99 protein-coding genes (1 of these 99 running past the window's edge) are annotated in these 115,343 nt (G+C 56.3%); 40 read left to right on the top strand and 59 right to left on the bottom strand.

Features of this window, described 5'->3' with window-relative positions; all coding sequences use genetic code 11:
- The 7 genes from ACMYSP_RS14580 to ACMYSP_RS14550 all read left to right on the top strand — a co-directional run.
- A protein-coding gene (locus ACMYSP_RS14580; protein WP_174510143.1) for a nuclear transport factor 2 family protein crosses the window boundary here: on the top strand, positions 1-363 show its 3' portion. The gene continues 90 nt to the left of window position 1, outside the view; the window shows 363 of its 453 coding nt (coding positions 91-453); its start codon lies off the left edge, out of view; it ends in the stop codon at positions 361-363.
- 201 nt (positions 364-564) lie between these two features.
- Positions 565-888, top strand: coding sequence for a hypothetical protein (locus tag ACMYSP_RS14575; protein WP_434582749.1), 324 nt, complete (start codon positions 565-567; stop codon positions 886-888).
- A 52-nt stretch (positions 889-940) separates the two neighbouring features.
- Complete coding sequence (locus ACMYSP_RS14570; protein ID WP_434582748.1) at positions 941-4,048, top strand: multidrug efflux RND transporter permease subunit; 3,108 nt, start codon at positions 941-943, stop codon at positions 4,046-4,048.
- A 6-nt stretch (positions 4,049-4,054) separates the two neighbouring features.
- The gene (locus ACMYSP_RS14565) at positions 4,055-4,672 is read left to right on the top strand and encodes a TetR/AcrR family transcriptional regulator (RefSeq protein ID WP_434582747.1); all 618 of its coding nucleotides are present in this window, start codon (positions 4,055-4,057) and stop codon (positions 4,670-4,672) included.
- Between the two features lie 237 nt (positions 4,673-4,909).
- Positions 4,910-5,863, top strand: a complete 954-nt coding sequence (locus ACMYSP_RS14560; RefSeq protein ID WP_434587104.1) for a hydrolase — start codon at positions 4,910-4,912, stop codon at positions 5,861-5,863.
- Between the two features lie 2 nt (positions 5,864-5,865).
- Positions 5,866-6,084 carry a YheU family protein gene (locus ACMYSP_RS14555; RefSeq protein WP_434582746.1) on the top strand — a complete coding sequence of 73 codons (219 nt, stop codon included), beginning with the start codon at positions 5,866-5,868 and terminating at the stop codon, positions 6,082-6,084.
- A 36-nt stretch (positions 6,085-6,120) separates the two neighbouring features.
- Positions 6,121-6,990: a phosphoribulokinase gene (locus ACMYSP_RS14550; RefSeq protein ID WP_123757354.1), complete on the top strand. Its 870-nt coding sequence runs from the start codon at positions 6,121-6,123 to the stop codon at positions 6,988-6,990.
- 70 nt (positions 6,991-7,060) lie between these two features.
- Here the strand turns inward: ACMYSP_RS14550 and ACMYSP_RS14545 are convergent, their stop codons facing one another.
- Positions 7,061-7,465: an OsmC family protein gene (locus tag ACMYSP_RS14545; RefSeq protein ID WP_123757353.1), complete on the bottom strand. Its 405-nt coding sequence runs from the start codon at positions 7,463-7,465 to the stop codon at positions 7,061-7,063.
- A 305-nt stretch (positions 7,466-7,770) separates the two neighbouring features.
- Here ACMYSP_RS14545 and crp point away from each other — a divergent pair, with 305 nt between their 5' ends.
- Positions 7,771-8,403: a cAMP-activated global transcriptional regulator CRP gene (gene crp, locus ACMYSP_RS14540; protein ID WP_000242758.1), complete on the top strand. Its 633-nt coding sequence runs from the start codon at positions 7,771-7,773 to the stop codon at positions 8,401-8,403.
- Positions 8,404-8,455: 52 nt separating this feature from the next.
- Entirely contained in the window at positions 8,456-10,534 is a 2,079-nt protein-coding gene (locus ACMYSP_RS14535) for a YccS/YhfK family putative transporter (protein ID WP_434582740.1), read from the top strand.
- Here the strand turns inward: ACMYSP_RS14535 and argD are convergent.
- The 3 genes from argD to ppiA form a co-directional block, all read right to left on the bottom strand.
- Positions 10,524-11,744 carry a bifunctional acetylornithine/succinyldiaminopimelate transaminase gene (gene argD / locus ACMYSP_RS14530; protein WP_434582739.1) on the bottom strand — a complete coding sequence of 407 codons (1,221 nt, stop codon included), beginning with the start codon at positions 11,742-11,744 and terminating at the stop codon, positions 10,524-10,526. The genes ACMYSP_RS14535 and argD overlap by 11 nt on opposite strands.
- Positions 11,745-11,899: 155 nt before the next feature.
- Positions 11,900-12,463 carry an aminodeoxychorismate synthase component 2 gene (gene pabA, locus ACMYSP_RS14525; protein WP_434582738.1) on the bottom strand — a complete coding sequence of 188 codons (564 nt, stop codon included), beginning with the start codon at positions 12,461-12,463 and terminating at the stop codon, positions 11,900-11,902.
- 162 nt (positions 12,464-12,625) lie between these two features.
- A complete protein-coding gene (gene ppiA, locus ACMYSP_RS14520; protein ID WP_123757349.1) occupies positions 12,626-13,195 on the bottom strand; it encodes a peptidylprolyl isomerase A in 570 nt (189 codons plus the stop codon).
- 276 nt (positions 13,196-13,471) lie between these two features.
- On the opposite strand from ppiA, the gene tsgA reads away from it, so the two are divergent.
- Positions 13,472-14,656 carry an MFS transporter TsgA gene (gene tsgA, locus ACMYSP_RS14515; RefSeq protein WP_434582737.1) on the top strand — a complete coding sequence of 395 codons (1,185 nt, stop codon included), beginning with the start codon at positions 13,472-13,474 and terminating at the stop codon, positions 14,654-14,656.
- A gap of 4 nt (positions 14,657-14,660) precedes the next feature.
- Here tsgA and ACMYSP_RS14510 read toward each other — a convergent pair whose 3' ends face one another.
- The gene (locus ACMYSP_RS14510; RefSeq protein ID WP_434582736.1) at positions 14,661-15,983 is read right to left on the bottom strand and encodes a cytosine deaminase; all 1,323 of its coding nucleotides are present in this window, start codon (positions 15,981-15,983) and stop codon (positions 14,661-14,663) included.
- A gap of 240 nt (positions 15,984-16,223) precedes the next feature.
- Here ACMYSP_RS14510 and nirB point away from each other — a divergent pair, with 240 nt between their 5' ends.
- From nirB to cysG, 3 genes are all read left to right on the top strand, one after another.
- Positions 16,224-18,767 (top strand): nitrite reductase large subunit NirB, encoded by a 2,544-nt coding sequence (nirB, locus tag ACMYSP_RS14505; RefSeq protein ID WP_434582735.1) that lies wholly within the window; start codon positions 16,224-16,226, stop codon positions 18,765-18,767.
- Positions 18,764-19,090: a nitrite reductase small subunit NirD gene (nirD, locus tag ACMYSP_RS14500; RefSeq protein WP_434582734.1), complete on the top strand. Its 327-nt coding sequence runs from the start codon at positions 18,764-18,766 to the stop codon at positions 19,088-19,090. The genes nirB and nirD overlap by 4 nt, the downstream gene beginning before the upstream one ends.
- A gap of 153 nt (positions 19,091-19,243) precedes the next feature.
- Positions 19,244-20,617 carry a siroheme synthase CysG gene (cysG, locus tag ACMYSP_RS14495; RefSeq protein WP_434582733.1) on the top strand — a complete coding sequence of 458 codons (1,374 nt, stop codon included), beginning with the start codon at positions 19,244-19,246 and terminating at the stop codon, positions 20,615-20,617.
- A gap of 69 nt (positions 20,618-20,686) precedes the next feature.
- Here the strand turns inward: cysG and trpS are convergent, their stop codons facing one another.
- The 12 genes from trpS to ACMYSP_RS14435 all read right to left on the bottom strand — a co-directional run bounded on the left by trpS (position 20,687) and on the right by ACMYSP_RS14435 (position 30,795).
- Positions 20,687-21,691 carry a tryptophan--tRNA ligase gene (trpS, locus tag ACMYSP_RS14490; RefSeq protein ID WP_434582732.1) on the bottom strand — a complete coding sequence of 335 codons (1,005 nt, stop codon included), beginning with the start codon at positions 21,689-21,691 and terminating at the stop codon, positions 20,687-20,689.
- Complete coding sequence (gph, locus tag ACMYSP_RS14485) at positions 21,684-22,445, bottom strand: phosphoglycolate phosphatase (RefSeq protein WP_434582731.1); 762 nt, start codon at positions 22,443-22,445, stop codon at positions 21,684-21,686. Before gph ends, trpS begins: the two co-directional genes overlap by 8 nt.
- Complete coding sequence (gene rpe / locus ACMYSP_RS14480; RefSeq protein ID WP_434582729.1) at positions 22,438-23,115, bottom strand: ribulose-phosphate 3-epimerase; 678 nt, start codon at positions 23,113-23,115, stop codon at positions 22,438-22,440. The genes gph and rpe overlap by 8 nt, the downstream gene beginning before the upstream one ends.
- Positions 23,116-23,131: 16 nt before the next feature.
- The gene (gene dam, locus ACMYSP_RS14475) at positions 23,132-23,956 is read right to left on the bottom strand and encodes an adenine-specific DNA-methyltransferase (RefSeq protein WP_434582728.1); all 825 of its coding nucleotides are present in this window, start codon (positions 23,954-23,956) and stop codon (positions 23,132-23,134) included.
- Between the two features lie 76 nt (positions 23,957-24,032).
- Positions 24,033-25,325, bottom strand: coding sequence for a cell division protein DamX (gene damX, locus ACMYSP_RS14470; protein ID WP_434582727.1), 1,293 nt, complete (start codon positions 25,323-25,325; stop codon positions 24,033-24,035).
- A gap of 84 nt (positions 25,326-25,409) precedes the next feature.
- Positions 25,410-26,504 (bottom strand): 3-dehydroquinate synthase, encoded by a 1,095-nt coding sequence (aroB, locus tag ACMYSP_RS14465; protein WP_174510131.1) that lies wholly within the window; start codon positions 26,502-26,504, stop codon positions 25,410-25,412.
- Between the two features lie 54 nt (positions 26,505-26,558).
- Positions 26,559-27,080: a shikimate kinase AroK gene (aroK, locus tag ACMYSP_RS14460; protein ID WP_004868452.1), complete on the bottom strand. Its 522-nt coding sequence runs from the start codon at positions 27,078-27,080 to the stop codon at positions 26,559-26,561.
- A gap of 389 nt (positions 27,081-27,469) precedes the next feature.
- Positions 27,470-28,723, bottom strand: a complete 1,254-nt coding sequence (hofQ, locus tag ACMYSP_RS14455) for a DNA uptake porin HofQ (protein WP_434582726.1) — start codon at positions 28,721-28,723, stop codon at positions 27,470-27,472.
- Positions 28,647-29,045: a HofP DNA utilization family protein gene (locus tag ACMYSP_RS14450; protein ID WP_434582725.1), complete on the bottom strand. Its 399-nt coding sequence runs from the start codon at positions 29,043-29,045 to the stop codon at positions 28,647-28,649. Before ACMYSP_RS14450 ends, hofQ begins: the two co-directional genes overlap by 77 nt.
- A complete protein-coding gene (locus tag ACMYSP_RS14445; RefSeq protein ID WP_434582724.1) occupies positions 29,035-29,484 on the bottom strand; it encodes a hypothetical protein in 450 nt (149 codons plus the stop codon). Before ACMYSP_RS14445 ends, ACMYSP_RS14450 begins: the two co-directional genes overlap by 11 nt.
- On the bottom strand, positions 29,468-30,007 hold the full coding sequence (locus tag ACMYSP_RS14440; protein WP_434582723.1) for a PilN domain-containing protein: 540 nt from the start codon (positions 30,005-30,007) through the stop codon (positions 29,468-29,470). Before ACMYSP_RS14440 ends, ACMYSP_RS14445 begins: the two co-directional genes overlap by 17 nt.
- 2 nt (positions 30,008-30,009) lie before the next feature.
- The gene (locus tag ACMYSP_RS14435; protein WP_434582722.1) at positions 30,010-30,795 is read right to left on the bottom strand and encodes a pilus assembly protein; all 786 of its coding nucleotides are present in this window, start codon (positions 30,793-30,795) and stop codon (positions 30,010-30,012) included.
- Positions 30,796-30,913: 118 nt separating this feature from the next.
- On the opposite strand from ACMYSP_RS14435, the gene mrcA reads away from it, so the two are divergent.
- Complete coding sequence (mrcA, locus tag ACMYSP_RS14430; RefSeq protein WP_434582721.1) at positions 30,914-33,472, top strand: peptidoglycan glycosyltransferase/peptidoglycan DD-transpeptidase MrcA; 2,559 nt, start codon at positions 30,914-30,916, stop codon at positions 33,470-33,472.
- Between the two features lie 67 nt (positions 33,473-33,539).
- On the opposite strand, the gene nudE is transcribed toward mrcA, so the two are convergent.
- The gene (gene nudE / locus ACMYSP_RS14425) at positions 33,540-34,100 is read right to left on the bottom strand and encodes an ADP compounds hydrolase NudE (protein WP_434582720.1); all 561 of its coding nucleotides are present in this window, start codon (positions 34,098-34,100) and stop codon (positions 33,540-33,542) included.
- Between the two features lie 328 nt (positions 34,101-34,428).
- Between nudE and ACMYSP_RS14420 the strand changes: the two genes are divergently transcribed.
- The 5 genes from ACMYSP_RS14420 (at position 34,429) to pckA (ending at position 40,611) form a co-directional block, all read left to right on the top strand.
- A complete protein-coding gene (locus ACMYSP_RS14420; RefSeq protein WP_434582719.1) occupies positions 34,429-36,558 on the top strand; it encodes an intracellular growth attenuator family protein in 2,130 nt (709 codons plus the stop codon).
- Between the two features lie 60 nt (positions 36,559-36,618).
- Positions 36,619-37,302: a GMP/IMP nucleotidase gene (gene yrfG, locus ACMYSP_RS14415; RefSeq protein ID WP_434582718.1), complete on the top strand. Its 684-nt coding sequence runs from the start codon at positions 36,619-36,621 to the stop codon at positions 37,300-37,302.
- Positions 37,299-37,700, top strand: coding sequence for a ribosome-associated heat shock protein Hsp15 (gene hslR, locus ACMYSP_RS14410; protein ID WP_123757328.1), 402 nt, complete (start codon positions 37,299-37,301; stop codon positions 37,698-37,700). Before yrfG ends, hslR begins: the two co-directional genes overlap by 4 nt.
- Before the next feature lie 40 nt (positions 37,701-37,740).
- On the top strand, positions 37,741-38,625 hold the full coding sequence (gene hslO, locus ACMYSP_RS14405) for an Hsp33 family molecular chaperone HslO (RefSeq protein WP_434587102.1): 885 nt from the start codon (positions 37,741-37,743) through the stop codon (positions 38,623-38,625).
- A gap of 363 nt (positions 38,626-38,988) precedes the next feature.
- A complete protein-coding gene (pckA, locus tag ACMYSP_RS14400; protein ID WP_434582717.1) occupies positions 38,989-40,611 on the top strand; it encodes a phosphoenolpyruvate carboxykinase (ATP) in 1,623 nt (540 codons plus the stop codon).
- 99 nt (positions 40,612-40,710) lie between these two features.
- On the opposite strand, the gene envZ is transcribed toward pckA, so the two are convergent.
- Together envZ and ompR are read right to left on the bottom strand one after the other, a co-directional pair.
- Complete coding sequence (envZ, locus tag ACMYSP_RS14395; RefSeq protein WP_434582716.1) at positions 40,711-42,072, bottom strand: two-component system sensor histidine kinase EnvZ; 1,362 nt, start codon at positions 42,070-42,072, stop codon at positions 40,711-40,713.
- Positions 42,069-42,788: an osmolarity response regulator transcription factor OmpR gene (gene ompR, locus ACMYSP_RS14390; protein ID WP_006177890.1), complete on the bottom strand. Its 720-nt coding sequence runs from the start codon at positions 42,786-42,788 to the stop codon at positions 42,069-42,071. Before ompR ends, envZ begins: the two co-directional genes overlap by 4 nt.
- A gap of 246 nt (positions 42,789-43,034) precedes the next feature.
- Between ompR and greB the strand changes: the two genes are divergently transcribed.
- The 5 genes from greB to feoC all read left to right on the top strand — a co-directional run bounded on the left by greB (position 43,035) and on the right by feoC (position 49,194).
- A complete protein-coding gene (gene greB / locus ACMYSP_RS14385; RefSeq protein ID WP_123757324.1) occupies positions 43,035-43,508 on the top strand; it encodes a transcription elongation factor GreB in 474 nt (157 codons plus the stop codon).
- Positions 43,509-43,609: 101 nt separating this feature from the next.
- Entirely contained in the window at positions 43,610-45,940 is a 2,331-nt protein-coding gene (locus ACMYSP_RS14380) for a Tex family protein (RefSeq protein ID WP_434582715.1), read from the top strand.
- Positions 45,941-46,373: 433 nt separating this feature from the next.
- Positions 46,374-46,601, top strand: a complete 228-nt coding sequence (gene feoA, locus ACMYSP_RS14375; RefSeq protein ID WP_434582714.1) for a ferrous iron transporter A — start codon at positions 46,374-46,376, stop codon at positions 46,599-46,601.
- A gap of 28 nt (positions 46,602-46,629) precedes the next feature.
- Entirely contained in the window at positions 46,630-48,948 is a 2,319-nt protein-coding gene (gene feoB, locus ACMYSP_RS14370) for a Fe(2+) transporter permease subunit FeoB (RefSeq protein WP_434582713.1), read from the top strand.
- Positions 48,949-48,957: 9 nt separating this feature from the next.
- A complete protein-coding gene (feoC, locus tag ACMYSP_RS14365) occupies positions 48,958-49,194 on the top strand; it encodes a [Fe-S]-dependent transcriptional repressor FeoC (RefSeq protein ID WP_123757388.1) in 237 nt (78 codons plus the stop codon).
- Between the two features lie 55 nt (positions 49,195-49,249).
- On the opposite strand, the gene ACMYSP_RS14360 is transcribed toward feoC, so the two are convergent.
- Positions 49,250-49,519, bottom strand: coding sequence for a YdgH/BhsA/McbA-like domain containing protein (locus tag ACMYSP_RS14360; RefSeq protein WP_123757320.1), 270 nt, complete (start codon positions 49,517-49,519; stop codon positions 49,250-49,252).
- A 108-nt stretch (positions 49,520-49,627) separates the two neighbouring features.
- On the bottom strand, positions 49,628-50,410 hold the full coding sequence (bioH, locus tag ACMYSP_RS14355; RefSeq protein ID WP_434582712.1) for a pimeloyl-ACP methyl ester esterase BioH: 783 nt from the start codon (positions 50,408-50,410) through the stop codon (positions 49,628-49,630).
- A gap of 37 nt (positions 50,411-50,447) precedes the next feature.
- On the opposite strand from bioH, the gene gntX reads away from it, so the two are divergent.
- From gntX to gntT, 3 genes are all read left to right on the top strand, one after another.
- A complete protein-coding gene (gntX, locus tag ACMYSP_RS14350; protein WP_434582711.1) occupies positions 50,448-51,122 on the top strand; it encodes a DNA utilization protein GntX in 675 nt (224 codons plus the stop codon).
- A 58-nt stretch (positions 51,123-51,180) separates the two neighbouring features.
- Positions 51,181-51,756 carry a Fe-S biogenesis protein NfuA gene (gene nfuA, locus ACMYSP_RS14345; RefSeq protein WP_123757317.1) on the top strand — a complete coding sequence of 192 codons (576 nt, stop codon included), beginning with the start codon at positions 51,181-51,183 and terminating at the stop codon, positions 51,754-51,756.
- A 341-nt stretch (positions 51,757-52,097) separates the two neighbouring features.
- A complete protein-coding gene (gene gntT, locus ACMYSP_RS14340) occupies positions 52,098-53,414 on the top strand; it encodes a gluconate transporter (RefSeq protein WP_123757316.1) in 1,317 nt (438 codons plus the stop codon).
- A 114-nt stretch (positions 53,415-53,528) separates the two neighbouring features.
- Here gntT and malQ read toward each other — a convergent pair whose 3' ends face one another.
- Both malQ and malP read right to left on the bottom strand, forming a co-directional pair.
- On the bottom strand, positions 53,529-55,619 hold the full coding sequence (malQ, locus tag ACMYSP_RS14335) for a 4-alpha-glucanotransferase (RefSeq protein ID WP_434582710.1): 2,091 nt from the start codon (positions 55,617-55,619) through the stop codon (positions 53,529-53,531).
- Between the two features lie 10 nt (positions 55,620-55,629).
- Complete coding sequence (gene malP / locus ACMYSP_RS14330) at positions 55,630-58,020, bottom strand: maltodextrin phosphorylase (protein ID WP_434582709.1); 2,391 nt, start codon at positions 58,018-58,020, stop codon at positions 55,630-55,632.
- A gap of 620 nt (positions 58,021-58,640) precedes the next feature.
- Here malP and malT point away from each other — a divergent pair.
- The gene (gene malT, locus ACMYSP_RS14325; RefSeq protein WP_434582708.1) at positions 58,641-61,346 is read left to right on the top strand and encodes an HTH-type transcriptional regulator MalT; all 2,706 of its coding nucleotides are present in this window, start codon (positions 58,641-58,643) and stop codon (positions 61,344-61,346) included.
- Positions 61,347-61,352: 6 nt separating this feature from the next.
- Here the strand turns inward: malT and ACMYSP_RS14320 are convergent, their stop codons facing one another.
- The 3 genes from ACMYSP_RS14320 to glpE form a co-directional block, all read right to left on the bottom strand.
- The gene (locus tag ACMYSP_RS14320) at positions 61,353-62,111 is read right to left on the bottom strand and encodes a DeoR/GlpR family transcriptional regulator (protein WP_434582707.1); all 759 of its coding nucleotides are present in this window, start codon (positions 62,109-62,111) and stop codon (positions 61,353-61,355) included.
- A gap of 54 nt (positions 62,112-62,165) precedes the next feature.
- Positions 62,166-62,996, bottom strand: coding sequence for a rhomboid family intramembrane serine protease GlpG (gene glpG, locus ACMYSP_RS14315; RefSeq protein ID WP_434582706.1), 831 nt, complete (start codon positions 62,994-62,996; stop codon positions 62,166-62,168).
- Positions 62,997-63,182: 186 nt separating this feature from the next.
- Positions 63,183-63,512: a thiosulfate sulfurtransferase GlpE gene (gene glpE, locus ACMYSP_RS14310; RefSeq protein WP_032690433.1), complete on the bottom strand. Its 330-nt coding sequence runs from the start codon at positions 63,510-63,512 to the stop codon at positions 63,183-63,185.
- A 214-nt stretch (positions 63,513-63,726) separates the two neighbouring features.
- On the opposite strand from glpE, the gene glpD reads away from it, so the two are divergent.
- On the top strand, positions 63,727-65,235 hold the full coding sequence (glpD, locus tag ACMYSP_RS14305) for a glycerol-3-phosphate dehydrogenase (RefSeq protein WP_434582705.1): 1,509 nt from the start codon (positions 63,727-63,729) through the stop codon (positions 65,233-65,235).
- 98 nt (positions 65,236-65,333) lie between these two features.
- Here the strand turns inward: glpD and glgP are convergent, their stop codons facing one another.
- The 11 genes from glgP to ACMYSP_RS14250 form a co-directional block, all read right to left on the bottom strand.
- On the bottom strand, positions 65,334-67,781 hold the full coding sequence (gene glgP, locus ACMYSP_RS14300; protein WP_434582704.1) for a glycogen phosphorylase: 2,448 nt from the start codon (positions 67,779-67,781) through the stop codon (positions 65,334-65,336).
- A gap of 17 nt (positions 67,782-67,798) precedes the next feature.
- Positions 67,799-69,232 carry a glycogen synthase GlgA gene (glgA, locus tag ACMYSP_RS14295; RefSeq protein ID WP_434582702.1) on the bottom strand — a complete coding sequence of 478 codons (1,434 nt, stop codon included), beginning with the start codon at positions 69,230-69,232 and terminating at the stop codon, positions 67,799-67,801.
- Positions 69,232-70,527 carry a glucose-1-phosphate adenylyltransferase gene (glgC, locus tag ACMYSP_RS14290; protein WP_434582701.1) on the bottom strand — a complete coding sequence of 432 codons (1,296 nt, stop codon included), beginning with the start codon at positions 70,525-70,527 and terminating at the stop codon, positions 69,232-69,234. The genes glgA and glgC overlap by 1 nt, the downstream gene beginning before the upstream one ends.
- A gap of 80 nt (positions 70,528-70,607) precedes the next feature.
- Positions 70,608-72,584, bottom strand: a complete 1,977-nt coding sequence (gene glgX, locus ACMYSP_RS14285; RefSeq protein ID WP_434582700.1) for a glycogen debranching protein GlgX — start codon at positions 72,582-72,584, stop codon at positions 70,608-70,610.
- Complete coding sequence (gene glgB, locus ACMYSP_RS14280) at positions 72,581-74,767, bottom strand: 1,4-alpha-glucan branching enzyme (protein WP_434582699.1); 2,187 nt, start codon at positions 74,765-74,767, stop codon at positions 72,581-72,583. Before glgB ends, glgX begins: the two co-directional genes overlap by 4 nt.
- A gap of 251 nt (positions 74,768-75,018) precedes the next feature.
- Complete coding sequence (gene asd, locus ACMYSP_RS14275) at positions 75,019-76,125, bottom strand: aspartate-semialdehyde dehydrogenase (protein ID WP_154144988.1); 1,107 nt, start codon at positions 76,123-76,125, stop codon at positions 75,019-75,021.
- A 428-nt stretch (positions 76,126-76,553) separates the two neighbouring features.
- Positions 76,554-77,894 carry a gluconate transporter gene (gene gntU / locus ACMYSP_RS14270; RefSeq protein ID WP_174510111.1) on the bottom strand — a complete coding sequence of 447 codons (1,341 nt, stop codon included), beginning with the start codon at positions 77,892-77,894 and terminating at the stop codon, positions 76,554-76,556.
- Positions 77,894-78,424, bottom strand: coding sequence for a gluconokinase (gene gntK, locus ACMYSP_RS14265; RefSeq protein ID WP_004868532.1), 531 nt, complete (start codon positions 78,422-78,424; stop codon positions 77,894-77,896). Before gntK ends, gntU begins: the two co-directional genes overlap by 1 nt.
- Before the next feature lie 186 nt (positions 78,425-78,610).
- Complete coding sequence (gene gntR, locus ACMYSP_RS14260; protein ID WP_123757301.1) at positions 78,611-79,606, bottom strand: gluconate operon transcriptional repressor GntR; 996 nt, start codon at positions 79,604-79,606, stop codon at positions 78,611-78,613.
- Between the two features lie 113 nt (positions 79,607-79,719).
- The gene (locus tag ACMYSP_RS14255) at positions 79,720-80,415 is read right to left on the bottom strand and encodes a pirin family protein (protein ID WP_434582698.1); all 696 of its coding nucleotides are present in this window, start codon (positions 80,413-80,415) and stop codon (positions 79,720-79,722) included.
- A 121-nt stretch (positions 80,416-80,536) separates the two neighbouring features.
- The gene (locus ACMYSP_RS14250) at positions 80,537-81,574 is read right to left on the bottom strand and encodes an oxidoreductase (RefSeq protein WP_434582697.1); all 1,038 of its coding nucleotides are present in this window, start codon (positions 81,572-81,574) and stop codon (positions 80,537-80,539) included.
- 574 nt (positions 81,575-82,148) lie between these two features.
- Here ACMYSP_RS14250 and yhhY point away from each other — a divergent pair.
- A complete protein-coding gene (gene yhhY, locus ACMYSP_RS14245; protein ID WP_434587100.1) occupies positions 82,149-82,625 on the top strand; it encodes an N-acetyltransferase in 477 nt (158 codons plus the stop codon).
- A 53-nt stretch (positions 82,626-82,678) separates the two neighbouring features.
- Here yhhY and ggt read toward each other — a convergent pair whose 3' ends face one another.
- Positions 82,679-84,421, bottom strand: coding sequence for a gamma-glutamyltransferase (gene ggt / locus ACMYSP_RS14240; RefSeq protein WP_123757297.1), 1,743 nt, complete (start codon positions 84,419-84,421; stop codon positions 82,679-82,681).
- A gap of 180 nt (positions 84,422-84,601) precedes the next feature.
- Between ggt and ACMYSP_RS14235 the strand changes: the two genes are divergently transcribed.
- On the top strand, positions 84,602-84,925 hold the full coding sequence (locus tag ACMYSP_RS14235; protein ID WP_123757296.1) for a DUF2756 family protein: 324 nt from the start codon (positions 84,602-84,604) through the stop codon (positions 84,923-84,925).
- Positions 84,926-84,943: 18 nt separating this feature from the next.
- Here the strand turns inward: ACMYSP_RS14235 and ugpQ are convergent, their stop codons facing one another.
- The 10 genes from ugpQ to livK form a co-directional block, all read right to left on the bottom strand.
- Positions 84,944-85,684 (bottom strand): glycerophosphodiester phosphodiesterase, encoded by a 741-nt coding sequence (ugpQ, locus tag ACMYSP_RS14230; RefSeq protein ID WP_434582696.1) that lies wholly within the window; start codon positions 85,682-85,684, stop codon positions 84,944-84,946.
- Positions 85,681-86,751 carry a sn-glycerol-3-phosphate import ATP-binding protein UgpC gene (locus ACMYSP_RS14225; protein WP_434582695.1) on the bottom strand — a complete coding sequence of 357 codons (1,071 nt, stop codon included), beginning with the start codon at positions 86,749-86,751 and terminating at the stop codon, positions 85,681-85,683. Before ACMYSP_RS14225 ends, ugpQ begins: the two co-directional genes overlap by 4 nt.
- Before the next feature lies 1 nt (position 86,752).
- Positions 86,753-87,598, bottom strand: a complete 846-nt coding sequence (ugpE, locus tag ACMYSP_RS14220; RefSeq protein WP_123757293.1) for a sn-glycerol-3-phosphate ABC transporter permease UgpE — start codon at positions 87,596-87,598, stop codon at positions 86,753-86,755.
- Positions 87,595-88,482 carry a sn-glycerol-3-phosphate ABC transporter permease UgpA gene (gene ugpA / locus ACMYSP_RS14215; protein ID WP_434582693.1) on the bottom strand — a complete coding sequence of 296 codons (888 nt, stop codon included), beginning with the start codon at positions 88,480-88,482 and terminating at the stop codon, positions 87,595-87,597. Before ugpA ends, ugpE begins: the two co-directional genes overlap by 4 nt.
- 105 nt (positions 88,483-88,587) lie before the next feature.
- A complete protein-coding gene (gene ugpB, locus ACMYSP_RS14210) occupies positions 88,588-89,904 on the bottom strand; it encodes a sn-glycerol-3-phosphate ABC transporter substrate-binding protein UgpB (RefSeq protein WP_434582692.1) in 1,317 nt (438 codons plus the stop codon).
- Between the two features lie 269 nt (positions 89,905-90,173).
- Positions 90,174-90,887 (bottom strand): high-affinity branched-chain amino acid ABC transporter ATP-binding protein LivF, encoded by a 714-nt coding sequence (livF, locus tag ACMYSP_RS14205; protein WP_123757290.1) that lies wholly within the window; start codon positions 90,885-90,887, stop codon positions 90,174-90,176.
- A gap of 2 nt (positions 90,888-90,889) precedes the next feature.
- Positions 90,890-91,657 carry a high-affinity branched-chain amino acid ABC transporter ATP-binding protein LivG gene (livG, locus tag ACMYSP_RS14200; protein WP_434582691.1) on the bottom strand — a complete coding sequence of 256 codons (768 nt, stop codon included), beginning with the start codon at positions 91,655-91,657 and terminating at the stop codon, positions 90,890-90,892.
- Positions 91,654-92,931 (bottom strand): branched chain amino acid ABC transporter permease LivM, encoded by a 1,278-nt coding sequence (livM, locus tag ACMYSP_RS14195; RefSeq protein WP_434582690.1) that lies wholly within the window; start codon positions 92,929-92,931, stop codon positions 91,654-91,656. The genes livG and livM overlap by 4 nt, the downstream gene beginning before the upstream one ends.
- Positions 92,928-93,854, bottom strand: a complete 927-nt coding sequence (livH, locus tag ACMYSP_RS14190) for a high-affinity branched-chain amino acid ABC transporter permease LivH (protein WP_123757287.1) — start codon at positions 93,852-93,854, stop codon at positions 92,928-92,930. The genes livM and livH overlap by 4 nt, the downstream gene beginning before the upstream one ends.
- A 53-nt stretch (positions 93,855-93,907) precedes the next feature.
- Complete coding sequence (gene livK / locus ACMYSP_RS14185) at positions 93,908-95,017, bottom strand: high-affinity branched-chain amino acid ABC transporter substrate-binding protein LivK (protein WP_187042335.1); 1,110 nt, start codon at positions 95,015-95,017, stop codon at positions 93,908-93,910.
- Positions 95,018-95,635: 618 nt separating this feature from the next.
- Here livK and panM point away from each other — a divergent pair.
- Positions 95,636-96,019, top strand: coding sequence for an aspartate 1-decarboxylase autocleavage activator PanM (panM, locus tag ACMYSP_RS14180; RefSeq protein WP_434582689.1), 384 nt, complete (start codon positions 95,636-95,638; stop codon positions 96,017-96,019).
- 570 nt (positions 96,020-96,589) lie between these two features.
- Here panM and livJ read toward each other — a convergent pair.
- The 3 genes from livJ to ACMYSP_RS14165 all read right to left on the bottom strand — a co-directional run bounded on the left by livJ (position 96,590) and on the right by ACMYSP_RS14165 (position 100,606).
- Positions 96,590-97,693: a branched chain amino acid ABC transporter substrate-binding protein LivJ gene (gene livJ / locus ACMYSP_RS14175; RefSeq protein WP_434582688.1), complete on the bottom strand. Its 1,104-nt coding sequence runs from the start codon at positions 97,691-97,693 to the stop codon at positions 96,590-96,592.
- Positions 97,694-97,950: 257 nt separating this feature from the next.
- On the bottom strand, positions 97,951-99,195 hold the full coding sequence (locus tag ACMYSP_RS14170) for an aromatic amino acid transport family protein (RefSeq protein WP_434582687.1): 1,245 nt from the start codon (positions 99,193-99,195) through the stop codon (positions 97,951-97,953).
- A 145-nt stretch (positions 99,196-99,340) separates the two neighbouring features.
- Complete coding sequence (locus ACMYSP_RS14165) at positions 99,341-100,606, bottom strand: 4-aminobutyrate--2-oxoglutarate transaminase (protein WP_434582686.1); 1,266 nt, start codon at positions 100,604-100,606, stop codon at positions 99,341-99,343.
- Positions 100,607-100,724: 118 nt separating this feature from the next.
- On the opposite strand from ACMYSP_RS14165, the gene ACMYSP_RS14160 reads away from it, so the two are divergent.
- The gene (locus ACMYSP_RS14160; protein ID WP_434582684.1) at positions 100,725-102,248 is read left to right on the top strand and encodes a PLP-dependent aminotransferase family protein; all 1,524 of its coding nucleotides are present in this window, start codon (positions 100,725-100,727) and stop codon (positions 102,246-102,248) included.
- 51 nt (positions 102,249-102,299) lie between these two features.
- Here ACMYSP_RS14160 and rpoH read toward each other — a convergent pair whose 3' ends face one another.
- The 4 genes from rpoH to ftsY all read right to left on the bottom strand — a co-directional run bounded on the left by rpoH (position 102,300) and on the right by ftsY (position 106,762).
- Positions 102,300-103,154: an RNA polymerase sigma factor RpoH gene (gene rpoH / locus ACMYSP_RS14155; protein WP_123757280.1), complete on the bottom strand. Its 855-nt coding sequence runs from the start codon at positions 103,152-103,154 to the stop codon at positions 102,300-102,302.
- A 260-nt stretch (positions 103,155-103,414) separates the two neighbouring features.
- Positions 103,415-104,473 carry a permease-like cell division protein FtsX gene (ftsX, locus tag ACMYSP_RS14150; protein ID WP_434582683.1) on the bottom strand — a complete coding sequence of 353 codons (1,059 nt, stop codon included), beginning with the start codon at positions 104,471-104,473 and terminating at the stop codon, positions 103,415-103,417.
- Positions 104,466-105,134 (bottom strand): cell division ATP-binding protein FtsE, encoded by a 669-nt coding sequence (gene ftsE / locus ACMYSP_RS14145; RefSeq protein WP_004868565.1) that lies wholly within the window; start codon positions 105,132-105,134, stop codon positions 104,466-104,468. Before ftsE ends, ftsX begins: the two co-directional genes overlap by 8 nt.
- 2 nt (positions 105,135-105,136) lie before the next feature.
- Positions 105,137-106,762 (bottom strand): signal recognition particle-docking protein FtsY, encoded by a 1,626-nt coding sequence (ftsY, locus tag ACMYSP_RS14140; protein WP_434582680.1) that lies wholly within the window; start codon positions 106,760-106,762, stop codon positions 105,137-105,139.
- A 191-nt stretch (positions 106,763-106,953) separates the two neighbouring features.
- Between ftsY and rsmD the strand changes: the two genes are divergently transcribed.
- Both rsmD and ACMYSP_RS14130 read left to right on the top strand, forming a co-directional pair.
- Entirely contained in the window at positions 106,954-107,550 is a 597-nt protein-coding gene (gene rsmD, locus ACMYSP_RS14135) for a 16S rRNA (guanine(966)-N(2))-methyltransferase (RefSeq protein ID WP_434582678.1), read from the top strand.
- Entirely contained in the window at positions 107,540-107,818 is a 279-nt protein-coding gene (locus tag ACMYSP_RS14130; RefSeq protein WP_123757275.1) for a DUF1145 family protein, read from the top strand. Before rsmD ends, ACMYSP_RS14130 begins: the two co-directional genes overlap by 11 nt.
- A gap of 9 nt (positions 107,819-107,827) precedes the next feature.
- On the opposite strand, the gene ACMYSP_RS14125 is transcribed toward ACMYSP_RS14130, so the two are convergent.
- Positions 107,828-108,187, bottom strand: a complete 360-nt coding sequence (locus tag ACMYSP_RS14125; RefSeq protein ID WP_434582677.1) for a DUF2500 domain-containing protein — start codon at positions 108,185-108,187, stop codon at positions 107,828-107,830.
- 141 nt (positions 108,188-108,328) lie between these two features.
- On the opposite strand from ACMYSP_RS14125, the gene ACMYSP_RS14120 reads away from it, so the two are divergent.
- Together ACMYSP_RS14120 and zntA are read left to right on the top strand one after the other, a co-directional pair.
- A complete protein-coding gene (locus ACMYSP_RS14120) occupies positions 108,329-108,955 on the top strand; it encodes a lysoplasmalogenase (protein ID WP_123757273.1) in 627 nt (208 codons plus the stop codon).
- A 78-nt stretch (positions 108,956-109,033) separates the two neighbouring features.
- Positions 109,034-111,232: a Zn(II)/Cd(II)/Pb(II) translocating P-type ATPase ZntA gene (gene zntA, locus ACMYSP_RS14115; protein ID WP_434582675.1), complete on the top strand. Its 2,199-nt coding sequence runs from the start codon at positions 109,034-109,036 to the stop codon at positions 111,230-111,232.
- A 110-nt stretch (positions 111,233-111,342) separates the two neighbouring features.
- On the opposite strand, the gene tusA is transcribed toward zntA, so the two are convergent.
- The gene (tusA, locus tag ACMYSP_RS14110) at positions 111,343-111,588 is read right to left on the bottom strand and encodes a sulfurtransferase TusA (protein ID WP_434582674.1); all 246 of its coding nucleotides are present in this window, start codon (positions 111,586-111,588) and stop codon (positions 111,343-111,345) included.
- 210 nt (positions 111,589-111,798) lie between these two features.
- Here tusA and ACMYSP_RS14105 point away from each other — a divergent pair, with 210 nt between their 5' ends.
- Entirely contained in the window at positions 111,799-112,464 is a 666-nt protein-coding gene (locus ACMYSP_RS14105) for a 7-cyano-7-deazaguanine/7-aminomethyl-7-deazaguanine transporter (protein WP_434582672.1), read from the top strand.
- 73 nt (positions 112,465-112,537) lie between these two features.
- Positions 112,538-113,095 carry a DcrB family lipoprotein gene (locus tag ACMYSP_RS14100; RefSeq protein ID WP_123757270.1) on the top strand — a complete coding sequence of 186 codons (558 nt, stop codon included), beginning with the start codon at positions 112,538-112,540 and terminating at the stop codon, positions 113,093-113,095.
- On the opposite strand, the gene ACMYSP_RS14095 is transcribed toward ACMYSP_RS14100, so the two are convergent.
- The gene (locus tag ACMYSP_RS14095) at positions 113,096-114,316 is read right to left on the bottom strand and encodes an MFS transporter (RefSeq protein ID WP_434582670.1); all 1,221 of its coding nucleotides are present in this window, start codon (positions 114,314-114,316) and stop codon (positions 113,096-113,098) included.
- Positions 114,317-114,731: 415 nt separating this feature from the next.
- On the opposite strand from ACMYSP_RS14095, the gene ACMYSP_RS14090 reads away from it, so the two are divergent.
- A complete protein-coding gene (locus tag ACMYSP_RS14090; RefSeq protein WP_434582669.1) occupies positions 114,732-115,121 on the top strand; it encodes a hypothetical protein in 390 nt (129 codons plus the stop codon).
- Positions 115,122-115,343 lie beyond the last annotated feature (222 nt).

The following is a 115,343-nucleotide window of genomic DNA, read 5'->3' as shown; positions in this document are numbered from 1 at the left end:
AAAGAAAACGTCATCGCTTTTTATAATAAAGCGTTGAACGATAAAGATTTTGAGGCCGCCAGGCCCTATCTCGGCCAGCAGTATATCCAGCACAACCCAGGTGCAAAGGATGGGCCTGAAGGCTTTCGCCAGTTTATCGCCTTCCTGAAAGATAAATACCCGGACTCCCGCAGCGAGATTAAACGGACGATCGTCGATGGCGACTACGTTGTCCTGCACGTCGCCACCACCGGACGCGAACCCGGAGTCACCCGCGCCATCGTGGATATTTTCCGCCTCGATGCACAGCACAAAATCGTGGAACACTGGGACGTTATTCAGACTGTTCCGGAAAAAACGGCCAGCGGCAACGGCATGTTTTAAGTCCGTCACTCAGCCATCTGTAGTGCAAGGTGGCTGTTTTTCCTGCGTTATTCTCTGACCTCCCCTACACCTTGCGCTGTTTCCCCTCGTCATAACACTTGCGAATGTGTCTTGTTTAACCAATTTATTTACTTTACTGTAAAGTAAATAAATTGATGTGGATGCCGTAACATGACCTTATGTAAAAGGTGGAATTACCTCATGTTGTTGATGCTGTTATCGGTATTCAGCACCGGTAACCCTGCGTTCGCGCACCTGCTCACCGCGCCGGTTGCCAGCAAAATGTCCACCCTCTGTCCGGCGCCCGCCGTCTGGACGCGCAGCGGCATACAACAGCGGTTATTTAACCGTCAAAGTACGCTGGTAACGCTGCATCAACTGCGAGAAAAGTTGCAGCAAAACTCACTCAGTATCCAGGCCTACGACCGCCTGTGGACGGCGTATCAATGGAACCTGATGTTGCTTGAGCTCAATCCACTCTGCGTCAACTACGCCCGACGCGCCCTCTACTGTCCTGAAGCCTAATCCTCGCTTCTCCGGCAACGTTATCCCGCTGACTGACGAAAGGTCTGTGAATATGCTGGCACATTTTTTTGTTTCCCGACCTGTTTTTGCCGCCGTCATGGCAATTTGCATCATGGCGGCCGGAGCGCTCGCACTGTTTACGCTACCCGTTGAACAGTATCCCGATATTGCGCCGCCTGGCGTCAGCGTAACGGCAAACTACCCTGGCGCCTCTGCTGAAACGATCGAAGAAAGCGTCACTCAGGTGCTGGAACAGCAAATTAAGGGCATTGATGGCCTGCTCTACTTCTCGTCCAGCAGCAGCTCTGCCGGACAGGCACGCATCAGCCTCAGCTTTGCCCAAAATATCGATCCTGATATGGCGCAGGTCCAGGTTCAGAACGCCGTCAACCAGGCATTAACCCGCTTACCGCAGGAAGTGCAACAGCAGGGGATCACGGTAACCAAATCGCAGGGAGACAGCCTGATGGTAGTCGCCCTTTATGATACGACCGGCCAGCTCAGCAATATTGATATTAACGACTTCCTGGTCAGCACCCTGCAGGATCCGCTCAGCCGTGTCGATGGCGTCGGAGAAACCACGGTGTTTGGCGCCCAGTACGCCATGCGCATTTGGCTGAATCCGCACAAGCTCAACGGTTTCGGGCTAATGCCTTCGGATGTACGCGCCGCCATTGAGGCGCAAAACACGCAGGTAACCAGCGGAGAAATCGGCACGCTGCCGACGCTGGAGGGACAATACCTTAACGCGACCGTCACAATGCAGTCACGCCTGGAAACGCCGGAACAGTTTGAAAACATCACGATTCGGACCAACCGCGATGGGTCCACGATCTATCTGCGCGATGTTGCTCGCGTCGAGATCGGTGCCGAAAACTATCAGAACCTGACCACTCTGAATGGCTACCCGGCCGCCGGGATCTCCGTGCAACTGGCCTCAGGGGCAAACGCGCTCAGTACCGCCGAAAATGTACGTGCCGAAGTCGAAAGATTAACCACTCAGTTCCCTGCAGGCATGGTGGCGGCCTACCCACGCGACAGTACGCCGTTCGTCACCGTCTCGATTAAAGGCGTGGTGCAAACCCTCATCGAAGCCATCATTCTGGTGGTTATCGTCATGTACCTGTTCCTGCAAAACTGGCGTGCGACGCTAATCCCGACGGTCACCGTTCCGGTCGCCCTGCTTGGCACCTTTGGCATCCTCAGCGTGCTCGGCTACAACATCAATACCCTGACGCTGTTCGCCATGGTTCTGGCGATTGGTCTGCTGGTCGATGATGCCATCGTGGTGGTCGAAAACGTCGAGCGGGTGATGGCCGAAGAGGGGCTCGGTCCGGTAGAAGCGACGTTACGCTCGATGAATGAGGTCACCGGGGCGCTGATCGGTATCGCGATGGTGCTATCGGCCGTCTTTGTTCCCATGGCCTTTTTTGGCGGCTCCGTTGGCATCATCTACCGGCAGTTTACCGCCACAATCGTGACCGCAATGAGCCTGTCCGCGCTGGTAGCAATGACGCTGACCCCTACTCTGTGCGCGCATTTACTCAAGCCCAGTCACGCGAAGCAAGGCCGCTTTTTCCGCTGGTTTAACCACGGCGTCGAAAAAAGCCAAAACCGTTATCTCATTATTCTGCAGCACATCACGCGCCGGCCCTTGCGCAACTGCCTGCTCACTCTCCTGCTGATCTTGTTGATGCTCTGGCAGTACCAACGCCTGCCAACCGGCTTCCTGCCGGAGGAGGATCAGGGGTCAGTCGCGATTCAGTTTACCCTGCCCTCTGGCTCACCAATGTCGATGACCGAGCAGACTGGGAAAGATATTTCGCACTATTTTATGACCGAAGAGAAAGACAATCTGAACGTCATCTTTATGGTTACAGGGCGTAATAACGCCGGCAGCGGGCAAAACGTCGGTATGGCGTTTGTCGAGTTAAAACACTGGGACCAACGCCAGGGTAGGGAAAACAGCGCGCAGTCGATTATTGCTCGTGCCAATCAGTACTTCAGGACATCGACCAACGCGACGATTAGCGTTTCCGCCCCGCCGGCCGTCCGTGGGCTTGGACAGTCCAGCGGCTTTGAGCTGTGGCTGCAGGACCAGTCGGCGCAGGGATATGACGCGCTACTCGCGGCGCAAAAAAACCTGATATCGATGGCAACCGCCAACAGCAATCTCGACGCAGTGAGGCTCAACAGCCTTGATGAAAAATCCCAGCTGCGTATTGAGGTGGATCGTCAGAAGGCCGAATCCCAGGGGCTGACACAGGCTGACATCAACGAGACCATCGCCGCGGCCTGGGGAGGCGTTTACGTTAACGATTTTGTCGACCGTGGACGTATCAAACGTGTCTACCTGCAAGGCGATGCACCGTGGCGCTCCAGCCCCGAAAGCCTCTCCACCTGGTTTGTGCGCGGCAGTGAAGACAATATGGCCTCTTTCAACAGTTTCGCGTCAATGCGATGGAGCACCGGGCCGCAGATGCTACAGCGATTTAACGGTCTGTCGGCGGTCCAGTTCCAGGGAAGCGCCGCCAGCGGTATCAGCTCCGGCAGCGCGATGAATGAGATGGCCACACTGGTACAGGGTCTGGATGGCTTCGGTTTGCAATGGAGCGGTTTGTCGTACCAGGAACAGGCCTCATCGGGGCAGACGCTGTGGGTTTACCTTACTTCCGTTATCTTTATCTTCCTCTGTCTTGCCGCACTCTATGAGAGCTGGTCAATTCCGTTGGCCGTCATGTTGATCATTCCACCGGGCATATTGGGGGCCGTAAGCGCATCGACGCTGGCCGGTTTTGATAACGATATTTACTTTCAGGTCGGGATGCTGACCACCATGGGGCTGTCGGCTAAAAATGCCATCTTAATCGTTGAGTTCGCCCAGACGAGGCTGGCGGCAGGCCAAAAGCTGGTGGAAGCCACCCTTGAAGGCGCGCGCCTGCGTTTACGGCCAATTATAATGACGTCGCTGGCATTTGTTGCCGGCGCCATCCCTCTGGTACTCTCTAGCGGAGCGGGCGCGTCGAGCCGCACGGAAATCGGAACCGCGGTGATCGGCGGAATGCTTTCCGGGACGCTCCTGACGCTGCTTCTGGTCCCGCTTTTTTTCATCCTGATCCAGCAGGGGATCCGCTCCCTAAAAGGAAAACACAAAGGATAGCAATTGATGGCTAACCAACGTGGGCGTCCGATGACCGCGCGCCCTCGCATTTTACAGACCGCATGCGAACTGTTTTTGAAACACGGGCTGGATGTCTCTCTCGACGCCATCGCCGCTGAAGCAGGGAGCTCCCGCCCCACGCTCTATAGCCACTTCCCGGGTGGCAAAGATGCGTTGCTGCTGGAGAGTTTTTCCTATTTGAACACCAAAATGCAGCCGCCACTGCGTCAGCTACTGCAGGATAAGCAACACGACTTGCCAGCGCTGCTGCTTGGTTTTGCTCGTGTCGTGCAGGCGCATTTTTACAGTGCGGAAAATATCCGCTTTCAGCGTCTGCTCATCCAGGTGCTGGTGCAAAAACCCGAACTGTACGCCGTGATTGAACAACGCCCGACCGGTCAGGTGTTGACCGTACTGGTTGAGATACTCAGCATGCAACATGCGCGTGGCGTGCTCACCCTGACGGACCCCGAAGTTCAGGCCAGATTGTTCCTTGGGTCGGTGATGGGTTACCCGTTACCGTCGGCACTGATCTCGCAGCAGGCGCTTGACCCCGCGCAGCTGGAGCCGCTCGCCAACTCAGCCGTCACGACTTTCCTCAGCGCCTGGCATTATCACTCCTGACCCGTCTGACAGACGCCTGCCGGGCACGATAATTACCGGCAGCGCGTACTCCAGTCATCATCCAGCCGCAATTTCGTGTAACCTATAGTACTGGCCGTAAGACCACATATTGGATAACCGGCGCACCTCGTGCGCGGTATAGTGTTGTATTAGTTTATTAATTGCTCTGGTGCTATGGTTGAAATCACCCCCACAGAAATGACGCCCCCTGAAGACGACTCGCGCGAGTTTCACCCGATGCGCGGCGTGGGTAATCGTCATCTGCAAACCATGCTTCCGCGCCTGATCCGCCGCAAACTGGGCTTCACGCCCTACTGGCAACGCCTGGAGCTGCCGGACGGTGATTTTGTCGATCTGGCTTGGAGCGAAGACCCCTCCCTGGCACGGCACAAACCACGACTGGTCGTCTTTCACGGCCTGGAAGGCAGCCTGCACAGCCCCTACGCCCACGGCCTGATTCATGCCGCCATGCAGCGCGGCTGGCTCGGCGTAGTGATGCATTTTCGCGGCTGTAGCGGTGAACCCAATCGCAATAACCGGATCTATCATTCTGGCGAAACCGAAGACGGCAGCTGGTTTCTGCACTGGCTGCAACGTGAATTTGGTACGGTCCCGACGGCCGCCGTTGGCTATTCGCTAGGGGGAAACATGCTGGGCTGCCTGCTGGCGAAAGAAGGCGATAGCGTCCCGCTGGACGCCGCGGTGATCGTCTCGGCCCCCTTCATGCTGGAAGCCTGCAGCTATCATATGGATAAAGGTTTTTCCCGGGTCTATCAGCGCTATCTGCTTAACCTGCTAAAAGCCAATGCGGCCCGTAAGCTGAAGGCCTACCCGGGTTCGCTGCCGGTCGATTTACGCCAGCTTAAAGGAATGCGCCGCATCCGCGAGTTTGACGATATGATCACCGCGAAAATCCACGGCTTCGCCGATGCGCTAGACTACTATCGCCAGTGCAGCGCGATGCCGCGATTAAGTGATATCACCACGCCAACGCTGATCATTCACGCGAAGGACGATCCTTTCATGGATCACCACTCTATCCCGCCGCAGGAACAGCTGCCGGCAAATGTGGAATATCAACTGACCGAACAAGGCGGGCACGTCGGGTTCGTCGGCGGCACGCTGCGTAAGCCGGAAATGTGGCTGGAACGACGCATTCCAGACTGGTTAACCCGTTGGTTGGGAGCATAAATATGATTATTCCCTGGCACGATCTGGATCCCGAAACGCTGGATAACCTGATCGAAAGCTTTGTATTGCGTGAAGGCACCGATTATGGTGAACATGAACGCTCGCTGGTGGATAAAGTCGCCGACGTCAAACAACAGTTAACAAGCGGAGAAGCCGTGCTGGTGTGGTCTGAACTACACGAAACGGTCAACATTATGCCCCGCAAGCAGTTCCACGGCTAAGGCGGCACCACACCATCGTTTAATCTGGGAGTTGTTATGTCTGCCAAACATCCGGTGATTGCCGTCACGGGCTCCAGCGGCGCGGGAACCACGACCACCAGCCTCGCCTTTCGTAAAATTTTCGCACAGCTGAATCTGCGTTCTGCGGAAGTCGAAGGCGACAGCTTCCATCGCTATACCCGCCCGGAAATGGACATGGCGATCCGCAAAGCGCGCGATCAGGGAAAGCACATCAGCTACTTTGGTCCGGAAGCCAACGACTTCGGCCTGCTGGAAAATACCTTCCTTGAATACGGGCGCAACGGCAGCGGTCAGTCGCGAAAATACCTGCATACCTATGACGAAGCGGTCCCGTGGAATCAGGTTCCGGGTACCTTTACGCCGTGGCAACCGCTCCCGGAGCCGACCGACGTCCTGTTTTATGAAGGGCTGCACGGCGGCGTGGTCACCCCGCAGTATAACGTCGCGCAAAATGTCGACCTGCTGGTCGGGGTGGTACCGATTGTCAACCTGGAATGGATCCAGAAGCTTATCCGGGATACCAGCGAACGCGGCCATTCCCGTGAAGCGGTGATGGACTCCGTCGTGCGTTCGATGGAAGACTACATCAACTTCATCACCCCACAGTTTTCCCGTACCCATATCAACTTCCAGCGGGTCCCCACCGTCGATACCTCGAACCCGTTTGCGGCGAAAGGCATCCCCTCACTGGATGAGAGTTTTGTGGTGATCCACTTCCGTAATCTGCAGGATATCGATTTCCCCTGGCTGCTCGCGATGCTGCAGGGATCGTTTATCTCGCATATCAATACGCTGGTGGTTCCGGGTGGCAAAATGGGCCTGGCGATGGAGCTGATCATGACGCCGTTGGTAGAGCGCCTGATGGAAGGTAGAAAGATCGACTAGCCATAAAAAACCCCGGACGCATAACGACCGGGGTTGTTCTCTTCGCTACCAGGCTCTATCCGGCTATCGGTTAGCCTTCAATGACCTCATAGGTGTGGGTGATGTTGACTGCTTTTTGCAGCATCAGCGCCACCGAGCAATATTTCTCTGCCGACAGATCCACCGCACGCGATACCGCCGCATCCTTCAGCTCTTTGCCGGTCACAATGAAATGCATGTTGATATGGGTAAACAGGCGCGGCGCCTCTTCCCGGCGTTCAGAGGTCAGCTTCACCTCACAGTTGGTCACGTCGTGACGCCCTTTCTGCAAAATAGACACGACATCAATCGCGCTGCATCCGCCCGCCGCCATCAATACCATTTCCATCGGGCTTGGCGCTTTATCTCCGGAGTTACCGTCCATCAGAATCTGGTGACCTGATGCGGACTCCCCGATGAAGGTTAACCCTTCAACCCATTTCACACGAGCTTGCATAAAATTTAACTCCGAGGTTGCAATTTTCCTGACAGATTACGCGCACATAACAATTCTCGCAACGGAAGGCGACCTACATCATGCTGAAGCGAGACACCAGGAGACATGCGGCAAAAGCTATGCTAAAACAGTCGGGATGCTACAGTATTACATTGATGTATTGCATGTATGCAGAGGAGTTCACATTACAGGCTGAAGAAAAATCACCAGCCATTTCCCAGGCATAGGGAAACAATACGATTGCATGCCCGGATGCCGTGTAGTGTCGGCACCCGGAGATAGCTTATAACAGAGGATAACCGCGCATGGTGCTTGGCAAACCGCAAACAGACCCTACCCTCGAATGGTTCTTGTCTCATTGCCATATTCATAAGTACCCATCGAAAAGCACGCTGATCCACCAGGGTGAAAAAGCAGAAACGTTGTACTACATCGTCAAAGGCTCTGTGGCTGTGCTCATCAAGGATGAAGAAGGTAAAGAGATGATCCTCTCTTACCTCAACCAGGGCGATTTCATCGGTGAATTAGGCTTGTTTGAAGAAGGCCAGGAGCGTAGCGCCTGGGTACGTGCAAAAACCGCATGTGAAGTGGCCGAAATCTCTTACAAAAAATTCCGTCAGCTGATCCAGGTTAACCCGGATATTCTGATGCGCTTGTCGTCGCAGATGGCTCGTCGTCTGCAGGTCACCTCTGAAAAAGTGGGTAACCTTGCCTTCCTCGACGTCACCGGTCGTATCGCTCAGACGCTGCTGAATCTGGCTAAACAGCCGGACGCTATGACCCACCCTGATGGTATGCAAATTAAAATTACCCGCCAGGAAATTGGTCAGATCGTCGGTTGTTCTCGCGAAACCGTCGGCCGTATTCTGAAGATGCTGGAAGATCAGAATCTGATCTCCGCACACGGTAAAACTATCGTCGTTTACGGTACACGTTAAGTCGTTAAAACGGCGTGTTGCCCCCGCAATACGCCGTTTTTGTCTTCTCCTGATGTGGCGCAGGCTGATTTACCACCCGGAAGTCAACTATGCACTGCGGCAAACGCTGGTGTTGTGTTTGCCTGTCGCGGTCGGTCTTCTCCTCGGTCACCTGCAACAGGGTCTGCTGTTTTCCTTAGTACCTGCCTGCTGTAACGTCGCCGGTCTGGACACCCCGCACAAACGCTTTTTTAAACGCCTGATCGTGGGCGGTTCGCTGTTTGCCGGCTGTAGCCTGGTGGTTCAGCTGCTGCTGCAACAGGAAATCCCGCTGCCCTTAATTCTTAGCGGCCTGGCGCTGCTGCTTGGCGTGACGGCAGAGATTAGCTCACTCCATGCCAGACTCCTCCCGGCCTCGCTGATTGCGGCCATCTTTACCCTGAGCCTTGCCGGGAACATGCCCATCTGGGAGCCGCTGTTGATCTACGCGCTCGGCACCTTGTGGTACGGACTGTTTAACTGGTTCTGGTTCTGGCTATGGCGCGAACAACCGCTGCGTGAATCCTTGAGCCTGCTCTACCGGGAGCTGGCTAACTACTGCGAAGCGAAATACAGTCTGCTGACTCAGCATATCGACCCGGCGACATCGCTCCCGCCGCTGCTTACTCGCCAGCAAAAGGTGGTGGATCTGATCACCCAGTGCTACCAGCAGATGCACATGCTGGCGGCGAACCAGCGTAACGATCACAAGCGTCTGCTGCGGGCGTTTCAGGTGGCGCTGGATCTACAGGAACATATCTCCGTCAGCCTGCATCAGCCTGAGGAAGTTCAGAAACTGGTGGAGCGGAGCCACGCGGAGGCGGTGATCCGCTGGAACGCACAAACCGTTGCCGCCCGTCTGCGGGTGCTGGCCGACGACATTCTCTACCACCGCTATCCGCAACGCTTTCATATGGATAAGCAGATTGGCGCGCTGGAGAAAATTGCCTGGCAGCACCCCGACAATCCGGTCGGGCAATTCTGTGCCTGGCACTTTAGCCGCATTGCCCGGGTGCTGCGTACCCAGCGCCCGTTGTATGCCCGCAATTTGATGGCTGATAAAGAACGCCGCCTGCCGCTACTACCTGCGCTGAAGCACTATCTCTCATGGAAATCGCCGGCGCTGCGCAATGCCGCGCGTATCTGCGTGATGCTCACCGCCGCCAGCCTGATGGGCAGCGCCCTGCATCTTCCCAAGCCTTACTGGATCTTAATGACGGTGCTTTTCGTCACCCAAAACGGCTACGGCGCGACGCGGGTGCGCATCGTCCATCGGGCAGCCGGCACCCTCGCAGGCCTCGCCATTGCCGGACTGACGCTGCACTTTCACGTTCCAGAGGGGTATACGCTTACCGCGTTGCTGATCATTACGCTGCTGAGCTACCTGATTATTCGTAAGCATTACGGCTGGGCGATGGTCGGCTTTACCGTGACGGCGGTCTATACCCTGCAGCTTCTGACGCTTAACGGCGAACAGTACATTGTCGCCAGGCTTATCGATACGCTTATCGGCTGCCTGATCGCCTTTGGCGGGATGGTCTGGCTGTGGCCACAGTGGCAGAGCGGGCTGCTACGTAAAAACGCCCATGACGCGCTGGAAGCCGATCAGGAGGCCATCCGGCTGATCCTCAGCGACGACCACCAGGCACCAGCGCTGGCCTATCGCCGCATGCGCGTCAATCAAGCACATAACTCGCTGTTTAACTCGTTGAACCAGGCCATGCAGGAGCCTGGGTTTAACTCACATTATCTGGAAGATATGAAGCTGTGGGTCACCCACAGCCAGTTTATTGTTGAGCATATCAACGCGATGACTACCCTCGCCCGCGAGCACAACATGCTGACGCCGGAGCTGGCCCGGCGCTATCTGGAGTCTTGTGAGATTGCGCTTCAGCGCTGTCAGCAGCGGCTGGACACCGACGGTCCTGGCAGCGCTGACGACGTGAATATTATGGAGTCTCAGGACGTCGAAGTGAGTCGCGGCCCGCTAAGTACCATGGAACAGCACCTGCAGCGGATCCTCGACCATCTGAACACCATGCACACCATCTCGTCGGTGGCATGGCGTCAGCGTCCTCATCATGGCATCTGGCTAAGCGCGACTAAGCGCTAAGCACTTTCTGTACCGCCTGGGCAAAGCGCGCCATCCCTTCAGCAATATCCTGCTCATCGATCACCAGAGACGGCACAAAGCGCATGACGTCCGGCCCGGCGTTGAGCACCATGACGCCTGCATCCGCCGCGGCATACAGGAAATCACGCGCCCGGCCTTGATGCTGAGGTTTGAGCTCCGCACCAATCAGCAGCCCCATACCGCGGATATCGCTAAACAGGTCGAAGCGAGCGTCAATCTCCTGCAGATGTTGCACAAACAGCGCCCGCTTCGCGTTCACCCCTTCCAGCACATCAGGCGTATTGATCAGGTCAAATGCCGCCCCGGCAACCGCGCAGGCCAGCGGATTACCACCGTAGGTTGAACCGTGGGAACCAGCGTGGAAAGCGCTGGCAATCTCATTGGTGGTCAGTACGGCGCTGATCGGGAAACCGCCGCCCAGCGCTTTGGCACTGGTGAGGATGTCCGGCGTCACGCCATAATGCATGTACGCAAACAGCGAACCGGTACGCCCCATCCCGCACTGCACTTCATCAAACACCAGCAGCGCCTGATGCTCATCGCACAGTTCACGCAGTCCTTTCAGGAACTCTGGCGTCGCCGCCATCACTCCACCTTCACCCTGGATCGGCTCAACCACGATCGCGCAGGTGTGATCGTCCATTACCGCTTTGACCGCATGCAGGTCGTTAAACGGCACGTGGATAATGTCGGCGGGTTTCGGGCCGAAACCATCAGAATACTTTGGCTGCCCGCCCACGGACACGGTAAACAGCGAACGGCCATGGAAGGCGTTATGGAAGGCGATGATTTTGGTCTTATACGGGCTGTGGCGGGTAATGGTGTAGTGACGCGCCAGCTTGAAGGCCGTTTCGTTGGCTTCCGTACCGGAGTTCATAAATACCACACGCTCGGCAAAGGTGGCGTCTACCAGCTTGCGACCAAGACGCAGCGCCGGTTCGTTGGTAAAGACGTTGCTGGTGTGCCACAGGGTTTCGCCCTGCTGCTGCAGCGCCGCCACCAGCGCCGGATGACAATGACCTAACGCCGTCACCGCAATCCCACCGGCAAAATCAACGTACTCTTTACCCTGTTGATCCCATACGCGGCTACCTTTACCCTTTACCGGGATGAATTCCGCAGGTGCATAAATTGGCAGAATAACTTCATCGAATGTGGCGCGGGTAATTACCGGTTGCTCAGTTGCCATGTCATGCCATCCTTCTTCGTTACGCAATCATTATTGTGATAATCTAATCACAAAATATGCATAAAAAATCAATCAATGGCAACTGTATAGCTAAAATAATTCGCGTTGTGAAGTTAAGCGACTAAGCGCTAGCCTGGAGGTATGAAAGGCATAAATTATCGATTGAGAAAGTTTGCCAGCAGCTGATGCCCTTGCTCGCTGAGAATACTCTCCGGGTGGAACTGCACCCCTTCGAGATCCCACTCGCGGTGGCGAATCCCCATAATTTCTCCGCTCTCGCTACGCGCCGTGACCTCAAAGCAGGCGGGAAGGGTCGCAGGGTCAATGAGCAAAGAGTGATAGCGGGTGACCACCAGCGGATTATTCAGCCCCAGGAAGACCCCGGTGCCGTTGTGCTGGATAGGCGAGGTTTTGCCGTGCATAACGGTGGCAGCGCGGACGATGGTGGCCCCAAAGACCTGTGCAATCGCCTGATGGCCCAGGCAAACCCCCAGCAGCGGAACCCGGCCGGCATAATGCGCGATAACCGCCAGCGAGATGCCGGACTCATTCGGCGTACAGGGCCCGGGCGAGATAACAATTTTCTCCGGCGCCAGCGCCGCAATCTCCTCAAGCGTCAACTCATCATTGCGCTTGACCAGCACCTCCGCCCCCAGCTCGCAAAAATACTGGTACAGGTTCCAGGTGAAAGAATCATAGTTATCGATAAGCAGGATCATGGTGGCTCCGGAAAAAACAAAACCGGGCTATTCTACTCAGATTATGCTGCTGCGCTTATCACTTTGCGCAACATCCGTGCAGAAGGGTCGGAATCGCCCTTTCCGCTGATACAGAACGGGCGATAAGGCGCGGGCGATCATAACCCGCGCGGGAAGAAAAGCTTACGGCAGGACTTTCGCGGAGAGGATGACGACGGGTTTAGACGGAACATTCTGGTACGGCCCGACGTTGTGGGTCTGCACCTGAGAAATCTTATCCGCCACGTCCATGCCTTTCACCACTTTACCGAAGACCGCGTAGCCAAAATCACGCTGTCCGTGGTCAAGGAAAGCATTGTCAGCGATATTGATGAAGAACTGGCTGGTCGCGCTATCCTGGTCGGCGGTACGGGCCATCGCGATGGTGCCGCGGGTGTTGCGCAGACCGTTATCGGCTTCGTTTTTAATCGGCGGATTCGGCTGCTTTTGCTGCATCTGTTCGTTAAAGCCACCGCCCTGCACCATGAAGCCCGGAATTACGCGGTGGAAAGTGGTGTTGTTATAGAAACCGCTGTTCACGTATTTCAGGAAGTTATCCACGGAAATCGGTGCTTTCTGGCTATTTAACTCCAGCTCAATATTTCCCGCGGAGGTCGTCAGCAATACATGAGGATCGCCCTTCGCAGCCATAGCCGGAGAGAAAGCTGAAATGGCGACAACGGCAACCACCGCCGCCAGAGTTGATTTGAACATGGGAATTCCTTAACGGAGCAGAATAAAAAGCGAGTGCTTTGATTCTAAAGAGCCTTTGCATCCTGGGCCAGCGTTTTACCTAATTTTACGTAGCTGAAATAGTTGTTACGACACACGCATTAACCAACACGGCCTACAAAGACGATCGACATCACACTAATCAATGCAAAAAAGAGTGCATTACATAATAAACGTTTGCTTACATCACGCGAACGAATAAAATCTGTTCGCCATCGCGCAGTCAATGCGTTTTACATTTCTATTCACAGGCCAGTCATGACTAACAGCAACCGTATCAAGCTCACATGGATCAGCTTCTTCTCCTACGCCCTTACCGGTGCGTTGGTGATCGTCACCGGAATGGTGATGGGAAATATCGCCGATTATTTCCACCTGCCGGTTTCCAGTATGAGTAACACTTTTACTTTCCTCAACGCCGGTATCCTGATCTCTATCTTCCTGAACGCCTGGCTGATGGAAATTGTCCCGCTGAAAACTCAGCTCCGTTTTGGCTTTATCCTGATGGTACTGGCCGTGGCCGGGCTGATGTACAGCCACAGCCTGGCGCTATTTTCCGCCTCGATGTTCGTACTGGGTCTGGTCAGCGGGATTACCATGTCGATCGGTACCTTCCTGATCACCCACATGTATGAAGGCCGCCAGCGCGGTGCGCGCCTGCTGTTTACCGACTCCTTCTTCAGCATGGCGGGGATGATTTTCCCGATGGTCGCAGCATTCCTGCTGGCTCGTAGCATTGAGTGGTACTGGGTGTACGCCTGCATTGGTCTGGTCTACGTGGCGATCTTTATTCTGACTTTCGGCTGTGAATTCCCGGTTCTCGGTAAAAAAGCACAGCAGGACAGTCAGCCCGTGGTCAAAGAAAAGTGGGGCATCGGCGTGCTGTTCCTCGCTATCGCGGCGCTGTGCTATATCCTTGGTCAGTTGGGCTTTATCTCCTGGGTTCCTGAATACGCGAAGACGCTGGGTATGAGCCTTGCCGATGGCGGTCAACTGGTCAGTGATTTCTGGATGTCTTACATGATTGGTATGTGGTCATTCAGCTTTATCCTGCGCTTCTTCGACCTTCAGCGGATCCTCACCGTTCTGGCGGGCCTGGCAACGGTGCTGATGTATCTGTTCATCAACGGTTCGCCGGAGCACATGCCGTGGTTTATCCTGACCCTGGGCTTCTTCTCCAGCGCGATTTACACCTCGCTCATCACCCTGGGTTCGCTGCAGACCAAAGTGGCATCGCCGAAGCTGGTGAACTTCGTCCTGACCTGCGGCACCATCGGCACCATGCTGACCTTCGTTGTGACTGGCCCGATTGTGGCAGCCAGCGGCCCACTGGCTGCGCTGCACACCGCTAACGGCCTCTACGCCGTGGTCTTTGTGATGTGCCTGATTCTCGGGTTCGTCTCCCGCCACCGTCAGCACAACACGGCAGCGGCGTCTCACTAAGCCTTTAAGCCGTCGGCCCCTTAGCATCCGCGAAGGGGCTGTTTCTGGTAAAGAACAGCTCCTCTCCTCCTCTGTCAGTCTGGATCCAGGTCTGTGCCAACTGCGTCGTGGCAATCACCCGACCCTGGCGGATCGACCAGCGGACCGGTACCTGACAACGCACCGCCTCAAAACCATTCTCTGCCGGCAGAATAATCAGGTTGGCCGGATTCCCCGGGACAATGCCGTAATCCTGCAGGCCGAAGGTGCGGGCGCTGTTGTCGGTGATAAGCTTCAGCCCGTCGTTAATCTGCTGATAGCCCATCAGCTGACAGACATGTAACCCCATATGCAGCACCTGCAGCATGTTGCCGGTGCCGAGCGGATACCACGGGTCAAATACATCATCGTGACCAAAGCAGACGTTAATGCCCGCCGCCATCAACTCCTTCACCCGGGTAATACCGCGGCGCTTCGGATAATCATCAAACCGTCCCTGGAGGTGAATGTTCACCAGCGGGTTAGCCACGAAGTTGATACCCGAAAGCTTCAGCAGGCGGAACAGCCGTGAGGTATAGGCGCCGTTGTAGGAGTGCATCGCGGTGGTATGGCTGGCAGTAACCCGGTGACCAATCCCCTCTTTTAACGCCAGAGCGGCAACGGTTTCGACAAACCGCGACTGCTCATCATCGATTTCATCGCAGTGAATATCCAGCGGCCGCTGATACTGCTGCGCCAGACGGAACGCAATATGCAGCGATTCGACACCGTACTCGCGAGTAAACTCAAAGTGCGGAATGGCGCCCACCACATCGGCCCCGAGCCGCAGTGCCTCTTCCAGCAGCGCCTCTCCATTGGGGTAGGATAAAATCCCCTCCTGGGGGAAGGCGACTATCTGTAAATCTACCCACGGCGCTACCTCCTGCTTCACTTCCAGCATCGCCTTTAAGGCGGTCAGCGTCGGGTCAGAGACGTCAACATGGGTACGAACGAACTGGATCCCATTGGCAATTTGCCACTTCAGGGTTTTCCAGGCCCGGGCTTTCACATCCTCGTGGCTCAGCAGCGCCTTGCGCTCGGCCCAGCGTTCAATGCCCTCAAACAGCGTTCCGGACTGGTTCCAGTTCGGTTCACCGGCGGTTTGGGTGGTATCCAGGTGAATATGCGGTTCAATAAACGGCGGGATTGCCAGCCCTCCGCGGGCGTTAAGCACTTCGTAACTTTCGCTACGCGCATCACCCATCGGGGTGATATCGCCAAAACAACCTTTATCTATCGCAATCTGCCATAGCCCATCGCGGTCCGGCAGACGTACGTTCTGAATTAACCAAAGTGGAACTGCTGTCATCGTGATGACTCCCGTTAATAATGCCGATTATTCACCCAGGCTATGAACATTTTCTCACCTCCAGTTTGTACACAAAAGCAACAGGAAGGAAAAGCCTGAGTTTTCCATAACTTATAAAAATCCATTAAAATCATGATCATACCCATTAAGTGGTAGGCGGGAGCGATCTTGATTTGTATCAATAAGTGCACTGGCTGAATCGTTAAGGTAGGCGGTAATAGAAAAGAAATCGAGGCAAAAATGAGCAAAGTCAGAATCGCTATTATCGGTAACGGCATGGTCGGCCATCGCTTTATCGAAGAGCTTCTTGATAAGGCGCCTGCCGGACAATTCGACATTACCGTGTTCTGTGAAGAACCCCGTATCGCTTACGACCGTGTCCACCTGTCGTCTTACTTCTCCCACCACACCGCGGAAGAACTCTCGCTGGTTCGTGAAGGATTTTACGAAAAACATGGCGTGAAGGTGTTGATCGGCGAACGGGCAATCACGATTAACCGCCAGGAGAAAGTGATTCACTCCAGCGCGGGACGCACCGTCTTTTATGACAAGCTGGTCATGGCGACAGGGTCTTATCCGTGGATCCCACCGATCAAAGGCGCGGAAACTCAGGACTGCTTCGTCTACCGTACCATTGAAGATCTTAACGCGATCGAGTCCTGCGCCCGCCGCAGCAAACGCGGTGCGGTCATCGGCGGCGGCCTGCTGGGCCTCGAAGCCGCTGGCGCCCTGAAGAACCTCGGCGTCGAGACCCACGTGATTGAGTTTGCTCCGATGCTGATGGCCGAGCAGCTGGACAACATGGGCGGCGAACAGCTCAAGCGTAAAATCGAAAGCATGGGCGTGAAGGTCCATACCAGCAAAAACACCAAAGAGATCCTCCAGCAGGGCAGCGAAGCGCGCAAAACCATGCAGTTCGCCGATGGTAGCGAACTGCAGGTCGACTTTATCGTCTTCTCCACCGGTATTCGTCCACGCGACAAGCTGGCGACCCAGTGTGGTCTGGCGGTCGCCCAACGTGGCGGCATCGCCGTGAATGATACCTGCCAGACATCAGACCCGGACATCTATGCTATCGGCGAATGCGCCAGCTGGGACAACCGCGTCTATGGCCTGGTAGCCCCGGGCTATAAGATGGCGCAGGTGACCGTCGATCATCTGCTCGGCAACAGCAACGCCTTTACCGGCGCCGATCTCAGCGCCAAACTGAAACTGCTTGGCGTCGACGTTGGCGGCATCGGTGACGCGCATGGCCGCACGCCGGGCGCCCGTAGCTATGTCTATCTCGATGAAAGCAAAGAAGTCTATAAACGCCTGATCGTCAGCGAAGACAATAAAACCCTGCTTGGCGCAGTACTGGTCGGCGATACCAGCGACTACGGCAACCTGCTGCAGCTGGTACTGAACGCGATTGAGCTGCCGGAAAACCCGGACTCGCTTATCCTGCCGGCCCATGCGGGCAGCGGCAAACCATCAATTGGCGTCGATAAACTACCGGACAGCGCGCAAATCTGCTCCTGCTTCGATGTCACCAAAGGGATGCTGGTTGCCGCCATCAACAAAGGCTGCCATACCGTGGCGGCCCTGAAAGCGGAGACCAAAGCCGGTACCGGCTGCGGTGGCTGTATCCCGCTGGTAACGCAGGTACTGAACGCCGAACTGGCAAAACAGGGTATCGAAGTTAACCATAACCTGTGCGAACACTTCGCCTACTCCCGCCAGGAACTGTTCCACCTGATCCGCGTTGAAGGCATTAAAACCTTCGAAGAGCTGCTGGCCAAACACGGTAAAGGGTACGGCTGTGAAGTGTGTAAGCCGACGGTCGGTTCCCTGCTGGCATCCTGCTGGAACGAGTACATTCTCAAGCCGCAGCATACGCCGCTGCAGGATACCAACGATAACTTCCTCGCCAACATCCAGAAAGATGGTACCTATTCAGTGATCCCACGCTCCGCCGGCGGTGAAATTACCCCGGAGGGCCTGGTCGCCGTTGGGCGCATTGCACGCGAATATAACCTCTACACCAAAATTACCGGTTCACAGCGCATCGGCTTGTTCGGCGCGCAAAAAGATGACCTGCCGGAAATCTGGCGTCAGTTGATTGAGGCAGGCTTCGAAACCGGCCACGCGTATGCCAAAGCGCTGCGAATGGCGAAAACCTGTGTCGGCAGCACCTGGTGCCGCTACGGCGTCGGTGACAGCGTGGGCTTTGGCGTCGAGCTGGAAAACCGCTACAAGGGCATCCGCACGCCGCACAAAATGAAGTTTGGCGTCTCCGGTTGTACCCGTGAATGTGCGGAAGCCCAGGGCAAAGACGTAGGGATTATCGCCACCGAAAAAGGCTGGAACCTGTATGTTTGCGGCAACGGCGGGATGAAACCGCGTCACGCCGATCTGCTGGCCGCCGACCTCGATCGTGAAACACTGCTCAGCTATCTCGACCGTTTCATGATGTTCTACATTCGCACCGCCGATAAGCTGACCCGTACCGCACCATGGTTAGATAACATGGAAGGCGGGATCGACTACCTGCGCAGCGTCATCATCGACGACAAGCTGGGCCTGAACGCACACCTTGAAGAAGAGCTGGCGCGTCTGCGTGCCGCCTTCGCCTGCGAGTGGACCGAAACGGTCAACACCCCGGCGGCGCAGACCCGCTTCAAACACTTTATCAACAGCAACCAGCGCGACCCGAATGTACAGGTCGTACCGGAGCGCGAGCAGCATCGCCCGGCCACGCCGTATGAGCGTATCCCGGTGACGCTGGTGGAGGAAAACGCATGAGCCAGTGGATAAACATCTGCAAGATTGACGATATCCTGCCCGCGACCGGCGTCTGCGCGCTGCTGGGCCAGCAGCAGGTCGCCCTGTTCCGGCCGTACCATGACGATCGGGTGTTTGCGATCAGCAATATCGACCCGTTCTTTAACGCCAGCGTGCTGTCACGCGGCATCATTGCCGAACACGAAGGCGAGCTGTGGGTTGCCAGCCCGCTGAAGAAGCAGCGTTTCCGCCTGCGCGACGGCCTGTGTATGGAAGATGAAAGTCATTCCATCGCCCACTTTGAGGCGCGAGTAAAAGACGGCAATGTGCAGCTGAAGGCATAGCGCTCTGCGGTTCCCTCCCACCCGGAGGGAACCCTATTTTTTTCTTATGACCACTAAGCGGTAGACCCTAGAAAAGTCGTGTATTCCGTCAACCCTCTGCTGTTATGCTACGACCGCTTACCCTCTCCCACTGCTTTTCTGCGAGGATGTTCCGTGGACCACTTACCTATTTTCTGTCAGCTGCGCGGTCGCGATTGTTTACTGGTCGGCGGCGGTGATGTTGCCGAACGCAAGGCGCGCCTGCTGCTGGATGCCGGCGCCAGGTTAACGGTCAACGCGCTGGCATTCTCACCTCAGTTCCAGGCGTGGGCGGATTCGCAGATGCTGACGCTGGTGACGGCGCCATTTGACCCCGCGCTGCTTGACGCCTGCTGGCTGGCGATTGCCGCCACCGACGATGAAGATGTCAATCAGCAGGTCAGCGACGCCGCGGAATCCCGTCGGATTTTCTGTAACGTGGTAGATGCGCCGAAGCAGGCCAGCTTTATTATGCCGTCGATCATCGACCGTTCACCGCTGATGGTCGCCGTCTCCTCTGGCGGCACCTCGCCGGTGCTGGCACGACTGCTACGCGAAAAGCTGGAATCCCTGTTACCACTCCATTTAGGCCAGCTCGCGCACTATGCGGGCCAGCTACGTTCGCGGGTGAAAAAACAGTTTGCGACGGTCGGCGAACGTCGGCGTTTCTGGGAGAAGCTGTTTATCAACGACCGCCTCGCGCAATCGCTGGCCAACCAGGACCGTCAGGCCGTGGCGGATACCACCGAGCAACTGCTTACGGAGCCGTTGGATCATCGTGGCGAAGTGGTGCTGGTGGGCGCCGGGCCGGGCGATGCCGGGCTGCTGACGCTGAAAGGGCTTCAGCAAATTCAGCAGGCGGACGTTGTGGTATATGACCGTCTGGTCTCCGACGACATTATGAACCTGGTACGCCGCGACGCCGACCGGGTATTCGTCGGTAAACGCGCGGGTTACCACTGCGTGCCGCAGGAAGAGATTAACCAGATCCTGCTGCGAGAGGCCCAGAACGGGCGTCGCGTAGTGCGTCTGAAAGGTGGCGATCCCTTTATTTTCGGTCGCGGAGGGGAAGAGCTGGAAACCCTGTGTAACGCCGGGATCCCCTTCTCCGTGGTACCGGGAATTACCGCCGCTTCCGGCTGTTCTGCCTATTCCGGCATCCCGCTGACCCATCGCGATTTCGCCCAGGGCGTACGGCTTGTCACCGGGCACCTGAAAACCGACGGCGAGATGGACTGGGAAAATCTGGCAGCAGAGAAACAGACCCTGGTGTTTTATATGGGGCTGAATCAGGCACCGGCTATCCGTGAGAAGCTCATTGCCCACGGTATGGCGGCAGAGATGCCGGTCGCCATTGTGGAGAATGGCACGGCGGTCAGCCAGAAGGTGGTTTCCGGGACGCTGGATCAGCTGGATCTTCTGGCACAGCAAATGGCCAGCCCGGCGCTGATTATCGTGGGCCGTGTCGTCAGCCTGCGGGACAAGCTGAACTGGTTCTCACATCATTGATTCAGGCATAGCCTGAAAAGCAAAAGGGCGGGATAATCCGCCCTTTTCTGTTTGCCGAACGCTGACCGATTACGGCTTAGCGACAAAGCCAATAGCTTCGTACACCGCTTTCAGGGTCACAGATGCGCGAGCGCTGGCCTTGTCGGCCCCGTCTCTCATCACCTGGTTCAGGAACGCTTCGTCGTTACGGAAGCGGTTATAACGCTCCTGCAGCTCCAGCAGCATACCGGACACGGCATCAGCGACTTCACCTTTCAGATGACCATACATTTTGCCTTCAAAATGCTGTTCCAGCTCGGCAATGCTCTGACCGGTTACCCCAGAGAGAATGTCCAGCAGGTTGGAAACACCGGCTTTATTCTGCTGGTCGTAGCGCACAACAGGCGGCTCGTCACCGTCGGTCATTGCACGCTTGATCTTCTTCACGACCGATTTCGGGTCTTCCAGCAGGCCGATCACGTTATTACGGTTGTCGTCCGACTTGGACATTTTCTTGGTCGGCTCAAGCAGCGACATCACGCGAGCGCCAGATTTCGGAATAAACGGCTCAGGCACTTTAAACACGTCGCCGTAAATGGCGTTGAAGCGCTGGGCAATATCGCGGCTTAGCTCCAGGTGCTGCTTCTGGTCTTCACCAACCGGCACCTGGTTGGTCTGATACAGCAGAATATCTGCCGCCATCAGCACCGGATAGTCAAACAAGCCGGCGTTAATGTTTTCTGAATAGCGCGCCGATTTATCTTTGAACTGGGTCATACGGCTGAGTTCGCCGAAATAGGTGTAGCAGTTCAGCGCCCAACCCAGCTGCGCGTGCTCCGGCACGTGAGACTGAACGAAGATGGTGCTTTTCTCAGGATCGATCCCGCAGGCCAGGTAAAGCGCCAGCGTATCCAGCGTCGCTTTACGCAGTTTCTCCGGATCCTGACGCGCGGTGATGGCATGCAAATCCACGATGCAGTAGATGCAGTGATAATCATCCTGCATGCTCACCCACTGACGCAGCGCACCCATGTAGTTGCCAATGGTCAATTCACCTGAGGGCTGTGCGCCACTAAAAACGATGGGCTTAGTCATTTTTCAATTCCTGAGTTTCACTGTTCGGTAGCCCGAAAGCGGGCAAGAGTTCATTAAATTGGTCGAAGATATAGTCCGGTTCGCTGAGGGCAATCGACTCGCCGTAGTTATAGCCGTAGGTCAGCCCGATGGAACAGCAGCCCGCCGCTTTCGCGGCCTGAATGTCATTGCGTGAATCCCCGACAAACAACAGCTCAGCCGGCGTCAGCGCCAGTTTCTGCGCCACCAGCAATAGCGGGTCCGGATGCGGTTTCTTATTCTTCACATCATCGCCGCCAATGACGACGCTAAAGTATTTCGCGATATCCAGCGCGTCCAGAATCGGTGCGACAAACGGCGTCGGCTTGTTGGTCACCAGCGCCAGCGGTAAACCTTTCGCGTGCAGAGCACCAAGGGTATCAGCAACCGCCGGGAACAGAAAACTGCCCTCTTCAGCGGCTTCAGCGTAGTAACGATCAAACAGCTTACGCAGCACCATCAGTTGCTCTGCCTGTGGGATATCGTCATGATCGACAGACGGTTTACCCATTGCGGCGCGCTGAGTGGCACGCTCCTGACGCGCCCAGTTTAGGGCTCGCTCCATCAGAACATCCGCCCCGTTACCAATCCAGGTCACGACGCGCGGCTCACCGGCGACCGGTAACTCCAGCGCATAAAGCGCGCTATCAACCGCGGCAGTCAACCCTGGCGCGCTGTCTACCAGCGTACCGTCCAGGTCGAAGGCAATACCGCGAATGGCGTGTAATTTATCCATGACTAACCTTTGCTAATTCACTGCGCATTTGATCAATAACCTGCTGGTAGTCCGGCTGATCGAAAATCGCCGAGCCGGCAACGAACATATCAGCACCTGCCGCGGCAATATCCGCGATATTGCTGACTTTGACGCCACCGTCGACTTCCAGGCGAATGTCATAGCCCGAGGCATCGATACGCTGACGAACTTCGCGCAGTTTATCCAGCGTCTGTGGGATGAAAGACTGGCCGCCGAAACCTGGGTTGACGGACATCAGCAGGATGACGTCCAGCTTGTCCATCACGTAATCGAGGTAGCTCAGCGAGGTGGCCGGGTTAAACACCAGACCGGCTTTACAGCCATGTTCTTTGATGAGCTGCAGGCTGCGGTCGACGTGTTCAGACGCTTCCGGGTGGAAGGTGATGATGCTGGCGCCCGCCGCGGCGAAATCAGGAATGATGCGGTCAACCGGCTTCACCATCAGATGCACGTCGATCGGGGCGGTGATGCCATAATTGCGCAGTGCTTTCAGCACCATAGGGCCGATGGTCAGATTCGGCACGTAGTGGTTGTCCATCACGTCAAAGTGCACAACATCGGCACCTGCAGCCAACGCTTTGGCGGTATCTTCACCCAGACGGGCAAAATCAGCCGACAGAATCGAAGGGGCAATCAAATACTGCTTCATCCGCATCTCCTTGAAATTATTTAGTCTTGGGCGGACGGTAAAGAGCAAGAAGCTCGTCCACCTTCTTTCGTGTACCACCGTTGCTGCTGATGCTGCGTCGCACTTTGACGACATGCAGCTTAGCCTGACGATACCATTCGCGCGTCAGCGCCGTATCGTGGTTGGAAATCAGAACCGGAACCCGCTGCTCGAGCAAATTCTCCGCCAGCTGCGCCAGGTGCGCCTGCTGCTCGGCATTAAAGCTGCTGGTGTGGTATGCCGTAAAATTGGCGGTCGACGACAAAGGGGCGTACGGCGGATCGCAATAGACCACCGAAGACCCGTCCGCGCGTGCCATGCTGTCGGCATACGACTCGCAGTAGAAGTACGCATTCTGCGCCTTCTGGGCAAAATGATACAGCTCAGCTTCCGGGAAATAGGGTTTCTTATAACGGCCGAACGGTACGTTAAATTCACCGCGCAGGTTATAACGACACAGGCCATTGTAACCGTGGCGGTTGAGGTACAGGAACAACACCGCACGGCGGAATGGGTCCTGGCTCAGGTTGAATTCAGTGCGGAACCGATAGTACTGCTCTGCGGCGTTATTTTCCGGCGTAAACATGTCACGCGCTGCGCTCACATACTCATCAGTCTGCAATTTGACGATGTTGTAGAGACCGATCAGATCGCTGTTGATGTCCGCCAGGATATAACGAGAAAAGTCGGTATTAAGAAATACCGACCCGGCGCCCACAAAGGGCTCAATCAGACAATCGCCTTGCGGCAAATGCTTTTTAATATCGTCAAGCAGGGGGTATTTCCCCCCTGCCCATTTCAGAAAAGCGCGATTCTTTTTCATGCTGCCTAACTAATTACACATTCTCCGGCTGTGGAGAAAGCTCCGACAGCACCCTGCGCTTAAGACTACACCGCGCTTATTTCAGGTCAGCTTGTACCTGATGCAGCGGTTTCGCCCACGGGTTTTTCGCCTGCACGTCCGCTGGCAGAGTGGCTACAGCACGTTTCGCTTCGTCTTTCGATGCGTAGATGCCGCTAACCAGTACATACCAGGGTTGACCGTTGCGGGTGGTCTCGTAGACAACATATTTTTCCAGCTTCGCTTTCTTCGCCCAGCTATTCAGGTTGTTGTAGTTGGAGGAGGAGCTAAGTTGCAAAGTATAGTTGCCAGACGGTGCCGCTTTCATGGAGCTGACATCACCCGCAGTTTTACCGCCGGCTGCTACTGCTGCCGGCGCCGCTGTCGTGGCTGCTGCAGTGGCCGCTGGTGCAGTCGCCGTGGTTGCCGGAGCAGGTTTAGTCTGTGCGGTTGCAACAGGCTTGCTCGGCTGGGTAGCAGGTGTTTTCACCGGGGCGGTTGCAGCAGTGCTTTCTACGCGCTTAGGCTGTACTGGCTTCGCTTCAACCGGTGCTTTCGCGACTGGCTTCGGCTCAATAACCGTATGCTTACGCTCTACCGGACGCTGGGCGGCGGCAGTCTGACGCTCGGTTGTCGCCTGACGCGGCGCGGCGCCATTGCGTACCGGAGCAACGGTGGCAGGTTCGGTCGGCAGTGTGGAGTTGGCCACTGCGCTGTCAATCTGACCCGGTTGCTGAGTCAGTGCATTGTTCAGATCGCCCTGAACTTCAACACGCTGCTGCCCTTGCGGCTCAGTGGTCGTCTGGCCTTGAGTCGGGTTAGCGGCGATTGGCGGCAGCGAGACGTCCTGCTGCTGAGTGGTACCCGCAGTCTGACCCTGAGAAGCAGACGGCTCCTGAGAGGCTGGCTGAGCATTACCCGACTGATCGTCTGAAAGGTTAATGCTCTTCTCACCTGATGCGGTTTGTTCGCTGGAAGAGGACGGCGACTTCAGCGCAGAGCCGATGCCAACAATCAGCAGCAGCAGCACGAGGATCCCCACCCCCATCATAATATACTGGCGAGACGCTGGCTTGGAGGGCGCTTTCTTACGCTTACGCGGACGGCGCTCTACCTGCTGCTCTTCCTGCTCTTCGTCTTCTTCAGACTCTACGTCCTCTTCATACTCTTCTTCATCGCGCTCACGGCGTGCTTTACTGGCACGTGTTGGACGGCTGTCATCCGCATCAAGATCGACATCATCAAAATTGATCTGCGGATCGCTATCGCGCTCGGAAGATTGACGGGAACGACCAGTACGACGATCGCTGCGATCGGCTTTCAGATCGTCTTCTGGTTTTAATTCATCCATTTAACACCCCACTAAAAGGCTTATGCTCACGACTTTTGCATGTCACCTGAAATGATAACGCCGCGCAAGCGCGGCTAGACCTTCTTATTGTTGCGCTAGCTGAGTATCAGCAATCGCGCCAAGAACAACATCATGCGGCACTCCACCGCGTACTTCGCTTTTCCCTATAGCGAGCGGAAGTACCAGCCGCATCTCACCGGCCAGTACTTTCTTATCACGCATCATGTGGGGCAGATACGCTTGCGCAGACATCTCCTGCGGTCCACGTACCGGCAAGCCCGCACGCTGCAACAGCGTAATGATACGCTGAGTGTCCTGTTTGCTGAACTGCCCTAATCGTTCGGACGTATGCGCGGCCATCACCATACCGGCAGCGACGGCTTCGCCGTGGAGCCAGTTACCGTAGCCCATTTCAGCCTCAATAGCATGACCAAAAGTATGTCCAAGATTGAGTAAAGCACGTAACCCGGTTTCGCGCTCGTCAGCGGCGACAACTTCGGCTTTCAGTTCACAACAACGGCGAATGCAATACGCCATTGCTTTCTCGTCAAGCGCCATCAGCGCGTCGATATTGTCTTCAAGCCAGCTGAAGAATTCAGGGTCCAGGATAATGCCATATTTGATGACTTCGGCCAGTCCGGAAGAGAGCTCGCGAGCCGGCAACGTCTTAAGACAGTTGAGATCGACGACCACGGAAACCGGCTGCCAGAAGGCACCAATCATGTTTTTACCGAGGGGATGATTGACGGCCGTTTTACCACCGACCGAGGAGTCCACCTGCGACAGCAGAGTGGTTGGAACCTGGATAAAACGCACGCCGCGCTGATAGCTGGCCGCAGCAAAGCCGGTTAAATCACCGACTACACCACCACCGAGCGCCACCAGCGTCGTATCACGGCCATGCGGTTTTTGCAGCAGGGCGGTAAAGACGGTGTCCATCACTGCCAGGCTTTTGTACTGCTCGCCGTCAGGGAGAATGACACTGTCAACCTTAACACCCGCCTGCTCCATCACGGAGCGAACGTTATCCAAATAAAGCGGCGCCAGAGTCTCATTGGTGACCAGCATAACCTGATCGCCTGATTTCAGTGGCTGGAAGGAAGCTGGATCGTTAAACAAACCAGCCGCGATGGTAATCGGGTAACTACGTTCCCCGAGAGTTACAGTAAGCCTCTCCATAACGCGACGTCCACCTCAGTTGCTTTTACTCTGACGCTCTTTATTAAGCCAGAATCAATTGCTTTCCAGCATATGAATAATCTGGTTTGCCACGACTTTTGCGCTTTGATCGTCGGTACGGATAGTGACGTCAGCAATCTCTTCATACAGTGGGTTGCGTTCGTCGGCCAACGCTTCAAGAACTTCGCGAGGCGGCGCTTCAACTTGTAAGAGAGGACGCTTTTTATCACGCTGCGTACGGGCAAGCTGTTTTTCGATCGTTGTTTCCAGGTACACCACCACGCCGCGGGCGGAGAGACGGTTACGCGTTTCACGGGATTTCACAGAGCCGCCGCCAGTCGCCAGCACAATTCCCTGTTTTTCCGTCAACTCATTGATGATCTTTTCTTCACGGTCGCGGAAGCCGTCTTCACCTTCGACATCGAAAACCCAGCCTACATCTGCGCCAGTGCGTTTCTCAATCTCTTGATCAGAATCGTAAAATTCCATATTGAGCTGTTGGGCTAACTGGCGCCCAATAGTGCTTTTGCCGGCACCCATAGGCCCAACCAGAAAGATATTGCGTTTCTCTGCCATTTTTTCGGTACTACTAAGACTATTCGTTAATGGTAAACCCGCTTCGCAACTACCTGGCGCAGCAGGACATGAACTGAAACCTCATATGCAATAGAGCGAGAGTCAGACTGAAAATTATCTCAATACTCAGGCAGGTTTGGCAACTGAATATACTAGTCAATATTCAAACTACCCTGCCGTCGGCTGCACTTTTTCGCCTCCAGGTGCATAGTTATCTATGATTCTGGGGGTAAATCAGCGTGCCGCCTTGATGCATCCTGAATGATCTTGTTGCAATCACCGGACAAAAAAGAAGATTGATGCCGAACCCGACTCTCAAATCGGTACCCCTTGTATGCTAAATCCGTCCTCACGTCAAACACCTGAAACGTGTTTAGCAAGAAAAGGGCTTAATGCACTGCCAGAATTCGTGGGGTGATGAAGACCACCAGTTCACGCCGCTCCTTCCCTTTACCATCGTGACGAAACAGCTGGCCAAGCAATGGGATATCGCTAAGAAGGGGAATACCATCCCGGGCTGATTTCTTTTTTTGTGAAAATATGCCGCCCAGCGCCAGCGTTTCACCGCTTTTCACTTCGACCTGGGTTTCAATTTCTTGTTTGTCGATCGCCAGGACTTCGCCATTCTCCTGTTTCAGGGCCTGACCCGGCGTATTTTCGCTAATCCGTAACTTCAGGCGCACGCGGTTTTGCTGCAAAACCGTCGGCGTGACCTCCATGCCTAACACCGCTTCTTTAAACTCCACCGATGTCGCCCCGTTTTCACCCCGGGAAACCTGGTATGGGATCTCGCTCCCCTGTTTAATGCTGGCAGGCTGCATGTGGGAAGCCAGCAAGCGAGGGCTGGCGATGATTTCCACCAGCTGCTTTTGCTCCAGCGCCGAGAGTTCGAGCTCCAGCAGTCGCCCACTGATGCGACCGATATTAAAACCGGCCCGTGTATCGGCATTACTTACCCCTTGCTGGCTGCTAAAGGTTGTGAGCTTGCCGAAACCAGGCGTATTGCTGGCCTCGGCCAGGCTCCATTTCACCCCCAGCTCTCGCAGGCTGGTTTCACTCATGGACACAATATGCGCAGCCAGTTCGACCTGACCAACCGGGAGATCCATCTCCTGCGCCCACGCTTTCAGGATCGCAAGATGGCGGGCATCATCGCGCATCAACAGGCGATTAGTGCGTGCATCCACCGTCAGGCTGCCACGCGCGCTGAGTAATTTATCCCCGGCCTTCGCCAGCTCCGTCGCATCGGCATAGCGCAAAGTCACGCTGTGCCGTTGTAACGGTAAGCTCAACAAGCGCTTCTCACGTTCCGCCTCCTGCTGCGCCTGCTGGGCGCTTTTCCAGGCCAGCGTGTGTACATAGAGAACGGTGCCCTGCTGGCTCAGCGTCAGCCCGGCGCTATCGATAACCGAACGTAACGCCTGCTGCCAGGAAACATTTTTCAGGTGCAGCGACAGCGAACCGCTGACGTCCGGCGCGATAATCAGGTTTTTTTGCCGCATTTCTGCCAGAGTCTGCAGCACCTGGGCAACAGGAACATCATCAACCATTAAAGAAACTGGCGGCTCATTTTTTACCGCTCCGGGTGCGGTAACCACCAGTGCTGGCAGCAGCAGAATCAGCAGGCTTATCCATCGCATCATTTATTCCGTTCTCCTTTCGCTTCCACGCCCAATGCAAGGGTTCGCATCCTGGCCCGGTAGTGATTTCAATGCGTTCCGCCGTCAGCGCAGTAACTAGCCAGCCGGGAGGCAAAGCGTCATCCACGCGCACGCGGCGCCATTTACCTGTGCGGTCCTGCAGGTAACCCACGTTCTGCTGCGCAGTACCCACTGCGCCGCCGTAGTGCCATTGCGCCAGCTGCGCCGTCTGGCAGTGGTCTTCCACCGGCTCAAACGGATCGCGATCGGCAGCCAGCACCGGCAACGGAAGCAGCCACAGCAGGCACCATCCGTTAATCCTCATGCTCGGCCTCCAGCGCCAGTGTCATTTGCAACGATCCCTTGTGCGGGTGAAGCGAAAATGCCGTGACTCGCATACCACACTGCGCTAGCCACAAAAACAGGGGCGGAACCGCCTGCCAGCGGACATCCAGCACCAGCTCTCCTCCTCGTCCCACAGGACGCCAGGCCACCAGTTTGCTGTCAGTTCCGGGCAGCGTCATCGGAGAAAAACGCTGCGTGCCCCGTTCTTCAACGCTATCCAGCGGCGAAGCGACCTGTAACGGCATCAGCCGCAGCCACTGCAGACGGATACCAGGAGGCTCATGGCTTTCAACTGGCGGAGGTGATAACGAGAACCAGAAATACCCCGCCACCAGCAATACCAGCACGAATGGCAGCGCCAGCTGGCCGCCACGCCCGGAACAAAGCAGCCCCCACCAGTGCTCAATGGTCGCGCGCATCGACGTGCTCTCCGGCAAGAGAAAAACTAAACTGCCAGTACCCCTGCTCACCGCGACGCGTTTCACCAGCCCGTGCGGGCTGGAACCCGGAGACCGAACTCAGGAGCTGCTGCAGCCCCGATACGGCGTTCAGGTTCAAGGCCATCCCGTTCAATGTCAGGGCATCACGCTGATACTCCAGCCGGGTTAACCAGGCCTGCGGCGGCAGCCGCGCGGCAATGGTCTGTAAACGCTGATGCCAGGACTCGGTCAACGCTCGTCTCTGCTGCCGCTGGCGCCGTTGTTCACGCTGTTGACGCCGCTCCAACAGCAGGCTTTCACGCTGGCTGAGGGCAGCAAAGAGTTGGTTGTCCGCCGCCATGCGTACCACGACAAGCGCCTCGTCAGCGTCATGAGCTACCCGCTGAGCCACGGCGATCGTCAGCAGCGACAACCCCAGTCCGATGGCATACAACACCCCAATACGAACTCGCTGACGGCGGCGCACGTCACGCCAGGGTAGAAAATTAACCAGCGCAGCCATAGTTAACGCCCGCCTAACGCCAGTCCGATCGCCACGGTGAAGCTATCGTCACCCTCCGGCAGCGGGGGTTGCAGGCGATGAATCACACTCCAGGGGTTAAAACAGGTTTCATCGCCGGAACCAGCAGCACAGTGCTGGAGTGATTCGGCGTTGATCTGCCGGGCGAGCTGCGCAAACGAAGCGATTTCAGCGCAAGGCGAACAGCCCCAGCCCTCTTGCGTGGCCCACAGCCAGTTCGGGCCATGACGCCACCCCAGACCATGCGACCCTGAAGGCAGCCAGGGAAAATAGGCGCTGAGGGCACTGGCATCCGGCACAATCTCTGCCACTCTTAACTTCAGACGCGCCGCGAACTGGCGCAGCAGGTCGATCTCCAGACGTTGTGCCGCCGTCACCCGCCATTCCGTCATTGCCGGTGCGGCAGAATAATCGATGCAGAGTGAAGCGACGGGCATTTCCAGTTGCTGAGCCATGACGCTGGTTATCCATTGCGCGCGTTCACTTTCGCTGAGGGACAATTGCGGCCGTGGCAGCCGCTTTTGCAGAGTTCGGCTGGCCGGAAAGGCAATGCTGACCTGGTGTTGCAGCGGCAGCTCTCGCCGCCAGTGACGCAGTTGCTGTGCCAAGCCGACAACGTCAACCACCATCCCATGACGTACGGTTCCGGGTGTCAGCGGAATACGCCACCAACGACATAGCGCCCAGCGTGCACGTACATTGCGCAGCGCTACAAGCACGATTTCGTCCTGCTGGATATGCATCCCTATTCGCCAGTTAGTGAAAGCCATGCTTACGATCTCCTTGTCCGCCATTACGGCTCGACTCTATCAATGCACCAGGCTTGCCTTTATACTACCGCGCGTTTGTTTATAAACTGCCCAAATCAAACTAAATGGGAAATCTCCGGTGAAGTTCGTAAAGTATCTATTGATCCTTGCAGTCTGTTGCGTACTGCTGGGAGCAGGCTCGGTTTTTGGCCTTTATAAATATATTGAGCCGCAACTCCCCGACGTCGCGACCCTGAAGGATGTGCGTTTGCAGATCCCCATGCAGGTCTATAGCGCGGATGGCGAGCTGATCGCGCAATATGGCGAAAAACGTCGTATTCCTGTCACGTTGCAGCAAATGCCGCCTGAACTGATCAAAGCGTTTATTGCCACCGAAGACAGCCGTTTCTATGAGCACCACGGCGTTGACCCCGTCGGTATCTTCCGTGCCGCCAGCGTGGCCATGTTCTCCGGGCATGCTTCGCAAGGCGCCAGTACCATCACTCAGCAGCTTGCGCGTAACTTCTTCCTGAGTCCGGAGAAGACCCTGATGCGTAAGATTAAAGAAGCCTTCCTGGCGATCCGCATCGAGCAGCTGCTGAATAAAGATGAAATCCTTGAGCTGTACCTGAATAAAATCTATCTCGGCTACCGTGCCTACGGCGTTGGCGCAGCAGCGCAGGTCTACTTTGGTAAAAACGTTGATCAGCTGACGCTGAGCGAAATGGCGGTGATCGCCGGCCTGCCTAAAGCCCCGTCGACCTTTAACCCACTCTATTCGATGGATCGCGCCACCGCACGTCGTAACGTGGTTCTGGCGCGCATGTTGAGTGAAGGCTATATCACTCAGGCGCAGTACGACAGCGCACGTAGCGAAAGCATCGACGCACGCTACCACGCACCAGAGATTGCCTTCTCCGCGCCTTATCTGAGTGAAATGGTCCGCCAGGAAATGGTCCGCCGCTACGGCGAGCAGGCTTATGAAGATGGCTACCGCGTTTACACCACTATTACGCGTAAAAATCAGCAATCGGCCCAGCAAGCAGTGCGCAACAATGTGCTGGATTACGATATGCGCCACGGCTACCGCGGCCCGGCAAATGTCCTGTGGAAAGTGGGTGAAACCCCGTGGGATAACGCCAAAATTCTGACGACGCTCAAAGGTCTTCCGGGATATGGGCCGTTGGCGCCTGCGGTGATCACCGCGGCGAACCCACAGGAAGCCGTCGCACTATTGGGCAACGGCACCGCCGTCACGCTGAATATTGATGCCGTCCGCTGGGCGCGTCGTTTTATCTCCGATACCCAACAGGGCGCCACACCACGTAAAGTGACCGACGTACTGCAGGCCGGGCAGCAGGTGTGGGTGCGTCAGGTAGGTACTAACTGGTCGCTCTCGCAGGTTCCGGATGTTAACTCGGCGTTGGTGTCCATCAACCCGCAAAACGGTGCCATTATTGCGTTGGTTGGCGGTTTCGATTTCAATCAGAGCAAATTTAACCGCGCGACCCAGGCGCTGCGTCAGGTCGGCTCAAACATCAAGCCGTTCCTCTACACCGCGGCAATGGATAAAGGCCTGACCCTGGCAAGCATGCTCAATGACGTACCGATTTCCCGTTGGGATGCCGGCGCCGGTTCTGACTGGCAGCCGAAAAACTCCCCGCCGCAGTACGCCGGCCCGATCCGTCTTCGTCAGGGACTGGGACAGTCGAAAAACGTGGTGATGGTGCGTGCCATGCGCGCTATGGGCGTCGATTATGCCGCGGAATATCTGCAGCGTTTCGGCTTCCCGGCACAGAATATCGTGCGAACCGAATCGCTGGCGCTGGGTTCCGCTTCCTTTACGCCACTGCAGGTGGCCCGCGGTTACTCGGTGATGGCTAACGGCGGCTTCCTGGTAACACCTTTCTTTATCAGCAAAATCGAGAACGACCAGGCCGGTGTGATCTTCGAAGAGCGACCGAAGATTGCCTGCCCGCAGTGTGACGTGCCGGTGATTTACGGTGATACACCGAAATCCAACGTGCTGGAAAATAAAGATGTCGAAGATGTTGCCACCTCTGACACCGCGCAGAATGTCCCGGTACCGCCGCAGCCACAGCTTGAACAGGCTAACCAGTCTCTGGTTGCGCAAACCGGTACGCAGGAATACGCACCGCACGTGATTAACACCCCGCTGGCATTCCTGATTAAAAGCGCGCTGAACACGAACATATTCGGTGAGCCGGGCTGGATGGGTACCGGCTGGCGTGCCGGTCGCGATCTGCAACGCAAAGATATCGGCGGCAAAACCGGGACCACTAACAGCTCTAAAGATGCCTGGTTCTCGGGTTACGGTCCTGGGGTCGTCACTTCGGTGTGGATTGGTTTTGACGATCACCGTCGCGACCTGGGGCGGACCACCGCTTCCGGGGCGATTAAAGATCAGATCTCTGGCTATGAAGGGGGAGCAAAAAGCGCCCAGCCGGCCTGGGATGACTTTATGAAACAGGTCCTGGAAGGCGTACCAGAAGAGCCGTTAACTCCGCCACCTGGCGTGGTGACGGTCAATATCGACCGAAGCACCGGGCAGCTCGCGAGCGGGGGTAACAGCCGCGCCGAATACTTCATCGAAGGCACACAGCCTACTCATCAGGCGGTTCATGAAGTGGGGACCACCATCACCGATGGCGGTGGCGAAACTCACGAATTGTTCTGACAAAAAAAGCGCCTGCGGGCGCTTTTTCTTTATGTATCTGCTTGGGTCGGCAACTGACTTTAGCGAACTACAAACGCCCCTGCGCCAGCAACCATTCGCGGACCAGGAACAACGCACTGACGTTGCGCGCTTCATTAAAGTCTTCTTCATCCAGCAGCGCCATCAGTTGCGATATCGGCCAGCGCACCTGCGGTAACGGCTCCGGCTCATCGCCCGGCAGCGATTCCGGATACAGGTCTTCCGCCACCAGAATATTCATCTTGCTGGAGAAATACGACGGCGCCATGCTGAGTTTTTTCAGGAACGTCAGCTGGTTGGCGCCAAAACCGACTTCTTCTTTCAGCTCGCGGTTGGCAGCCTCCAGCACGGTTTCCCCTGGATCAATCAACCCTTTGGAGAACCCCAGTTCATAGGATTCGGTGCCGACGGCATATTCACGAATCAGAATGAGGTGGTCATCAACAATCGGGACAATCATCACGGCTTCACGCGTAGAAGGACGCATGCGTTCATACACGCGACGCACGCCGTTGCTGAACTCCAGATCCACACTTTCAACGTTAAAAAGACGCGAACGCGCTACTGTTTCAACATTAAGAATGGTGGGTTTTTGTAATGATTTGCTCATTGTTATCGATCTATGCTGTGATTCCAGAAGTCATTGTGCGATACGCGCCACGGTTTCGGCAATTCAATTCGCCACTAATTTACATAATTGCAACCTAAATACAGGCAGACGGACGCTGATTAAGATAAAAAAGTCAATAGTTTGAAATGTCTTTGAGAATTTACTGATTCCTGATTTTTTGCGTTTTTGATAAGCTACCAGGCAGCTGTATCGCATACTATTTTTTCCCGTATTTACACGACATCTGCCACGAGCAAACTGCAGGTTTGCGCAACGTGTTATGCAATCGACGAACCTGTAAGAAAAGAATAACTATGATGGGATGGGCATGGGCACCTTTCTGATTTCTTTCACAGCTCTGCTAATCTGCGCATTGCTCATCGGGTGGTGGTATCGCGTGCATGCCAGACGTCGCCGCCTCCCCCTGCTGCATGCCTTTAGTGACGCCACGACGCGCAAGATCACGACGGATGAACAGCGGGCGGTAGAAAAGTACCTTGAGGGTGTCAATCGCGCACAGCAGACGCCAGCATCCGGAGCCAGCGTGGCGCCGGCCAATCTCGCATTAACGCTGCAGAGCGATACCGTCTTTACCGTCACCCGTGCGATTACGCGCTACGGCATTACCTCTGACGAACCGAACAAATGGCGCTATTTCCTCGACTCGGTTGAAGTTCATCTGCCACCGTTCTGGGAACAATATATTAATGACGAAAATAGCGTTGAGCTGATCCCCACCGAAAGCCTGCCGTTGGTCATTGCACTCAATGGTCACGCGCTCAGCGATTATCCGCAGGAGCATCGCAACTTTGCGCTTGAGCGGGTATCAGCCACTCAGGCCTCGATACGCGGGGAAGAGAGCGAGCAAATTGAGCTGCTGAACATTCGTCAGGAAACCCAGGAAGAACATGCCCTGATTCGCCCTGACGGCCTTCGTGAAGCCATCCTGATCGTCGCCTCGTTCCTGCTGTTTTACTTCAGTCTGATCAGTCCCTACGTATTTACGCCGTGGTTGCTGGCCGGCGGCTTGCTGTTGCTGGCAGCAGGCCTGTGGGGTATCTATGCCCCGCCACGTAAGACCTCGCTTCGGGAGATCCACTGTCTGCGTGGGATGCCAAAACGCTGGGGCCTGTTTGGCGAAAATGACCAGGAGCAGATCAACAACATCTCCCTGGGAATTATCGATCTGATTTATCCACGCCACTGGCAGCCCTGGATTGCCCAGGACCTCGGACAACAAACGGATATCGATATTTATCTGAGCCGTCACGTTGTTCGCCAGGGACGCTTCCTGTCATTGCACGATGAGGTGAAACACTTTCCTCTGCAGTACTGGCTGCGCAGCGCCATTATCGCCAGCGGCGCGCTGCTGGTGGTGATGATGCTGTGGGCCAGCGTGCCGTTGAATATGCCCTTTAAATTCACCCTCTCGTGGTTGAAAGGCGCGCAGACGATTGAAGCCACCACCGTCGCGCAAATGGAAAAGTCGCAGGTTCGCATCGGCGATACGCTCAGGCTGAAAGGGATTGGGATGTGCAATATCCACTCTCCCGACAGCTGGACGGCAAAAGAAAATTCGCCATTCATGCCCTTCGATTGCTCACAGATCATCTGGAATGAAGCCCCGCCGCTGCCGCTGCCGGAGTCCGACATTGTCAGTAAAGCCACCGCGCTGATGCAGTCCGTGCAGCGCCAGCTGCACCCTGATCCGGACGATGATTCCCGCGTCAGCCCGGCGCTGCGTTCGGCAATCCAGAAATCAGGCATGGTACTGCTGGACGACTTTGGCGATATCGTAATCAAAACCAATAACTTGTGCGCAGCCAAAGATGACTGCACCCGGTTGAAAAATGCCCTGGTTAACCTCGGTAATACCCGTAACTGGGAAGCGCTGACCAAGCGCGCCAGTTCAGGCAAGCTGGATGGCGTCAACGTGCTTCTTCGTCCGGTGAGCGCAGAATCACTGGAGAACCTGGTTACCACGTCAACCGCGCCGTTTATCGTCCGTGAGACATCGCGTGCAGCACAAGCGCTGAACAGCCCGGCCCCTGGCGGCTTTGTGATCGCCAGCGATGAAGGCAGTGAACTGGTCAATCAGCCGTGGCCCACCACCAGCCTGTATGACTATCCGGCGCATGAACAGTGGGGAGAGCTGCAACGGTTGGCGGGCATGCTGATGCGTACACCATTCCACGCCGAAGGAATTGTCACTAATCTGTTCACCGATGCCAACGGGACACAGCACATTAATCTGCATCGCATTCCCGACCGCTCAGGCCTGTGGCGCTATCTTGGCACCACCCTGCTGCTGCTGACGATGTTAGGCTGCATGTCCTGGCACGGGGTCCTGACGATTCGTCGCTACCAGCGCCATCGTCAGCGAATGGAAGATATTCAAAAATACTATGAAAGCTGCCTGAATCCGGTCCTCATCCCCTCAACGGATCATCAAGAGTAATTCCCGGCGCGATGGGTGTGATACCCTGTCGCGCATTTCCCCCCTCGCTGGAGACTCACCATGCACGTAGATATTGCCTGGCAGGAGGTCGATACCGTTCTGCTGGATATGGATGGCACGCTGCTCGACCTCGCCTTCGACAACTATTTCTGGCAAAAGCTGGTTCCGGAAACCTGGGGGGCCGCACGCGGGCTCAGCCTGACAGAAGCCAAAGAGGCGATGCACCAGGAGTACCATGCCGTTCAGCATACGCTAAACTGGTACTGTCTTGATTACTGGAGCGAGCGTCTGAATTTGGATATTCGTGCGATGACCAGCGAGCAGGGTCCACGAGCGGCACTGCGTGAAGATACCGTGCCGTTTCTTGATGCGCTCAAAGCCAGCGGCAAGCAGCGGATCCTGTTGACCAACGCCCATCCGCACAACCTGGCCGTTAAACTTAAGCATACCGGCCTCGATGCACACCTTGATTTATTGCTTTCCACCCACACATTTGGTTATCCGAAAGAGGATCAGCGCTTATGGCGTGCGGTCGAGGAAGAAACCGGCTTTGATGCGCGTAAAACGCTCTTTGTCGATGATAACGAGGCCATTCTGGATGCTGCCGCGCAGTTCGGTATTCGCTACTGCCTTGGCATCACCAATCCGGATTCCGGGCTGGCGGAAAAAAGCTATGCTCGCCACCCTGGGTTGAACGATTACCGGCGGCTGATCCCTTCCCTGACCCAACAGGAGAGGCCATGAAAGAAAAACCCGTCGACGCCGTCAGGCTGGACAAATGGCTGTGGGCGGCCCGCATCTATAAAACCCGCGCGCTGGCGCGCGAGATGATTGAAGGCGGTAAGGTGCACTACAACGGGCAGCGTAGTAAACCGGGGAAAATCGTCGAACCAGGCGCAATCCTGACCCTACGCCAGGGCAATGACGACCGCACGCTACTCGTCAAAGCGATCATGGAACAGCGCCGGCCCGCCAGCGAAGCCGTCTCGTTGTATGAAGAGACGGCGGAGAGCATCGAAAAGCGCGAGAAAACGGCGCTGGCGCGCAAAATGAACGCGCTGACCATGCCCCATCCCGACAGACGTCCGGACAAGAAAGAACGCCGCGACCTGATGAGATTTAAACACGGTGACAGTGAATAACCTTCTATTTCCGTAGAAGCCACTGTGGCCAGCAAGAGAGATAATTATGACTCAACACGATCAATTACATCGTTACCTGTTTGAAAACGTTGCCGTACGCGGTGAACTGGTGACCGTATCAGAAACCCTGGCGCAGATTCTGGAGAATCACAGCTATCCGCAGCCGGTCAAAACCGTGCTGGCAGAGCTGCTGGTTGCCACCAGCCTGCTGACCGCAACGCTGAAATTTGCCGGTGATATTACCGTGCAGTTGCAGGGCGACGGGCCGCTATCTCTGGCGGTGATTAACGGCACCAACCAACAGCAGCTGCGCGGCGTCGCGCGCGTTCAGGGCGATATTCCGGAAAATGCGGATCTGAAAACGCTGGTCGGTAATGGTTATCTCGTCATTACTATCTCTCCGGATGAAGGCGAGCGCTATCAGGGCGTCGTCGGTCTGGAAGGCGACACTCTCGCGGCCTGTCTGGAAGATTATTTCCAGCGCTCTGAGCAGCTGCCGACCCGTCTGGTCATCCGTACCGGCGAACTTGAAGGTAAACCGATGGCCGGAGGCATGTTACTGCAGGTAATGCCAGCACAGGATGCACAAGCGACAGACTTTGAGCATCTGGCGACCCTGACGGAGACCATCAAAGCCGAAGAGCTGTTCACCCTCTCTGCGACCGACGTACTGTGGCGCCTGTATCACGAAGAAGAAGTGACCGTTTACGATCCGCAGAATGTGGAATTTAAATGCACCTGTTCTCGCGAGCGCTGCGCCGGTGCGCTGAAAACGCTGCCGGATGAAGAGATCGACAGCATCCTGGCTGACGAAGGCGAAATTGATATGCACTGCGATTACTGCGGCAGTCATTACCTCTTCAATGCGATGGATATCGCCGAGATCCGCAATAACGCGTCTCCGGCCGACCCTCAGGTTCACTGATTTTCTTCCCCGCCAGCGGGCCCGGTGTCGGTTTTCTGCCGCCGCCGCCGCTGGCGTGAAATTTTCCTTCGCGAGATGAATCGATTTTCACTGAAAGAGTTACGTAACTTTCTTTCAAGAAAGCGATTACATTCACATTTCGGCAGTTTCTTTAATTACTTTTTAACCAATAAGAAACATCTATCACCACCCATCGCCATTTTCCTGAGATAATCACGCACGCTTCGTGACAGGAGTCACCGTGTTTTTCGTAAGTAAGGCGTTTGTCGAGATACGTAAATCTATGAGCCTGGTCGCGGTCTATACCCCTAAAGAACCCCTACAATTTGAAGCAGTATATCTTAATGGCTAAGGAGCAGTGACATGCGCGTTAATCATGGTTTAACCCCGCAGGATCTCAAGGCTTATGGTATCAACGACGTCCAGGATATCGTCCACAACCCAAGCTACGAAACATTGTATCAAGAGGAACTCGATCCCAGTCTGGAAGGGTATGAGCGTGGTATCCTCACCAGTCTCGGCGCGATCGCTGTCGATACCGGCATTTTCACCGGTCGTTCTCCGAAAGATAAATATATCGTTCGCGATGACACCACCCGCGACACCGTATGGTGGTCAGATAAAGGCAACGGTAAGAATGACAACAAACCGCTGTCTCAGGAAACCTGGCAACATCTGAAAGGACTGGTCACCAACCAGCTTTCAGGTAAGCGTCTTTTCATCGTTGATGCATTCTGTGGCGCCAACGCCGACACCCGCCTGAGCGTGCGTTTTATTACCGAAGTGGCCTGGCAGGCACACTTTGTCAAAAACATGTTCATCCGCCCAAGCGAAGAAGAGCTGGCTAACTTTACGCCAGACTTTATCGTGATGAACGGCGCGAAATGCACCAACCCGCAGTGGCAAGAACAGGGTCTGAACTCTGAGAACTTCGTCGCCTTCAACCTGACCGAGCGCATTCAGCTGATCGGCGGGACCTGGTACGGCGGCGAGATGAAGAAAGGGATGTTCTCTATCATGAACTACCTGCTGCCGCTGCAGGGCATCGCGTCGATGCACTGCTCCGCCAACGTCGGCGAAAAAGGGGACGTTGCGGTCTTCTTCGGGCTTTCCGGCACCGGCAAAACCACCCTGTCTACCGACCCGAAACGCCGCCTGATTGGCGATGACGAGCACGGCTGGGATGACGACGGCGTCTTCAACTTCGAAGGCGGTTGCTACGCCAAAACCATTAAACTGTCGGAAGCCGCCGAGCCGGATATCTATCACGCCATCCGCCGCGATGCGCTGCTGGAAAACGTTGTCGTGCGCGCTGACGGCACCATTGATTTCGATGATGGTTCGAAAACCGAGAACACCCGTGTCTCCTACCCGATCGATCATATCGAAAACATTGTTAAGCCGGTCTCTAAAGCGGGTCATGCCACCAAAGTCATCTTCCTGACTGCGGATGCCTTCGGCGTACTGCCGCCGGTATCGCGCCTGACCGCTGACCAGACCCAGTACCACTTCCTCTCCGGCTTTACCGCCAAGCTGGCAGGCACCGAGCGTGGTGTGACCGAGCCAACGCCGACCTTCTCGGCCTGTTTCGGCGCGGCGTTCCTGTCGCTGCACCCGACGCAGTATGCGGAAGTGCTGGTAAAACGCATGCAGGCATCCGGCGCCCAGGCCTACCTGGTCAACACCGGCTGGAACGGCACCGGCAAACGTATCTCGATTAAAGATACCCGCGCCATTATCGACGCCATTCTCGACGGTTCGCTGGACGATGCGGAAACCTTCACCCTGCCGATGTTTGATCTGCAGATCCCGACCTCACTGCCGGGTGTGGATACGCATATTCTCGACCCGCGTAATACCTACGCGTCGCCGGAGCAGTGGCAGGAAAAAGCCGAGCAGCTGGCGAAACTGTTCGTTGAGAATTTTGAGAAGTACACTGACACGCCGGCAGGCGCAGCGCTGGTGGCCGCAGGCCCGAAACGCTAATCCGCGGTAACAGGCGGTAAATAAAGAAAAAGCCGGGCAAATGCCCGGCTTTTTTAGTTTCTCACCGACTCACACCCTGCCGGTGCGTGCCCGGGTAGATTAACTCTCTTTCCCTGCCTTCGTAGGCGCCTGTACACGCTGGAACGGCACCGGCAGCCACGCACGAATCAACAACCCACCGCGCTCGCTGGAACCAATCTCCAGGCGGCCGTTATGGTTATCAATAATACGCTGCACAATCGCCAGCCCCAGTCCGGTTCCACTGGTGCTTCGGGCGCTGTCGCCGCGGACAAACGGCTGGAACAGATGTTCGCGCTGCTCCGGCTTGATCCCCGGGCCATCATCCTCGACCTGGAACCACGCGCTGTTGGCTTCGCTACCGCTGCTCACTTTAATCCAACCGTTACCATAACGCGCGGCGTTAACCACCATATTGGCCAGGGCACGCTTGATCGACAGCGGGTGGATCCGCAGAGGGATTTCGCCTGCCTGCAGGTTAGTCGCGATTTCCCGCTCGTAACCGCTCTCCGCCGCGATAACCTCACCCAACACCGAGTTCAGGTCCGCCAGCTCCATCGGCATCTCCTGACCGGTACGCAGGTAGTCGATGAACTGCTCAATGATGGCGTTACACTCTTCGATATCTTTGTTAATCGATTCGGCGAGGTAACCGTCCTCTTCGCCCATCATCTCCGTCGCCAGGCGAATACGCGTCAACGGCGTTCGCAGATCGTGACTGACGCCAGCCATTAGCAGGGTTCGGTCGTCCGCCAACTGTTTGACGCCGGCGGCCATATGGTTAAAGGCCCGGGTCACCGATCGCACTTCAGAGGCACCGTACTCCCGCAGCGGCGGCGGAATAATGCCGCGTCCAACCTGCAACGCCGCATGTTCCAGATCGACCAAGGGGCGGTTCTGAATACGAATAAACAGCCAGGCCCCGCCAATCGCCAGCAGCATAATTGCCAGGGTATAGCGGAACAGCGGCGAGAAGTCGCCCTGATGGATTTCCGTCAGCGGTACGCGCACCCAGATATTGGGTGACAGCCAGGTTTTCAACCACACCACGGGAGAGCTTTTATTCACCTCAACCCGCACTTCGGTTGGCCCACCTAGCTGGTGCGCCATCTGCTGACTTAAGAACTCATAATGCTGCGCCCAGCGCAGACCTGCATCTTCCGCCGCTTCGTTGGAGTAGAGCGAAATCCCCAGCTCGCGATAAATCTCGCGCCGAAACGCCGGCGGCACCACCAGTTGGGTACCGTCCTCCAGCTGCAGTTTATCGGTCATCAGCATACGCACTTCGTACGCCAGCACCTTATTAAACTGCTGGAGGCTCGGCAGGATCGCAAAGTTCAGCACCACCAGATAGGTCGTCACCAGGCTGACAAACAGCAGAGTGACGATCAGCAACAGGGTGCGGGCAAACGAGCTTCGCGGCGAGAAGCGCAGGCGTTTCATGCCTTAGCGCCGTCCGGTACAAATACGTAGCCAAGCCCCCACACGGTCTGGATATAACGCGGATGGGCCGGATCTTCTTCCACCATGCGGCGCAGACGGGAGATTTGCACGTCGATGGAACGCTCCATCGCCGAGTACTCACGACCACGAGCCAGGTTCATCAGCTTGTCGCGGGAGAGCGGTTCGCGAGGATGGCTGACCAGCGCTTTCAGCACCGCAAACTCGCCGCTGGTGAGCGGCATCGGCTCATCTTCACGGAACATCTCGCGGGTGCCGAGGTTCAGCTTAAACTTGCCGAAAGCGATTACCGCTTCTTCCTGCGACGGTGCACCCGGCAGCTCATTCGCCTGGCGGCGGAGCACGGCACGGATACGGGCCAGCAGTTCACGCGGGTTAAATGGTTTCGGAATGTAGTCGTCAGCACCGATTTCGAGGCCCACGATACGGTCAACTTCTTCCCCTTTCGCCGTCACCATGATGATCGGCATCGGGTTGCTCTGGCTACGCAGACGACGACAAATGGACAAGCCATCTTCGCCCGGTAACATCAGATCCAGCACCATAAGGTGGAACGATTCGCGGGTTAACAGACGATCCATCTGTTCAGCGTTTGCGACGCTACGAACCTGGAAGCCTTGCTCGGTCAGATAACGTTCGAGCAGCGCACGCAGACGCATGTCATCATCGACAACAAGAATCTTATAATTCTCTTGCATTGTTTATACTCCCAAAGGTTCACTGCATTTGTCAGTGCGTATTCTCAAAAAAGCCCGGCTCGCCCACCAGCTAAATCTGGTATATATTCCAGGCTAAATTGTTACAAAGCATATTTAACAGCAGCTTAAGCATACATTTAATCATAAGACACATTATTTATCCTGTCGGTATTATTACGCACTACGAATTGTGCGCAACCGCACATCCCCATGTGCAATACCGGTAACCTGAAGGTAGATCGATGAATGAAAACGCCGCTGATCACCCGTGAAGGGTATGAAAAACTTAAAAAAGAAATGGACTATTTGTGGCGTGAAGAACGTCCGGAAGTGACGAAGAAAGTGACCTGGGCTGCCAGCCTCGGTGACCGGAGCGAGAATGCGGATTACCAGTACAACAAAAAGCGTCTGCGCGAAATTGACCGCCGGGTACGCTACCTTACCAAATGTCTGGAACATCTGAAGATTGTCGATTACTCCCCGCAGCAGGAGGGCAAAGTGTTCTTCGGCGCGTGGGTGGAAATCGAAAACGACGACGGCGATACCAAGCGTTTTCGCATCGTGGGCTACGATGAAATCTTCGGGCGCAAAGACTACATCTCCATCGACTCGCCGATGGCCCGCGCGCTGTTGAAAAAAGAGGTCGGCGACCTGGCGGTGGTCAACACCCCGGCAGGCGAAGCCAGCTGGTACGTGAACGAGATTGAATATGTTAAATAGCGCGTCCGGAACATTCTGAGACCCTCGTGCGGCGACTGGCATTTTACCGTGCCAGCCCGTATAACTATCCCCTGATTTTCGATCCACAAGATGAAATAGACATGATGAATGATTCGCTCTGCCGCATTATTGCGGGTGAACTTCAGGCCAGGTCTGAACAGGTAGAAGCTGCCGTTCGCCTGCTTGATGAAGGGAATACCGTGCCGTTTATTGCACGTTATCGTAAAGAAGTCACCGGCGGTCTGGATGACACGCAGCTGCGTAATCTGGAAACCCGTCTCGGTTATTTGCGTGAACTGGAAGACCGCCGTCAGTCGATTCTCAAATCGATCGGTGAACAGGGCAAACTGACCGACGCGCTGGAAAAAGCCATCACCACCACTCTGAGCAAAACCGAGCTCGAAGACCTCTACCTGCCCTACAAACCCAAACGCCGCACCCGCGGGCAGATTGCGATTGAGGCTGGACTGGAGCCGCTGGCAGACCTGCTGTGGAACGAACCGTCCCACGACCCGGAGACGGAAGCTGCCCGATTTATCGATGCCGACAAAGGCATCGCCGATACCAAAGCCGCCCTTGATGGCGCACGCTATATTCTGATGGAGCGTTTCGCCGAAGACGCCCAGCTGCTGGCAAAAGTGCGCGACTATCTGTGGAAAAATGCCCATCTGGTCGCCACCGTCGTGACGGGAAAAGAAGAAGAAGGCGCCAAATTCCGCGACTACTTTGACCATCACGAACCGATTGCTACCGTCCCTTCACACCGTGCGCTGGCGATGTTCCGTGGGCGCAACGAAGGCATACTGCAGCTGGCCCTCAATGCCGACCCCCAGTTCGACGAACCGCCGAAAGAGAGCCAGTGCGAGCTCATTATTATCAACCACCTTGGCCTGCGCCTGAACAACGCCCCGGCGGACAGCTGGCGTAAAGGCGTGGTGAGCTGGACCTGGCGTATCAAGGTGCTGATGCACCTCGAAACCGAGCTGATGGGCACCGTCCGTGAACGCGCGGAAGATGAAGCAATCAACGTCTTCGCCCGCAACCTGCACGATCTGCTGATGGCGGCCCCTGCCGGTTTGCGCGCCACCATGGGCCTCGATCCTGGCCTGCGTACCGGGGTCAAGGTCGCGGTTGTCGATGGCACCGGTAAACTGGTGGCCACCGATACCATCTACCCGCACACCGGGCAGGCCGCCAAAGCGGCGGTTGCCGTGGCTGCGCTGTGCGAAAAACACAACGTCGAGCTGGTGGCGATCGGTAACGGCACCGCTTCCCGTGAAACCGAGCGTTTCTTCCTCGACGTGCAGCAGCAGTTCCCGAAAGTTACCGCGCAGAAGGTGATCGTTAGCGAAGCGGGCGCCTCCGTCTACTCCGCCTCCGAGCTCGCGGCGCTGGAATTCCCGGACCTCGACGTCTCCATTCGTGGTGCGGTATCTATCGCCCGTCGCCTGCAGGACCCGCTGGCCGAGCTGGTTAAAATCGACCCGAAATCCATCGGCGTGGGCCAGTATCAGCACGATGTCAGCCAGTCGCAGCTGGCGCGTAAGCTGGATGCGGTCGTCGAAGACTGCGTAAACGCCGTCGGCGTAGACCTGAACACCGCGTCGGTGCCGCTGCTTACCCGCGTAGCCGGCCTGACCCGGATGATGGCGCAGAATATCGTCGCCTGGCGCGATGAAAACGGTCAGTTCCAGAACCGCCAGCAACTGCTGAAAGTGAGCCGCCTCGGGCCAAAAGCCTTTGAACAGTGTGCCGGCTTCCTGCGCATCAACCACGGTGATAACCCGCTGGATGCCTCTACCGTGCACCCGGAAGCCTACCCAATCGTGGAACGCATTCTGGCCGCCACCCAACAGGCGTTAAACGACCTGATGGGCAACAGCAGCGAACTGCGCAACCTGAAAGCCGTCGATTTCACCGATGACAAGTTTGGTGTGCCAACGGTATCCGACATCATCAAAGAGCTGGAAAAGCCTGGCCGTGACCCGCGTCCGGAGTTTAAAACCGCGAAGTTTGCCGACGGCGTCGAGACCATGAACGACCTGCTGCCCGGCATGGTGCTTGAAGGGGCGGTCACCAACGTCACCAACTTTGGCGCCTTTGTCGATATCGGCGTTCACCAGGATGGCCTCGTACATATTTCATCGCTGTCGAATAAATTCGTCGAAGACCCGCATACCGTGGTCAAAGCCGGTGATATCGTGCAGGTGAAAGTGATGGAGGTCGACCTGCAGCGTAAGCGTATCGCCTTAACCATGCGTCTGGACGAGCAACCAGGCGAGAGCAACGCCCGGCGCAGCGGCGGCAATGAACGCCCGCAGGGTAACCGCCCGGCAGCGAAAACGGCGAAACCTCGTGGCCGTGAAACAGCGTCTACCGGTAACAGCGCCATGATGGACGCGCTGGCTGCGGCGATGGGCAAAAAACGCTAATGCCTTCCCGGCCGCTCTGACGAGGGGCCGTTTTCATTCCCGCAACATTCGCCATTCCCTTTTCCGCTGTCGGCAATCTCTGAGTGTTTATATATTCTGATAACGGGTTAATTACGGTTAATTAAATGAGTAAATATTCCCCGCCTAAAGATTTCATTTTGTTAACCAATGAAACCTTAATTAAACATTAACAACAGCGGCTCACTTTGCCTTTATTTTTCCCTATGTCACAGACCTTGCGTCATATCAAAAAACAGGCAAATTTGCCGGTCTAAGTTGATTATTACACTGGTTATGTATTGATGATAAAAACCATTATCATTATCATCATTCGTAGTTAGTATATATTTTCTCCGTTGGCGATGCTCCCCGGCGCGGTGTGGCTATCGCATGCAATCCATTCTCATTGACTTAGCGATGACAAGTAGGCCCTATGCAATTCACTCCTCATAGTGCGTGGAAAATCACTGGTTTCTCTCGCGATATTAGCCCGGCTTATCGTCAGAAACTGCTGTCTCTTGGAATGCTGCCAGGCTCTTCTTTTAGTGTGGTTCGCGTCGCACCGCTTGGCGATCCTGTTCATATCGAAACCCGGCGCGTGAGCCTGGTATTACGTAAAAAAGATCTCGATTTAATCGAACTGGAAGCGGTTGCACAATAACGCCGGCCCGGCACTTAGAGTCTGAAATATGAAAAAATTAACCATTGGTTTAATTGGAAATCCTAATTCCGGTAAAACAACCTTATTCAACCAGCTCACCGGCGCCCGCCAGCGCGTAGGCAACTGGGCCGGGGTGACCGTTGAGCGCAAAGAAGGGGCGTTTACCACCACGGACCACCAGGTCACACTGGTTGACCTTCCGGGAACTTACTCGCTCACCACCATCTCTTCGCAAACCTCTCTGGATGAGCAAATAGCCTGCCACTATATTCTGAGCGGCGACGCCGACATGCTGATTAACGTGGTCGACGCCTCAAACCTGGAACGTAACCTCTACCTGACGCTCCAGTTACTGGAACTCGGTTTCCCCTGCATCGTCGCCCTGAATATGCTGGATATCGCCGAGAAACAAAAAATCCGCATCGACGTTGATGCACTCGCAGCCCGTCTCGGCTGCCCGGTGATCCCGCTGGTTTCTACGCGCGGTCGCGGGATTGAAGCCTTAAAAATGGCGGTCGATCGCCACCAGCAAAATACCGCGCTCGAACTGGTGCACTATCCGCAGCCGCTGCTGCGTGAAGCCAATCTGCTGGCCCAGGAGATGGCGCAGGACATCCCGGAACGTCAACGCTGCTGGCTGGGTCTGCAGATGCTGGAGGGCGATATTTACAGCCGCGCATACGCCGGCAATGCCGAGCATAAATTAGACGCCGCGCTCGCCAACCTGAGCAACGAGATTGACGATCCGGCGCTACATATTGCCGATGCCCGTTATCAAAGCATCGCCGCCATCTGCGATGCGGTCAGCAACACCCTGACCGCCGAGCCGAGCCGCTTTACCGCCGCGATGGATAAAATCGTCCTCAGCCGCGTGCTGGGGCTGCCGGTGTTCCTGTTTGTCATGTACCTGATGTTCCTGCTGGCGATCAACATCGGCGGTGCGCTGCAGCCGTTCTTCGACGCCGGTTCCGTGGCTATCTTTATCCACGGCATCCAGTGGCTGGGATACACCCTGCATCTTCCAGACTGGCTGACCGTTTTCCTGGCCCAGGGGATTGGCGGCGGTATCAATACCGTTCTGCCGCTGGTGCCACAGATTGGCATGATGTACCTGTTCCTCTCCTTCCTTGAGGACTCCGGTTATATGGCGCGGGCGGCGTTCGTTATGGACCGCCTGATGCAGGCGCTGGGTCTGCCGGGCAAATCCTTCGTGCCGTTGATTGTCGGCTTCGGCTGTAACGTCCCGTCGGTGATGGGGGCACGCACGCTGGATGCGCCGCGTGAACGCTTGATGACTATCATGATGGCGCCGTTTATGTCCTGCGGCGCACGTCTGGCGATCTTCGCCGTCTTCGCTGCTGCGTTTTTCGGTCAGAACGGTGCGCTGGCAGTGTTCTCGCTGTATCTGCTTGGCATTGTGATGGCGATTCTGACCGGCCTGATGCTGAAACACACCATTATGCGTGGCGAAGCCTCGCCGTTCGTGATGGAGCTTCCGGTCTATCACGTTCCGCATATCAAGAGCCTGATCATCCAGACCTGGCAGCGCCTGAAAGGCTTCGTACTGCGCGCGGGTAAAGTTATCGTGATCGTCAGTATCTTCCTCAGCGCCCTGAACAGCTTCTCGCTCAACGGGAAACTGGTGAACAACATCAACGATTCGGCGCTGGCGTCGGTCAGCCGGGTGATCACCCCGATTTTCAAACCGATCGGCGTGCATGAAGATAACTGGCAGGCGACCGTCGGGCTGTTTACCGGTGCGATGGCCAAAGAGGTGGTAGTCGGGACGCTGAACACGCTCTACACCGCGGAAGATATCCAGAATGAAGCCTTTAACCCGCAGGAGTTCCACCTCGGTGACGAGCTGCTGGCGGCGGTAGACGAGACGTGGCAGAGCCTGAAAGATACCTTCAGCCTGAGCGTGCTGGCTAACCCTATCGAAGCCAGCAAAGGCGATGGTGAAATGGAAACCGGCGCCATGGGCGTGATGGGCAGCAAGTTCGGCAGCGCTGCGGCCGCCTACAGCTACCTGATTTTCGTTCTGCTCTATATTCCGTGCATCTCGGTGATGGGGGCTATCGCCCGCGAATCCAGCCGTGGCTGGATGTCATTCTCCATCCTGTGGGGGCTGAACATCGCCTATTCACTCTCGACGCTGTACTACCAGACCGTCAGCTTCAGCCAGCATCCCCGCTATAGCCTGGTGTGCATCCTGTCGGTGATCCTGTTTAACGTCGTGGTCTTTGGATTGCTGCGCCGGGCGCGTAGCCGGGTGGACGTCTCGCTGTTGGCCACGCGCAAAACGCCATCATCCTGCTGCCAGAGTCCGGCAGGGGATTGCCACTAGGAAACGATGATGGCGTCACTGATTGAAGTCCGCGATATGCTGGCCCTGCAGGGCCGTATGGAGGCGACGCAGCTCAGCGCCCGTCTCCATGCGCCGCAGCCGCTGGTTGACGCCATGCTGAGCCGTCTGGAAGCGATGGGAAAAGTCGTGCGCATCAAGGAAGACAAAGACAGCTGTTTGTCCGGTAGCTGCAAAAGCTGCCCGGAGGGCAACGCCTGTTTACGGGAGTGGTGGGCACTGCGCTGAGCGCCATGACGGCGCGAAGATCAAAGCGAAGCGGGTCCTGAGACCCGCTTTTTGCTTATTTGTAGACGTCGGCGTTAGCGTGCACGGTTTTCTCGTTTTTCTCACCGGCAATAACCACAAAATACTTGCCGCCCAGCTCATCTGCTTTCTTCGACAGATCGCGTTTTGCATCCATCGGTGATGTCGTTTTAGAGGTGGTAATGCTTCCGACTTTCGTCAAATTCATCGACGCAACTTCATCTTTTTGAATCTCTTTCGCCGCAAATACGCCGAAAGACAGGGATCCAATAACCAGAGATGCAGCAATACCCGTAATAAGTTTCATAGCCTAACTCTCCATCAGGTTGTTTTTATAGGACACGGTGATGACCGAAATTCATTTTCTCCGTGACAACCTAAGTATTGCTTTGGCCGGGATTTTTGCCACAGCTGGCTACAAATAATTGCTCAGGCGGTTTTTCAGCGCCACCAGCGGCTGGCAAAACGCCTGCGGGTGCGAGATAAACGGCGCATGAGCGGCTTTATCAAAGACGAGGGACTCGCTCTGCGGCCATGAGGCATCCAGCAGGGGTACGATTTTGCGCGGAACCAGGCCATCCAGTCGGCCATACAGCCTGATAAACGGCATCGTTAACGTTGCCAGCGGCTGGCGCAGGTCCGTGGTTTTGAGGATCTCCAGGCCGCCATTCAATACCTCAGTGGAGGGCATCGGCAGCGACAGCACCGTGCTTTTCAACGCCCGGGCATCCTGACGCGCGCTTTCTGTGCCCATGGTCTGCAGCGCCAGAAAACGCTCAACGGTGCGCTGAAAATCCTCGCTCAGCTGCTGCTGGAAACCGCTCAACACCTCCGCCTTGATACCCGGCCAGTCGCCATCAGCACCGAAACACGGGGAAGAGGCAACGGTTACCAGCCCCAGTACCCGCTCAGGATGCTGCAACGCCACCTGACTGGCCACCAGCCCGCCGAGGCTCCAGCCCAACCAGACCGCCCTTTCCGGCGCTTTTTCCACCACCAGCTGCGCCATCGCGTCCAGCGACAGTGCGCCAAAACCACGACTGCGACCATAGCCCGGCAGATCGACCAGATGCAGCGTAAAATGCGAGGCCAGTTCCGACACGACGCCATCCCATACTCCGGCATTCAGCCCCCAGCCGTGCAGCAGCACAAGATGACAATTCCCTTCGCCCGTGGTTTGCCACCAGATGTCGTTCATCAGTTACTGTTCTCTTTCCATCACTATGAGGTGAAATATGCTAACAGCACACAGCTTATGCTGGCTATGCCAAATGCCGCTGGCGCTCAGCGGATGGGGGATCTGTTCACGCTGCACCAGTGCATTACTGCACCCGCAACCGCTGTGCCCGCAGTGTGGACTGCCGGCCATCACCGGCCTGCTCCCCTGCGGACGCTGCGTGCAAAAACCGCCGCCGTGGCAACGGCTGGTGGCGGTCAATGACTACCGGGCGCCGCTGAGCCGCCTGGTGCATCAACTGAAGTTTACCGCACGCCCGGAGCTGGCTCCGGCGCTGGCGCGCCTGCTGCTGTTGCGTCTGCGTCAGAGCGCGGGATTACCCCGGCCAGACCGTCTCGTCAGCGTCCCGCTCTGGCAGCGACGCCACTGGCGGCGGGGCTTCAACCAAAGCGACCTGCTCTGTCTCCCGCTGGCGCACTGGATGCAGTGCGCCTGGCATAGTGATGCGTTACGGCGCCATCGGCGTACCGCTACCCAGCACCAGCTCTCCGCCCGATTACGCCGACGCAACCTGAAAAATGCCTTTCAGCTTGAAATCCCGGTTCAGGGTCACCATATCGCCATTGTGGATGATGTCGTCACAACCGGAAGCACCGTCGCCGAGATATCCCGCCTGCTTTTGCGAAACGGCGCCGCGACGGTTCAGGTATGGTGTATATGCCGTACCTTGTAGACCCCTGCTGATGGGCGTATTATAACCCAGTAAAATAGTCAACTATTAGGCCAACGCTATGATCCGTATTTCCGATGCTGCACAAGCGCACTTTGCCAAACTGCTGGTCAATCAGGAAGAAGGGACACAAATTCGCGTATTTGTGATTAATCCCGGCACCCCTAACGCTGAGTGCGGCGTTTCCTACTGCCCACCGGATGCGGTGGAAGCCACCGACACGGCGCTGAAGTTTGAGCAACTGACCGCCTATGTCGACGAACTCAGCGCGCCATACCTCGATGACGCTGAGATTGACTTCGTGACCGATCAGCTGGGTTCTCAGCTGACGCTGAAGGCGCCGAACGCCAAGATGCGTAAAGTCTCCGACGATGCACCGCTGATGGAGCGCGTGGAGTACATGCTGCAATCGCAGATTAACCCGCAGCTGGCCGGCCATGGCGGGCGCGTTACGCTGATGGAAATCACCGAAGACGGCCTGGCGATCCTGCAGTTCGGCGGCGGATGTAACGGCTGCTCCATGGTCGATGTGACCCTGAAAGAAGGGATTGAGAAGCAACTGCTGAACGAATTCCCGGAGCTGAAAGGCGTGCGCGACCTGACCGAACACCAGCGCGGCGAGCACTCCTACTACTAAGTCTCCCCTTGCGTATCACGCCCGGCGGTGTTTCACCTGCCGGGCTGCTTTTCTGACGCCCCCACACAGCATTTCCCGCTAAGCTATCCGGCTAAAACCCGGGAAAGAGTATGACTTAAGTCTCATATTTAAAATTTACCCCCGTCGGGTGATTCTCAACCTGCATATGTTACCCGTATCATCTGTTTCAGGCACCGCTGCTATAAAAATAGCCAGCTATCCTTTCTTACAGGAGTGATAGTCCATTTTATGGCGCCGCACCGCTTGCCACCCGCGTGGAGGCAAGTGAAAAGAGATTGAAACTTGACGTTACCCATAACAAATGAAAGGCCAGGTAAATTATGCCATTAGTCATCGTTGCTATCGGGGTTGCCCTGTTATTACTGCTGATGATCCGCTTCAAAATGAACGGTTTTATCGCGCTGGTTCTGGTGGCTCTCGCCGTCGGACTGATGCAGGGTATGCCGCTGGATAAAGTCATCGTATCCATTAAAAACGGCGTGGGAGGCACCCTCGGCAGTCTTGCGCTGATCATGGGCTTTGGCGCCATGCTCGGTAAGCTGCTGGCGGATTGTGGTGGTGCTCAGCGTATCGCCACGACCCTCATCGCAAAGTTTGGCAAAAAGCACATTCAGTGGGCAGTCGTGCTGACTGGTTTTACCGTCGGCTTCGCACTGTTCTATGAAGTGGGCTTTGTGCTGATGCTGCCGCTGGTCTTTACCATCGCCGCGTCTGCTCGTATCCCGCTGCTGTATGTCGGTGTCCCGATGGCGGCTGCGCTCTCCGTCACCCACGGTTTCCTGCCTCCGCACCCGGGTCCGACGGCAATTGCCACCATCTTCCATGCCGACATGGGTAAAACCTTACTGTACGGTACGCTGCTGGCTATCCCAACCGTGATTCTGGCCGGTCCGGTCTATGCCCGTTGCCTGAAAAACATCGATAAACCGATTCCGGAAGGCCTGCACAACCCGAAAACCTTCACCGAAGAAGAGATGCCGGGCTTCGGCGTCAGCGTCTGGACTTCGTTGGTCCCGGTGGTGCTGATGGCAATGCGCGCCGTGGCTGAAATGGTGCTGCCAAAAGGTCACGCCTTCCTGCCGGTTGCTGAATTCTTTGGCGACCCGGTGATGGCAACGCTGATCGCGGTCTTAATCGCCCTGTTCACCTTTGGCCTGAACCGCGGCCGTTCGATGGATCAGATCAACGAGACGCTGACCTCATCGATTAAAATCATCGCCATGATGCTGCTGATCATCGGCGGCGGCGGCGCCTTCAAACAGGTGCTGGTAGATAGCGGCATGGATAAGTACATCGCCTCTATCATGCATGAATCCAACATGTCTCCGCTGTTTATGGCCTGGTCTATCGCCGCCGTGCTGCGTATCGCGCTGGGCTCGGCGACCGTCGCGGCCATCACCGCGGGGGGGATTGCGGCTCCGCTGATCGCCACCACCGGCGTCAGCCCGGAACTGATGGTGATTGCGGTGGGCTCAGGTAGCGTGATCTTCTCTCACGTCAACGACCCGGGCTTCTGGCTGTTCAAGGAGTACTTCAACCTGACCATCGGTGAGACCATCAAGTCCTGGTCGATGCTGGAAACCATTATCTCAGTCTGCGGCCTGGTGGGTTGTCTGCTGCTGGGGATGGTGGTGTAAGTCAGGTAGTGTGATAGAAAAAAGGCCGGGTCAGCATGTCGCGACCCGGCCTTTTTATTGGTACCTTTCGCACAGTTTCCCCGACGCGTCTGCCGCAATCGGGGAACCGCAATACTACTTATTCTTCTTCGCCGCCGCTTTACGGCGCTTATCCAGATCCTTAATCAGCTTATTCACCCGGTCATCGGCAAACATCTGCTCAAGGGTCACCGACAGCTTGCGCCGCCAGTTTGGATACTCGGTGCTGGTGCCCGGAATATTGACCGGGGAGGCCATCTCCAGCCAGTCTTCCGGCTGTAGCCCCAGCAGCGCGCTGTTGCTATCGGCAATATAGCGCTGCATTCCGCGATTCAGGGTGGAGCTCATCGCCATTAATGAGGCGTGATGCCCGGCACGTTTTGGCAGGCAGCCGTATTGATGCAGGGCGTCAAGCAGCCCCTGCTTCGCCAGCTCGCGATCCTGATACAGACCGCGCAGTACCACTTCATCCGGATACAGGCCTAACGATTTACCCAGCGTCAGGTCTCCGCTTTCCCAGTAGCCGCGCAGCGTCGGCAGGTCATGCGTTGTTGCCACCGCCATTGATTGCACCGGATACGTCTGCGGCGCGCGGAAAGTCTTCTCGTGGTCATTTTCGAAATAGAGCACTTTGTAGGAATAAACGCCGCTCTTACGCAGCTTGCCAACAATTTCTACCGGCACGGTACCGAGGTCTTCGCCGATCACCATGCAGCGCTGGCGCTGACTCTCCAGCGCCAGAATCGACAGCAGATCATCCACCGGATACTGCACATAGGCCCCATGGTCGGCGGTTTCGCCGTACGGGATCCACCACAGACGCAGGACCGACATCACGTGGTCGATACGTAGCGCGCCGCAGTTTTGCATGTTCGCCCGCAGCAGTTCGATAAACGGCTCATACGCCCGGGAGACGATGATATGCGGATCCATCGGCGGCAGGCCCCAGTTCTGTCCCAGCGGACCGAGAATGTCCGGCGGTGCACCAACGGAGGCTTTCAGGCAGTACAGCTCGCGGTCACACCAGGTTTCCGATCCCCCTTCCGCCACGCCAACCGCCAGATCGCGGTACAGGCCAATCGGCATCGCATCGCGCTGGCTGGTCTGCCAGCAGTCGGCAAACTGTGACCAGGCCAGCCACTGCAGCCAAAGGTAGAAACTGACCTCATCAGCATGTTCAGTGCAGAAGGCTTTCACTTCCGGGCTGGTGATATCCTGGTAAGCTTTTGGCCACGCAGGCCAGCCCCAGCGCAGCGGGTCCTGCTGAACCTGCCAGGCATGCAGCGCGTCAAACGCCGCCTGCCAGTACAGGCTCTCGCCCTCGCGCAGCACGAACTGACGAAACGCCGTCATGGCCTCATCGTTACGAGCAGAAAAACGCTGCCAGGCCATGCGCAACGCGGTCATTTTCAACGCGGTGACCGCGGTGTAATCCACATCCTCGGTCTGACGCGCCGCCTGTAAGGCCTGCTGCGTCTCCGGTGAGTGCCACCAGGCCTGGGCTTCTTTGTTCAGCCGGAAATCATCAACCGCATTGACGTCGATATAGATAACGTTCAGCCAGCGCCGCGAAGACGGGCTGTATGGGCTGGCGCTTTCCGGATTTGCCGGATAGAGCGCATGAATCGGGTTGAGGCCGATAAACGCCCCGCCACGCTGAGCGATTTGCGGCAGCATCGCGCGTAAATCGCCAAAATCGCCCACTCCCCAGTTGTTTTCTGAACGCAGCGTGTAGAGCTGCACGCAGGCACCCCACAGCTTTTGGCCCTCTTTCAACGCCTGAGGTTCATAGCAACGAACGGGCGCGACAATCGCCCGACAGTGCCAGCGCTCCCCATCCTGGGTGAGCGTCAGCGAGTGATAGCCTTCCGGGAGCTTAACCGGCAGCGGCAGCGTATCGCCGCCGCTGACCTTGCCCTGATACTGCTTCCCCTCTTCGGTGGTGAGGATCCACTGGAATTCACCGCTGCCGGCGACCGGCAGCGACATTTTTTTCCCGTGGGTGAACACCTTCACCACCGGCAGGGGATCGACCGCCACTTTCGTGGCAGCCGTGGTCCGATGCATCGCATCAAGCAGACGCTTTTTCGTCGCCGCAGCAATAGACTGCGGCTTACCATGCGCATTGATGTAGTCAGGGCTTATCCCTGCCGCCAGCGCGGCGTTATCAAGGCGTTGAGTCTCCATAGGCCCGTCCTTAGCGTTTTGCCTGCCAGATGCGTTGTTGATAATCGCGGATAGAGCGGTCGGAGCTGAACATACCGCAACGCGCAGTATTCAGAATGGTCGCGCGCGTCCAGGCCTCCTGGTCACGGTACAATTCATCCACCTGCTTCTGCGCCGCGACATAGGCTTCGAAGTCCGCCAGTACCAGGTACGGGTCGCCGCCTTTCAGCAGGCTGTGCAGCATCTGGTCGAAGGCGTGTTTATCGCCACCGCTGTATTTGCCGCTTTCCAGCTCTTTCAGCACTGCATCCAGCAGCTTGTCTTTCTTACGCCATTTCAGCGGGTCATAACCTTTTGCCTTCAGCGCTTTCACTTCTTCGACGGTGTTACCAAAGATAAAGATGTTTTCCTCGCCAACCTGTTCAGCGATTTCAACGTTCGCGCCATCCAGAGTGCCGACGGTCAATGCGCCGTTCAGCGCCAGCTTCATGTTGCCGGTACCGGAAGCTTCTTTACCAGCTGTGGAGATCTGCTCAGAGATATCCGCCGCTGGGATCAGCATTTCCGCCGCGGAGACGCAGTAATCCGGCAGGAACACCACTTTCAGCTTATCGCCCACCAGCGGGTCGTTATTTACCGCTTCCGCTACCTTGTTGATGGCGAAAATGATGTTCTTCGCCAGGTAGTAGCCCGGTGCAGCTTTTGCGCCAAACAGGAATACGCGCGGTACGCGGTCTGCCTGCGGGTTTTCACGAATCTCTTTGTACTGCGCCAGGATATTCAGCAGGTTGAGGTGCTGACGTTTGTACTCATGCAGACGCTTGATCTGGATATCAAAAATCGCCTGCGGGTTAATCTCGATCCCGGTACGCAGCTTAACGAACGCTGCCAGACGGACTTTGTTCGCCAGCTTGATATCACGATACGTTTTGCGGAACGCCGCATCATCGGCATATTTTTCAAGGTTAATCAGCTGATCGAGGTCGTTGGCCCACTCTTTCTTCAGCGTCTTATCCAGCAGCGCGGCCAGAGCCGGGTTGCACTGTTTAATCCAGCGGCGCGGCGTGATGCCGTTGGTAACGTTATGGAATTTGTTCGGCCACAGCTGGTGATATTCCGGGAACAGATCCTTCACCACCAGATCGGAGTGCAGTGCCGCCACGCCGTTCACCGCGAAGCCGCTGACCACGCACATGTTCGCCATGCGAACCTGCTTGTCATGCACCACCGCCAGCTTCGCCCACACCTGCTTATCGCCCGGCCAGGTTTTCTCCACCAGAGTTTTAAACTGTTTGTTGATTTCGTTAATGATCTGCATGTGACGCGGCAGCAGCGCTTTGACCAGCTTCTCGTCCCAGCACTCCAGCGCTTCAGGCATCAGCGTGTGGTTGGTATAGGCGAAGGTTTTGCTGGTAATAGCCCATGCATCGTCCCAGCTCAGCTGGTGCTCATCGATCAGCACGCGCAGCAGTTCAGGGATGGCGATCGTCGGGTGCGTGTCGTTAAGCTGGATCACTTCGTAATCCGCCAGCTCGGCCAGCTTGCGGCCTGCCAGATGATGACGACGCAGGATATCGGCAACCGAACAGGCGCACTGGAAATACTGCTGCATCAGACGCAGCTTTTTCCCTGCCTGGTGGTTGTCGTTCGGGTAGAGCACTTTGGTCAGTTTGGCCGCGTCGATACCCTGCTGCTCGGCACGCAGGAAATCGCCGTCGTTGAATTTGGTCAGGTTAAACGGATGGGCATGGGTCGCCTGCCATAAACGCAGCGGCTGCGCGACGTTGTTACGATAGCCCAGTACTGGCAGATCCCAGGCTTCACCGGTAATCACGAACGCCGGCTGCCAGGCACCGCTCTTGCTCACCTTGCCGCCCAGCCCGACCTGTACGTCCAGCTGTTCATTATGGCGGAACCATGGGTAGCGGCTACGCCCCCAGTCATCCGGTGCTTCAATCTGCTGGCCATCGTCGAAAGACTGGCGGAACAAACCGTATTGATAATTGAGGCCATAGCCGGTTGCCGACTGGCCGACGGTTGCCATGGAGTCGAGGAAACAGGCTGCCAGACGACCCAGGCCGCCGTTACCCAGTCCCGGATCGGTCTCTTCTTCCAGCAGGTCGGTCAGGTGGATGTCGTGCGCTTTCAGCTCATCGCTCACCCCTTGATACCAGCCGAGGTTCAGCAGGTTGTTGCCGGTCAGGCGACCAATCAAAAACTCCATCGAGATATAGTTGACGTGACGCTGTCCTTTCGCGGGTTTCGCGATCGGCTGAGCCGATAACAGCTCGGCCAGCGCGCCACTCACGGCGTGCCACCACTGACGCTGCGTCATCTCAGAAGCGGACTGTAAGCCAAAGTGCTGCCACTGACGGGTCAGTGCAGCCTGAAACTGATCTTTATTAAAAGAAGTCTGTGACATAAGAAATCCGGGTCCTTTACTAAAACGTTGGCGTTAGTGTGCCGACCTCCTGCAGCGACGTCCTCATCCCGATGGGGATTAGGCAGGGAGGAGCAGCAGGGATGAGCGAAAAGTGTGATCGTGGCCACTATAACGGTAGCTCTCTGAGAAAAATTTGCTGAATAAATCACCACACCGGGGGACGATGCAGGCCGCGCGATCGGGACAAGATCTGTTACAGGGCGCAACATAGCGCTCAACCCAATACCCTTGCGCAATTATCACCAAATAAAAATAAACATTGTGTAAAAATAATCCTTTCCAGGACGCTCAATACGTCAAAACGCTTATTTATAAGAATCTGCTGACATTAATTTAATAAAAACATGCAACTACAAGAAAATGCAGTGAAATTCATTTCATTGCCGCTGAAAGTGCGATCAAACCCAGACTCCACGCCCACTGGTACCGGTTTTATCATGCGAGTGATTTAATTAGGAATTTGTGACCTGGTGCAAATTCAAGAGCATAAAATTCGGACATAACTTGCAATAATTTTCATAATCGTCGACCTTTATAGTCATTAATTACGAAGCGCAAAAAAAATCGCAAACCTCTCTTGCACAGCGAAATGATTAACTATGTTGATTCCGTCTAAATTAGGTCGTCCAGTCCGCCTTGAACACACTGTGGTTCGCGAGCGATTACTGGCGAAACTTTCCGGCGCGAACAATTACCGTCTCGTGTTGGTCACCAGCCCGGCAGGCTATGGCAAGACCACGCTCATCTCACAGTGGGCGGCGGGGAAAAAAGAACTTGGGTGGTTCTCGCTCGATGAAGGCGACAACCAACAGGAACGTTTTGCCAGTTATCTGATCGCCTCCGTTCAGCAGGCTACCGGTGGGCACTGCGCCGCCAGCGAGGCTATGGTGCAGAAGCGCCAGTATGCCAGCCTCCCCTCGCTCTTCGCGCAGCTGTTTATTGAACTTGCCAGCTGGCAGCATCCGCTGTATCTGATCATTGATGACTATCACCTGATCAACAACCCGGTGATTCATGATGCGATGCGCTTCTTCCTGCGCCACCAACCCGAAAATATGACGCTGGTAGTGCTCTCGCGTAACCTGCCGCAGCTTGGCATTGCCAACCTGCGGGTCCGCGATCAACTGCTGGAGATTGGCAGCCAACAGCTGGCGTTTACCCATCAGGAAGCCAAACAATTTTTCGACTGTCGCCTGACGTCACCGATTGAAGCAGAAGACAGCCGCCGGCTGTGTGACGATGTCGCCGGCTGGGCAACTGCACTGCAGCTGATTGCCCTGTCTGCACGCCAGAACAACTCCTCCGCCCACCACTCCGCCCGACGTCTGGCCGGCATTAACGCCAGCCACCTGTCCGATTATCTGGTGGATGAAGTGCTGGATAATGTTGATGCCCGCACGCGCAATGTGCTGCTGAAAAGCTCGCTGTTACGTTCAATGAACGATGCGCTTATCGTGCGCGTGACCGGTGAAGATAACGGCCAGATGCAGCTGGAAGAGATTGAACGTCAGGGCCTGTTCATGCAGCGGATGGACGATTCCGGTGAATGGTTCCGCTATCACCCTCTTTTCGGCAACTTCCTGCGTCAGCGCTGTCAGTGGGAACTGGCAACCGAACTCCCTGAAATCCATCGCTCCGCCGCTGAGGGCTGGATGGCGCTCGGCTTCCCAAGCGAAGCTATCCATCATGCACTGGCGGCCGGCGATGCAAAAATGCTGCGCGATATTCTGCTCAATCACGCCTGGGGCATGTTTAACCACAGCGAGCTGGGGCTGCTTGAGCAGTCGCTGGCGGCGCTGCCGTGGTCAAGCCTGCTGGAAAATCCGCGCCTGATTCTGTTGCAGGCCTGGCTGATGCAAAGCCAGCACCGCTACAGCGAAGTCAATACTCTGCTGGCCCGTGCCGAGCAAGAGATGGATATTAAGCTGGATACCGCCATGCATGGCGATTTCAACGCCCTGCGCGCGCAGGTGGCCATTAACGCCGGCGATCAGGAAGAGGCTGAGCGTCTGGCAATGGTCGCCCTCGACGAGCTGCCGTTGGCCAGCTATTACAGCCGCATCGTCGCCACCTCGGTGCACGGTGAAGTCCTGCATTGCAAAGGTCTGCTGAGCAAATCGCTGGCGGTGATGCAGCAGACGGAACAGATGGCCCGTCGCCACGATATCTGGCACTACGCGCTGTGGAGCATGATCCAGCAAAGTGAAATTCTGTTTGCTCAGGGCTTCCTGCAAGCCGCGTGGGAGGTTCAGGAAAAAGCCTTCCAGCTGATCCGGGAACAGCATCTCGAACAGCTACCGATGCATGAGTTCCTGCTGCGTATTCGTGCGCAGCTGCTGTGGGCATGGGCGCGTCTGGACGAAGCAGAAGCCTCAGCCCGTAGCGGGATGGAAGTGCTGGCGACCTATCAGCCGCAACAGCAGCTGCAATGCCTGGCCTTGATGGTCCAGTGCTCGCTGGCGCGCGGGGATCTGGATAACGCCCGCAGCCACCTCAACCGTCTGGAAAACCTGCTCGGCAATGGTCACTACCATAGCGACTGGGTGTCGAACGCGGATAAGGTCCGGGTGATCTACTGGCAGATGGTTGGCGACAAAGCCGCGGCGGCCAACTGGCTGCGCCAGACGCCAAAACCAGAATTTGCCAATAACCACTTCCTGCAAAGCCAGTGGCGTAACATTGCCCGGGCGCAGATCCTGCTGGGCGATTTCGATTCAGCGGAAATGGTACTGGAAGAGTTAAACGACAACGCGCGTTCGCTGCGCCTGATGAGCGATATCAACCGCAACCTGCTGCTGCTCAACCAACTGTACTGGCAGGCGGGACGCAAAGGCGAAGCGCAAAAAGTGCTGCTTGAAGCGCTGGCCCTCGCTAACCGTACCGGGTTTATTAACCACTTTGTGATTGAAGGCGAAGCCATGGCGCAGCAGCTGCGTCAGCTTATCCAGTTAAATACCCTGCCGGAGCTGGAACAGCACCGTGCCCAGCGCATCCTGCGCGATATTAACCAGCACCATCGCCATAAATTTGCTCACTTTGATGAAGGCTTTGTCGAGCGCCTGCTGAGCCACCCGGAAGTCCCGGAGCTGATCCGCACCAGCCCGCTGACCCAACGCGAATGGCAGGTATTAGGGCTTATCTACTCCGGCTATAGCAATGAGCAGATCGCGGGTGAACTGGACGTGGCGGCCACGACCATTAAAACCCATATTCGTAATCTGTATCAGAAGCTGGGGGTCGCACACCGCCAGGATGCCGTTCAGCATGCCCAGCGGTTGCTTAAAATGATGGGATACGGCGTCTGACGCCGTTTAGCACAGTTCCAGCTGAACGTTATTCTCGGTAATGACCTTCAGCACGCCTGCCGGCGGCATCACATCGGTGTAGACTGCATCGACCATGCTGATGCTGCCCATATTCACCATCGCGTTACGGCCAAACTTCGAGTGATCCACCACCAGCATCACATGGCGCGAGTTTTCAATAATTGCGCGCTTGGTCCGCACCTCATGGTAATCAAACTCCAGCAGTGAACCGTCACTGTCAACGCCACTGATGCCGAGAATGCCGAAATCCAGGCGGAACTGGGAGATAAAATCCAGCGTCGCTTCGCCGATAATGCCCCCGTCACGGCTGCGCAGTTCGCCACCGGCCAGAATAATGCGGAAGTCCTCTTTCACCATCAGCGTGGTAGCGACGTTGAGGTTATTGGTGACGATACGCAGATCGTTATGCTCCAGCAGCGCGTGCGCGACGGCTTCCGGGGTGGTGCCGATATCAATAAACAGCGTGGCGCCGTCGGGAATTTGGCTTGCCACTTTACGGGCAATGCGCTCTTTTTCCTGCGTTTGGGTGGCTTTTCGGTCATGCCACGAGGTGTTCACCGAACTGGACGGCAGCGCCGCACCGCCGTGATGACGCAGGATCATCTTCTGTTCAGCGAGGTCATTCAGGTCACGACGAATGGTCTGCGGGCTGACGGCAAACTGCTCGACCAGCTCTTCCGTACTGACATATCCCTGTTTTTTTACCAGCTCGATAATCGCGTCATGACGTTGTGTTTGTTTCATGAAATATCCCTGGGATTATAAGACTCACTTCACAGAGAGCCCGGTGAAGAGGCGCTATGTTCGCTTTCGCACATGCTGAGTATCGACAAACGCCATCGCCAGCCCGGTCAACAACCCTGCCACGTGCGCGCCGTTCGCTATCGACATGCCAAAAACATCAAACCATCCAGCCACTAACCATACTAAAGAGAAGAGGATCAGGCCGCGCTGTAAATAGATGCCGCTTTGCGGATCCCGCTCGCCCCGCAGCCAGACATAGCCCATCAGCGCATAGACTACGCCGGACAAACCGCCAAACCAGGGGCCGCTATATTGATGCTGGATAAACCCGCTCAACAGGGCGCTAATCACGGTGATGACCACCAGCTTGCCGGTGCCAATGCGTTTTTCCACCGCGCCGCCGAGGTACCACCACCATAGCAGGTTGAACAGAATATGCATCAGCGAGAAATGCATGAAAGCATGGCTAAAGTAGCGCCAGGCCTCAAATTTCAGTGACGGATCATACGGCCAGGCCAGCAGCAACATCACCGGCTGGTCGCCGATAAGATTTTGCAGCACAAAGACCAGAATACAGGCGATCAGCACCGCCCACGTAAAAGGTCCGGCGTTACGGCGCAGGGTGGCAAAAAAGGGAAAGCGCTGGTAGCGCAGACCGCTGTTGGTGTGTCCGGACTGCCAGCTGGCCGCCAGATAGCGTGGGTCAGCCGGGTTTTCCAGAAAGCGAGCCAGTTCAGTCTGCACCCGCCCGGCCTGGCTCTCATCAGCCAGCCAGACATCGCTCTGCTCATGCTGCTGAATGGTCAGGATAATGCCTTGCGTCGCCATATAGTCGACAAACGCCTGGGCCACACGCGGGTTAGCAAAAGAGGTAATCATTAACATACAGCAGGTCGCTTATTCCACACAAAGGGGGCTAGTATATACACTAAACCCGTCGAGTTGCAGGAGATGTACGCCACTGACGCCACGGGGCCGTCGCGCTAATGGCCTTGAGACGGCATCAGCCAGTAAGAGAGTGCCGCACCTAAAACGGCATCGACCAGCCGACGGCTGGCCAGGGCAAGACGCTTACAGCGCGCCATGCTCCACTTCCGCCGGGAAGTGACGATGCCACGCATCAAAACCACCATCCACACTGTAGACCTTGTCATAGCCCTGCTGCAGTAGATACTGCGCGGCGCCTTTGCTGCTGTTGCCGTGGTAGCACATCACCATCACTGCGGTATCAACGTCGTTATCGCGCATAAACGCGCCCAGCGTATCGTTGGTCAGATGAAACGCGCCCGGCGTATGCCCCATCGCAAAGCTCTGCGGGTCGCGAATATCCACCAGCACCGCCATCGCCTGATGCAGTTTCTGGTGCGCTTCTTCTACGTTGATACATTCAAAGTGGTCCATGTGCTCTGTTCTCTATATATAGCAGGGGGTTTTACGGGCGGTAACCGGCCATGATTCTACTGCCTAGTTTACCGTCAGACGGCAATTAAACACTAATATGTTACATGCATCACTCTGAAATGTTTTTTTGATGTTACCAAAGGCGCGTTTGTTTGCTATATTGAGCGATATCGAACATTTGTGAGCTTAAACGAAAGTGCCAGAGGTAGCGAACGTGGAAACCAAAGATCTGATTGTGATAGGGGGAGGCATCAACGGTGCCGGTATCGCGGCAGACGCCGCCGGGCGTGGTTTATCCGTCCTGATGCTGGAAGCACGCGATCTCGCCTGCGCCACCTCCAGCGCCAGCTCAAAGCTGATTCACGGCGGGCTGCGCTACCTTGAACACTACGAATTCCGCCTGGTCAGCGAAGCGCTGGCCGAGCGCGAAGTGCTGCTAAAAATGGCGCCGCATCTCGCCTTCCCGATGCGCTTTCGCCTGCCCCATCGCCCGCATTTGCGTCCGGCCTGGATGATCCGGGTAGGTCTGTTTATGTACGATCATCTCGGTAAACGCACCAGTTTACCCGGCTCAACCGGGTTGCGATTTGGCGCAGAATCAGTGCTTAAACCTGAAATTGTGCGCGGTTTCGAATATTCCGACTGCTGGGTCGACGATGCGCGGCTGGTACTGGCTAACGCGCAGATGGTGGAACGCAAAGGCGGCGAGGTCCGTACTCGTACCCGGGCTATCTCGGCAAAACGCCAAAACGGTCTGTGGATTGTGGAAGCCGAGGATATCGATAGCGGCGAGAAATTTACCTGGCAGGCCCGGGGACTGGTCAACGCGACCGGCCCGTGGGTTAAACAGTTCTTCGATGATGGCATGCAGCTGCGCTCGCCCTACGGCATCCGCCTGATCAAAGGCAGCCATATCGTGGTGCCACGGGTGCATACTCAGAAACAAGCCTACATTTTGCAAAACGAAGACAAGCGTATTGTCTTCGTCATCCCGTGGATGGATGAGTTTTCGATCATTGGCACCACCGACGTGGAATATAACGGCGATCCACAAAAAGTGGCGATCGATGACAACGAGATAAACTATCTGCTGAAAGCCTACAACGCCCACTTCAAGAAGACGCTGTCGCGTGACGATATCGTCTGGACCTACTCCGGCGTCCGTCCGCTGTGTGATGACGAGTCGGATTCACCGCAGGCCATCACCCGCGATTACACTCTTGATATCCATGATGAAAATGGTCAGGCGCCGCTGCTGTCAGTGTTTGGCGGTAAGCTGACCACCTATCGCAAACTGGCCGAACACGCGCTGGAAAAACTGACGCCATACTATAAAGGGATCGGTCCGGCGTGGACCAAAACCGCCGTGTTACCCGGCGGTGATATCGGCGGTGACCGGGATGATTACGCAGCGAAACTCCGTCGCCGCTTCGCCTTTATCAGCGAATCCATGGCGCGCCACTATGCCCGCACCTACGGCAGCAACAGCGAACTGATCCTCTCAGGTGCGTCCTCGCTGAACGATCTGGGTGAAGACTTTGGTCATGAGTTTTACGAAGCCGAGCTCAAATACCTGGTCGAGCATGAATGGGTACGCAGCCTTGACGATGCAATCTGGCGTCGGACGAAACAGGGAATGTGGCTGAACGACGAGCAGCAGGCGCGGATCGCTGAATGGCTGGCGCAGCGCGTGGGAAAGACTGAACTCTCTCTGGCGTCTTAAGCAGCCGACCGGCCCCGCGATACGCCATAAAAAATGCTGGTCACCTTAAGTGACCAGCATTAGGCCATCTGGCCCCGTGTGTTTTAGTGCACGAACGGCTACAGCCGGACGGGGTCGATATGCCAGATATGGTCGGCATACTCCTGAATCGTACGGTCGGAGGAGAAATAGCCCATATTGGCGATATTAAGCATCGCTTTCATGGTCCACTCTTCCGGATGACGATACAGCTCATCGACTTTATCCTGGCAATCTACGTAGCTACGATAATCCGCCAGCACCTGATAGTGGTCGCCAAAGTTAATCAACGAATCCAGCAGGTCACGGTAGCGCCCCGGCTCTGAAGGACTAAACACACCGGTGCCGATTTGCGTCAGCGCCTGATGCAGTTCCGGATCCTGCTCGTAGAACTCACGTGGCTTATAGCCGCTCCGGCGCAGCGCCTCCACCTCTTCTGCGGTATTGCCGAAGATAAAGATATTCTCCTCTCCGACGTGCTCCTGCATCTCGACGTTGGCACCGTCCAGGGTCCCAATAGTCAATGCGCCATTCAGGGCGAATTTCATATTACTGGTCCCGGAAGCTTCGGTTCCCGCCAGCGAGATCTGTTCTGAAAGATCGGCGGCCGGAATAATCACCTGCGCCAGGCTGACGCTGTAGTTCGGGATAAACACCACTTTCAGCTTATCGCCAATCTGCGGATCGTTGTTCACCACCGCCGCCACGTCGTTAATAAGATGAATAATGTGCTTCGCCATGTAGTAGGCCGATGCGGCTTTCCCGGCAAAGACATTCACCCGCGGCACCCACTCGGCGTCAGGATCGGCCTTGATGCGGTTGTAGCGAGCAATCACATGCAGCACGTTCATCAGCTGACGCTTGTACTCGTGGATACGCTTGATTTGCACATCGAACAGCGCTTTCGGATTCACCACCACGTTCAGATGCTGGGCAATGTAGTTTGCCAGCCGCTGCTTGTTCTCCAGCTTCGCCTGACGCACCGCCAGGTTCACCGTCGGGTAGTCAATATGCTGCTCCAGCTCTTTCAACTGGCTCAGATCGGTACGCCAGGTGCGACCAATGTGCTCATCCAGCACCTTCGATAACGGTGGGTTCGCCAGCGCCAGCCAACGCCGCGGCGTCACGCCGTTGGTGACGTTCGTGAAGCGCATCGGGAAGATTTTCGCGAAGTCGGCAAACAACGACTCCACCATCAGCCGGGAGTGTAGTTCGGAAACACCGTTCACTTTATGGCTAATCACCACCGCCAGCCACGCCATGCGCACCTGACGACCGTTAGATTCATCGATAATCGACGTACGGCTCAGCAGCCCGGTATCGCTAGGGTACTGCTCCTGCAGCGTCTTCAGGAAATAGTCGTTGATCTCAAAGATAATCTGCAGGTGTCGCGGCAGGATTTTCCCGAGCATATCGACAGGCCAGGTCTCCAGCGCTTCGCTCATCAGGGTATGGTTGGTGTAGGAGAACACCTGGCAGGTGACTTCGAAGGCCTCGTCCCAGCTGAATTTATGCTCGTCAATCAACAGGCGCATCAGTTCCGGAATCGACAGCACCGGGTGGGTATCGTTGAGGTGAATCGCAATCTTCGCCGCCAGGTTGGCGTAGGTTTTATGCAGCTGATAGTGACGACTGAGAATATCCTGCACCGTGGCAGAAACCAGGAAATACTCCTGACGTAAGCGCAGCTCGCGTCCGGAATAGGTCGAGTCATCCGGGTACAGCACCCGGGAGACGTTTTCCGAGTGGTTTTTATCTTCTACTGCGGCAAAGTAGTCACCCTGGTTAAATTTACCAAGGTTGATCTCGCTGCTGGCCTGCGCGCTCCACAGCCGCAGGGTATTGGTGGCGTCGGTGTCGAAGCCCGGGATAATCTGGTCGTACGCTTCCGCAAGGATCTCTTCGGTCTCTACCCAGCGGGATTGTTTACCTTCCTGCTGAATGCGCCCGCCAAAGCGCACTTTGTAACGCGTATTGTGGCGTTCAAACTCCCACGGGTTACCGTACTCCAGCCAGTAGTCTGGTGACTCTTTCTGCCGCCCGTCCACGATGTTTTGCTTAAACATCCCGTAGTCATAACGGATCCCGTAGCCCCGTCCCGGCAGACCTAAGGCCGCCAGAGAGTCGAGGAAACAGGCCGCCAGACGCCCCAGGCCACCATTACCGAGGCCGGGGTCGTTCTCTTCATCAATCAGCTCTTCCAGATTGAGCCCCATCTCTTCCAGCGCATTGTTCACATCCTCGTAGATGCCCAGTGACAACAACGCGTTAGAGAGGGTACGACCAATCAGGAATTCCATCGACAGGTAGTAAACCTGGCGAACTTCCTGAGAAAGCTGTGCGCGATTGGAGCGTAACCAGCGTTCCACCATACGGTCACGGACGGCAAACAGGGTGGCGTTGAGCCACTCATGTTTATTGGCGATAGCCGGATCTTTGCCGATGATGAACATCAGCTTGTAGGCAATAGAGTGCTTTAACGCCTCAACGCTCAGCGTGGGTGATGCATAGCTAAAGGGTACATTCATCGCAATGACTCCTGTGGTTACATCAAGCGTTGATAAAGTTCGCGATAGGAGTTCGCGGCAACCTGCCAGCTAAAATCCATATTCATCGCCTGGCGCTGCACATATCGCCACAGCGACGGGCGCGACCACAGCACGAAGGCGCGTCGAATGGCCCGTAATAGCGAAAGTGCATTACTGTCTTCGAACACAAAACCGCTGGCCACGCCATCGGCGAGGTTTTCCAGTGAACTGTCGGTGACGGTATCCGCCAGGCCGCCGGTACGACGTACCAACGGCAACGTGCCGTACTTCAGGCCATACAGCTGCGTTAAGCCGCAGGGTTCAAAACGGCTGGGAACCAGAATCACGTCGGCACCGCCCATAATGCGGTGGGAGAAGGCTTCGTGATAGCCGATCTGCACGCCAACTTTCCCTGGATGTTCCGCCGCCGCGGCCAGGAAACCTTCCTGCAGTACCGGATCGCCCGCCCCCAGCAGCGCCAGTTGCCCGCCCTGCTCCAGCAGGCCCGGCAGCGCTTCCAGCACCAAATCCAGCCCTTTCTGGCTGGTCAGGCGGCTGACGACGGCAAACAGTGGCGCTTTGTCATCGACTTTCAGCCCCATTGCAATCTGCAGCTGGCGTTTGTTTTCTGCTTTCTCTTCAAGGCGGTCACGATCGTAACGCGCGGCCAGCAGCAGATCGCTTTCCGGGTTCCAGATACGGTCGTCTACCCCGTTAAGAATCCCCGATAGCCGCCCTTCATGCTGGCGCTGACGCAGCAGCCCTTCCATGCCGTAGGCGTATTGCGGCTCGGTGATCTCGCGCGCGTAGGTCGGGCTCACTGCCGTAATGTGGTCGGCATAATAGAGTCCCGCTTTCAGGAACGAGATCTGCCCGTTGAACTCGAGGCCATGCATGTTATAGAACGACCAGGGCAGTTCGATATCATTCATGTGCCAGGAGTAGAACATCCCCTGATAGGCCAGGTTATGCACCGTAAAGACCGATTTCGCCGGGTGTCCACGCGCCGCCAGATAGGCGGGTGTCAGCCCCGCATGCCAGTCATGGGCGTGCACAACATCGGGACGCCAGAAAGGATCCAGCCCGCTGGCCATTTCGCTGCCGACCCATCCCAGCAGCGCAAAGCGCAGCACATTGTCGGTATAAGCATGCTGATGGGTATCGTGGTAAGGGCTCCCTGGGCGGTCGTAGAGATGCGGGGCATCGATCAGATAGATCCCCACGCCGTTAAAATGGCCGAACAGCAGCGTCATACGACCCGCGAAGGTATCCCGGCGCGTCACTACCTGCGCATCGGTCACTCCACGACGGATATCAGGGAAGGCCGGTAACAACACACGCGTGTCTATACCTTCCGCGATTTGTGCCGCAGGCAGCGCGCCGATGACATCCGCCAGGCCGCCGGTTTTTAACAGCGGAAACATCTCCGAACATACGTGTAAGACCTGCATTAGCGCTCCTGTTTATGCCCCAACTTCCGCAACATATCACGCGTAACCAGCACGATACCTTCTTCTGAGCGGTAGAACCGACGCGCATCTTCTTCCGCATGTTCACCGATCACCATCCCTTCAGGAATGACACAGGCACGATCGATGACACAGCGGCGCAGACGGCACGAGCGCCCCACCCATACTTCTGGCAATAAGACTGACGAATCAATGTTACAGAATGAGTTCACGCGCACGCGCGGGAACAGCACCGACTGCACCACCACGGAGCCGGAGATAATACAGCCGCCCGATACCAGGGAGTTCAGCGTCATGCCGTGACTGCCGGAGCGGTCCTGCACAAACTTCGCCGGCGGCAGAGACTCCATATGGGTGCGAATCGGCCAGTTCTGGTCATACATATCCAGCTCCGGCGTCACCGAAGCCAGGTCAAGGTTCGCTTTCCAGTAGGCCTCCAGCGTTCCTACATCGCGCCAGTACGGTTCCGCATCCTGGTCAGATTGCACGCAGGAAAGTGGGAAAGGATGTGCATAAGCCATGCCAGCTTCGGTGATCTTAGGAATAATATCTTTACCGAAATCGTGGCTGGAATTTTCGTCGTTATCGTCTTCCGCCAGCAGCTCATAAAGATAATCCGCATCAAAGACATAGATCCCCATGCTGGCCAGCGATTTACTCGCATCGCTCGGCATGGCCGGCGGGTTGGCCGGTTTCTCGACGAACTCGATGATTTTGTCGCTCTCATCCACCGCCATCACGCCGAACGCCGATGCCTCTTCGATGGGCACCGGCATACAGGCGACGGTGCAGCGCGCCCCTTTTTCGACATGGTCGATCAGCATGCGGGAATAGTCTTGCTTGTAGATATGGTCGCCGGCGAGGATCACCACATATTCCGCTTTATAGCGGCGGATGATATCGAGGTTCTGCGTCACGGCGTCTGCGGTGCCGCGATACCAGTTTTCGCCATGCACACGCTGCTGTGCCGGCAGCAAATCGACGAATTCGTTCATCTCTTCGCTAAAGAACGACCAGCCACGTTGAATATGTTGTACCAACGTGTGGGATTGATACTGGGTGATCACGCCGATACGGCGAATACCTGAGTTAATGCAGTTAGATAACGCGAAATCAATGATGCGAAACTTACCGCCAAAATGGACGGCCGGTTTTGCACGCTTGATTGTTAAGTCCTTAAGCCGGGTACCGCGCCCCCCCGCCAGAATCAACGCAACGGTTTTGATCGGCAGCTGACGCGCCAGCATCAATGGGTCATTCTTTTCAAGCCTAACCATGATTAACTCCTTTTTACATCCCGGTCTTCCCGTCCTTCCCACCGCGCAGCCGCCGCGAGTCCAACCGGAAGCTTCAGGGCTTACGACCTTTGAAATACGCACACTCCGTGCGCGGGCCCATGCCAGACAGCTATGACGACCGGATTATCCTCTCCGGCGAAAGGAGGAACGGCGTGCCACTCCCCCTCAGGTAATTCCATTGGCGCCACCTCCGGGGTGGCGTTCAGCGTCACCAGCCAACGATCGGAGAGTAGAATCTGCAGGCGTGGGATGCCATGCTGCCACTCGTCAGCGGTTAATGGTTGCGCATTCTGGTTTAGCCACAGCACGTTGCCGTCCCCTTCCTGCCACCACGCATTCCCGGTTAAGGCCGGTATGCTACGGCGCAGATGAATGAGCGCGGCGGTAAATGCGGTCAGTCCACCATTGGCCTGACGCCAGTCAAGCCAGGTCAGGGCATTGTCCTGACAATAAGCGTTATTATTGCCATGCTGGCTATGACCATGCTCGTCACCCGCCAGCAGCATCGGCGTCCCCTGTGCCAACAGCAGCGTGGACAACAGGGCATGAACGCTGTCCCGACGCCGTTCCATCACGTCAAGACTGCCGCCTAACCCTTCTATACCATGGTTGCTGCTGTAGTTATTGTTAGTCCCATCGCGATTCTCTTCACCGTTTGCCTCATTGTGTTTCTGATTGAAACAAACGCAGTCGCAGAGAGTGAACCCGTCATGGGCGGTGACCAGATTGACCGCCGCGGCCGGCAGCCGCCCGTTTTGCTGAAAAACATCGCTGGAGGCGGCAAAACGCCGGGCGAACTCGCCCAGCGACACGTTGTTATGTAGCCAGAACCGCCTTGCGACATCACGGAAATGATCGTTCCATTCGGCAAACAGCGGCGGGAAATTGCCCACCTGATACCCCCCGGCACCAATATCCCAGGGTTCGGCAATCAGCTTGACGGCTGAAAGCTGCGGATCGTGGCGAATCGCCTCAAACAGCGGCGCATCCTGGCGAAATTGCGGGGTACGGCCCATCACCGAAGCCAGGTCGAAACGGAAGCCGTCGACGTGGCACTCATCGACCCAAAAGCGCAGGCACTGACGGGCAAACTCCACGGTGCCAGGCTGGCTCAGATTGAGGGTGTTGCCGCAGCCGGTCCAGTTGTAGTAATCCCCGTCGTCTCTTATCCAATAATAGTAACGGTTGTCGATTCCGCGAAAACAGAAGGTCGGCCCCTCCAGGTCAATTTCCGCGCTATGGTTCAGCACCACGTCGAGGATCACTTCGATTCCCGCGGCATGCAGCGCTTTCACCGCATCACGAAACTCGTCAAGCGCGCGCTCCGGTTCGCTGGCGTAGCGCGGGTCGAGCGCGAACATCGCCATCGGGTTGTAGCCCCAATAGTTGCTCAGGCCCATTCTCTGTAATCGCGGTTCACTGGCGAACTGCGCCACAGGCATCAGCTCCAGCGCCGTGATCCCAAGAGTGGTGAAGTAGTCGATCATCACCGGATGACCCAACGCTTTATAGGTGCCGCGAATGGCCTCCGGCAGCGCCGGGTGCAGCCAGGTCAGCCCTTTCACATGGGCTTCGTAGATGACCGTCTGCCCCCAGGGCGTTCGGGGCGGCGCATCGTTGTGCCAGTCGTAGTGCAGATCCACCACCTGCGACTTCGGCGCAATCGCCGCACTGTCCCGGTGATCCGGCGTATGGTCGCCGCCGTGGAGCAGCTCGTCATCGGGCAGCCCCCCCTCGACCCGATGACAACAGGGGTCGAGCAGCAGTTTCGCCGGATTAAAACGGTGCCCTTGCGCCGGGTCCCACGGGCCGTGAACACGGTAGCCGTAGCGTAACCCTGGCCCGGCATCCGCCAGCCAGCCGTGCCAGATATCCCCGCTGCGCGCGGGTAAATCAAAGCGCTGCTCATTACCCTGTGCATCAAAGACGCACAGCTCTACCCGCTCAGCATGGGCGGATAAGAGCGTAAAATTCACGCCCTTTCCATCATAGCTCGCGCCTAACGGTGAGGGTTTTCCGGCGGCCAGCATCGTCATTGTGCCTCCCGTACCAACCAGACGGTCGCCAGCGGCGGTAGCGTAATTGACAGCGAATGTTCACGGCCATGGCTGGCGATAGCATCACTTTCCACGACGCCACCGTTGCCGGTATTACTACCGTGGTAGTGCATCGAGTCGGTATTCAGCTCCTCACGCCAGCGTCCAGGCTGATTGATCCCGAAGCGGTAGTCATGACGCGGAACCGGGGTGAAGTTGCTGGCAACGATAATCTCGTTACCGGCTTTATCGCGGCGCACGAAAACAAAGACCGAACGTTCGTGGTCGTCCACCACCAGCCATTCAAAGCCGTAGGGGTCAAAATCGAGTTCGTGGAGCGCTTTATGGTGGCGATAGGTATGGTTCAGATCGCGCACCAGACGCTGGACGCCGTGGTGCCAGTTGTCACCGCCTTCCAGCAGATGCCAGTCCAGGCTGCCATCGTGGTTCCACTCCCGCCCCTGGGCAAACTCGTTCCCCATAAACAGCAGCTTTTTGCCCGGGAAGGCAAACATCCAGCCGTAGTAGGCGCGCAGGTTGGCAAACTTCTGCCATGCGTCACCTGGCATACGGTCCAGAATCGATTTTTTGCCATGCACCACTTCATCGTGGGACAACGGCAGCACGAAGTTTTCGGTGTAGTTATAGAGCATCCCGAAGGTCATCTTGTCGTGATGATGACGGCGATGGACAGGATCGAGCTTCATGTAATCAAGGGTATCGTGCATCCAGCCGAGGTTCCATTTGAACCAGAAACCGAGGCCGCCGGTCGACGAAGGCCGGGAAACGCCGGGGAAATCGGTGGACTCTTCCGCCATGGTGACCGCCCCCGGCGTCTGTTCGCCGAGCACGCGGTTGGTATTGCGCAGGAACTCAATCGCTTCGAGATTCTCCCGACCGCCAAACTCGTTTGGTACCCACTCGCCCTCTTTGCGGCTGTAGTCGCGATAGATCATCGACGCCACGGCATCGACCCGCAACGCATCGATCCCGAAGCGCTCAATCCAGTACAACGCATTCCCGACGAGGAAGTTGCTGACTTCGCGGCGACCGTAGTTATAGATCAGCGTATTCCAGTCCTGGTGATACCCTTCGCGCGGGTCGCTGTGTTCATACAGCGAGGTGCCATCAAACGAGGCGAGCGCGAAGTCATCGGACGGAAAGTGGCCGGGAACCCAGTCCAGTATCACGTTCAGGCCAGCGGCATGCGCGGCATTGAGGAAATAGCGGAAATCTTCACGGGTGCCAAACCGGCGGGTTGGTGCATAGAGCCCGGTGGGTTGATAGCCCCAGCTGCCATCAAACGGATGTTCGTTAACCGGCAGAAGTTCCAGATGGGTAAAGCCCATCCATTTGGCATACGGCACCAGCTGGTCAGCCAGCTCGCGATAGCTCAGCCAGAAGTTGTTATCGGTATGACGGCGCCATGAACCGAGGTGAACTTCATAAATTGAAATCGGCGCATCAAACTGGTTAGCCTGGCGACGAGCCTCCGGCTGTTCGACCTTTTCCGGCAACCCGCAGATAAGCGAGGCGCTGTCCGGACGCATCTGAGCTTCAAAGGCATAAGGGTCAGATTTCACCCGCAGATGGCCGTGGGCGTCGATCAGTTCGAATTTATACAATTGACCGTTATGCGCGCCGGGGATGAACAGCTCCCAGATACCGGACTCTTTCCGCAGGCGCATCGGATGGCGGCGCCCGTCCCAGTAGTTGAACTGGCCGACGACGGAAACCCGGCGGGCGTTCGGCGCCCAGACGGAGAAACGTGTCCCGGTGATGCCGTCCATCGTGTCGGCATGCGCGCCCAGCGTCTCATACGGGCGCAGATGGGTCCCCTCAGAGAGCAGCCAGACGTCGAGGTCCTGCAGCAGCGGGCCAAAACGGTAAGGATCATCAATCAGATTTTGTTGACCATGCCAGGTCACCGCCAGCTGGTAGCGAAAGGCATTTTTTCGACGCGGCAGGACGCCGCTAAAGAACCCGCGTGAATCGAGGCATTCCAGTTTGCCTACTTTGCGCCCGGTTTTCGGCTCAATAACCCATACATCAGTAGCATCGGGTAATAACGCACGTACCTCCAGACCGGCATCCGTTTGATGCATGCCAAGCACGGAAAAAGGATCCGCAAAATGGCCAGAGATAAGCGCATTAATCACGTCTCTATCGATACGATTAGACATGGTTTCATCCTGTTGTAAGTGCCGTCATTTCCTGTATCTGACGACTTTTTTTGACCTGAACGGTGCAGCACTCTGTGCATCCTTCTGCTCCGTCCCACCTTCAGGTAAGGCAACGTTGTCGTTCCTTACTTAAAGCATAGCCAAGGCTGACTTACCTCCGTTGGAAAAAATCTAACATCCGCGTTTACTCCTTGTATTACGCAAAAAAAAGGGGGTGTTAAACACCCCCTTTCCCGTTGTTGAGTCGGATATTAAGCCAGCTGGCGCAACATGCGTCGCAGCGGCTCTGCAGCGCCCCACAGGAGCTGGTCTCCGACAGTGAAGGCCGAGAGATACTCCGGCCCCATATTCAGCTTGCGCAGGCGACCGACTGGGGTGGTCAGGGTGCCGGTAACGGCAGCCGGGGTCAGCTCGCGCATGGTAATATCGCGATCGTTAGGTACCACTTTGGCCCACGGATTGTGCGCCGCCAACAGTTCCTCAACGGTCGGGATAGAGACATCTTTTTTCAGTTTGATGGTGAACGCCTGGCTGTGGCAACGCAGGGCGCCCACACGAACACACAGGCCATCAACCGGAATCACTGACGGGGCGGCGAGGATCTTGTTAGTCTCTGCCTGGCCCTTCCACTCTTCACGGCTCTGGCCGTTATCCAGCTGTTTGTCGATCCACGGGATCAGACTGCCCGCCAGCGGCACACCAAAGTTATCGACTGCCAACTCGCCGCTGCGCGTCAGCGACGTCACCTTGCGTTCAATATCCAGAATCGCTGAAGCCGGATCCGCCAGTTCTGCCGCTACGTGGGTATGCAGCTGGCCCATCTGGGTCAACAGCTCGCGCATATGGCGCGCGCCGCCGCCGGAAGCTGCCTGATACGTCGCCACGCTAACCCACTCAACGAGATCCTGTGCAAACAGGCCTCCAAGGGACATCAGCATCAGGCTGACGGTACAGTTACCGCCAACAAACGTTTTCACGCCGTTGTTCAGGCCGGCGGTAATCACATCCTGGTTAACCGGATCGAGAATAATGATGGCATCGTCTTTCATACGCAGCGACGAGGCCGCATCAATCCAGTAACCCTGCCAGCCGCTCTCACGCAGCTTCGGATATACATCGTTGGTATAATCGCCGCCCTGGCAGGTCACAATAATGTCCAGCGCTTTCAGTGCTTCCAGATCAAATGCATCCTGAAGCGTGCCGCCGGTGCTACCACCGAAGGAAGGAGCAGGCTGCCCCAGCTGAGAGGTGGAGAAAAAAACAGGGCGAATGGCGTCGAAATCGCGCTCTTCAACCATGCGTTGCATGAGTACAGAGCCGACCATTCCGCGCCAGCCGATAAAACCAACATTTTTCATAACGTATTTCCTGGGAGATGTGTGCTGTTTGTGCCAAGCCAGTTTCCTACTGGATCATCCCTCACATTACAAAATGCTGCTAAAGTCGCAAGTGAAATTAATCAATGATTGCGCGGCAATCAGAAAAGCAGCTTATTATTCACGCCACCTCTGTTGCCAGCAGCATCCAGGAAACCCTAAAGATTATCGGTATATTGCCCGGGGAAGGGAATATTTTCTGCCGCTGATTTATTGATCTGGGTTATGAAATCGTCCGGAAATGGCGCGACTGACATGTGGCTGGACGGTTCGCACAAACCCAGAGCTGGTGCGGCCTTACGAGGATTAATACGTTTTTCGCAGCGCTCAGCAGGAAGGAAATGGCGGGGGATATCAGAGGAAAATATCGCCCGGCTTTGCGTCGCTCAGCCGGGCGAGGTGACCAACGTTTAGCTCAGCAGCGTAAACGCGATCATACCGACGATGGCACCGGTGGTACCGAGGATAGTTTCCATCATCGTCCAGGTTTTTAACGTCTGCGCTTCGGTGGCACCGGTAAATTTACCGAACAGCCAGAAGCCCGCATCGTTGACGTGACTCACTACGATGGAGCCGCCGGCGATACAGATGGACAACGCCGCCATTTGCGCGCCGCTGTAGTTCAGTTGCTCAATCACCGGCATCACCAGCCCGACGGCGGTTAAGCAGGCTACGGTCGCAGAACCCTGAATAATACGCACCGCTGCCGCCAGCACGAAGCAGGTCACGGCAATCGGCAGACCCATACCGGTCAGGGCTTCACCCAATGCCGGGCCCACGCCAGAATCCACCAGCACCTGTTTAAAGACGCCGCCCGCCCCGATAACCAGCAGGATAATCCCCGCCGGCTGCAGCGCGTGACCACAGATCTCCATGACCCGGTCTTTCGCCATGCCCTGACGGACCGCCAGGCCATAAATCGCCACCAGACAGGCCACCAGAATCGCGGTGAACGGATGGCCGATAAACTCGAACCATTCATAAGCAGTAGAGCCTACCGGCACAAAGCGTGCAGCGACGGTTTTCAGCCCAACCAGCACCAGCGGCAGCAGGATCAGCGACAGACTAAAACCAAATGACGGCATCTTGCCTTCGCCCAGGCTCGGTTCACTGATATCGTCAGGAATATGCAGCTCTACATAGCGGCTGATAAAGTTGCCCCACAGCGGACCGGCGATAATCATTCCCGGAATCGCCGCGCACAGACCAATCAGAATCATCCAGCCAAAATCGGCGTGCATCTGTGATGCCAGCAGCATCGGCGCCGGTCCTGGCAGCAGGAATGCCGCCGCGGCAGCAACACCGGCGAACAGCGGGATCACCAGCTTCACCAGGTTGGTACCGGTATGGCGCGCCATCGAGAAGGCGACGCTGATCAGCAGTACGATAGCCACTTCGAAAAACAGCGGCAGCGCACAGATAAGCCCGGCCAGACCAATCGCATAATGGGCGCGGTTGTGACCGAAAGATTTCAACATCTTCACGGCTATCTGATCGACTGCGCCGGTCTCATGGAGGATCTTGCCGAACATCGCACCAAGCGCCACGACAATCGCCAGGAAACCCAGCGTACCGCCCATCCCTTTTTCCATGGTCGCTGCGATCTTATCCAGCGGCATTCCCGAAAAAAGACCGGCACCAATAGAAACCACCATCAAGGCCACGAAGGCATGCATACGTGCCTTCATGACTAAAAACAGCAGCAGCAAAACGGAGCCGACTGCGGTTAAAACAAGCGTTAAAGTACTCACTAGTTACTGCCTTTGTTGATCACCTCAATGGTGCTCGCGACCACGCCTTCCAGCGATTGATCAATATCGACGATTAAGACATCGCCTTCGTCTGCACCTGGCTCCTGCAGCGTTTCAAACTGCGTCACCAGCATCTGGGTTTTGAAGAAGTGGCCTTTACGCGCCTTCAGACGGCTTTCGATCAGGTCAAAATCCCCTTTCAGGTAGACAAACGACAGGTTCGGGTTACCTTTACGCAGAATGTCGCGATAGCTCTTTTTCAATGCGGAGCAGACAATCAGCGAAACTTTATTGGTGCGCTGCATAGCAAAAGCGGCGTCGTTCAGCGCCTGGAGCCACGGTGTACGGTCGTCGTCATTTAACGGCTCACCGGAGGCCATCTTATTGATATTGCTGCGCGGATGCAGAAAGTCGCCATCAAGAAACGCGGCATGCAGTTGATGCGCCACTTCGCTGGCGACAGCGGATTTACCACTGCCGGAAACGCCCATCAGGACATAGACGTGGTGATCATGGTTAGTCGTGCTCAAAGCTTCCTCCCACTGGACACATATGCGAGGCCGCACAAGCTGCAGAAATACAGCATGGAAGGCTCGCATACAGATTAATTGTTACGGGTAACTGTTATCGGTAACATTGTCATGCCGGACTAAGGGATAAGCAATCACCATTCGTGCCAGAAATGAATATGTGTGATCTACTTCAAACTTGTCGGATTAAATAGATCCGCCCGGTGACAATGTGAAACCTAAATCTAACATCTTAGGCGTAACGGTTTCACCACGGATACGGGCCAGCAGACGTTCGGCGCCAATGCGGCCCATGCGCTCACGCGGGGTCAGCACGCTGGCCAGCCGCGGTTCCATCACCTGACCAATATCATGGCCGTGGAAACCGGCAATCGCCATATCATCCGGAATTTTTAATCCCAGGCGCTGGCACTCAAAGGCCGCCCCGACCGCCAGGTCATCGTTGGTACAAAAAATACCGTCGAGCTGCGGGTATTCCCGCCGCGCCTGACGCATCAGCTCAATCCCTGATGAGTAGGACGACGACTGTTCAACCATCACGCTGTAAGGCGTCATGCCAGCATCAAACATCGCCTGCTCGTAGCCCTTCTGTTTGATGATAGTACGTTCATCGAGGCGCGCACCAAGATAAGCCACATGGCGATGGCCGCGGGCAATAATCGCGGCGGTCATCTGTCGTGCGGCGTCGAAGTTGTCAAAACCCACGGCGATATCGAGACACGGCGACTGGCTGTCCATCAGTTCGACCACCGGGATGCCGGCCACTTCGATCATCTTCAGCGTGCGGGGGGTATGGGTGCGTTCGGTGAGGATCAGGCCATCAATGTTCCAGGAGAGCATGGATTCAAGACGTTTCTCTTCCATCTCCGGCTTATAACCGTAGTGCGCCAACATCGTTTGATAGCCAAAGGCATCCGTGACGCTTTCAATGCCGCGCAGTACTTCCGAGAAGACCTGGTTGGTTAACGACGGCAGCAGCACGCCGATAGCGCGGCTGGTCGCATTCGAGAGGATATCAGGCGCACGATTGGGGATATAACCCAGTTCATCGAGAGCAACGGCAATCTTGCCACGCAAAGCCTCGGAAACCTGTTCCGGGTTACGTAAAAAGCGACTGACCGTCATTTTGGTCACGCCGACAAGATCGGCTACATCCTGAAGTACGGGTCTTTTCTTTTTCATCGTCCTGACTGTGATAAACGGGAGACATTTTCTCAGTTTATCACGGACAAAGCCCAACCTTCCCGGATGTTTGGGAAGGTTGGGCAATTAATTTAGACTTGTTCAACAAGGGCTCAGACCGGCGGCAGATCGAACAGCAGGATTTCGCTATCGCTGTCGGCGTGAACAGAAATAGCCTGCTCATCCCAAATCGCCAGGCCATCGCTGGTCGTTGCTTTGGTCCCGTTGATGGTCACTTCGCCCTTAACAACCTGGATCCACACGCGGCGTTCAGCGGCAATCTGATGTACCGACTGCTCGTCTTTCAGCAGCGCCCAGCGGTAGAGCTCCATATCCTGATACACCTTCAGGGAGCCTTCACGCGCATCCGGCGACAGCACCAGCTGTTTGCCCTGCGCTGCATCAAAGCGACGCTGTTCGTAGCGCGGAGTAATCCCGTTTTCCTGCGGCATAATCCAGATTTGATACAGGCGCAGACGCTCGGTGCTGCTCGGGTTGTATTCCGAGTGACGAACACCGGTACCGGCGCTCATGATCTGAAACTCACCAGCAGGCACCTGCTCTTTGTTACCCATGCTATCCTGGTGCTCAACTGCCCCTTCCAGCACATAGGTCAGGATTTCCATGTCTTTGTGCGGGTGGGTACCGAAGCCCTGACCGGCGTCAATCACGTCATCGTTAATGACGCGCAGTGCCGAGAAGCCCATAAAGTTCGGGTCGTAATAGTTAGCGAAAGAGAAAGTATGCCAGGAATCCAGCCAGCCATGGTTAGCGTGACCGCGGTCGTTAGCTTTGCGTAAGTAGATCATGTTGCACCCCCGTATGTTTTCGATGGAGTAAGTGTGGACTCATTCCACTGACGATCATAGAGGGTGAAAATTGACTCCTCTGTTCAAAAAATATGAACAAGAACCGAGGAGCCCAAAAAGCTTATTTCATGAGGGTTATTGCGGATGGAGAAGGCTGCTCAAAGCCGCGTTCGAGGATCTCCATATTGGTGAGAACCTCAGATTCATTGACGTAATTCTCCCGGCCGTTCACCAGGGTATCGTACAGCGCATCATAGACCCAGCCATAGTCGCCCGGCTCTACGCCGATCTCCTCACGCACGCTGACGCCAGTGTCATCAACATATTCCAGCACACCGATACTGTCATCCGCGGCAAAACCAGTTTCCCCCGGCATGATATTGGCTTTCAGGCTGGTCTCCTGCTGATCGATGCCGTACTTAATAAACGACCCACGATGACCGTGGACGATAAACTTCGGATAAGGCAGCTTCACCAGATGGCTGGTTTTGACGATGGCTTTCATGTTGCCGTAGAACAACTGGGCTTCGAAGGTATCATCCGGATTGGCTTTATTACGCACGCTGCGGATGTCATAGGCGACGTGGTCCGGGCGACCAAACAGCGAGATAATCTGGTCCATCGTGTGCACGCCAAGGCCGTAAAACGCGCCGTCCTGCGGCAATCCCGGTTTACCACCGTCCACCGGACGATAGTTGTCAAAATGGCTCTCAATTTCGACGATCTCGCCGAGTTTTCTGCTCTCGATGACTTTTTTCGTCGTCAGGAAGCAGGAGTCAAAGCGGCGGTTCTGGTACGGCGTTACCGTCAGGCCTTTGCTCTTCGCCAGCGCAAACAGCGCCTTCGCTTCTGCCATCGTTGGTGTGAACGGTTTTTCCACCAACACATTTTTTCCCGCCTCCAGCGCCCGTTTTGCATAGTCAAAATGGCTATCCGCATGGGTACAGACAATGACCAGTTTGACCTGTGGGTCATTGAGCACTTCATCAAGATCGCTGGTGAAGTGGATATGCGAGTACTGCGGCCCTTGCTCTTCGGGCTTCGCGCTGCGGCGATAGATATGCGCGACGTGCCAGCGGTCTTTACGGTGCAGAACATAGGGCAGATGGTAGCGGGTGGTACTTTTACCGAATCCGATAAATGCACAATGCAGAGTCATAATAACGTCCTTTGTTGAGGTTTCTGCCGTTAACCATAGCGCACCCCGGCAAGGAACTTAACTCTTTCCCGGTCCGTGATTGCATAAATTTATCTGCAGAAGGCGCCAATCACCACACACAAAAACAGCCAATAAAAACATGATAAATAACATAATTTATTCATGATAATGAAAAATGGTCGGTATTCTGCGGCCAGACTGAGTTCGTGCCGGCACTGAGCGAAACACCTGAAGCACCAGCGTTGAAAGACGATCGGGGAGGAAAACCGGGGACGGAGACCGCGCTATCGCTAAGCCCTGCGGGGTGAGGGCCTGAAAAACGCAAAAAAAAAGCCAGCACCTGGCTGGCTAAAGTAATACTGGAAGCAATGTGAGCAATGTCGTGCTTTCAGGCTTTCCGCAAGGGTCTTCCTGAATGCAGGACAATAATAATCATTCTCATTCGCACTTGTCTACCTCTTTTTACAAAAAATAGCCGTTGACGCCTTTTTTAAAGTCAGGGATGTTTAAAAGAAGCATTAAGCACACAAAGCCTGAGATTCAGGTACAAGGGAGAAGAGGAATGAGTGAGATAGTGATACGCCACGCAGAACCGCGCGATGCAGAACCTTTACGCCAGCTGACTGCACACCCGGAGGTCTATCACGACACGCTACAGCTCCCGCATCCGTCAATGGAAATGTGGCAGGAACGGCTACAACCCCGGCCACATGGCCACCACCTGGTTGCCACGATCGATGAGCAGGTTGTCGGCCACCTGATGCTCAGCGTCGAACCCCGACCACGCCGAAGCCATGTCGCCACCTTCGGGATGAGCGTGGCGGCGCCATTTCAGGGGCGCGGCGTTGGCAGCGCCCTGATGCGCGAATTGATCGGCCTGTGCGATAACTGGTTGCGGGTGGAACGGATCGAACTCACGGTGTTTGCCGATAACGCCGCCGCCGTTGCCGTCTATCGCAAATATGGTTTTGTCGTTGAAGGGACCGGACGGAAATTCGCGCTGCGCAACGGCGAGTATGTCGATGCGTACTTTATGGCGCGCCTGAAGTAGATCTTAAGACAGGCTTACAGGCCGGGCGCACGACGTGCTGCCCGGCCGTTGACTCAGTATCCGGCGGTTAAATCCCCCGGCGAGCGCGGGTCGGAAGCGCCGTACAGCGTGCCGTCCGGGCCTACCATAATGCTCTGCGTGCTGCCCATCGCCTCCTTCAGCACCACTTTTTGCCCCTTCTGTTCCAGCAGTTTCAGCGTATCCGGGCTAAAGCCCTTCTCCACCCGCAGCTCATCCGGCAGCCATTGATGGTGGAAGCGTGGCGCGTTGGTGGCTTCCGCGACGTTCATGCCGAAATCTATCGTATCCACCACCATCTGCAGAACGGTGGTGATAATGCGGCTGCCGCCCGGGCTGCCGGTCACCAGCCAGGTTTTGCCCTCTTTCACTACAATGGTCGGCGACATCGACGACAGCGGGCGTTTTTTCGGCCCGACGGCATTGGCATCGCCGCCCACCAGCCCGTAAACATTCGGCACGCCCGGTTTCGCCGAGAAATCATCCATCTGGTTATTCATCAGGATCCCGGAACTGCCCGCGACAATCCCGGTGCCAAAAACGGTGTTCAGCGTATAGGTGACCGCCACCGCATTGCCGTCTTTATCCACCACCGAGAAATGGGTGGTCTGGTTACTTTCATAGGGCGCCAGTTTGCCGGGGCGGATCTGGCTGGAGGGTTTGGCTTTGTTGATATCAATCTGATCGGCAATGGATTTAGCGTAAGCTTTGTTGGTTAACGCCTGCCACGGCACGCTAACAAAGTCCGGGTCACCGAGATACTCCGAGCGGTCAGCATAGGCATGTTTTTCGGCCTCCGCCATCACCTGCATGGCGTCTGCGCTGCCGAAGCCATATTTCTGCATATCGAAGTTTTCAAGAATATTGAGGATCTGCACGATGTGGATCCCGCCGGACGACGGCGGTGGCATCGAGAACACCTGGTAACCACGGTACTCCCCGGCGATCGGCGTACGTTCGACCGCCTTGTAGCCTGCGAGGTCCGCCCGGGTTATCAGCCCACCGTTTTTCTGCATCTCTTCGGCAATCTGATCGGCAATCGCCCCTTTATAAAACGCATCCGGGCCATGCTCGGCGATCAGCTCGAGGCTTTTCCCCAGCTGTTTTTGTACCAGCTTGTCGCCCTTTTTCAGCGGCTCGCCGTTTTTCCAGAAGATGGCCTTGCTGTTCGGGTGCTGCGGGATCACTTCGCTCCCGTAGGTTTTCAGGTCATCAGCCAGCGCATCGTTAACCGTGAAGCCCTCTTCTGCCAGCTTGATCGCCGGGCGCATCACCTTGTTGAGCGGCAGCGTGCCGTACTTTTCCAGCGCTAATGAGAAGCCCGCAACGGTGCCCGGGGTGCCGGAAGCCAGATGCGAGGTGAGCGATTTTTTACTGTCCGGGTTGCCATGATCATCAAGGAACATATCCCGTGTGGCCTGCTCCGGCGCCATTTCGCGAAAATCTATCGCCGTGGTGTGCCCGTCTTTGGTCCGCAGCATCATAAACCCGCCGCCGCCAATGTTACCGGCCTGCGGATGCGTAACCGCCAGCGCATAGCCCACCGCCACCGCGGCATCGACGGCATTCCCTCCCTGGCGCAAAATATCAACCCCAACCCGGGTCGCCAGCGCATCCACCGAGGCCACCATCCCCTGCTGCGCGCGAACCGGATGAAAGACATCCGCTTCAACACCGTAAGATACCGGCGACGGGGCGGGATTTGCCGCGACGGTAAAACTCCCGCCAGCCAGCAAAGCAGCGATGACCACCTGACGCCATAAACGTTTTGTTATCATTGTCTTACTCCTGAAATGTATTTTTATCCCCGTATACCCCCAAAATAATCCGAGTTGCCTGGGTGTTGGCTGCAACACGAATTATTCAGGGTTTAAGCCTGGCTGATAAGTCTTAAAAAATCATTGTTATGCCGGAAAGGAGGTACACTTAAGTGATCCCACACACGGGAGGAGAGAACGATGAAAGCACTATTTTTTCTGGCGGCACTGATGCCGCTCAGCGTCCTGGCGCAGCCGCTTAACACCACCAACAATCCCAACCAGCCAGGGTATGTTGTCCCTAGCCAGCAGCGGATGCAGAATCAGATGCAGGTCCAGCAGCAGCAGCACCAGAGCATGCTGAAACAGGATATGCAGAACCAGACTCGCGCCCAGCAGCAGCATCTTCAGACCCAGCTCAATAACAATCAGCAGCGGGTCACCCAGAGCGGGAATTTGAATTCGTCACAGCAGATGTTGCCGAACAGCAACGGGGGAATGCTGCATCAGCAGACGACGCCATAGGCGCCGTCTGCCGTCAGGTCAGGGCTGAAAATCGGGGCCGATGACGTCGATGGCGTCGGTGCAGAGGCAATCGACGCCCCAGCGTAACAGCTCTGCCGCCCGCTGCGGTTGGTTCACGGTATACACGAGGATGTGCAGGCCAGCCTCTTTCAGGCGGGCAACGCGCGCCGCATCCAGCAGCTTGTGGTTGAGGTGAATCGACACGCAGCCCAATCGGGTGGTCAGCTCGCGCCAGTCTTCACGCCACTCATCCAGCAACAGCCCGCGCGGTAGCTCGGGCACCGCGTGCTGGGCGGCTTCCAGCGCATCAATTTCAAACGACGAGAGCAGCGGCGGGGTCATGCCCTGCCACAGCTCGCGGGCCGCCAGCGCCACCGTTTTGCCGGTCAGCGGGCCGGTGCCGGTGGTCGGCTTAATTTCGATATTCGCCATCATGCCGTGCTGACGGCAGCGGTCGGCGACCTCGGCCAGCAGCGGTAGCGGCTCACCTTTGAATTCAGCGCTGTACCAGCTTCCGGCATCGGCTTTCAGCAGATCGCGCCACGGCAGCTCTCCGGCAATGCCCCAGCCGTTGCTGGTGCGTTCCAGATTGTCATCGTGCAGCAAAAAGATCTCACCGTCTTTCGACAGCTTGGCGTCGAACTCGATCATCGTATGGCCGAATCGCGCGCCAACGTCGATGGCCGCCAGGGTGTTTTCCGGCGCCAGTTTACCGCCGCCACGATGGGCGACGATGTGGGGATAAGGCCAGTGACTCATGCGCGTTGTCCTGTTTCACCATCAAAGAGATGCAGATGTTCCCTGGGCAGCTGCAGCCACAGCGTACAGCCCGCCGCTGGACGCTGCTGATGCGGTAATCTGACCACCAGCTTCTGTTCGCCCCAGCGCCCGTGGGCCAGGTTATCGGCACCTAAAATTTCCAGCGTATCCATCACCAGCGGTACGCCACCTTCCGCCTGGGAGCTTAATGCAAAATGCTCCGGGCGGATACCCAGCGTCATCTTACGCCCGGCGTACTGACGATGCCCGTTATTCAGCGGCAAACGCATGCCGCCCTCCAGCTCAAAGTCACTCCCCTCTGCGCTGACGCGCCCTTCCAGCAGGTTCATCGCCGGGCTGCCGATAAAGCTCGCGACAAAACGGCTGGCCGGTTTTTCGTAAACTTCCACCGGGGTGCCAATCTGTTCGGCAATCCCTTTATTCATGACCATCACCCGCTGGGCAAGGGTCATTGCTTCTACCTGATCGTGGGTGACGTACAGCGAGGTAGTTTTCAGGCGACGATGCAGCTGTTGCAGTTCGAGGCGCATCTGCACCCGCAGCTTGGCATCGAGGTTGGACAGAGGTTCGTCAAACAGAAACACTGCCGGGTCGCGCACAATCGCGCGGCCCATTGCCACACGCTGCCGCTGGCCGCCTGACAGCTCACGCGGGCGACGTTGCAGCAGACCATCAAGCTCCAGAATACGCGCCGCTTCCTGCACCCGTTCGGCGATCAGCCCTTTACCCATCCCACGGATCTTCAGCCCCCAGGCCATATTCTCTTCGACGCTCATGTGCGGGTAGAGGGCGTAGTTCTGGAACACCATCGCGATACCGCGATCCTTCGGTTCCATTTCGGTAACGCGTTTGCGGTCAATCCAGATATCGCCGCTGCTGACGCGCTCAAGGCCAGCCACCATGCGCAGCAGCGTCGATTTTCCACAACCGGACGGACCGACCATCACGATAAATTCGCCATCCGCGACGTCCAGCGTCAGCGGTTGGATCACCTGGGTTTTGCCATCCCAGCTTTTGGTTACTGCCTGTAGTTTTAAACCAGCCATTTTATTTCTCACTGTCGACCAGGCCACGCACAAACGCGCGCTGCATGGTTAAAACGATAACAACCGGGGGAATCAGCGTGAGTAACATTGCCGCCATCACCTGGTTCCACTGGGTAGTGCCCTCGCCGGTGGCGATCATGCCTTTGATACCCGCCACCGCGGTGCCAAGGTTGACGTCCTGAATAATCAGCAGCGGCCACAGATACTGGTTCCAGCCGTAGATAAAGGTGATAACAAACAGCGCCGCGAGATTGGTTTTCGACAGCGGCAGCACGATGTCGCGGAAAAAGCGCATCGGCGAAGCACCATCGATGCGTGCCGCTTCAATCAGCTCATCCGGCAGCGTCATAAAGAACTGACGGAACAAGAAGGTGGCAGTCGCCGAGGCCATCAGCGGCAGCGTCAGTCCGGCGTAGCTGTCGAGCATTTTCAGGTTGGCGATGACTTCTACCGTCGGAAAAATACGGACCTCCACCGGCAGCATCAGGGTGATAAAAATCATCCAGAAGAACAGGTTACGCAGAGGAAAACGGAACCAGACAATGGCGAATGCCGAGAGCATCGACACCACAATTTTCCCCACCGTGATGCCGAATGCCATGATGAAGCTGTTAAGCATCATCAACCAGAATGGCGCGCTGTTCGCCCCGACGCCCTGGGTCCAGATGGTGGCCATGTTGTCCAGCAGGTGTCCGCCGGGGATCAGCGTCATCGGCGTCTCAAACACCGCCTTGTTATCCAGCGTCGCCGCGACAAACGCGACATACAGCGGGAACAGGATCACCGCGATCCCCACGATCAGCATGGTGTGGCTGAAAATCGTCAGCCCGCGACGGTTCTCAATCATTGGTAGCGCACCTTACTTTCAACATAGCGGAACTGAACCACCGTCAGCACGATCACCAGCAGCATCAACACCACCGACTGGGCTGCGGAAGCAGAGAGGTCCAGACCGGCGAAACCTTCGCGGTAGATCTTGTAGATCAACGTGGTGGTCGCCTGTACCGGGCCGCCGGCGGTGGCCGCATCGATCACCGGGAAGGTATCGAAGAAGGCGTAGACCAGGTTGACCACCAGCAGGAAGAAGCTGACCGGCGCAATCAGCGGCAGCGCCAGCTTAAAGAAACGGCGCACCGGCCCGGCACCGTCAATGGCGGCGGCCTCGACCAGCGATCGCGGAATTGACTGCAATGCCGCGAAGAAAAACAGGAAGTTGTAGCTGATCTGCTTCCAGACCGATGCAAAGACCACCAGGAACATCGCCTGGCCGCTGTTCTGCGCATGGTTCCAGTCATAGCCCATCTCAGCGAGGAAGTGAGTAATCAGCCCGCGCCCGGGGTTAAAGAGGAAAATCCACAGCACCGCCGCCACCGCCGGTGCCACCGCATAGGGCAGCAGCATCAGGGTCTGATAAAAGCGACTGCCGCGCACGACGTAGTCCACCAGGGCGGCAAAGAACAGCGAGATGATCAGGCCGCTAAAGGTCACCAACGTACTGAACTTAATGGTGGTCCAGAACGAGGCCAGATAGTACGGGTCATGGGCCAGGGTAATGAAGTTGTCCAGACCAACGAACTGACTGGAAAGGCCAAATGGATCAACGCTTTGTAGTGAATACCACAGCGCTTCACCCGCGGGCCAGATAAAGAAAATAACGGTGATAATCAGCTGCGGTGCGACCAGCACATAGGGCAACCAACGCGAGCGGAATACCGGACGGGATGATGACATAAGGGAACTCTTCTTCAGAAAACGCCGGGAGGCGACATGCGCCTGGCCCGGCCTACAAAATCTCGAACGGCAGGCCCGGTCAGCTTCACGCCGCCGGGCACATGGTTAAGACTTCGTCGACTGCTCGAAACGGCGCAGCAGCTGGTTACCACGTTCAACCGCTGAATCCAGCGCCTGCTGCGGTGTCTTCTTGCCGGTCCACACGCTCTCCAGTTCCTCATCCACAATGGTGCGGATCTGCGGCATGTTGCCCAGACGCAGGCCTTTGGTAAACGGCAACGGCGGCTTGTTCAGCATCTGGCGAGTGGCGATATCCGCACCCGGATTTTTCTCGTAGAAGCCTTGCTGGCGGGTCAGATCATATGCGGCGGTAGTAATCGGCAGATAGCCGGTTTTCTGGTGCCATTCCGCGGCGATTTCCGGTTTAGCGAGGTATTCGAGGAATTTCGCCACGCCGGTGTAAGTGTCTTTGTCTTTACCTTGCATCACCCACAGGCTGGCTCCGCCGATAATGGCGTTCTGCGGCGCGCCTTTCACGTCAGCGTCGTACGGCATCATGCCCACGCCGTAGTTGAATTTGGCGTACTGGCGAATATCCGCCAGCGAACCGGAAGAGGCGGTGGTAATGGCGCAGTCACCGTTATAGAACTTCTCGGTGGACTCGTCTTTGCGCCCGAAGTAGCTGAAGTCGCCCTTCTTGTTCATCGCTTCCAGCATGGCGATATGCTTCACCTGCTCCGGCTTGTTGAACTCCAGTACCGCGTCGGTACCGTCGAAGCCGTTGTTTTTGGTCGCCACCGGCAGACCATGCCAGGCGCTGAAGTTTTCAATTTGGATCCAGCCCTGCCAACCGCTGGCGTAACCGCACTTCATGCCCGCCGCTTTCAGCTTATCGGTATAGGCGGCCAGCTCCTGCCAGGTTTTCGGCGGCTGCTCCGGGTCTAAACCGGCTTTTTTGAAGGCGTCTTTGTTGTAGTACAGCACCGGCGTAGAGCTGTTAAACGGTTGGGAAAGGAGATGGCCGCTTTTCGAATCGGTGTAGTAACCGGAAACGGTCGGCACGAACTGCGATTCATCAAACTTAATGCCCGCATCACTGAACACCTGATACACCGGCTTAATGGCTTTAGAAGCCATCATCGTCGCGGTACCGACTTCATACACCTGCAGCAGCGCGGGAGCGTTACCGGTACGGAATGCAGCAATACCGGCACTCAGGCTCTGTTCATAGTTACCTTTGTACACCGGCGTAATTTTGTAATCCGGATTGGCTGCGTTGAAACGTTGCGCCAGAGAATCAACTTCTTTGCCCAGCTCCCCTTCCATTGAGTGCCAGAACGGGATGGTGGTGACTGCCAGCGCCTGACCGGCACATGCCAGACTGAGCGCCAGTCCTAAAGCTGTATGTCGTAACGATATCATCGGTTATCTCTCTTGTTGTTCCAGATGCGCGATTTCACGCGTTTTATGTTCGCGGGGGTAACATGACATGCTCGAATTACAGAAAAATAACTTTTTTATTACAAAAAAAAGATAGTAAGACGTCAAAGAGATGGCAAGACGATGAAAGATCGGAGACAGGAAAGTGGGAGCTGTGACACGTCAAGGGGATAATTCCCGGCTGAGCGGCATTAGCGCTTCGTTCTGGCGAATGGATTTCCCGGCCGGATGGCCGGGAATAAGTGAAAAGATTAGCCGCCCAGATAGGCGCTGCGTACTGCCTCATTGGCCAGCAGTGCATCGCCGGTATCTTCCAGCACCACGTGGCCGTTTTCCAGCACGTAGCCACGGTCGGCCAGCTTCAGCGCCTGATTGGCGTTCTGCTCGACGAGGAAAATGGTCATCCCCTGCTCGCGCAGCTGTTCGATAGTGTTGAAAATCTGCTGAATGATAATCGGCGCCAGACCCAGGGACGGCTCGTCAAGCAGTAGCAGACGCGGCTGGCTCATCAGCGCACGGCCGATGGCCAGCATCTGCTGCTCGCCGCCGGACATGGTGCCCGCCCGCTGAATACGACGCTCAAGCAGGCGTGGGAACAGCTCGTAAACCCACTGAATGCGGCTCTGGAACTGATCGCGGTCGGCAAAAAAGCCGCCCATCGCCAGGTTCTCTTCTACCGTCATCCGCGAGAAGACGCGACGCCCTTCCGGCACAATAGCCACCGCTTCACGCATGATTTTCGCCGTCTGCCAGTCGGTAATATCTTTACCATCAAAGACCACTTTGCCGCTGGAGGCCCGCGGATCGCCGCACAGCGTACCGAGCAGCGTGGTTTTACCCGCACCGTTGGCGCCAATCAGGGTGACGATCTCCCCCTGATTAATGTGCAGACTGACGTTATGCAGCGCCTGAATCTTGCCGTAGTGGGCGCTCACGTTGTCAAAAGATAACATCACTTTTTCCATACTTATGCCTCACCAAGGTATGCGCGGATCACGTCCGGGTTATTGCGGATCTCTTCCGGCGTACCGTTAGCCAACGGCGTGCCCTGGTTAACCACATAAATACGATCGGAAATCCCCATCACCAGCTTCATATCATGCTCAATCAGCAGGATGGTGGTGTTGTGATGGCTGCGCAGCTCGGCGATCAGCTCGTCCAGCTCTTTGGTCTCTTTCGGGTTCAGGCCCGCCGCCGGTTCATCCAGCATCAGAATTTCCGGCTGGGTCACCATGCAACGGGCGATCTCCAGACGTCGCTGGTCACCGTAGGCCAGGTTGCTGGCCTGACGGTTGGCGTGCTCCAGCAGGCCGATACGCTCCAGCCAGGTGGCGGCACGGTCCAGCGCTTCGCTCTGGGCGCGACGGAAGGACGGCGTTTTCAGCAGCCCGGAAAATACCCCGGTTTTCAGCTGCTGATGTTGGGCCACCAGCAGATTTTCAATCACCGTCATTTCACGGAACAGACGCACGTGCTGGAAGGTCCGCACTACGCCCATCCGGGCAATCTGCTGACCCGGCAACCCTTCGAGATGCTGATCGCGCAGCTTAATGGTCCCACCGGTGGGCTTATAAAAACCGGTCAGGCAGTTGAAGACCGTGGTTTTGCCGGCACCGTTGGGGCCAATCAGCGAGACGATCTCCTGCGGGCGCAGCTCGAGCGACACGTTGTTGACCGCCAACAGGCCGCCGAAGCGCATCATCAGGCCGCTGACGGATAATAATGGCTGACTCATGCCTGCTCTCCTTTCGCCTGAACTTTTTTCAGCTTCAGCTGCGGGCGCGTCATTGGCAGCAGTCCTTGTGGACGCCAGATCATCATCAGCACCATCAAACCACCCAGCATCAACATGCTGTATTCGTTGAAATCACGCATCAGTTCGCGTGACACCACCAGCAGCACCGCGGCAAGGATCACCGCAAACTGCGAGCCCATGCCACCCAGAACCACAATCGCCAGCACGAAAGCCGACTCGGCAAAGGTGAAGGATTCCGGGCTGACGAAGCCCTGGCGTGCGGCAAACAGCGTCCCGGCAAAACCGGCAAACGCAGCACTGATGGTAAAGGCGGTCAGCTTGATGCGCGTCGGGCTAAGGCCCAGCGAGCGGCAGGCAATTTCATCCTCACGCAGCGCTTCCCACGCGCGCCCCAGCGGCATGCGCAGCAGACGGTTGATCACAAACAGCGACAGCACCACCAGCAGCAGCGCCACCAGATAGAGGAAAATGACCCGATCGCCCGGATCGTACTTCATACCAAAGAAGTTACTGAAGGTATCCCAGCCGCCTTCACGGGCGCTACGGCTAAACTCAAGGCCAAACAGCGTCGGCTTAGGGATCTGGCTGATGCCGTTCGGGCCGCCGGTCACTTCGGTATTATTGAGCAGCAAAATACGCACGATTTCGCCGAAGCCCAGCGTCACGATGGCCAGATAGTCACCGCGCAGGCGCAGCACCGGGAAGCCCAGCAGGAAGCCCGCGGCGGCAGAGACCAGGCCCGCCAGCGGCAGACAGGTCCAGAAGCCGAGGCCGTAATAGTGGTTCAGCAGCGCAAAGGTATAGGCGCCGATGGCATAGAAGCCGCCGTAGCCCAGCACCAGCAGGCCTGACAGCCCCACCACCACGTTAAGCCCCAGCCCCAAGATGATATAAATCATCGTCAGCGTGGCAATATCCACCGTGCCGCGCGACACCATAAACGGCCACGCCACGGCGATCACCAGCAGTGCCACCAGGAACAGCTTCTGCTTCACTGTCGACCCGTCGATGGCCGGCATAATAAACTTCGGCCCGGAGACATTTTTCAGGGTTTTCTGGAACAGCGGGCGCATCAACTGGAAGAAGAAGACCACCGCGGTGCCGATAAAGATCCACTGCCAGCGGATATCGGCGGCGGTATCCACCACCAGTTTGGTGCCGTCCAGCTCCAACTGCACGCCCATAAACACGCCGGCCAGAACAAAGAACATCGCTGCAGACAGCAGCGACATCGCAATATGCATCGGTTTCATACTTTCTCTACCTCCGGACGACCCAGAATGCCGGTAGGCATCACCAACAGCACCAGAATCAACAACGCAAAGGAGACCACGTCTTTATATTCCGTGCTGAGATAGGCAGAAGAGAGTGCTTCGGCAATGCCGAGGATCAGCCCGCCGATCATCGCGCCAGGGATACTGCCAATGCCGCCCAGTACCGCAGCAGTAAAGGCTTTCATCCCGGCCATAAAGCCGATATACGGGTTGATAACGCCATAAAACTGACCCAGCAGAACGCCGGCTACCGCCGCCATTGCCGCGCCGATAACAAACGTCAGGGCAATCACCCGGTCGGTGTTAATCCCGAGCAGGCTCGCCATTTTCAGGTCTTCAGCACAGGCACGACAGGCGCGGCCCATGCGGGAGTAGCGAATAAACAGCGTCAATGCCAGCATCGCCACAAAAGTCACGACCCAAATCACCAACTGCATGGTGGTGATGGTCGCAGAGAAGTTTTCGCTGCTGCCCACCGTCCACTGGCCATTAAACAGGCTCGGCAGCGCCACATCGCGCGACCCTTCCGTCAGGCTGACGTAGTTTTGCAGGAAGATAGACATCCCGATGGCGGAGATCAGCGCAATCAGGCGCTTGGAGCTACGCACCGGCCGATAGGCCACGCGCTCGATGCTCCAGCCGTAGGCGCTGGCGATCACAATCGCCCCGACAAAACCTGCGGCCACCAGCAGCCAGCTGGTATCAATCCCCATCATCATCAGGGCGGCAATGATCATGAAGGAGACGTAGCTGCCAATCATGTAGACCTCGCCATGGGCGAAGTTAATCATGCCGATAATGCCGTACACCATCGTATAACCGATGGCGATCAGCGCGTAAGTACTGCCCAGCGTGACGCCGTTGAACATCTGCTGCAGAAAGTAGAGAAACTGCTCGGACATAAGGTAACCTTTTTCATGCCGCCCGTTTTATGCGGGCGGTGGGATAACGCATCTTATTTGGCGACAGAGGATGATCCATCTGCATGCCACTGGAAGACACCAAACTCAAATCCCTTCAAATCGCCTTTTTCGTCCCAATTCAGCGGCCCAATCACGGTTTTCGCCCCGTGAGCTTTCAGATCTTTAATTAAGTCCAGCGGTTCCTGGCTGCTACTTCTGTCCATTGCCTGGGCTAACGACTGCACGGCAGCGTAAGTAATCCAGACATACGGGCCACTCGGATCTTTTTTCTCTGCTTTCAGCGCTTCGACGATGGCACTGTTCGCCGGATCCTGATCGTAGCGTTTCGGCATCGTCACCAGCATGCCTTCTGCAGCTGCACCAGCGATGTTAGACAGCGAAGCATTGCCCACGCCTTCCGGTCCCATAAATACGGTCTTCAGGCCCACGGAGCGTGCCTGGCGCAGCATCTGTCCCATTTCCGGGTAGTAGCCACCGTAGTAGACGAAATCGATATTCTCTTTTTGCAGGCGGGCCAGCAGCGCCGAGAAGTCTTTCTCACCGGCGGTAATGCCATCGAAAAAGACGATGTTAGCGTTGGCTTTTTTCAGGCTATCCTGGACGGAACGCGCCAGACCTTCACCGTATTGCTGCTTATCGTGGATGATGGCGATACGCTGCGGCTTCACTTTTTCCAGAATGTATTTCGCGGCGGTCGGCCCCTGGGAAGAATCCAGACCAGCGGTGCGCATAATGTACTGGTAGCCGCGCTGCGTCAGTTCCGGGTTGGTGGCGCCCGGAGAGATCATCAGAATGCCTTCATCTTCGTAGATGTCAGAAGCGGGCTGGGTGGAAGAAGAACACAGGTGCCCGATGACATACTGGATGCCTTCGTTAACAATTTTGTTCGCTACCGCGACAGCCTGCTTCGGGTCACAGGCATCGTCAAACTCAACGCCCACCAGCTTATCGCCCTTAATGCCGCCCTGCGCGTTGATGTCTTTGATTGCCTGCCGCGCGCCGTTGAATTCCATGTCGCCCCACTGAGCGACCGGGCCGGACATCGCGCCGACCACCGCAACTTTAATATCTTTGGCCATAACCGTGTGCGACATCGCCAGTGCGACAAATCCCGCAATAATCGTTTTCGCGTTCCTGTTCATGCTGCAGAACCCCGTTCGTGATGTGGTGTATACCCGTCATTCTTCAAGCTGCATGAGCGTTGGCAATACTCGGCCCATCCCTGGGCCTCGCCCTTACGGGCGCAGTAAACTGTGTTCAAATTCGTTCCTGACGAATTTGTCCTCGTTCACCCCAGTCACTTACTTCAGTAAGCTCCTGGGGATTCTCTGCGTCGCCGCCTTCCTGCAACTCGAATTATTTAGGGTTTATATATTTTGTATTTTTATGGTTAAAAAGCATTCTGTGCTTTTATTAAACAACGCTACTTTTACCATTGTCTTTAAGGGTTTAGCGAAGTTTTTGCCTGATTTTAGAGTAAAATCTCTATATTTCAGGCTATTAAGCGAAGATAATATTCTGAAATAAGTCGAAGATAAACAAAAAAAGTCCCGTTCCCAGCATAATATAACGATACATAAGGCGGAATAAAACGCTGCACATTAGGTTAAAATTCTGCTTATTTTTCGATCCATGACGCATTGCGCTGCTCTGATTACCCCAGGAAAACGAATCCCCTAATGAACAGGAAAAAAACAGCGCCCTGCCTGACGACAAATTTGGGTACACTGAGCCCTTCATTTTGACGGGGCAAGCTGCGCATGAAACTGACCATTATTCGATTACCACGCTTCAGCGAACAGGATCGCATCGACTTAGGGAAAATTTGGCCGTCACAGGATCTCGACGCGATCCCGCTGGACGACCATCACCGGATTTACGCTGCCCGTTTTAACGAGCGTCTGCTGGCTGCCGTGCGCGTGACGTTAAGTGGCGATGCAGGAGAGCTCAGCGCGCTCTGCGTACGCGAAGTCACCCGTCGACGTGGCGTCGGGCAGTATTTAGTGGAAGAGATCCTGCAAGATAACCCGGAGATCGGCCGCTGGCGTGTCAACGCTGCTGGCGTAGAAGACAAGTCGGTAATGTCGGCATTTATGCAGGCGCTGGGCTTTAACGCGCAGCAGGACGGCTGGGAAAAGCGTTAAGAACATCCCGGATGGCGGCGCATCGCGCCTTATCCGGGCTACCAAAAGCAGACACCTGTAGCCCGGTAAGCGCAGCGCCACCGGGGAAAGCGTAAACCACCCTCCCGGTAATCCCCGGGAGCTTACATCAGTAAGTGACCGGGGTTGAGGAGCGCAGCCAACACACCTGTAGTGTGAAAGGCAGCCAGCTTATTTAACTGAGAATTTCGGGCTACAGGCAGGCGGCAAGCGTCGAGATCCCCGGAAGCTTACATCAGTAAATGACCGGGGTTGAGGAGCGCAGCCAACACACCTGTAGCGTGAAAGGCAGCCAGCTTATTTAACCGAGAATTTCGTGCTACAGGCAGGCGGCAAGCGTCGAGATCCTCGGGAGCTTACATCAGTAAGTGACCGGGGTTGAGGAGCGCAGCCAACACACCTGTAGCGTGAAAGGCAGCCAGCTTATTTAACCGAGAATTTCGTGCTACAGGCAGGCGGCAAGCATCGAGATCCCCGGGAGCTTACATCAGTAAGTGACCGGGGTTGAGGAGCGCAGCCAACACACCTGTAGCGTGAAAGGCGAAGGTTAAATTATTTGGCGTCGGTAGCGGTGCCATCCGCATGCCAGGTAAACACGCCGAACTCGAAGCCTTTCAGGTCGCCCTTCGCATCCCATGACAGCGGCCCCATCACGGTATCAACAGAGTTTGCCTTCAGGTATTTCACGATTTCAGCCGGGTCTGCGGATTGATTCAGGCCCGCATCCAGCGACTGGATTGCCGCATAGGTGGTCCAGACGAATGCGCCGCTCGGATCCTGTTTTTTGGCTTTAATCGCGTCAACAATCGGTTTGTTCGCCGGTACCTGATCGTAGTTCTTCGGCTTCGTTACCAGCATGCCTTCCGCGGACTGACCGGCGATGTTAGACAACGAAACGTTGGCCACGCCTTCCGGGCCCATAAACTGCGTTTTCAGGCCTGCGGCACGTGACTGGCGCAGAATCTGCCCCATTTCCGGGTGGTAGCCACCGTAGTAAACGAAGTCGATATTTTCTTTCTTAAGACGTGCAACCAGCGTGGAGAAGTCTTTCTCACCGGCGGTGATACCGTCAAAGAAGACGATGTTCGCGCCGCCTTTCTTCAGGCCATCCTGTACCGCACGGGCCAGGCCTTCACCATACTGCTGCTTGTCGTGAACGATAGCGATACGCTGCGGCTTCACTTTCTCGATAATATATTTTGCCGCCGTCGGACCCTGGTCAGAATCCAGGCCGGTAGTACGCAGAATCATTTTATAACCACGCGCGGTCAGCTCCGGAGCCGTCGCCGCTGGCGTAATCATCAGAATGCCTTCGTCTTCATAAATATCGGATGCTGGCTGGGTAGAAGAAGAGCATAAGTGGCCGATAACGTACTTAATGCCATCGTTGACCACTTTGTTGGCAACCGCCACCGCCTGTTTCGGGTCGCAAGCGTCATCATATTTAACGATCTGCAGCTTATTGCCTTTGATCCCGCCTTTAGCGTTGATATCGGCAACCGCCTGCTCGGCACCGGTAAACTCCTGGTCGCCATACTGCGCTACCGGACCAGACATCGCGCCAACCACGGCAATTTTGATATCTTCTGCCAGCGCGGCATTGCTCATAATCAAGGCGATACATCCTGCCAGTAACGCTTTACCCTTCATGTTCATCCTGAGGCTCCCCATTATTATGGTTTTTGCATTTGTTGTGATGTTGTTTTTTAGCGCATTATTCTAATTTGAGTCATAAGAAAAGCATATGACGCCTATTTTAAGGTCTGCCGCCTGCGCTTTTGCAGCACACTATGCTAAACATACCGTCATTCAGGAGAATTTGAAATGACAAAATTGCGGGTTATGTAACAGATAAGTGACAAATAAAAAACCGCGCCAGGATCAACCGGACGCGGTGGAGTCAAGACGCCAGATTACCAACCGGCGGGCAGGTAGCCCAAAGCGGAAGCAATTGCGTAAACGGCGCTACAAAGATACAGCAACACAATGAAGGTCTGGATAAGCGGATGGGTTATCGCCGCCGGACACACCCAACCCGGAGTAATATCACCCCGCTGGCGGGCGCCTTTGAGCATCAGAATCGGCATGATGGACAAAATCACGCCGCTAAACACCCCGGCAAAATAGAGCGCATTCACAAACGACACCATCCCGCTGTAGGCCAGAACAAAAGGCGGAACCGCGACAACCACCAGCACCATCAGGCGTTTAACCGGCTGTTCGTCGTTCCCGAGGCGGAACTGGTCGAAAATATTGGTCAGGAAGCTGCCTCCCAGGCCCCAGTAGGAAGTCAGCATGGCGCACAGGGCAAACAGGTTAGCAGAGAAAAAGGCCCACTCACCGAGCGCCCGTCCCCAGGAGATGGTCGCGACATCGGAAATATTATCCAGCCCGTTGAGCGCAATCACCGACAGCGGAACCAGCGCCAGCAGCACAAAAGTCAGCCCCATACCGACCATAATGGCCTTCGGCAACTTCTCCGGTTTATCAGCGAACCCACGAGCCATTTCCGGGACGATATATTGTGCCGAGAAACAGAAGGCGACGACGTTGAACACCGGCACCATGTACAGCCAGTTACCGTCGAGCAGATAGCTGACCTGGGTTGTATCTTTGAGCAAAGTAGCGGCAACCAGCACGGCAATCATCACCACCATGCCGATACTAATAAACTTCTCACCGCGACCAATCGCCTTCAGCCCCAGATAGAGCACGCCTGCCGCCGGGATAAAAAACAGCACGCTGCCAAGCGCCGGGGAGATGCCGAACAGCGAATGCAGCAGCTTGCCGCTGCCGGTCATATAGGCGGTCAACGCGCCGACGCTGTTCACGCACACGGACAGGAACATCATCAACGCCCCGAAACGGCCGACATAGCGGTGCGACAGTCCGCTAAGCTGCAAATGCTTGCGGGTACGCAGGGTCGATTCGGCGACATAAAGCATGGTAATGGTGGTCAGGCTGCCGACAATGACCAGCCAGAACAGCAGCGGTAAAAAACCGGCCTTACTGGAGGCATAGGCGATGGACAATACCCCGGCACCGATGTTGGTCCCGACGATCATCGACACCCCTTCAACGAAACTGAGGGATTTTGCAGGTACAGCAGTACGCTCCCGGTTCGTCAGAACCGAGGAAAAGGTGGAATTTTCAGACATAATATTTTCCGTTTTATTCCGGCGATCTGCACCGCCGGAAAAAAGGTGATATCAGGGTGATATACCACTCACGCTGAGTACAAAAACCCCTGTACGGCATCCTGTTTTATTCGGCTTCCCTGCCGCCGCACAGGCGTGTGGCGTGTTATCCCTTGAGGATGCGCGCCAGAATATCCAGTGCCTTAGTAAACTGCGCGTCTGGAATAGTTAACGGATACAGGAAACGGATAACGTTGCCATAAACGCCGCAGCTCAGCAGCAGCAGACCATTTTCCTGTGCTTTCTGTTGGATCTGGCGGGTAAACTCCGGTGACGGTTCGCCGGTCTGCGGATCGTTAAACTCCACCGCGACCATCGACCCTTGACCACGAATATCAACAATTGCCGGGCAATGCTGACGCGCCTGCTGCAGCACCTCTTTCAGATGGCTGCCGAGTTGCTCCGCGCGCTGGCACAGTTGCTCTTCATCAATCACATCGAGGACCGCATGGGCCGCCGCCACCGCCAGTGGGTTACCGGCATAGGTACCGCCAAGTCCACCCGGTGCCGGAGCGTCCATCACTTCGGCACGGCCAACAACGCCAGAGAGCGGGAAACCACCAGCGAGGCTTTTCGCCATCGTCATCAGATCCGGTTTCACATCGTAATGCTGCATGGCAAACAGCTTCCCGGTACGCGCAAAGCCCGTTTGCACCTCATCGGCAATCAGCAGAATGCCGTGGGTATCACACAGCGTACGCAGCGCCTGCATAAACTCTGGCGGCGCAACGTTAAAACCACCTTCGCCCTGAATCGGCTCGAGGACAATCGCCGCCACCTGGTCCGGGCCAATATCGGCCTTAAAGATACGCTCCAGGCTCTTCATCGCATCGGCCGTGGTAATTCCGTGAGCAGCATTCGGATAGACCCCGTGATATACCGAACCCGGGAATGGACCGAAACCGATTTTGTACGGTGCGACCTTGCCGGTCAGCGCCATGGTCATAAAAGTACGACCGTGGAAACCGCCGCCGAAGGTGATAAGCCCCGGGCGACCGGTGTAGGCGCGGGCAATCTTCACCGCATTTTCTACGGCTTCAGCGCCGGTGGTGAAGAACGCCGTTTTTGCCGGGCCATCAATCGGCGCCAGCTCGTTAATACGCTCGGCCAGAGAGACGTAGCTTTCGTACGGGACAATCTGATACGCGGTGTGGGTAAAAGCCTGCAGCTGCTGTGCGACGGCCTCAACGATTTTCGGGTGACGATGGCCGGTGTTGAGCACGGCAATACCGGCGGCAAAATCGATTACCTCGTTGCCTTCCACATCCCACAGCGTGGCATTTTCTGCTTTCTCAACAAAGTAGTTGCACATTACGCCTACGCCGCGCGGCGTCGCCTGCTGGCGACGTTGATTCAGTTCTGAACTTTTCACCCTCGAATCTCCTGTCATGTGTGTCACGTTATCGCAACAATTTCGAAACTATGTCGTTTATTTACACAGGAGTTGGCCCTATAATCGAGTACCAATTTAGATTATCTGAGGGATCCAATTGCGTTCACTCGTCGGCGACCTGGTGCTGGTCAGATTGCAGGAAGAGTCCGATCCACTCCTGCACAAACGCTTATATAACGCGGTCCGCCGCTCGATTCTGGACGGCTCTTTGCCACCCCACAGCCGCCTGCCACCTTCACGAGATCTGGCCGGAGAGCTCGGCGTTTCAAGAAACACCATATTAACAACTTATGAACAACTCCTGGCGGAAGGATATGTTATCTCTCGCAAAGGAAGCGGTACATTTGTCGCAAAAATAGGCCATGATGCCTCGCATTCTGCTGATAAAACCGATGTAAACAGCAGCACCCCGGCACCGACTCCCCACCTGTCCCGTCGCGGCCAGCGTCTGCTCACGCACGTCAGCGCCAGCCCGCGTCAGTGGGGGGCTTTTATCCCCGGCGTGCCGGACGTCAACGCCTTTCCCCATCCGCTGTTCAGCAAGATTCAGGCCCGCATCAGCCGGCGCCCGAAGCCTGAGCGATTGAGCTACAGCTGCAATGGCGGCACACCGGAATTGCAACAGGCGCTCGTCGATTACCTCAGAGTATCCCGCGGTGTGCATTGCCAGGCAGATCAAATTCTTATTACCGAAGGGATCCACCAGGCGATTGACCTGGTGACGCGCATGCTCTGTGACAACGGCGACCTGGCCTGGGTGGAAGAGCCATCCTACTGGGGGATACGCCACGTGCTGGGGATGAATGATGTGCGGATCGAGCCGGTGACCGTCGATGCCAACGGTTTGTGCCCTCCGGAGACGGTTGAGGAGGCGCCGCACCTGATTTTTGTCACCCCGTCGCATCAGTATCCGCTGGGGGCCGTGATGACGCTGGCGCGTCGTCAGCGCTTGCTGGCACTGGCGCGTCAACACGGCAGCTGGATCGTCGAAGACGATTACGACAGCGAGTTTCGCTTTTCCGGCCAGCCGATCCCGGCGCTGCAGGGGCTGGTCGCCGATGCGCCAGTGGTCTACATCGGCACCTTCAGTAAGACTCTCTATCCCGGACTGCGGTTGGGTTATGTGGTGCTGCCGCGGCCGTTGATTGGCGATCTTAAAAACGCCCATGCTGAGCTTTACCGCGGCGGCCACTCGTTGATTCAGATGGCGCTGGCGGAGTTTATTAATGCCGGTCACTACTCCGCCCATATTCGCCGCATGCGCCTGCTTTACAGCCGCCGCCGCGCCTGCCTGACGGAGCTCATCCAACGCTACTGCAACCCGCAGGCGCTGTCAGATTTCAGCGATAATGCCGGTCTGCATCTGATCCTCAATCTGCCGGACGAGGCGGATGATGTGGCGATCGCCAAAATGGCCAACGCCAGGCATATTCTGGTGCGCCCGCTGTCGCGCTACTACCTGACGGCCCAGCGTAAAAAGGGATTATTGATGGGGTTTGCCAGCCTGCCAGAGACGCAAATGGAGCCGGCCTTCCAGGTTCTGCTGGAGTGCCTGCAGACGTTATGTCCCGGGGTGCTGGCCAACGGAGAAGGTGCAGAAAAACAAAACGCCCCAACGTAATGTGGGGCGTTATCAGGTGCCTGCGAAGAGGCGAGTGCTCACGCGGTCGCGTTATGCTTCGATAGCCATACGCAGTTTTTTCATCGCGTTTTTTTCCAGCTGGCGCACGCGCTCAGCCGACACGCCGTAACGATCGGCCAGCTCCTGCAGCGTCGACTTGTTGTCTTCGTCCAGCCAGCGGGCGCGGATGATGTCCTGGCTACGCTCGTCCAGGCCCTGCATCGCATCGGTCAGCTTGTTGGCAGCCTGCTCTTCCCAGTTATCGTCCTCAATGCCGTCGGCAAAGTTAGAGGTTTTATCCTGCAGATAGAGCACCGGAGCCATCGGCTGGCTATCGGACTCGTCGTCCGACGACATGTCAAAGGTCATGTCCTGCGCCGCCATACGGGATTCCATCTCACGCACGTCTTTGCTCGACACGCCCAGCTCGCGGGCCACCATTTCGACTTCATCCTGGTTAAACCAGCCCAGACGCTGCTTGGTTTTACGCAGGTTAAAGAACAGTTTACGCTGCGCTTTGGTCGTTGCGACCTTCACAATACGCCAGTTACGCAGGACGTATTCGTGAATTTCAGCCTTGATCCAGTGCACGGCGAAGGAAACCAGACGCACGCCCACTTCCGGGTTGAAACGACGCACGGCTTTCATCAGGCCGATGTTGCCTTCCTGAATCAGATCCGCCTGCGGCAGGCCATAGCCCGAGTAATTACGAGCAATATGAACAACAAAGCGCAGGTGAGACAGAATCAGCCTTTTCGCTGCTTCCAGATCGCCCTGGTAATGCAGCTTTTCAGCAAGCTCCCGCTCTTCATCAGCCGACAACATCGGCCAAGTGTTCGCAGCCCGGATATACGATTCCAGGTTACCAACGGGGGCTAAAGCTAAAGTTTGCATATCTTTGGTCATTCAAATCCTCTCAATCGATATCGTCTGGCGCGGTGGCTTCCCATCACATGGGCAACAAACATGCCAGCATTTATGAGCAACGAGAATATCACCCACATTAGTATCAGACAGTGATTTTATCCACAAGTTCCATGCAACGATGTGAATAGATTACGCACAAAATGTGACATGGATATGAAAGCGTAGGGAAGAGACAACAGGGACTCTTTCCCTGCAGAGAGACATTCATCAGTGCAGGGAAAGATTATACCAGACTTTTTTTAATCGGGGGTAAAGTGACGTAAATGTTGGACGGTAGCCAGCCAGGCCGCAACCCAGCCAATCATCGAGCAGACGATCAGCATCAGCAGACACTCGTCGAAGCCTAAACCGCTGAGCTCAAATTTCGTTCCGAACACCTGGGCCACTTCGGTCACCGCTGACGACAGACGCATCACCATAATTTCCGACAGAATCAGCGATAAGAAGGCGCCACAAAAGCCCAGCAGCGCCCCGCCATACAGGAACGGACGCAGAATAAATCCATCGGTCGCGCCAATCAGCTTCTGCACGTTAATGGTGTCGCGGCGCGCAAAAATGCTCAGACGCACGCTGTTGCCGATCACCAGGAACACGGCAGCGACCATTAACACACCAATCAAGGCCGATACACGCCCTACTAATCCCGTTAAGGAAGAGAGACGCGCGAACCAACTGTCATCCATGCGCACTTCATCGACGCCCTGAATACGCGTCACCCGATCGCGCAACGTATTCAATGCCTCGGTTCCCTGGAAGTCCAGCTTCGGCACCACAATCGCCACCGCCGGCAGCGGGTTCTCTTCCAGCATATCCAGCGCGCCGCCAAAGCCAGACCAGTTGCGGAACTCTCCTAGCGCTTCGTCACGCGACAGATAGTTAACCTTCTCAACGCCTTGCTCCGCCTGCAGCTGACCGACAACCCGCGCCGCTGCATCGTCATCCAACGTTTTCTCGAGGTAGACGGTGATCTGCGGGGTAGGATAATACTGCGCTGCCGCGGTGTTGACGTTTTTGTACACCATGTAGCAGACGCTTGGCAGCGTTAGCGAGATGGCGATAACCATAATCGTCAGGAAAGTCGCGAGCGGCGTGCTTTTCAAATCCTGAAGCGCACCATGCCAGGCATAGCGAACCTGTTCGTTAAAGACGTTGCTCTTACGGGAAGCCGGGGATGGCGCCGCTTTAGGCCGCTTCGGCGCATTGCGTCCGCCACCGCCGCCCGCGCCAGCACCATTGCGCAGGCGATCGAACCGGTTGCCAAACTGGCGAATTTGATTTATTGCATCACGCTTATTCACCCCAGTGGCCTCCATGCATATGACCGTCGCTCAGGGTCAGCATACGATACGAGCGGCTGGAGATCAGCCCCAGGTCGTGCGTCGCCATCAGAACCGTTACCCCTACGCGGTTAAACTCCTCAAACAGACGTAAAATCCCTTCCGAAAGCGCCTCATCGAGGTTACCGGTCGGTTCGTCCGCCAGCAGTACCGCCGGCTTATTCACCACCGCACGGGCAATCCCTACGCGTTGCTGTTCACCGCCGGAGAGTTGAATGGGGAGATTTTTCGCTTTGTCCAGCAGCCCGACCTTGTCCAGCGCCGCCGACACACGACGGCGAATATCATCGCCGCTGGCGCCGGCAATAATCAGCGGGATAGCCACATTATCAAACACCGTACGATCCATCAGCAGATGATGGTCCTGGAAAATCATGCCGATCTGGCGACGTAAGAACGGCACCTCCCGGCTCTTCAGACGGCTAATATCATGGCCGCCGAATAAGATTTTCCCGGCGCTCGGCCGCTCGATACCGCAGATAAGCTTAAGCAGGGTACTTTTCCCCGCGCCGGAGTGGCCGGTCAGAAATGCCATCTCGCCCGACTGCAGGTGGAAGTTCACCCCCTGCAGCGCTTGTCTCCCACCGAGATAGGCTTTGCTGACTTGTTCAAAGCGAATCATGATTAATCCTCTCGGGCAAAAAGTGCCTCAATAAAGTCGCCCGCATTAAACGGACGCAGATCCTCAATACGTTCACCGACGCCAATGTAGCGAATCGGAATACCAAACTGGTCGGCGACGGAGAAGATAACGCCCCCCTTCGCGGTGCCATCCAGTTTAGTCAGCGTAATGCCGGTCAGTCCAACGGCCTCATGGAACAGCTTGGCCTGGCTAATCGCATTTTGCCCGGTGCTGGCATCGATGGTCAGCATGATCTCATGCGGCGCATCTTCATCCAGTTTTTTCATCACGCGGACGATTTTCTTCAGTTCTTCCATCAGATGCGATTTGTTCTGCAGACGGCCGGCGGTATCGGCGATCAGTACATCGACGTTGCGCGCCTTCGCCGCCTGGATGGCATCGAAGATAACCGATGCGGAATCCGCGCCGGTATGCTGGGCAATCACCGGAATGTTGTTACGCTGGCCCCAGACCTGCAGCTGCTCGACCGCCGCGGCACGGAAGGTATCTCCCGCTGCCAGCATCACCGATTTACCCTGCTGCTCGAACTGACGCGCCAGCTTGCCGATGGTGGTGGTTTTGCCGACGCCGTTGACGCCAACCATCAGAATAACAAACGGGGTTTTCCCTTCAACATTCAACGGCTCATCGACTTTCGCCAGGATGCCGCCCATCTCTTCTTTCAGCAGGCCATACAGCGCTTCTGCATCGCGCAGCTGCTTACGGCTGGCGCCTTCGGTCAGATGGGTAATGATCTTGCGGGTCGTTTCCACGCCAACATCGGCAATCAGCAGCTGCTCTTCCAGCTCTTCAAACAGATCATCATCGATTTTTTTACCGCGGAACAGGCTGATAAATCCGGAACCGAGGTTCTGTTTAGTTTTAATCAGGCTACGTTTCAGCCGGGCGAAGAAGCCCTCTTTGGTCGGTTTTTCCTGCTCCTGCTGGGCAGTCTCTTCCGCCTGGGTATCTTCTTCTTCGTGTTCAGCATCAACAGGCTGTGACGCCAGCGCCAGGGCTTCCAGCTCTTCATCGGACAGCTCAGGCTCTTCTTCGATGAGCGCATCGTCGACAACGCTGGCGTCTGCCTCAGCCATCACCTGCTCCGGCGCGAGGTCGACTACCGCTTCCGCCACAACCGGCTCAGCAAGGCTCGCCTCGACCAGCGGTTCGGTGACGACAACCTCTTCAACCCGAGGCGCTTCAACCACGGGTTCTGGTTCTTCAACCACCGGTTCTTCAGCCAGCGCGATCTCTTCAACCTGCGGCTCGTCGACCACAGGCTCTTCAACCACCGCGACGTCTTCAACCGGCGGCACGTCGACAGCAGGTTCTTCAATAACCACAGCGTCTTCAACCACCGGCGGCAGCTCGCGCTCAACCACCTGCTCTGTGACCTCCACGACGTCGGCCGCAAAGGTCTCCGGGTCTTCTTTTTCTACCGCCGGTGCGTTAACCGCATCCGCTTCTGGCGTCGCAACCGTCTGCTCAGGCAGCGTCTCTGTCGGATGCTGCCCGACAACCTCGTCCTGCCCTTCTACTTTTTGTTCGCTTTCGGTTTCCTGCGCCTGTTCTTTTTGTCCAAAGCCCAGCCAGGAAAAGAAGCCACGTTTTTTCTCTTTTGCCATTTGCGACGACACTCCCGCTGTTTATTCATGGCACAGCTTCGGCATATCACGCGCGGAAGCTGAAAAATGATGAAATTAGTCGGATAGTCTATCACTTAACTTAACTCGCATCACCGCCCCCGGATTAAGGTTTCGTCATCCGCGTTCGATCGCTAGAATAGCGGGCTGAAAGTGGAGACCTGAGCAAAGAGATGAAGAAACCAAACCACGCAGGCAGCGGCCAGATCCGCATTATTGGCGGACAATGGCGAGGCCGAAAATTACCGGTGCCGGAGAGCCCGGGCCTGCGCCCGACCACCGACCGGGTCCGCGAAACCCTGTTTAACTGGCTAGCGCCGTTCATGGCGCAGGCGCACTGCCTCGACTGCTTTGCCGGCAGCGGCGCTCTGGGGCTGGAAGCGCTCTCGCGCTATGCGGGAAATACCACGCTGCTGGAAATGGAGCGCGGCGTCGCCCAACAGCTGCAAAAAAACCTGGTGACGCTGAAAGCGGCCCACGGCAAGGTGGTCAATACGAATACGCTCACCTACCTGAATCAACCCGGCACGCCGCACCAAATCGTGTTTGTCGACCCGCCGTTCCGCAAAGGACTGCTGGAAGAGACGCTGCGCCTGCTGGAAAATAACGGCTGGCTCGCCGATGAAGCGCTCGTCTACGTCGAGAGCGAAGTCGAAAATGGCTTACCGCCGGTGCCGGTCAACTGGCATCTGTATCGTGAAAAAGTGGCCGGACAGGTCGCCTACCGTCTCTACCAACGTGAGGCACAAGGAGAAAATCATGCTGATTAATTTTGGCCGCGTGCTGATGCTGTGCGTGTGGGCGTTTTTGTTATTAAACCTGTTTCAGCCTTTCCCGAAGCCGCTGAATATTTTCGTTAACGTCGCGCTGATCTTTATGATCCTGATGCACGGCCTGCAGCTGACGCTGTTGAAGGCCACCCAGCCGAAAGATGCCCCGCCGCTCGGGCGCTTTGAGCAGGTACGCATTTTTGTCTTTGGCGTGTTCGAACTGGTGGCCTGGCAGAAAAAGCTCAAGGCCACGCTGCGTAAGAAATGACAGACCGGCTCAGGGTTCTGGCGTAAACGCGACAAACCTTGAGCCCTGAAAGCTCAGCATCCCCCGGTCGCCGACGCTCAGCGCATGATATTGCGCGGCTTCAAGACGAAAACTGACCTCCAGCCCACCGGTCTCTGGCCGGAAGCTGGCCTCGTAGCGAATATCGCTGCCGGCAGGCGTCACGGTCTGCTGGCGCGAACGGCGATCGTTGATCACCTTTTCCCGCTTGTTACTCACCACCACCCGCTTTTGCAGCACTGGCGCGGCGTCATTATTCATATTTTCCCGTCGCTGCTGCACATAGCGCAGCGAGGCGGCCACCACAATAATGGCGACGACGACGATAAAAAACAGCGGTACCTTACTCATTCATCTAACCCATAAGAATTCTCAGGAATAAGCATACCGCGCCTTGATTAACATTGTCATCCGCCGCTCCGACCCACTACACTAGAATTCAGTACCGTCAATACACCCATTATTTAATAATAACAGATACAAGGACTTACTATGCTTTGGTCGTTTATTGCTGTCTGTTTCTCCGCGTGGCTTTATGTCGATGCATCCTATCGCGGCCCCACGTGGCAACGCTGGGTTTTTAAACCCGTCACCCTGATCCTGCTGCTGCTGCTGGCCTGGCAGGCACCGATGTTCAATGCCATCAGCTATCTGGTGCTCGCCGGACTGTGCGCGTCGCTGCTGGGCGATGCGTTAACGCTGCTGCCACGCCAGCGGATAATGTATGCGGTCGGCGCCTTTTTCCTGTCGCACCTGCTCTATACCATCTGGTTTGCCAGCCAGATGACGATGTCATTTTTCTGGCCGCTGCCGCTGGTCCTGCTGGTTATCGGCGCCCTGCTGCTGGCGGTGATCTGGAGCCGGCTTGAGGAGCTACGTATGCCGGTGTTTACCTTTATCGGCATGACGCTGGTGATGGTCTGGCTGGCCGGCGAGCTGTGGTTCTTCCGCCCGACGGATACCGCGCTTTCGGGCTTTGCCGGGGCGTCATTCCTGCTGCTCAGCAATATCGTCTGGCTGATCAGCCACTATCGCCGTCGCTTCCGCGCTGATAACGCGATTGCTGCCGCCTGCTACTTCGCCGGCCACTTCCTGATCGTCCGCGCGCTGTACCTGTAATTAATTGCTTGACTCTGGAGTCGACTCCAGAGTGTATCCTCCGGGTAATGAGAAAATTATCATTACCCGGAGGGTCTCATGTCGACTCCAGAAGCTCAGGATAAAAAAGTCCCGCAATTCTCGTCATTCAAATTAAAGCCGGTGACTGCGCAGGCTGACAGCTGCTGCACGGAGTCCACCTGTGCCACCGCCACGCCGCCTGAAAGCACGCCTTTAAACGAAGCGCGTTACCGTTGGTTAGTCGAAGGGATGGACTGCGCCGCCTGCGCCCGCAAGGTAGAAACCGCCGTGCGCCAGGTCGAGGGCGTCAGCCAGGTTCAGGTGGTGTTTGCCACCGAGAAGCTGCTGGTGAACGCCGATGGCGATGTCCGCGACCGCATTGAAAGTGCGGTACGCGCGGCAGGCTATACGCTACGCGATGAAAGCGCCCCGGTGCCGAAGGTCTCACGTCTGCGCGAAAACCTGCCTCTGGTGACGCTGGTGCTGATGATGGTGCTGAGCTGGGGCCTGGAACAGTTCAACCACCCGCTGGGCGAACTGGCATTCATCGCCACCACCCTCGTGGGACTGTGGCCCGTCGCCCGCCAGGCCGTACGCCTGATCCGCAGCGGCAGCTGGTTTGCCATTGAAACACTGATGAGCGTTGCCGCCATCGGGGCGTTGTTTATCGGCGCCACCGCTGAGGCGGCGATGGTGCTGCTGCTGTTTCTGATTGGCGAACGTCTTGAAGGCTGGGCCGCCAGCCGTGCCCGCCAGGGCGTGAGCGCGCTGATGGCCTTAAAACCCGATACCGCCATTCGCGTCCGCAACGGCGAGCGGCAAACCGTCGCCCAGCGCGATTTGCGTCCCGGCGACGTAATTGAAGTCGCCGCCGGCGGCCGTTTACCCGCCGATGGTCAACTGCTGACACCGTTTGCCAGCTTCGATGAAAGTGCCTTAACCGGTGAATCCGTACCGGTCGAACGTCGCTCAGGCGAGCGCGTGGCGGCAGGCGCCACCAGCGTCGATCGATTAGTGCAGCTGACAGTGATATCTGAACCGGGCGACAGCGCCATTGACCGTATTCTGAAGCTGATTGAAGAGGCCGAAGAGCGTCGGGCGCCGATTGAGCGTTTTATCGATCGCTTCAGCCGGGTCTATACGCCAGCCATTATGGTCGTCGCCCTGCTGGTAGCGATCGTCCCGCCGCTGTTCTTTAGCGCCGCCTGGCTGCCGTGGATCTACAAAGGTTTGACGCTGCTGCTGATCGGCTGCCCCTGCGCGCTGGTGATTTCCACGCCGGCGGCGATTACCTCCGGGCTGGCCGTGGCAGCCCGTCGCGGGGCATTAATTAAGGGCGGTGCGGCACTGGAACAGCTGGGACAGGTGCGCCAGGTCGCCTTTGACAAGACCGGAACGTTGACCGTCGGTCGGCCGCGCGTCACCGCCACCATCGCGCTGAGCGATGAAGATGAAAACAGTCTGCTGGCGCTGGCAGCGGCGGTGGAGCAAGGCTCCAGCCATCCGCTGGCGCAGGCCATTGTGCGGGAAGCACAGCAGCGCCAGCTAGTGATCCCCTCGGCCCGCAACCAGCGCGCGCTGGCAGGCTCCGGAATTGAAGCCGAGGTCGACGGCCATCGAATCTTGATTTGCGCGGCGGGTAACGGTTCTGCGCCGCACCATGAGGCGCAGATTCAGCAGTTGGAGAACGCCGGGCAGACGGTGGTGCTGGTACAGCGCGAGCAGGCGCTGCTGGGGATTCTGGCGTTGCAGGACACGTTACGGGATGACGCCCGTCAGGCGGTCGACGATCTGCATCGTCTGGGCGTCAAAGGGGTGATCCTCACCGGGGATAACCCACGCGCGGCGGCGGCGATTGCCGGAGAGCTGGGACTGGCGTTCCGCGCCGGGCTGCTGCCAGCCGATAAGGTCACGGCGGTGACGGCGCTCAACGCCGAGGCGCCGCTGGCGATGGTTGGCGACGGGATTAACGACGCCCCGGCAATGAAGGCCGCAACCATCGGTATCGCCATGGGTAGCGGGACCGACGTGGCGCTGGAGACCGCCGACGCCGCCTTAACCCATAACCGTTTAACCGGCCTGGCGCAGATGATTACCCTGGCCCGCGCCACCCACGCTAATATCCGGCAAAATATTGCCATCGCGCTAGGGCTGAAGGGGATTTTCCTGATCACCACCCTGCTTGGATTAACCGGGCTGTGGCTGGCGGTGCTGGCGGATACCGGCGCGACGGTGCTGGTCACCGCGAACGCTCTGCGACTGTTACGTCAGAAGTAAGCGGAAAGTCCCGGGGGCGGCGCTTGATGTGCCTTGCCCGGGCTACAGGCTGTGCGGTCAGGTAGCCCGGACAGGTGCGCAGCACCGCCTCCGAGGAAGCCTGAAGCAAATCAGTGGCTTTTGCGGATCAGGTAACGGTACGGCAGCGCCTGCGTTTCCTCGGCAACCAGCTCGTGTTCCATAAAGCGGCAAAACCCCGGAATATCGCGGGTAGTCGCCGGATCGTCGGCGATAATCAGCAGCGTCTCACCCACCGGCATGGTACGTACGGCCTTGCGTACCATCATTACCGGTTCCGGGCAACGCAGGCCCTGAGCATCCAGCGTGTGGTCAGGACTGGAGAAAAGTTCGGTCATTTTCATCTCACATCAACAAAACGGCCCTAGTTTACCGCCACTTTTGCACTACGCAAGTCAGGTTAACGTTTGCGCGAAAAACAACCGTTGCAATACCCGCGCAACGCAGTATCATTCTGCCGCTTCATACTGGTACACGCGCGCAGGCACATCGCTCGCGAGTATTGATTTATTGGGTTCCCTCACCCCAATCACTAAAAAGGTCACAATATGAGTCCCTTTACTACCGTACAGCGTACAAAAGCGCTGGTCTGGCTTTCGCTTTTCCATTTGCTGGTGATCACCTCCAGCAACTATCTGGTGCAGCTCCCGATCTCCATTTTCGGTTTTCATACCACCTGGGGCGCGTTTAGCTTTCCGTTTATTTTCCTCGCCACCGATCTGACGGTGCGGATTTTCGGCGCTCCGCTGGCGCGACGCATTATCCTGGCCGTGATGATCCCGGCGTTGCTGATCTCTTACGGCGTCTCTTCCCTGTTCTATATGGGCGAGTGGCAGGGTTTCGCCGCGCTGACCCACTTTAACCTGTTCGTCGCCCGTATCGCGGCCGCCAGCTTTATGGCCTACGCGCTGGGTCAGATCCTTGATGTCCACGTCTTTAACCGCCTGCGTCAAAACCGCCGCTGGTGGCTGGCGCCAACCGCGTCGACCCTGTTCGGCAACGTCAGCGATACGCTGGCCTTTTTCTTTATCGCGTTCTGGCGCAGCCCGGACCCGTTTATGGCGGCGAACTGGGGAGAGATTGCGATTGTCGACTACAGCTTCAAGGTGCTGATCAGCATTGTGTTCTTCCTGCCGATGTATGGCATGCTATTGAATATGCTGATGAAAAAACTGGCAGATAAATCTGATTTATCGGCATTGCAGCCAGGTTAAGAGTACTCACAGGTTGATGTGATAAGATACACGGATGAGCCGTTAATGGCCGTTTATCGAAAGGAAGAAGTCAATGCGCAATTTGGTTAAATATGTCGGTATTGGCCTGCTGGTTGTAGGTCTTGCGGCCTGTGATAACAGCGATTCAAAAACGCCAACCGAAGGGGCTGCAGCACAGAGCAACGCCAGCGGACAAACCGTTAGCCTGCTGGATGGCAAGCTGAGTTTCTCCCTGCCGGCGGGAATGACCGATCAGAGCGGCAAGCTGGGCACTCAGTCCAACAATATGCACGTCTACTCTGACGTCACCGGGCAAAAAGCGGTGATTGTGATTGTCGGCGACAGCACCAATGAAGAGTTAAGCGTGCTGGCCCAGCGCCTGGAAGAGCAGCAGCGCAGCCGCGATCCGCAGCTGCAGGTGGTGACCAATAAATCAGTTGAGGTCAAAGGCCACACCCTGCAACAGCTGGACAGCATCATCTCCGCCAAGGGTCAGACCGCATGGTCTTCCGTACTGCTCGGCAAGATTGACGACAAACTGCTGACCCTGCAGATCACCCTGCCAGCAGACAACCAGCAGCAGGCGCAGACTGAAGCAGAAAGCATCATCAATACCCTCGCCATCCAGTAACTACTGGCCCGGCGTCGCGGCCTCCGGTTCTACCACCGGGGGCCGTTTTTTTAACCGCCAGCCTAACACCAGCGCCACCGCCACCAGCCCCGCAGCCACCAGATAAATCGCCGATATGCCGACCCACGCCATCAGCAAGCCCGCCAACGGCCCGGTCATTCCTAGTGAAAGATCCATAAATACCGTGTAGGTCGCCAGCGCCGAGCCCTGATTCTGCTGCGGTACCGCCTTTACCGCCACCACGCCCAGCGCCGGGAAGACCAGCGAAAAACCGGCGCCGGCCAGGAAGGTACCGATTTTCGCCATCAGCGACGTTTCTGCCAGCCCCACCAGTAACAGCCCGACGATCTCCACGCTGAAGCACAGCATCGCGACGTTGAGCCCCCCCAGACGCTGAATCCCGTTGGGGAAAAGCAGACGGGTGCCGACAAATGCACAACTAAACAACGTCAGCGCGAACGCTGCACCGTCCCAGCCTTTGGCATCGTAAAACAGCGTGATAAAGGTCGCGATCGCGCCAAAACCCGCGGACGCCAGCGCCAGCGCCATGCCATATGGCCAGACCCGGCCGAGCACCGCGCGAAACGACATGACCTTGCCCCTGGTCGCCCTGACCGCTGCTTTTGGCAGTGCGCAAAGAATCGCCACCAGCGCCACGGCCATAATCGTCAACGCCAGCCCCTGCAGGCCCACGAGGGAATAACAAAGCACGCCAAGCGGTGCACCAATTGCCATCGCCCCGTAGGTCACGATACCGTTCCACGAAATCACCCGTCCGATGTGCAGTGAGCCAACGACGCCCACGCCCCACAAGGTCGAACCGGTACCAGCAAAGCTTTGCCCAATGCCGAGAATCACGCGCCCCAGGCACAGCAGCGTCAGGCTGATCGGCGGCCAGTCGCCGCCGACCGCCGCCAGCAAATAGCTCAGACCGCTGAGGAAGCAGCCGCACAGCCCAAAGACCACAATCTTTTTTGGCCCCAGCAGGTCAGCGTAACGCCCGGCATGCGGGCGACTGAGCAGCGTGGCAAAGTATTGCAAACTGATTACCAGCCCGGCCCAGAAGGCGCTGAACCCCATAACATCATGTACATAGCCGGGCAGTACCGCCAACGGCAGGCCAATCGTCAGGTAGCTGGCAAAATTAAACATCACTACTGAAACAATCCGCAGATTGAGGCGCAATCCATTCAGCGCCGGTTCGTCGACGGGTTCGGGCATTGGGTTCACCAGATTTTTACAACAGTGTTTCACTATTACCACGTCGCCCACACAAAAGCAGCCAGCTACGCATAAAATCACGTTTCAGCAGCATACCGGCGGCGTAGGGGAAGTATCGGCTTGTCTATATTTAAATAACTCAGACGCGGTGGCTAAATATTGCGAATTATTAACCTGCCGGAAAAAATAATGTTAGCGTTCTGAGCAAGATAAATTGCCATTGCACGGTTATAGCGCACGTTCAGCATCACCTGAAGCGAGCGCCACTCGGGTCCGCACGCTTTTATGATCAAAACTGCCGGTTGGGAAAAAATTGAAATCACCATCGCTATTTATCTGGGGTTTTATTTTGACTGATGATATTTTTCACCAGCCACCGTTGCGTGGTATTCCCCTAATTCAACAAGGAGTGTTTATGAGAAAGTTTATGCAGTGGCTGGCCGTTATTGCCGTCGCCGCTACCCTGGCAGGTTGCGCACGTACGGCGCCGGTTGAACAAATTCAGACCACCGTCAGCGCCGGTCACAGCGCCGACCAGGTCAAGCAGGCCATTCTGCGGGCCGGTGTTCAGCGTCAGTGGATCATGACAGAGCCGGCACCTGGCGTCATCAAAGCCCGCCAGCAGGTTCGCGACCATATTGCTGAAGTCCGTATTCCGTACTCCGCCAACGGCTATGCCATTCATTACGATAGCAGCTTCAATCTGATGGCCTCCGGCGGGAAGATCCATAAAAACTACAACCGCTGGGTACATAATCTGGATAAAGATATTCAGGCCAACCTGGCTGCTGACGCGATTCGCTAACCACCTTACCTCCGCCATCGCTATTGTTTCCTGAGGAAGTACTCATTCGCTTCCTCATGCTGAAAAATAGGGATGGCGGGAGCGAATTCGGCATTCTCCTATGTATTCGCCTGCCTGCTGCGGCAATTTGTGGCGGAAATGTCAGAGAGTAGTCATCGGCCTGTTGATGGAATAACGGAATATCGCTATCAGCCGCGAATAATTACCATAATAAATTGCACT

The organism is Klebsiella sp. R390, from assembly GCF_051131745.1.
In the GTDB taxonomy this organism is placed as follows: Bacteria; Pseudomonadota; Gammaproteobacteria; order Enterobacterales; family Enterobacteriaceae; genus Klebsiella.
The sequence above is the reverse complement of the archived record's forward strand: the minus strand, read 5'-3'. Positions and strand labels throughout refer to the sequence as shown.

Coding starts and splice junctions, on each gene's coding strand:
- ACMYSP_RS14575 (WP_434582749.1), top strand. CDS start 565: ATGTTGTTGATGCTGTTATCGGTATTCAGCACCGGTAACCCTGCGTTC.
- ACMYSP_RS14570 (WP_434582748.1), top strand. CDS start 941: ATGCTGGCACATTTTTTTGTTTCCCGACCTGTTTTTGCCGCCGTCATG.
- ACMYSP_RS14565 (WP_434582747.1), top strand. CDS start 4,055: ATGGCTAACCAACGTGGGCGTCCGATGACCGCGCGCCCTCGCATTTTA.
- ACMYSP_RS14560 (WP_434587104.1), top strand. CDS start 4,910: ATGCGCGGCGTGGGTAATCGTCATCTGCAAACCATGCTTCCGCGCCTG.
- ACMYSP_RS14555 (WP_434582746.1), top strand. CDS start 5,866: ATGATTATTCCCTGGCACGATCTGGATCCCGAAACGCTGGATAACCTG.
- ACMYSP_RS14550 (WP_123757354.1), top strand. CDS start 6,121: ATGTCTGCCAAACATCCGGTGATTGCCGTCACGGGCTCCAGCGGCGCG.
- ACMYSP_RS14545 (WP_123757353.1), bottom strand. CDS start 7,465: ATGCAAGCTCGTGTGAAATGGGTTGAAGGGTTAACCTTCATCGGGGAG.
- crp (WP_000242758.1), top strand. CDS start 7,771: ATGGTGCTTGGCAAACCGCAAACAGACCCTACCCTCGAATGGTTCTTG.
- ACMYSP_RS14535 (WP_434582740.1), top strand. CDS start 8,456: ATGTGGCGCAGGCTGATTTACCACCCGGAAGTCAACTATGCACTGCGG.
- argD (WP_434582739.1), bottom strand. CDS start 11,744: ATGGCAACTGAGCAACCGGTAATTACCCGCGCCACATTCGATGAAGTT.
- pabA (WP_434582738.1), bottom strand. CDS start 12,463: ATGATCCTGCTTATCGATAACTATGATTCTTTCACCTGGAACCTGTAC.
- ppiA (WP_123757349.1), bottom strand. CDS start 13,195: ATGTTCAAATCAACTCTGGCGGCGGTGGTTGCCGTTGTCGCCATTTCA.
- tsgA (WP_434582737.1), top strand. CDS start 13,472: ATGACTAACAGCAACCGTATCAAGCTCACATGGATCAGCTTCTTCTCC.
- ACMYSP_RS14510 (WP_434582736.1), bottom strand. CDS start 15,983: ATGACAGCAGTTCCACTTTGGTTAATTCAGAACGTACGTCTGCCGGAC.
- nirB (WP_434582735.1), top strand. CDS start 16,224: ATGAGCAAAGTCAGAATCGCTATTATCGGTAACGGCATGGTCGGCCAT.
- nirD (WP_434582734.1), top strand. CDS start 18,764: ATGAGCCAGTGGATAAACATCTGCAAGATTGACGATATCCTGCCCGCG.
- trpS (WP_434582732.1), bottom strand. CDS start 21,691: ATGACTAAGCCCATCGTTTTTAGTGGCGCACAGCCCTCAGGTGAATTG.
- gph (WP_434582731.1), bottom strand. CDS start 22,445: ATGGATAAATTACACGCCATTCGCGGTATTGCCTTCGACCTGGACGGT.
- rpe (WP_434582729.1), bottom strand. CDS start 23,115: ATGAAGCAGTATTTGATTGCCCCTTCGATTCTGTCGGCTGATTTTGCC.
- dam (WP_434582728.1), bottom strand. CDS start 23,956: ATGAAAAAGAATCGCGCTTTTCTGAAATGGGCAGGGGGGAAATACCCC.
- damX (WP_434582727.1), bottom strand. CDS start 25,325: ATGGATGAATTAAAACCAGAAGACGATCTGAAAGCCGATCGCAGCGAT.
- aroB (WP_174510131.1), bottom strand. CDS start 26,504: ATGGAGAGGCTTACTGTAACTCTCGGGGAACGTAGTTACCCGATTACC.
- aroK (WP_004868452.1), bottom strand. CDS start 27,080: ATGGCAGAGAAACGCAATATCTTTCTGGTTGGGCCTATGGGTGCCGGC.
- hofQ (WP_434582726.1), bottom strand. CDS start 28,723: ATGATGCGATGGATAAGCCTGCTGATTCTGCTGCTGCCAGCACTGGTG.
- ACMYSP_RS14450 (WP_434582725.1), bottom strand. CDS start 29,045: ATGAGGATTAACGGATGGTGCCTGCTGTGGCTGCTTCCGTTGCCGGTG.
- ACMYSP_RS14445 (WP_434582724.1), bottom strand. CDS start 29,484: ATGCGCGCGACCATTGAGCACTGGTGGGGGCTGCTTTGTTCCGGGCGT.
- ACMYSP_RS14440 (WP_434582723.1), bottom strand. CDS start 30,007: ATGGCTGCGCTGGTTAATTTTCTACCCTGGCGTGACGTGCGCCGCCGT.
- ACMYSP_RS14435 (WP_434582722.1), bottom strand. CDS start 30,795: ATGGCTTTCACTAACTGGCGAATAGGGATGCATATCCAGCAGGACGAA.
- nudE (WP_434582720.1), bottom strand. CDS start 34,100: ATGAGCAAATCATTACAAAAACCCACCATTCTTAATGTTGAAACAGTA.
- ACMYSP_RS14420 (WP_434582719.1), top strand. CDS start 34,429: ATGGGCACCTTTCTGATTTCTTTCACAGCTCTGCTAATCTGCGCATTG.
- yrfG (WP_434582718.1), top strand. CDS start 36,619: ATGCACGTAGATATTGCCTGGCAGGAGGTCGATACCGTTCTGCTGGAT.
- hslR (WP_123757328.1), top strand. CDS start 37,299: ATGAAAGAAAAACCCGTCGACGCCGTCAGGCTGGACAAATGGCTGTGG.
- pckA (WP_434582717.1), top strand. CDS start 38,989: ATGCGCGTTAATCATGGTTTAACCCCGCAGGATCTCAAGGCTTATGGT.
- envZ (WP_434582716.1), bottom strand. CDS start 42,072: ATGAAACGCCTGCGCTTCTCGCCGCGAAGCTCGTTTGCCCGCACCCTG.
- ompR (WP_006177890.1), bottom strand. CDS start 42,788: ATGCAAGAGAATTATAAGATTCTTGTTGTCGATGATGACATGCGTCTG.
- greB (WP_123757324.1), top strand. CDS start 43,035: ATGAAAACGCCGCTGATCACCCGTGAAGGGTATGAAAAACTTAAAAAA.
- ACMYSP_RS14380 (WP_434582715.1), top strand. CDS start 43,610: ATGATGAATGATTCGCTCTGCCGCATTATTGCGGGTGAACTTCAGGCC.
- feoA (WP_434582714.1), top strand. CDS start 46,374: ATGCAATTCACTCCTCATAGTGCGTGGAAAATCACTGGTTTCTCTCGC.
- feoB (WP_434582713.1), top strand. CDS start 46,630: ATGAAAAAATTAACCATTGGTTTAATTGGAAATCCTAATTCCGGTAAA.
- feoC (WP_123757388.1), top strand. CDS start 48,958: ATGGCGTCACTGATTGAAGTCCGCGATATGCTGGCCCTGCAGGGCCGT.
- ACMYSP_RS14360 (WP_123757320.1), bottom strand. CDS start 49,519: ATGAAACTTATTACGGGTATTGCTGCATCTCTGGTTATTGGATCCCTG.
- bioH (WP_434582712.1), bottom strand. CDS start 50,410: ATGAACGACATCTGGTGGCAAACCACGGGCGAAGGGAATTGTCATCTT.
- gntX (WP_434582711.1), top strand. CDS start 50,448: ATGCTAACAGCACACAGCTTATGCTGGCTATGCCAAATGCCGCTGGCG.
- nfuA (WP_123757317.1), top strand. CDS start 51,181: ATGATCCGTATTTCCGATGCTGCACAAGCGCACTTTGCCAAACTGCTG.
- gntT (WP_123757316.1), top strand. CDS start 52,098: ATGCCATTAGTCATCGTTGCTATCGGGGTTGCCCTGTTATTACTGCTG.
- malQ (WP_434582710.1), bottom strand. CDS start 55,619: ATGGAGACTCAACGCCTTGATAACGCCGCGCTGGCGGCAGGGATAAGC.
- malP (WP_434582709.1), bottom strand. CDS start 58,020: ATGTCACAGACTTCTTTTAATAAAGATCAGTTTCAGGCTGCACTGACC.
- malT (WP_434582708.1), top strand. CDS start 58,641: ATGTTGATTCCGTCTAAATTAGGTCGTCCAGTCCGCCTTGAACACACT.
- ACMYSP_RS14320 (WP_434582707.1), bottom strand. CDS start 62,111: ATGAAACAAACACAACGTCATGACGCGATTATCGAGCTGGTAAAAAAA.
- glpG (WP_434582706.1), bottom strand. CDS start 62,996: ATGTTAATGATTACCTCTTTTGCTAACCCGCGTGTGGCCCAGGCGTTT.
- glpE (WP_032690433.1), bottom strand. CDS start 63,512: ATGGACCACTTTGAATGTATCAACGTAGAAGAAGCGCACCAGAAACTG.
- glgP (WP_434582704.1), bottom strand. CDS start 67,781: ATGAATGTACCCTTTAGCTATGCATCACCCACGCTGAGCGTTGAGGCG.
- glgA (WP_434582702.1), bottom strand. CDS start 69,232: ATGCAGGTCTTACACGTATGTTCGGAGATGTTTCCGCTGTTAAAAACC.
- glgC (WP_434582701.1), bottom strand. CDS start 70,527: ATGGTTAGGCTTGAAAAGAATGACCCATTGATGCTGGCGCGTCAGCTG.
- glgX (WP_434582700.1), bottom strand. CDS start 72,584: ATGACGATGCTGGCCGCCGGAAAACCCTCACCGTTAGGCGCGAGCTAT.
- glgB (WP_434582699.1), bottom strand. CDS start 74,767: ATGTCTAATCGTATCGATAGAGACGTGATTAATGCGCTTATCTCTGGC.
- asd (WP_154144988.1), bottom strand. CDS start 76,125: ATGAAAAATGTTGGTTTTATCGGCTGGCGCGGAATGGTCGGCTCTGTA.
- gntR (WP_123757301.1), bottom strand. CDS start 79,606: ATGAAAAAGAAAAGACCCGTACTTCAGGATGTAGCCGATCTTGTCGGC.
- ACMYSP_RS14255 (WP_434582698.1), bottom strand. CDS start 80,415: ATGATCTACTTACGCAAAGCTAACGACCGCGGTCACGCTAACCATGGC.
- ACMYSP_RS14250 (WP_434582697.1), bottom strand. CDS start 81,574: ATGACTCTGCATTGTGCATTTATCGGATTCGGTAAAAGTACCACCCGC.
- ggt (WP_123757297.1), bottom strand. CDS start 84,421: ATGATAACAAAACGTTTATGGCGTCAGGTGGTCATCGCTGCTTTGCTG.
- ACMYSP_RS14235 (WP_123757296.1), top strand. CDS start 84,602: ATGAAAGCACTATTTTTTCTGGCGGCACTGATGCCGCTCAGCGTCCTG.
- ugpQ (WP_434582696.1), bottom strand. CDS start 85,684: ATGAGTCACTGGCCTTATCCCCACATCGTCGCCCATCGTGGCGGCGGT.
- ACMYSP_RS14225 (WP_434582695.1), bottom strand. CDS start 86,751: ATGGCTGGTTTAAAACTACAGGCAGTAACCAAAAGCTGGGATGGCAAA.
- ugpE (WP_123757293.1), bottom strand. CDS start 87,598: ATGATTGAGAACCGTCGCGGGCTGACGATTTTCAGCCACACCATGCTG.
- ugpA (WP_434582693.1), bottom strand. CDS start 88,482: ATGTCATCATCCCGTCCGGTATTCCGCTCGCGTTGGTTGCCCTATGTG.
- ugpB (WP_434582692.1), bottom strand. CDS start 89,904: ATGATATCGTTACGACATACAGCTTTAGGACTGGCGCTCAGTCTGGCA.
- livF (WP_123757290.1), bottom strand. CDS start 90,887: ATGGAAAAAGTGATGTTATCTTTTGACAACGTGAGCGCCCACTACGGC.
- livG (WP_434582691.1), bottom strand. CDS start 91,657: ATGAGTCAGCCATTATTATCCGTCAGCGGCCTGATGATGCGCTTCGGC.
- livM (WP_434582690.1), bottom strand. CDS start 92,931: ATGAAACCGATGCATATTGCGATGTCGCTGCTGTCTGCAGCGATGTTC.
- livH (WP_123757287.1), bottom strand. CDS start 93,854: ATGTCCGAGCAGTTTCTCTACTTTCTGCAGCAGATGTTCAACGGCGTC.
- livK (WP_187042335.1), bottom strand. CDS start 95,017: ATGAACAGGAACGCGAAAACGATTATTGCGGGATTTGTCGCACTGGCG.
- panM (WP_434582689.1), top strand. CDS start 95,636: ATGAAACTGACCATTATTCGATTACCACGCTTCAGCGAACAGGATCGC.
- livJ (WP_434582688.1), bottom strand. CDS start 97,693: ATGAACATGAAGGGTAAAGCGTTACTGGCAGGATGTATCGCCTTGATT.
- ACMYSP_RS14170 (WP_434582687.1), bottom strand. CDS start 99,195: ATGTCTGAAAATTCCACCTTTTCCTCGGTTCTGACGAACCGGGAGCGT.
- rpoH (WP_123757280.1), bottom strand. CDS start 103,154: ATGACCAAAGATATGCAAACTTTAGCTTTAGCCCCCGTTGGTAACCTG.
- ftsE (WP_004868565.1), bottom strand. CDS start 105,134: ATGATTCGCTTTGAACAAGTCAGCAAAGCCTATCTCGGTGGGAGACAA.
- ftsY (WP_434582680.1), bottom strand. CDS start 106,762: ATGGCAAAAGAGAAAAAACGTGGCTTCTTTTCCTGGCTGGGCTTTGGA.
- rsmD (WP_434582678.1), top strand. CDS start 106,954: ATGAAGAAACCAAACCACGCAGGCAGCGGCCAGATCCGCATTATTGGC.
- ACMYSP_RS14130 (WP_123757275.1), top strand. CDS start 107,540: ATGCTGATTAATTTTGGCCGCGTGCTGATGCTGTGCGTGTGGGCGTTT.
- ACMYSP_RS14125 (WP_434582677.1), bottom strand. CDS start 108,187: ATGAGTAAGGTACCGCTGTTTTTTATCGTCGTCGTCGCCATTATTGTG.
- ACMYSP_RS14120 (WP_123757273.1), top strand. CDS start 108,329: ATGCTTTGGTCGTTTATTGCTGTCTGTTTCTCCGCGTGGCTTTATGTC.
- zntA (WP_434582675.1), top strand. CDS start 109,034: ATGTCGACTCCAGAAGCTCAGGATAAAAAAGTCCCGCAATTCTCGTCA.
- tusA (WP_434582674.1), bottom strand. CDS start 111,588: ATGACCGAACTTTTCTCCAGTCCTGACCACACGCTGGATGCTCAGGGC.
- ACMYSP_RS14105 (WP_434582672.1), top strand. CDS start 111,799: ATGAGTCCCTTTACTACCGTACAGCGTACAAAAGCGCTGGTCTGGCTT.
- ACMYSP_RS14100 (WP_123757270.1), top strand. CDS start 112,538: ATGCGCAATTTGGTTAAATATGTCGGTATTGGCCTGCTGGTTGTAGGT.
- ACMYSP_RS14095 (WP_434582670.1), bottom strand. CDS start 114,316: ATGCCCGAACCCGTCGACGAACCGGCGCTGAATGGATTGCGCCTCAAT.
- ACMYSP_RS14090 (WP_434582669.1), top strand. CDS start 114,732: ATGAGAAAGTTTATGCAGTGGCTGGCCGTTATTGCCGTCGCCGCTACC.